Annotated in this window: 94 protein-coding genes and 1 pseudogene (1 of these 95 running past the window's edge); 41 read left to right on the forward strand and 54 right to left on the reverse strand. The window is 54.1% G+C overall.

Features of this window, described 5'->3' with window-relative positions; genetic code table 11:
* Positions 1–69 precede the first annotated feature (69 nt).
* The 14 genes and pseudogenes from D5398_RS19540 to D5398_RS19605 form a co-directional block, all read left to right on the forward strand.
* Positions 70–585 (forward strand): annotated as a pseudogene (locus D5398_RS19540) (ABC transporter permease); the annotation flags it as partial.
* A 21-nt stretch (positions 586–606) separates the two neighbouring features.
* Positions 607–1,470, forward strand: coding sequence for an ABC transporter permease (locus tag D5398_RS19545; RefSeq protein ID WP_120509210.1), 864 nt, complete (start codon positions 607–609; stop codon positions 1,468–1,470).
* Entirely contained in the window at positions 1,460–2,329 is an 870-nt protein-coding gene (locus D5398_RS19550) for an ABC transporter ATP-binding protein (RefSeq protein WP_120509117.1), read from the forward strand. Before D5398_RS19545 ends, D5398_RS19550 begins: the two co-directional genes overlap by 11 nt.
* Positions 2,322–2,999, forward strand: a complete 678-nt coding sequence (locus D5398_RS19555) for an ABC transporter ATP-binding protein (protein WP_120509118.1) — start codon at positions 2,322–2,324, stop codon at positions 2,997–2,999. Before D5398_RS19550 ends, D5398_RS19555 begins: the two co-directional genes overlap by 8 nt.
* Positions 3,000–3,861: 862 nt before the next feature.
* Positions 3,862–4,932, forward strand: coding sequence for a porin (locus tag D5398_RS19560; protein WP_279635013.1), 1,071 nt, complete (start codon positions 3,862–3,864; stop codon positions 4,930–4,932).
* Between the two features lie 272 nt (positions 4,933–5,204).
* Complete coding sequence (gene dgcN / locus D5398_RS19565; RefSeq protein ID WP_120509119.1) at positions 5,205–6,215, forward strand: N-acetyltransferase DgcN; 1,011 nt, start codon at positions 5,205–5,207, stop codon at positions 6,213–6,215.
* Entirely contained in the window at positions 6,215–7,180 is a 966-nt protein-coding gene (dgcA, locus tag D5398_RS19570) for an N-acetyl-D-Glu racemase DgcA (protein WP_120509120.1), read from the forward strand. Before dgcN ends, dgcA begins: the two co-directional genes overlap by 1 nt.
* A 30-nt stretch (positions 7,181–7,210) precedes the next feature.
* Positions 7,211–9,079, forward strand: a complete 1,869-nt coding sequence (locus D5398_RS19575; RefSeq protein ID WP_120509121.1) for an ABC transporter ATP-binding protein — start codon at positions 7,211–7,213, stop codon at positions 9,077–9,079.
* Between the two features lie 36 nt (positions 9,080–9,115).
* On the forward strand, positions 9,116–10,660 hold the full coding sequence (locus D5398_RS19580; protein ID WP_120509122.1) for a glutathione ABC transporter substrate-binding protein: 1,545 nt from the start codon (positions 9,116–9,118) through the stop codon (positions 10,658–10,660).
* Between the two features lie 59 nt (positions 10,661–10,719).
* On the forward strand, positions 10,720–11,640 hold the full coding sequence (locus tag D5398_RS19585; RefSeq protein WP_120134118.1) for an ABC transporter permease subunit: 921 nt from the start codon (positions 10,720–10,722) through the stop codon (positions 11,638–11,640).
* A 9-nt stretch (positions 11,641–11,649) separates the two neighbouring features.
* Entirely contained in the window at positions 11,650–12,561 is a 912-nt protein-coding gene (locus D5398_RS19590; RefSeq protein WP_120509123.1) for an ABC transporter permease subunit, read from the forward strand.
* Between the two features lie 31 nt (positions 12,562–12,592).
* Positions 12,593–13,672 carry a DmpA family aminopeptidase gene (locus D5398_RS19595; protein WP_120509124.1) on the forward strand — a complete coding sequence of 360 codons (1,080 nt, stop codon included), beginning with the start codon at positions 12,593–12,595 and terminating at the stop codon, positions 13,670–13,672.
* Positions 13,672–14,493 carry a M55 family metallopeptidase gene (locus tag D5398_RS19600; RefSeq protein WP_120509125.1) on the forward strand — a complete coding sequence of 274 codons (822 nt, stop codon included), beginning with the start codon at positions 13,672–13,674 and terminating at the stop codon, positions 14,491–14,493. The genes D5398_RS19595 and D5398_RS19600 overlap by 1 nt, the downstream gene beginning before the upstream one ends.
* Positions 14,494–14,500: 7 nt before the next feature.
* Positions 14,501–15,400 (forward strand): LysR family transcriptional regulator, encoded by a 900-nt coding sequence (locus tag D5398_RS19605; RefSeq protein ID WP_120509126.1) that lies wholly within the window; start codon positions 14,501–14,503, stop codon positions 15,398–15,400.
* Positions 15,401–15,993: 593 nt separating this feature from the next.
* Here the strand turns inward: D5398_RS19605 and D5398_RS19610 are convergent.
* The 15 genes from D5398_RS19610 to D5398_RS19680 form a co-directional block, all read right to left on the reverse strand.
* On the reverse strand, positions 15,994–17,082 hold the full coding sequence (locus D5398_RS19610) for an iron-containing alcohol dehydrogenase family protein (RefSeq protein WP_120509127.1): 1,089 nt from the start codon (positions 17,080–17,082) through the stop codon (positions 15,994–15,996).
* Between the two features lie 64 nt (positions 17,083–17,146).
* Complete coding sequence (locus tag D5398_RS19615) at positions 17,147–18,001, reverse strand: MurR/RpiR family transcriptional regulator (protein WP_120509128.1); 855 nt, start codon at positions 17,999–18,001, stop codon at positions 17,147–17,149.
* Between the two features lie 3 nt (positions 18,002–18,004).
* Entirely contained in the window at positions 18,005–19,324 is a 1,320-nt protein-coding gene (locus D5398_RS19620; RefSeq protein ID WP_208646022.1) for an MFS transporter, read from the reverse strand.
* Positions 19,325–19,516: 192 nt separating this feature from the next.
* On the reverse strand, positions 19,517–19,855 hold the full coding sequence (locus D5398_RS19625; protein WP_013575718.1) for a hypothetical protein: 339 nt from the start codon (positions 19,853–19,855) through the stop codon (positions 19,517–19,519).
* 116 nt (positions 19,856–19,971) lie between these two features.
* Positions 19,972–20,736, reverse strand: a complete 765-nt coding sequence (gene fhuF, locus D5398_RS19630) for a siderophore-iron reductase FhuF (RefSeq protein ID WP_120509130.1) — start codon at positions 20,734–20,736, stop codon at positions 19,972–19,974.
* A 141-nt stretch (positions 20,737–20,877) separates the two neighbouring features.
* Entirely contained in the window at positions 20,878–21,792 is a 915-nt protein-coding gene (locus tag D5398_RS19635; protein WP_120509131.1) for a dihydrodipicolinate synthase family protein, read from the reverse strand.
* A gap of 180 nt (positions 21,793–21,972) precedes the next feature.
* Positions 21,973–23,580 (reverse strand): gamma-glutamyltransferase family protein, encoded by a 1,608-nt coding sequence (locus tag D5398_RS19640; RefSeq protein ID WP_120509132.1) that lies wholly within the window; start codon positions 23,578–23,580, stop codon positions 21,973–21,975.
* A gap of 29 nt (positions 23,581–23,609) precedes the next feature.
* Positions 23,610–24,485 (reverse strand): ABC transporter permease, encoded by an 876-nt coding sequence (locus D5398_RS19645; protein WP_120509133.1) that lies wholly within the window; start codon positions 24,483–24,485, stop codon positions 23,610–23,612.
* 1 nt (position 24,486) lies between these two features.
* The gene (locus D5398_RS19650) at positions 24,487–25,431 is read right to left on the reverse strand and encodes an ABC transporter permease (protein WP_120134106.1); all 945 of its coding nucleotides are present in this window, start codon (positions 25,429–25,431) and stop codon (positions 24,487–24,489) included.
* A gap of 17 nt (positions 25,432–25,448) precedes the next feature.
* Complete coding sequence (locus D5398_RS19655) at positions 25,449–26,966, reverse strand: ABC transporter substrate-binding protein (protein ID WP_120509134.1); 1,518 nt, start codon at positions 26,964–26,966, stop codon at positions 25,449–25,451.
* On the reverse strand, positions 26,963–28,078 hold the full coding sequence (locus D5398_RS19660) for an ABC transporter ATP-binding protein (protein ID WP_120509135.1): 1,116 nt from the start codon (positions 28,076–28,078) through the stop codon (positions 26,963–26,965). Before D5398_RS19660 ends, D5398_RS19655 begins: the two co-directional genes overlap by 4 nt.
* Positions 28,075–29,100, reverse strand: coding sequence for an ABC transporter ATP-binding protein (locus tag D5398_RS19665; protein ID WP_415838484.1), 1,026 nt, complete (start codon positions 29,098–29,100; stop codon positions 28,075–28,077). Before D5398_RS19665 ends, D5398_RS19660 begins: the two co-directional genes overlap by 4 nt.
* Positions 29,090–29,824 (reverse strand): FadR/GntR family transcriptional regulator, encoded by a 735-nt coding sequence (locus D5398_RS19670; RefSeq protein WP_120509137.1) that lies wholly within the window; start codon positions 29,822–29,824, stop codon positions 29,090–29,092. Before D5398_RS19670 ends, D5398_RS19665 begins: the two co-directional genes overlap by 11 nt.
* A gap of 619 nt (positions 29,825–30,443) precedes the next feature.
* Complete coding sequence (locus tag D5398_RS19675; RefSeq protein WP_120509138.1) at positions 30,444–32,528, reverse strand: putative bifunctional diguanylate cyclase/phosphodiesterase; 2,085 nt, start codon at positions 32,526–32,528, stop codon at positions 30,444–30,446.
* 369 nt (positions 32,529–32,897) lie between these two features.
* On the reverse strand, positions 32,898–33,911 hold the full coding sequence (locus D5398_RS19680) for a LacI family DNA-binding transcriptional regulator (protein ID WP_120509139.1): 1,014 nt from the start codon (positions 33,909–33,911) through the stop codon (positions 32,898–32,900).
* Positions 33,912–34,191: 280 nt separating this feature from the next.
* On the opposite strand from D5398_RS19680, the gene ascF reads away from it, so the two are divergent.
* Together ascF and D5398_RS19690 are read left to right on the forward strand one after the other, a co-directional pair.
* Complete coding sequence (gene ascF / locus D5398_RS19685) at positions 34,192–35,661, forward strand: PTS cellobiose/arbutin/salicin transporter subunit IIBC (protein WP_162940798.1); 1,470 nt, start codon at positions 34,192–34,194, stop codon at positions 35,659–35,661.
* A gap of 19 nt (positions 35,662–35,680) precedes the next feature.
* The gene (locus tag D5398_RS19690) at positions 35,681–37,111 is read left to right on the forward strand and encodes a 6-phospho-beta-glucosidase (RefSeq protein WP_120509140.1); all 1,431 of its coding nucleotides are present in this window, start codon (positions 35,681–35,683) and stop codon (positions 37,109–37,111) included.
* A 45-nt stretch (positions 37,112–37,156) separates the two neighbouring features.
* Here the strand turns inward: D5398_RS19690 and D5398_RS19695 are convergent, their stop codons facing one another.
* The gene (locus D5398_RS19695) at positions 37,157–38,164 is read right to left on the reverse strand and encodes a LacI family DNA-binding transcriptional regulator (RefSeq protein WP_120509213.1); all 1,008 of its coding nucleotides are present in this window, start codon (positions 38,162–38,164) and stop codon (positions 37,157–37,159) included.
* A gap of 207 nt (positions 38,165–38,371) precedes the next feature.
* On the opposite strand from D5398_RS19695, the gene D5398_RS19700 reads away from it, so the two are divergent.
* Positions 38,372–39,451 carry a cellulase family glycosylhydrolase gene (locus tag D5398_RS19700; protein ID WP_120509141.1) on the forward strand — a complete coding sequence of 360 codons (1,080 nt, stop codon included), beginning with the start codon at positions 38,372–38,374 and terminating at the stop codon, positions 39,449–39,451.
* A gap of 42 nt (positions 39,452–39,493) precedes the next feature.
* Entirely contained in the window at positions 39,494–40,885 is a 1,392-nt protein-coding gene (locus tag D5398_RS19705; RefSeq protein ID WP_120509142.1) for an MFS transporter, read from the forward strand.
* Positions 40,886–40,931: 46 nt separating this feature from the next.
* On the opposite strand, the gene nifJ is transcribed toward D5398_RS19705, so the two are convergent.
* Both nifJ and D5398_RS19715 read right to left on the reverse strand, forming a co-directional pair.
* Positions 40,932–44,462: a pyruvate:ferredoxin (flavodoxin) oxidoreductase gene (gene nifJ / locus D5398_RS19710; protein WP_120509143.1), complete on the reverse strand. Its 3,531-nt coding sequence runs from the start codon at positions 44,460–44,462 to the stop codon at positions 40,932–40,934.
* Positions 44,463–44,703: 241 nt separating this feature from the next.
* Positions 44,704–45,360, reverse strand: a complete 657-nt coding sequence (locus tag D5398_RS19715) for an MgtC/SapB family protein (protein ID WP_120509144.1) — start codon at positions 45,358–45,360, stop codon at positions 44,704–44,706.
* A 239-nt stretch (positions 45,361–45,599) separates the two neighbouring features.
* Between D5398_RS19715 and D5398_RS19720 the strand changes: the two genes are divergently transcribed.
* On the forward strand, positions 45,600–45,881 hold the full coding sequence (locus D5398_RS19720) for a putative hemolysin (protein WP_120509145.1): 282 nt from the start codon (positions 45,600–45,602) through the stop codon (positions 45,879–45,881).
* 56 nt (positions 45,882–45,937) lie between these two features.
* Here the strand turns inward: D5398_RS19720 and hslJ are convergent, their stop codons facing one another.
* The 3 genes from hslJ to D5398_RS19735 form a co-directional block, all read right to left on the reverse strand.
* Positions 45,938–46,360, reverse strand: a complete 423-nt coding sequence (hslJ, locus tag D5398_RS19725) for a heat shock protein HslJ (protein ID WP_120509146.1) — start codon at positions 46,358–46,360, stop codon at positions 45,938–45,940.
* A 183-nt stretch (positions 46,361–46,543) separates the two neighbouring features.
* On the reverse strand, positions 46,544–47,830 hold the full coding sequence (locus tag D5398_RS19730; RefSeq protein WP_120509147.1) for a DUF445 domain-containing protein: 1,287 nt from the start codon (positions 47,828–47,830) through the stop codon (positions 46,544–46,546).
* A complete protein-coding gene (locus tag D5398_RS19735; protein WP_120509148.1) occupies positions 47,830–48,774 on the reverse strand; it encodes a LysR substrate-binding domain-containing protein in 945 nt (314 codons plus the stop codon). The genes D5398_RS19730 and D5398_RS19735 overlap by 1 nt, the downstream gene beginning before the upstream one ends.
* 171 nt (positions 48,775–48,945) lie before the next feature.
* Here D5398_RS19735 and D5398_RS19740 point away from each other — a divergent pair, with 171 nt between their 5' ends.
* From D5398_RS19740 to D5398_RS19755, 4 genes are all read left to right on the forward strand, one after another.
* Complete coding sequence (locus tag D5398_RS19740) at positions 48,946–50,346, forward strand: MFS transporter (RefSeq protein ID WP_120509149.1); 1,401 nt, start codon at positions 48,946–48,948, stop codon at positions 50,344–50,346.
* 66 nt (positions 50,347–50,412) lie between these two features.
* Positions 50,413–52,074, forward strand: a complete 1,662-nt coding sequence (locus tag D5398_RS19745; protein ID WP_120509150.1) for a multidrug ABC transporter permease/ATP-binding protein — start codon at positions 50,413–50,415, stop codon at positions 52,072–52,074.
* 22 nt (positions 52,075–52,096) lie between these two features.
* On the forward strand, positions 52,097–52,915 hold the full coding sequence (locus tag D5398_RS19750; protein ID WP_120509151.1) for a hypothetical protein: 819 nt from the start codon (positions 52,097–52,099) through the stop codon (positions 52,913–52,915).
* Positions 52,916–53,064: 149 nt separating this feature from the next.
* Positions 53,065–55,488, forward strand: coding sequence for a DUF3772 domain-containing protein (locus D5398_RS19755; RefSeq protein ID WP_120509152.1), 2,424 nt, complete (start codon positions 53,065–53,067; stop codon positions 55,486–55,488).
* A gap of 341 nt (positions 55,489–55,829) precedes the next feature.
* Here the strand turns inward: D5398_RS19755 and D5398_RS19760 are convergent, their stop codons facing one another.
* The 7 genes from D5398_RS19760 to D5398_RS19790 form a co-directional block, all read right to left on the reverse strand.
* Complete coding sequence (locus D5398_RS19760) at positions 55,830–58,952, reverse strand: efflux RND transporter permease subunit (protein ID WP_120509153.1); 3,123 nt, start codon at positions 58,950–58,952, stop codon at positions 55,830–55,832.
* Entirely contained in the window at positions 58,949–60,190 is a 1,242-nt protein-coding gene (locus tag D5398_RS19765) for an efflux RND transporter periplasmic adaptor subunit (protein ID WP_120509154.1), read from the reverse strand. The genes D5398_RS19760 and D5398_RS19765 overlap by 4 nt, the downstream gene beginning before the upstream one ends.
* Positions 60,190–61,443, reverse strand: a complete 1,254-nt coding sequence (locus D5398_RS19770) for a TolC family protein (RefSeq protein ID WP_120509155.1) — start codon at positions 61,441–61,443, stop codon at positions 60,190–60,192. The genes D5398_RS19765 and D5398_RS19770 overlap by 1 nt, the downstream gene beginning before the upstream one ends.
* A gap of 14 nt (positions 61,444–61,457) precedes the next feature.
* Positions 61,458–61,718: a copper-binding protein gene (locus D5398_RS19775; RefSeq protein WP_244216805.1), complete on the reverse strand. Its 261-nt coding sequence runs from the start codon at positions 61,716–61,718 to the stop codon at positions 61,458–61,460.
* Positions 61,719–61,903: 185 nt separating this feature from the next.
* Positions 61,904–62,323: a hypothetical protein gene (locus D5398_RS19780; protein WP_120509157.1), complete on the reverse strand. Its 420-nt coding sequence runs from the start codon at positions 62,321–62,323 to the stop codon at positions 61,904–61,906.
* A 176-nt stretch (positions 62,324–62,499) separates the two neighbouring features.
* Positions 62,500–63,507, reverse strand: a complete 1,008-nt coding sequence (gene corA, locus D5398_RS19785; RefSeq protein ID WP_120509158.1) for a magnesium/cobalt transporter CorA — start codon at positions 63,505–63,507, stop codon at positions 62,500–62,502.
* A gap of 119 nt (positions 63,508–63,626) precedes the next feature.
* The gene (locus D5398_RS19790; RefSeq protein ID WP_120509159.1) at positions 63,627–64,460 is read right to left on the reverse strand and encodes an oxidoreductase; all 834 of its coding nucleotides are present in this window, start codon (positions 64,458–64,460) and stop codon (positions 63,627–63,629) included.
* 163 nt (positions 64,461–64,623) lie between these two features.
* On the opposite strand from D5398_RS19790, the gene D5398_RS19795 reads away from it, so the two are divergent.
* A complete protein-coding gene (locus D5398_RS19795) occupies positions 64,624–65,565 on the forward strand; it encodes an AraC family transcriptional regulator (RefSeq protein WP_120509160.1) in 942 nt (313 codons plus the stop codon).
* A 21-nt stretch (positions 65,566–65,586) separates the two neighbouring features.
* On the opposite strand, the gene D5398_RS19800 is transcribed toward D5398_RS19795, so the two are convergent.
* From D5398_RS19800 to D5398_RS19810, 3 genes are read right to left on the reverse strand one after another with little or no spacing between them, the layout of a single operon-like run.
* Complete coding sequence (locus D5398_RS19800) at positions 65,587–67,269, reverse strand: efflux transporter outer membrane subunit (RefSeq protein WP_120509161.1); 1,683 nt, start codon at positions 67,267–67,269, stop codon at positions 65,587–65,589.
* Positions 67,253–68,821 (reverse strand): DHA2 family efflux MFS transporter permease subunit, encoded by a 1,569-nt coding sequence (locus tag D5398_RS19805; protein WP_120509162.1) that lies wholly within the window; start codon positions 68,819–68,821, stop codon positions 67,253–67,255. Before D5398_RS19805 ends, D5398_RS19800 begins: the two co-directional genes overlap by 17 nt.
* The gene (locus D5398_RS19810; protein WP_120509163.1) at positions 68,818–70,008 is read right to left on the reverse strand and encodes an HlyD family secretion protein; all 1,191 of its coding nucleotides are present in this window, start codon (positions 70,006–70,008) and stop codon (positions 68,818–68,820) included. The genes D5398_RS19805 and D5398_RS19810 overlap by 4 nt, the downstream gene beginning before the upstream one ends.
* Positions 70,009–70,272: 264 nt before the next feature.
* On the opposite strand from D5398_RS19810, the gene D5398_RS19815 reads away from it, so the two are divergent.
* Positions 70,273–71,184, forward strand: a complete 912-nt coding sequence (locus D5398_RS19815; RefSeq protein WP_120509164.1) for a cation diffusion facilitator family transporter — start codon at positions 70,273–70,275, stop codon at positions 71,182–71,184.
* Between the two features lie 118 nt (positions 71,185–71,302).
* Here D5398_RS19815 and phoA read toward each other — a convergent pair whose 3' ends face one another.
* The 3 genes from phoA to D5398_RS19830 form a co-directional block, all read right to left on the reverse strand.
* Positions 71,303–72,727: an alkaline phosphatase gene (gene phoA / locus D5398_RS19820; protein ID WP_120509165.1), complete on the reverse strand. Its 1,425-nt coding sequence runs from the start codon at positions 72,725–72,727 to the stop codon at positions 71,303–71,305.
* Positions 72,728–73,017: 290 nt separating this feature from the next.
* Complete coding sequence (locus D5398_RS19825; RefSeq protein WP_120509166.1) at positions 73,018–73,938, reverse strand: L,D-transpeptidase family protein; 921 nt, start codon at positions 73,936–73,938, stop codon at positions 73,018–73,020.
* A gap of 263 nt (positions 73,939–74,201) precedes the next feature.
* Positions 74,202–75,755, reverse strand: coding sequence for a DHA2 family efflux MFS transporter permease subunit (locus D5398_RS19830; protein ID WP_120509167.1), 1,554 nt, complete (start codon positions 75,753–75,755; stop codon positions 74,202–74,204).
* Positions 75,756–75,835: 80 nt separating this feature from the next.
* On the opposite strand from D5398_RS19830, the gene D5398_RS19835 reads away from it, so the two are divergent.
* Positions 75,836–76,960, forward strand: a complete 1,125-nt coding sequence (locus tag D5398_RS19835) for an HlyD family secretion protein (RefSeq protein WP_120509168.1) — start codon at positions 75,836–75,838, stop codon at positions 76,958–76,960.
* Between the two features lie 37 nt (positions 76,961–76,997).
* Complete coding sequence (locus D5398_RS19840) at positions 76,998–77,588, forward strand: TetR/AcrR family transcriptional regulator (protein WP_120509169.1); 591 nt, start codon at positions 76,998–77,000, stop codon at positions 77,586–77,588.
* A 132-nt stretch (positions 77,589–77,720) separates the two neighbouring features.
* On the opposite strand, the gene D5398_RS19845 is transcribed toward D5398_RS19840, so the two are convergent.
* Positions 77,721–79,838 (reverse strand): TonB-dependent siderophore receptor, encoded by a 2,118-nt coding sequence (locus D5398_RS19845; RefSeq protein WP_120509214.1) that lies wholly within the window; start codon positions 79,836–79,838, stop codon positions 77,721–77,723.
* Positions 79,839–80,249: 411 nt separating this feature from the next.
* Between D5398_RS19845 and D5398_RS19850 the strand changes: the two genes are divergently transcribed.
* Positions 80,250–80,933 (forward strand): O-methyltransferase, encoded by a 684-nt coding sequence (locus tag D5398_RS19850; protein ID WP_120509170.1) that lies wholly within the window; start codon positions 80,250–80,252, stop codon positions 80,931–80,933.
* A 9-nt stretch (positions 80,934–80,942) separates the two neighbouring features.
* On the opposite strand, the gene D5398_RS19855 is transcribed toward D5398_RS19850, so the two are convergent.
* The 3 genes from D5398_RS19855 to D5398_RS19865 form a co-directional block, all read right to left on the reverse strand.
* Positions 80,943–82,904: a glycoside hydrolase family 3 protein gene (locus tag D5398_RS19855; RefSeq protein WP_120509171.1), complete on the reverse strand. Its 1,962-nt coding sequence runs from the start codon at positions 82,902–82,904 to the stop codon at positions 80,943–80,945.
* A gap of 111 nt (positions 82,905–83,015) precedes the next feature.
* Positions 83,016–83,534, reverse strand: a complete 519-nt coding sequence (locus tag D5398_RS19860) for a chromate transporter (RefSeq protein ID WP_120509172.1) — start codon at positions 83,532–83,534, stop codon at positions 83,016–83,018.
* On the reverse strand, positions 83,534–84,091 hold the full coding sequence (locus D5398_RS19865) for a chromate transporter (protein ID WP_208646027.1): 558 nt from the start codon (positions 84,089–84,091) through the stop codon (positions 83,534–83,536). Before D5398_RS19865 ends, D5398_RS19860 begins: the two co-directional genes overlap by 1 nt.
* A gap of 156 nt (positions 84,092–84,247) precedes the next feature.
* Between D5398_RS19865 and D5398_RS19870 the strand changes: the two genes are divergently transcribed.
* Positions 84,248–85,159 (forward strand): LysR family transcriptional regulator, encoded by a 912-nt coding sequence (locus D5398_RS19870; RefSeq protein ID WP_120509174.1) that lies wholly within the window; start codon positions 84,248–84,250, stop codon positions 85,157–85,159.
* Here D5398_RS19870 and D5398_RS19875 read toward each other — a convergent pair.
* Entirely contained in the window at positions 85,156–85,509 is a 354-nt protein-coding gene (locus D5398_RS19875; protein ID WP_120509175.1) for an ArsR/SmtB family transcription factor, read from the reverse strand. The two genes, D5398_RS19870 and D5398_RS19875, sit on opposite strands and share 4 nt — an antisense overlap.
* A gap of 236 nt (positions 85,510–85,745) precedes the next feature.
* Here D5398_RS19875 and fusA point away from each other — a divergent pair, with 236 nt between their 5' ends.
* The 3 genes from fusA (at position 85,746) to D5398_RS19890 (ending at position 88,538) form a co-directional block, all read left to right on the forward strand.
* A complete protein-coding gene (gene fusA / locus D5398_RS19880) occupies positions 85,746–87,851 on the forward strand; it encodes an elongation factor G (RefSeq protein ID WP_120509176.1) in 2,106 nt (701 codons plus the stop codon).
* Between the two features lie 139 nt (positions 87,852–87,990).
* Positions 87,991–88,227: a type II toxin-antitoxin system CcdA family antitoxin gene (locus D5398_RS19885; RefSeq protein ID WP_162940799.1), complete on the forward strand. Its 237-nt coding sequence runs from the start codon at positions 87,991–87,993 to the stop codon at positions 88,225–88,227.
* Positions 88,227–88,538: a CcdB family protein gene (locus D5398_RS19890; RefSeq protein ID WP_120509177.1), complete on the forward strand. Its 312-nt coding sequence runs from the start codon at positions 88,227–88,229 to the stop codon at positions 88,536–88,538. The genes D5398_RS19885 and D5398_RS19890 overlap by 1 nt, the downstream gene beginning before the upstream one ends.
* A 35-nt stretch (positions 88,539–88,573) precedes the next feature.
* On the opposite strand, the gene wrbA is transcribed toward D5398_RS19890, so the two are convergent.
* The 5 genes from wrbA to D5398_RS25790 all read right to left on the reverse strand — a co-directional run bounded on the left by wrbA (position 88,574) and on the right by D5398_RS25790 (position 92,197).
* A complete protein-coding gene (wrbA, locus tag D5398_RS19895) occupies positions 88,574–89,173 on the reverse strand; it encodes an NAD(P)H:quinone oxidoreductase (RefSeq protein ID WP_162940800.1) in 600 nt (199 codons plus the stop codon).
* 328 nt (positions 89,174–89,501) lie between these two features.
* Positions 89,502–89,789: a hypothetical protein gene (locus D5398_RS19900; RefSeq protein WP_120509179.1), complete on the reverse strand. Its 288-nt coding sequence runs from the start codon at positions 89,787–89,789 to the stop codon at positions 89,502–89,504.
* A 20-nt stretch (positions 89,790–89,809) separates the two neighbouring features.
* Positions 89,810–90,052, reverse strand: coding sequence for a hypothetical protein (locus D5398_RS19905; protein ID WP_120509180.1), 243 nt, complete (start codon positions 90,050–90,052; stop codon positions 89,810–89,812).
* Positions 90,049–90,465 carry a hypothetical protein gene (locus D5398_RS19910; RefSeq protein WP_120509181.1) on the reverse strand — a complete coding sequence of 139 codons (417 nt, stop codon included), beginning with the start codon at positions 90,463–90,465 and terminating at the stop codon, positions 90,049–90,051. Before D5398_RS19910 ends, D5398_RS19905 begins: the two co-directional genes overlap by 4 nt.
* A 49-nt stretch (positions 90,466–90,514) precedes the next feature.
* Positions 90,515–92,197, reverse strand: a complete 1,683-nt coding sequence (locus tag D5398_RS25790) for a YadA-like family protein (RefSeq protein ID WP_279635014.1) — start codon at positions 92,195–92,197, stop codon at positions 90,515–90,517.
* 332 nt (positions 92,198–92,529) lie between these two features.
* Between D5398_RS25790 and D5398_RS19920 the strand changes: the two genes are divergently transcribed.
* A complete protein-coding gene (locus tag D5398_RS19920; RefSeq protein WP_120509182.1) occupies positions 92,530–92,856 on the forward strand; it encodes a hypothetical protein in 327 nt (108 codons plus the stop codon).
* 111 nt (positions 92,857–92,967) lie between these two features.
* On the opposite strand, the gene D5398_RS19925 is transcribed toward D5398_RS19920, so the two are convergent.
* A complete protein-coding gene (locus tag D5398_RS19925; RefSeq protein WP_120509217.1) occupies positions 92,968–93,273 on the reverse strand; it encodes an EthD family reductase in 306 nt (101 codons plus the stop codon).
* A gap of 155 nt (positions 93,274–93,428) precedes the next feature.
* On the opposite strand from D5398_RS19925, the gene D5398_RS19930 reads away from it, so the two are divergent.
* Positions 93,429–94,799 (forward strand): cation:proton antiporter, encoded by a 1,371-nt coding sequence (locus tag D5398_RS19930; protein ID WP_120509183.1) that lies wholly within the window; start codon positions 93,429–93,431, stop codon positions 94,797–94,799.
* Between the two features lie 32 nt (positions 94,800–94,831).
* Here D5398_RS19930 and znuB read toward each other — a convergent pair whose 3' ends face one another.
* Together znuB and znuC are read right to left on the reverse strand one after the other, a co-directional pair.
* A complete protein-coding gene (gene znuB, locus D5398_RS19935) occupies positions 94,832–95,617 on the reverse strand; it encodes a zinc ABC transporter permease subunit ZnuB (protein ID WP_120509184.1) in 786 nt (261 codons plus the stop codon).
* Entirely contained in the window at positions 95,614–96,372 is a 759-nt protein-coding gene (gene znuC / locus D5398_RS19940) for a zinc ABC transporter ATP-binding protein ZnuC (protein ID WP_120162828.1), read from the reverse strand. The genes znuB and znuC overlap by 4 nt, the downstream gene beginning before the upstream one ends.
* Before the next feature lie 95 nt (positions 96,373–96,467).
* Between znuC and znuA the strand changes: the two genes are divergently transcribed.
* From znuA to lpxM, 3 genes are all read left to right on the forward strand, one after another.
* Positions 96,468–97,397, forward strand: coding sequence for a zinc ABC transporter substrate-binding protein ZnuA (gene znuA / locus D5398_RS19945; RefSeq protein WP_120509185.1), 930 nt, complete (start codon positions 96,468–96,470; stop codon positions 97,395–97,397).
* 20 nt (positions 97,398–97,417) lie between these two features.
* A complete protein-coding gene (gene mepM / locus D5398_RS19950) occupies positions 97,418–98,752 on the forward strand; it encodes a murein DD-endopeptidase MepM (RefSeq protein WP_120509186.1) in 1,335 nt (444 codons plus the stop codon).
* Between the two features lie 93 nt (positions 98,753–98,845).
* Positions 98,846–99,826 carry a lauroyl-Kdo(2)-lipid IV(A) myristoyltransferase gene (gene lpxM, locus D5398_RS19955; RefSeq protein WP_120509187.1) on the forward strand — a complete coding sequence of 327 codons (981 nt, stop codon included), beginning with the start codon at positions 98,846–98,848 and terminating at the stop codon, positions 99,824–99,826.
* Between the two features lie 44 nt (positions 99,827–99,870).
* Here the strand turns inward: lpxM and D5398_RS19960 are convergent, their stop codons facing one another.
* From D5398_RS19960 to D5398_RS19985, 6 genes are all read right to left on the reverse strand, one after another.
* Positions 99,871–101,091, reverse strand: coding sequence for an MFS transporter (locus D5398_RS19960; RefSeq protein ID WP_120509188.1), 1,221 nt, complete (start codon positions 101,089–101,091; stop codon positions 99,871–99,873).
* Positions 101,092–101,214: 123 nt separating this feature from the next.
* A complete protein-coding gene (locus D5398_RS19965; RefSeq protein WP_120509189.1) occupies positions 101,215–103,599 on the reverse strand; it encodes a GNAT family N-acetyltransferase in 2,385 nt (794 codons plus the stop codon).
* Between the two features lie 14 nt (positions 103,600–103,613).
* On the reverse strand, positions 103,614–104,918 hold the full coding sequence (locus D5398_RS19970) for a lysine N(6)-hydroxylase/L-ornithine N(5)-oxygenase family protein (protein ID WP_208646029.1): 1,305 nt from the start codon (positions 104,916–104,918) through the stop codon (positions 103,614–103,616).
* A gap of 19 nt (positions 104,919–104,937) precedes the next feature.
* Entirely contained in the window at positions 104,938–106,506 is a 1,569-nt protein-coding gene (locus D5398_RS19975) for a pyridoxal phosphate-dependent decarboxylase family protein (protein WP_120509218.1), read from the reverse strand.
* Between the two features lie 630 nt (positions 106,507–107,136).
* The gene (pyk, locus tag D5398_RS19980) at positions 107,137–108,579 is read right to left on the reverse strand and encodes a pyruvate kinase (protein ID WP_120509191.1); all 1,443 of its coding nucleotides are present in this window, start codon (positions 108,577–108,579) and stop codon (positions 107,137–107,139) included.
* 246 nt (positions 108,580–108,825) lie between these two features.
* A complete protein-coding gene (locus D5398_RS19985; protein ID WP_120131277.1) occupies positions 108,826–109,695 on the reverse strand; it encodes a MurR/RpiR family transcriptional regulator in 870 nt (289 codons plus the stop codon).
* Between the two features lie 408 nt (positions 109,696–110,103).
* Between D5398_RS19985 and zwf the strand changes: the two genes are divergently transcribed.
* Complete coding sequence (gene zwf / locus D5398_RS19990) at positions 110,104–111,579, forward strand: glucose-6-phosphate dehydrogenase (RefSeq protein ID WP_112290019.1); 1,476 nt, start codon at positions 110,104–110,106, stop codon at positions 111,577–111,579.
* Between the two features lie 198 nt (positions 111,580–111,777).
* The gene (locus D5398_RS19995; RefSeq protein WP_120509192.1) at positions 111,778–112,419 is read left to right on the forward strand and encodes a bifunctional 4-hydroxy-2-oxoglutarate aldolase/2-dehydro-3-deoxy-phosphogluconate aldolase; all 642 of its coding nucleotides are present in this window, start codon (positions 111,778–111,780) and stop codon (positions 112,417–112,419) included.
* A 66-nt stretch (positions 112,420–112,485) separates the two neighbouring features.
* Here D5398_RS19995 and D5398_RS20000 read toward each other — a convergent pair whose 3' ends face one another.
* Positions 112,486–112,830: a RidA family protein gene (locus D5398_RS20000; RefSeq protein ID WP_120509193.1), complete on the reverse strand. Its 345-nt coding sequence runs from the start codon at positions 112,828–112,830 to the stop codon at positions 112,486–112,488.
* Between the two features lie 141 nt (positions 112,831–112,971).
* On the opposite strand from D5398_RS20000, the gene yoaA reads away from it, so the two are divergent.
* Both yoaA and tsaB read left to right on the forward strand, forming a co-directional pair.
* Positions 112,972–114,885, forward strand: a complete 1,914-nt coding sequence (gene yoaA, locus D5398_RS20005; RefSeq protein ID WP_120509194.1) for a DNA repair helicase YoaA — start codon at positions 112,972–112,974, stop codon at positions 114,883–114,885.
* Positions 114,886–115,082: 197 nt separating this feature from the next.
* Positions 115,083–115,343, forward strand: the 5' end (the start) of a protein-coding gene (tsaB, locus tag D5398_RS20010; protein WP_120509195.1) for a tRNA (adenosine(37)-N6)-threonylcarbamoyltransferase complex dimerization subunit type 1 TsaB. The gene runs 441 nt beyond the window's last position; the window shows 261 of its 702 coding nt (coding positions 1–261); the start codon lies at positions 115,083–115,085; the stop codon falls past the right edge of the window.

The raw sequence follows: 115,343 nt of genomic DNA on the forward strand, positions 1-115,343 counted from the left end.
CAGGACGGGCGCTGGCAGCGAATTGTTACTGTACAAACAGGCGCGTGACCGGGCAAAGCAGCTAGGCACGGGCCGGGGCGGCTCGACGACTTATATATGTACACCATGACGCCGCGCACCGGGTTTGTGCTGATTGATACCTGGCTCTCCGGTGACCGCGAAATGTTCTACAACGCCATCAGCCATTTATGGTTGCCGGTGACCGTGCTGGCGATGTTGTCGATGGCGGGGATCACCCGTCTGCTGCGCGCCTCTATGCTCGGTGAAATGAACAAAGAATACGTGATTCTGGCGCGTTCCAAAGGTGCGGGCAGGGTGCGGGTATTACTGTGCCACGTCTTCCCGAATGTACTGGGCACGCTGATCACCGTACTTTCGCTCTCCTACGCCAGCCTGCTCGAAGGCGCGGTGCTGACCGAAACGGTGTTTGCCTGGCCGGGCGTCGGACGTTATCTGACCACTGCGCTGTTTGCGGCGGATACTCCGGCAATTCTTGGGGCGACGCTGCTGATCGGTACCTGTTTCGTGCTGCTCAACGCGCTGGCTGACGCCCTTACTTATTTGCTCGATCCGCGGACCCGGTAGTTTTCGCTTATGACACAACAAATGATCCCTGAACAACCTGCGCAGGTCGACGTTGAGACTAACGTCTGGAAGCCTGCGCGCCGCATTACCACGCTGAGCGTCGGGCTGGTGCTGGTCGCCATTCTGGTGCTGACCGCGCTACTTGCGCCTTTGTTAGCGCCTTTCGACCCGAATATTCAGCACATCGAACTGCGGCTGTTGCCGCCGTCGCACACGCACTGGCTGGGCACTGACGGTTTTGGTCGCGACCTGCTTTCCCGCGTGATTTACGGCGCGCGTCCGACGCTGCTGCTGGTGTCGCTGATCCTGGTGCTGACCATCCCGGTGGGGCTGCTGATCGGCATCAGCGCCGGTTATATCGGCGGCTGGTTCGAGCGTATTCTGATGCGCCTGACTGACATCGTGATGTCATTACCGAGCCTGGTGATGGCACTGGCGCTGGTCGCAATCCTCGGCCCCGGCCTGATGAACGGTGCGCTGGCGCTGGCCTTTACCAGCTGGCCGCCGTTTGCACGTCAGGCAAGGGCGGAAACGCTGGCACTGCGCCGCAGTGATTATCTGGCTGCGGCACGAATGCAGGGCATCGGCGGATTGCGTCTGATGTTCGGCCACATTCTGCCGCTGTGTCTGCCAAGCGCCGTGGTGCGCGCGGCACTCAGCCTCGGCGGTATTATTCTGGCGTCTGCCGGTCTGGGTTTTCTTGGCATGGGTATTCAGCCGCCGACCGCAGAGTGGGGCTCAATGGTTGCCGAAGGCAGTAAAGTGATTTTCGACCAGTGGTGGGTCGCCGCCGCACCGGGCGGGGCAATTCTCTTCGCCAGCCTGGCGTTTAACCTGCTGGGCGATGGCCTGCGTGATAAAATGGATCCACGACATGGCAACTGACATTTTGCATAACGACAAACTTGTCGCGAAAGATCTCACCATTTATCTGCCGGGGGAACGTCCGCTGGAACTGGTGAAATCCCTGTCCCTCAGTGTCGGACAGGAACGTGTGGCGCTGGTCGGAGAGTCCGGTTCCGGTAAATCCCTCACCGCCCGCGCGCTGATGGGGCTGCTGCCGCATCCGTGCCAGCTGCGCGCTTCGCAGCTGACGCTGGGCGATAACGACCTGACGACATTGAAGGAACGCGAATGGAACCGCCTGCGCGGGAACCGTGTTTCGATGGTGATGCAGGATCCCAAACATGCGCTGAACCCGACGCAAAAAATTGGCAAGCAGGTTGAAGAACCGCTGCGCCTGCATACGCGTCTCGGGCGTAAAGAACGTCAGGAAAAAGTCGCCGACATGCTTAACGCCGTCGGTCTGCCCAATCCTGCATTTCTGCAACAGCAATATCCACATCAGCTTTCCGGCGGCATGGGCCAGCGCGTGATGCTGGCGATTGCGCTGATCAACGATCCGCAATGGCTGATTGCAGATGAACCTACGTCGGCGCTGGATTTTGACATGCGCGAACAGGTGCTGGGCTTAATCGAGCGTCTGGTCGAACAGCGCAATATGGGACTGATCCTGATAAGCCACGATCTGCAACAGGTGGCGCACTATTGCGAGCGGGTGCTGGTGATGTACAAAGGCGAGCTGCTCGATGAGTTGCCTGCGGATCAGTTGGCGCACGCCACGCACCCGTATACCCATACGTTATGGTCGTGCAGACCGAGTAAATTTACCCACGGTGAACGCCTGCCGGTGCTGGATCGCGAGCTGCTGGCCTCTTTAAAACAGGAGCCGCGCCATGAGTGAGATTGTCGCTGAACTTAACCAGCTGAGCGTGTCGCACCGCCAGGGCGTTGAAGTCCGAACCGTGGTGCATAATGTCAATCTGAGCATCAATAAAGGCGAATGCTTCGGCCTGGTAGGGCCGTCCGGTTGCGGCAAATCCTCTCTGTTGTGGGTGCTGGCGGGACTGAACGGTCACTGGGATGGCGGCCTGACACTGCTCGATCACAAGGTAAAACCCGGCAAGCCGTTTACCGGCAGCCTGCGCCGTGACGTACAGATGGTGTTTCAGGATCCATATGCGTCGCTGCATCCGAAACACAGGTTGCTGCGCACGCTGGCGGAGCCGCTGAAAATCCTGAAAGAGCAGGACATCGAACAAAAGATTGCGCAGGGATTTCGTCAGGTCGGGCTGGATCCGGCATTGATGCACCGTTATCCGCATCAGCTCTCCGGCGGCCAGCGGCAGCGCGTGGCGATTGTCCGGGCGCTGCTGCTCAAACCCAAGCTGTTACTGCTTGATGAACCGACGTCTGCGCTCGATATGTCGGTGCAGGCAGAAATCCTTAACTTGCTTAACGACCTTAAGTCCAGCAGTGACCTGACGATGATACTGGTCAGCCATGATGCTGATGTGATTGACCATATGTGCGACAGAGCCGTACACATGGCAAAGGGCTATGTTCTGAGCTAATTCTCTCCGGCATTCCATGCTGCGGCTTTTACAGCAAATCCTCCGTTATGACGGCCTGTTCTTCAGGCCGTTTCTTTTCCAACGACTCCCCCGGAGTTCCCCGCTGAGTTATCCCGTTAATTTTTGCTGTCGCACAGAGTGTTTTTTGTGCGTATTCGGCTGGGTGGGTCAATATTTCCCCTACCAGTATCTCATTACACAAATATTCCCATTAAATCTCTCTGACTGTTTTGAATAAAAAACGCCCAAGACGGGCAGGTAACAAATGGACTATTTCGATCAATTTAATCACTGTTGAAATTAATATTCCGTTCAAACTGGTTTTAATTTCGTCTTGTTTTATTAATAAAAGTCCTAACACGAAAAAATTGCGTAGTACAAAAATCTTATGGCTGCTTTTTCTATTAATTAGATAATGGCTTTCAATTCAAAATAATTACCCTGCTATGCACTATTTAAATGCAATGCCTTTTCAAATAGCACGAATTCCTTAACGATTGTTAACAGAAAAAAACCTTTTGATAAAGGTGATCCCGCTTGCAACTACTTTACAAAATGATAAACAATTTGCACCTCTATGGTGCTACGCACTGTAATGGTGCAAATTGTTATGCGAAAACCGCATATAATCAGGGGGTTAGCGGCTTATGGTTGAAACATAATGTTACAACTCTTTACTCAAAAAAGACTTACTGAAGCGAACTTTTCCATTTTAACTTTTCGTGCTCAGTGTTAAGGTTCAAATCGTTTTACAGACAGACGCATTTAAATACATGTACAAATACTCACAGCCCGATATTTCAGTCCTATAAAAGAACGGGCATGAGAACTCCTTTATAAAAAAATCAAGGAAACTTAAATAATGATGAAGCGCAGTGTGTTGGCCTTAGCGGTCTCTTTAATTGCAGTGGGTTCTACCGCAAATGCAGCTGAGATTTATAATAAAGACGGTAACAAACTGGACCTCTACGGTCGCGTAACCGCTAAGCATTATTTCTCCGATGACACGGGGTCTGACGGCGACATGACTTATGCGCGTCTGGGCTTTAAAGGCGAAACTCAAATTAACGACACATTGACCGGTTACGGTCAGTGGGAATACAACATTCAGGCTAACCACGCAGAATCTCAGGGCGACCTGGGCAACAAAACCCGTCTGGGCTTTGCGGGTCTGAAAGTGAAAGATTTCGGTTCTATCGATTATGGCCGTAACTACGGTGTGGTTTACGACGCACTGGGCTTCACCGATATGCTGCCAGAGTTTGGTGGTGATACCGCTAACTCCGACAACTACATGGTAGGTCGTTCTAACGGCCTGGCAACTTACCGTAACCAGGACTTCTTCGGTCTGGTCACTGGCCTGAACATCGCCCTGCAATATCAGGGTAAAAACGAGAACGACGGTCGTACAGCGACTAAAGCGAACGGCGACGGTTACGGCGCATCCATCGATTATGAAGATATCGCAGGTTCCGGCATCGGTGCTGTTATCGCGGGTTCTTCATCTGACCGTACTAACGCACAAACCAACTCTGCTATCGGCGGCGGTGATAAAGCGTCTGCATGGGCTACCGCTCTGAAATACGATGCTAACCAGATTTATCTGTCTGCAATGTATAACGAAACCCGTAACCTGGCACCAATCCCAGGCGGCTTCGCTAACAAAACTCAGGGTTATGAGTTAGTTGCACAGTACCAGTTCGAAAACGGCCTGCGTCCTTCTATCGGTTACGTACAGTCTAAAGCGAAAGATGTTGAAGGCGGTATCGGCGATGCTGACCTGGTTAAATACTTTGAAGTTGGTGCGACTTACTACTTCAACAAAAACATGTACACCTATGTTGACTACATGATCAACCAGATCGATGACAACAACAAACTGGGCGTAAGCTCTGATGACGTTGTTGCTGTAGCACTGACTTACCGCTTCTAAGTTAGTGAACCAAATTATTACCCCATTCTGTGTCTGAAAAAGGTAATCGCAAAGGCAGAGTTCATTGGCTCTGCCTTTTTTTGTGCCTGTCATTTACCCCTCGTCACCTTCGCTGTTCCTTATCCAATAACCACAATTAATTCATGCGGCTAGCCCCATAGCCTCACGTTATACCCCAAAGCCAAACAAGTATTCGTCAGCCGCTTTCTCCCGTGGAATATTCATCGGGTCTTATTAAAACCCATTAAAAAAAGAAACCCGGAGAAACTGACATGCAGCAAATTCCAAAGCCGTATCTTTTATTCCTTGGTGACGTGATGGATCCGCTGGCCGCGAAAACCGCGCGCGGCATCCACGTCTGGCGTCCTGAATCCTGCGTCGGGCAAATCCGTCTGGCGACCGATTCGGTGTCACTGAGATTACCAGAACTCGACATTGAAACGGCCAAAGCGCAGGGCGCGAAAACCATGGTGCTGGGCACGGCGAACTCCGGCGGTAAATTACCGAAACACTGGCTGGATTCGATCAAAGCGGCGATCCGCGCCGGGCTTAATGTCGCCAACGGCCTGCATCAGGGGCTGAATGACATTCCTGAGCTGGTTGAACTGGCCAAAGAACATCACGTAGAGCTGTTTGACGTGCGCCATATGCAGCCGGAACTCGATACCGGCACCGGTAAAAAGCGCAGCGGCAAACGTATTCTGACCGTCGGCACCGACTGTTCGGTCGGCAAAATGTACACCTCGCTGGCGCTGGAAGCCGCTATGCGGGAGCTGGATCTGAACGCCGATTTCCGTGCGACCGGGCAGACCGGTGTGCTGGTGGCGGGGGCAGGTATCGCGATTGACGCAGTGATTGCCGATTTTATTTCCGGTGCCGTCGAAGCGCTGTCTCCGGCCAACGATGACGATCACTGGGACATCATCGAAGGTCAGGGCTCGCTGTATCACCCGTCTTTCGCCGGTGTCAGCATGGGGCTTATCCACGGTGCGCAGGCGCATTTACTCGTGATGTGTCATGAACTTGGCCGCCCGCACATGCGCCATCTGCCCCATCAGTTTATGCCGACGCTGCGCCAGTGCCTCGATACCAATCTGGCGGCCGCCAGCCTGACCAGTCCGGATGTCAGAATCGCCGGTTTCTCACTGAATACTTCAGGGGTTAGCGAAGAAGAAGCGAAAATTGCGCTGGCTGAAATCAGCGAAGAATTTGGCGTGCCAGCTACCGACCCGGTGCGTTTTGGTATCAAAAATATCGCGCAATGGATTAAGGATAACGGCTGATGATTCAGATGACTTTCCAGTCCATCGAACTGCCGCTGGCAAAGCCGTTTGCGATTTCCCGTGGAACGCGCACTGCCGTCACGGTGGTACGTGTTTCCCTGACCGACGGTGAATTTACAGCGGTCGGGGAATGTACGCCAACCGCCCGTTATCAGGAATCGCCACAAAGCGTATGCGAACAACTTGAGCTTATCCGCCCGCAGGTGGAACAGGGGCTGAGCCGTGAAGCATTACAGCAGGCGTTACCAATGGGGTCAGCACGTAATGCCCTCGATTGTGCAATGTGGCGTCTCGATGCGGCAAAACAGGGCAAAGACCTGTGGCAACTGCTTGATATGCCAAAACCTGTTTCTGTAATTACTGCCGAAACCCTGAGCCTGGATTCAGTGGAAAACATGGCGAAAGCCGCTGCTGTGGCCGTCGCAGGTGGCGCGCAGTTGCTCAAAATCAAACTCGACCGTGAGCACATTATCGAGAAAGTGGCGGCCATCCGCGCCGCTGCACCGCACGCCACGCTGGTGGTAGACGCGAACGAAGCCTGGTCGGGTTTAGATCTCGGCAGTTTGTTTGGGGCACTGCATGAATTCAACGTCGCCATGATCGAGCAACCCCTTCCTGCCGGTAATGACAAAGATCTGGTGCGTTGTTTGCATCCTATCCCTGTCTGCGCCGACGAAAGTTGTCATGAGCGTGCAGATATCGAAGGGCTGCGGGACCGGTACGAGATGATCAACATCAAGCTCGATAAATGCGGTGGCCTGACGGAAGCGCTGGCGATGACCGATGTGGCACGGCATTTCGGCCTGCGGATTATGGTTGGCTGCATGCTCGGTTCCTCCATTGCGATGGAAGCGGCGTTGCCGGTGGCGGTGCAGGCCGAACGTGTCGATCTCGACGGGCCAATCTGGCTGGCGCAGGACGCCGAACCGGCATTGCGCTATGAAAACGGTGAAGTCTGGCTTTAACAGTTCAGCCTATAAAGGAGGCGTTTATTGATGACAGTGCCCATTTTGCAGATTAACGATTTGTCGGTCACCTTCTCTGGCCGGCAAGGCAAAACGCAGGCGCTGAAAGGCGTTTCCTTCTCTATTAATAAAGGTGAAGTGGTGGCGGTGGTCGGCGAAAGCGGATCAGGTAAATCCGTCACCTCACTGAGCGTGATGGGGCTGCTGCCCGACACGGCGCACATTGACGCAGGCAGTATCGAATTTTTTGGCCGCAACGGCACGCATCATGCGCTGACGTCAATGTCGGCAGAATCGCGCCGTAAACTGCGCGGTCAGGAAATGTCGATGATCTTCCAGGAGCCGATGACCTCGCTCAATCCGGTGCTGCGTGTCGGCGATCAGCTCACCGAAGGGCTGCTGGATCACGGCATGGCGAACAAAGCCACGGCGCTGAACAAAGCCCGCGAGCTGCTGAAACAGGTTCGCATTCCTGACGTCGAGCGAATCCTCAAATGTTACCCGCACGAGCTTTCCGGCGGCATGCGTCAGCGCGTGATGATTGCGCAGGCGCTGGCCTGTGATCCGGCGTTGCTGATTGCGGACGAGCCGACAACCGCGCTGGATGTCACGGTGCAGGCACGCATTCTGCAAATTCTGCGCGACCTGCAACAGGGCACTGACATGTCGGTTCTGTTCATCACGCACGATATGGGCGTGGTGGCGGAAATCGCTGACCGCGTGGTGGTGATGTATCAGGGCAAAGTGGTGGAGCAGGGCAGCGTGACGGAGATTTTCGCCAATGCGCAACATCCTTATACCCGCGCGTTGCTGGCTGCCGTACCGAAACTGGGCGATATGCAGGGGCTGAAATGGCCGCGCCGGTTCCCGCTGTTAGCCGCCAACACCGGTCAAAACATTTCACCCGAAAAGCAATCGATTGCAGGTGATCTGCCTCACATTCCGCCAGCGGAAGACGACCAGAAAACCGCCAATTACGCTGCGCCACCGCTGCTCGACGTGCGCGGGCTGAGCGTCTGTTATCCGATCCGCTCGGGAGTGCTGTCCCGCGTGACCCAAGAAGTTCACGCCGTAGAGCAAATCGACTTCTCAATATGGCCGGGCGAAACGCTGGCGCTGGTCGGAGAGAGTGGTTGTGGCAAATCCACCACCGGCCGCGCCATCCTGCGGCTGGTCGGCAGCGAATCGGAAAGCATTCATCTCGAAGGCAAAGAAATCACCCTGATGCGCGACACACCCTTTCAGGCGGTGCGCCGTCAGATCCAGATGGTGTTTCAGGATCCCTACGCCTCGCTCAATCCGCGTCTGACCGTCGGGTTTTCCATTGCCGAACCGTTATTGCTGCACGGACTGAAAAAGTCACTGGCTGACGCCACGCCGGTGGTGAATCAGTTACTGAAAAGCGTCGGGCTGGAGCCTTCTCACGCGCGGCGTTATCCGCACGAATTCTCCGGCGGCCAGCGTCAGCGCATCGCGATTGCGCGCGCGATGGCGTTACAGCCTCAGGTGATTATTGCCGACGAAGCCGTATCAGCGCTGGATGTTTCCATTCAGGCGCAGGTCGTCAATCTGATGATGGATTTACAGCGTGATACCGGCGTGGCGTGGCTGTTTATTTCGCACGACATGGCGGTGGTGGAGCGTATCGCCAACCGCGTGGCGGTGATGTACAGCGGGCAGATTGTGGAAATAGGTCCGCGCGATGCCGTGTTCAGCAATCCTCAGCATTCCTACACCCGGCGTCTGCTCAGTTCGGTGCCGGTGGCGGATCCGACGCAGAGGGCGTTACGTCATTTTGATGATGTGGAAGTGAAATCGCCGGTGCATCCGGCGGGTGTACAGATAGAAAAACTCAAATATTCCCGCGTCAGTGAACATCACTGGGTCGCACAGGGATAACTCACCTTTCTTTTTTGGGACACACTGGAGAACACCATGCATTCGACTTTATTGCGTAAGAGCCTGCTTGCCGCCGGACTGGCGCTTTGTTTTGCAGCGTCGGCTCAGGCCAAAGATCTGCGGATTTCCATGTATGCCGACGTGACAGGTTTTGACCCGCACGACACCACGGATACGCTGAGTTACTCCATTCAGAGCGGCATTTTTGAACGTCTGTTCCAGTTCGACAGCAAAATGGCCGTCGTGCCGGTGCTGGCGACGGATTACACCAGCAACAGCGACGCCACCGAATTCACGATTAATCTGCGCCACGACGTGACTTTCCAGGACGGTACGCCGTTCAACGCCGACGCGGTAAAAGCTAACCTCGATCGTCTGGCTAATCCGGCCAATCATCTGAAACGTAACTCGCTGTTCAGCATGATTAAAACCGTGGAGGCCGTCAGCCCTTATCAGGTGAAAATCACCCTGAATAAACCGTTCGGCGCGATGATCAACACTCTTGCCCACCCGTCTGCGGTGATGCACAGCCCTGCATCCCTGAAGCAGTATCCGAATGAACAGGATCTGAGCGTGCATCCGGTCGGTACCGGTCCGTTCAAATTTGTGGAATGGCAACAGGGTAAAGACGTCAAACTGGTGAAATACGACAACTACTGGCAGAAAGGCTGGCCGAAAGTAGACTCCGTGACGCTTTATCCGACGCCGGAAGACTCCACGCAGGTGGCGAAACTGAAATCCGGCGGCGTGGACGCGGTATACCCGTTGCCGTCCGATCTGGTGGACACCGTGAAAAGCGATCCGAAGCTGGATATCGCGCAGGATCCGGGCATCTACCTGTATTACATCGCCTTCAATACGCAGAAAAAAGAGTTCTCGGATGTGCGCGTCCGTCAGGCGATTAACTACGCCATTGACCGTAATCTGTGGCTGAAAGTCGGTTTTGCCGGTCTGGGATCGCCGTCCACTTCGCCGCTGCCGAAAAACGTCCAGTTCTATCAGAAACAAACCACGCCGGACTACAGCTATAACATCGCCAAAGCCAAAGAGCTGATGAAAGAGGCCGGTTACGAGAAGGGTTTCGACGTTGAAATGTGGAGCTCGAACAAAACCGACCGTATCCGCAGTGCGCAGTTCCTCAAACAGCAACTTTCCCTGATTGGGGTGCGTGTGAAGCTGGTGCCGATGGATGCCGGAACCCTGACCCAGCGTCTGTGGAGCACGCCGAAACCGGCGGAGGCGAAAGTAGAAATGTATTACGGCGCGTGGTCGGCTTCGACCGGTGATGCAGACTGGGCGCTGCGTCCGCTGTTCGCCACCGAATCCTGGATCCCGTCGGCGTACAACGTCTCTTATTACAGCAACAAACAGGTCGATGCGGCGATCACCGCCGGTCTGCAAACGGCTGATGTCGAAAAACGCAAAGCAGCCTACGCCGATGCGCAGAAACTGCTGTGGGCGGATGCACCGATGGCGTATCTCGGCGTGCCGGACAATCTGGTGGGCAAAAGCAAAGACCTTTCCGGCGTCTATATGCTGGCCGACGGTTCGCTGATTTTCAATCAGGCACAGTTTAAGTAATTTTTGACTCCCTCCCCTTCGCAGGGGAGGGAGTTTACCGAATTCAGGGGCTCACTTTTATGCTGACCTATTTTATCCGCCGGATACTGGAAATGATCCCCGTTTTACTGGTGGTGTCATTACTGGTGTTTGGCTTTATCAAGCTGCTGCCGGGTGACCCTGCGCGTATTTACGCCGGACAGGATGCGCCGATTGAGGCGGTTGAGTCAGCACGGCAATTGCTTGGCCTGAACGATCCGCTGCCTGCGCAGTACTGGCACTGGCTGAACGGCATGATTCATGGCGATCTGGGTACGACTTACCGCACGCGTCAGCCGGTGTTAAGTGTGATTGAAAGTGGTTTTATGCCGACGCTACTGCTGGCGCTGGCGGGCTTCGCGTGGTCGGTGGTACTCGGGCTGGTGATTGGCGTCGTCTCCGCGCTCAAGCGCGGAAAATGGCAGGACTGGACGCTGATGAGCATGGCGGTCGGCGGGATTTCCATGCCGCCGTTCTGGCTGGGATTGCTGCTGATCCAGTTTGTCGCCATGCCGTTCGGGATATTCGCCGTCAGTGGTTTTAATTCGCCTGCGGACATTATCCTGCCGGCGATCACCCTGGGTTCTTCGGTGGCAGCGGTGATGGCGCGTTTCACCCGCTCGGCGTTTCTCGACGTGGCTCAGGAAGATTATGTGCGCACTGCCAATGCCAAAGGATTACGCGCGCGGCGGGTGACGTGGAAACACATCATGCGCAATGCGCTGATCCCGATTATTACCATGCTCGGCTTGCAGTTTGGCTTCCTTCTCGGCGGTTCGATTATCGTCGAAAGCGTATTCAGCTGGCCGGGGCTTGGCTGGTTACTGATTGAATCCATCAAAACGCAGGATCAGCCGGTCATTCAGGCGCTGGTGATGCTGTTTGTGTTTGAATTTATCCTGATAAATCTGCTGGTAGACCTGCTTTATGCGGTGGTCAATCCGGCGATCCGTCTGCGTTAGGAGCTGCTCATGACCGATCCTGTCTCTGTGCTGGAAGAAACCACACCGGCTGCGGTAGCCTCGCAAAACGATGATATCCGTTCGCCGTGGTACGACTTTTTCCACACCTTTATCCGTCACCCAATGGCGCTGGTGTCTGGCGGATTTATTCTTCTGCTGGTGCTTGTCGCGATATTCGCACCGTGGCTGGCACCTTTTGATCCGATGACGCCGGACTGGATGGCGCTCGGCGTCGGCCCTACGCCGCAGCACTGGTTCGGGACTGATGATTTAGGGCGCGACGTTCTCAGCCGTATCATTTATGGCGCACGGATTTCCCTCTACGTAGGTATTTTCTCGGTGACGCTCGGCATGATTGCCGGTGTATTGCTCGGGCTGCTGGCCGGATATTATGGCCGCTGGCTGGACATGTTGATCATGCGCGGTTCCGACGTCTTATTCGCTTTTCCGGGCATGTTGCTGGCGATTGCGGTAGTGGCTATTCTCGGGCCGGGGCTGAATAACGTGATTATCGCCGTTGCGGTATTCAGCGTGCCGGTGTTTGCCCGTATTGTCCGCGCCGCGACATTATCGATTAAACAGAGTGCCTACGTTGAAGCGGTTCGCTGCGTCGGCGCACCGGACAGGGTGGTGATTTTGCGCCATATCCTGCCGGGTACGCTTTCGAACGTCATCGTCTATTTTACGATGCGTATTGGCACCAGCATTCTGACCGCCGCCAGCCTGAGTTTTATCGGTCTGGGGCCGGAGCCGGACGTGCCGGAGTGGGGCAATATTCTGGCGATGAGCCGTAACATGATGATGGCGGGCAAATGGAACGTCAGCGTATTCCCTGGGCTGGCGATATTCCTCACAGTCCTGGCATTTAATCTGCTCGGTGACGCGCTGCGCGACACGCTGGATCCTAAACTGAAAAAGTAATCGTGAAATGAACAGCTGAAACGGAAAACTGATGCATCCGCAAGAACATGAAGATGATTTTCAGCAGCAGGCGCTGTCTGCTTTGCTGCAACGCTGGCGCACCACGCGCCAGATTTTTCGCCCGCGTTTCCCTTGCGGGACCACAAATTCACTGACGGATGTGGCGGGAATTACCGTCGGCCACAGCACGCTGGCGGCGGGTGATATTCAGACCGGCGTTACCGCCATCGTACCGCCCGGCGATAATCTCTATGAAAACCCGCTGCCCTGCGGCGTGGCGGTATTAAATGGATTCGGCAAACCGATGGGGCTGATTCAGGTGATGGAACTGGGCGAACTGCAAACACCGGTGCTGCTCAGCAATACCTTCGCCACCGGCACGTTATTCAATGCGCTGGTGAAACGCAGCTGCCAGCAGTTTCCGCAAATTGGCCGTCCGGACTCAACCATCAATCCGGTTATTCTTGAGTGCAACGATTTCTATTTAAACGATATTCAGGCGATGGCGGTCAGTGAGGACGACGCACTGACCGCACTCGACGGCGCGACAAAAACCTTCGCCCGTGGCAGCGTAGGTGCCGGACGTGGCATGAGCTGTTTTGGCTTAAAAGGGGGGATCGGCACGGCCTCACGCTGGTGTGAAACGCTTAACGCGACACTGGGCGTACTGGTGCTGGCGAATTTTGGCAAACTCTCAGAACTGACCCTCGACGGTGTGCGCGCCGGAGAAGCCATCGCCGAAATCCAGACGCAACGGGCGCCGCAGGTGGATGCGGGATCGATAATAATAGTGATGGCCTGTGACCGTTATCTCGACAGCCGACAGCTGGGACGCATCGCCAAACGCGCCGGTGCCGGGTTAGGGCGTCTGGGCAGTTACTGGGGGCATGGTTCGGGGGATATCGCACTGGCGTTTTCCACGCAACGGGAAGGTGTTAACTTGCCGGATGCCGAACTCGAACCTTTGCTGGCGCTGGCGGCAGATGCCACAGAACACGCTATTATTGATGCCTTACTGAGTGCAGAAACCGTCTGCGGATTCGACGGCCATCACCGGCTGGGATTAAGTGAAGTATTAGATAACCTGGCGAACCAAAAAGGGAATGAATGATGAAAGTATTTATCTCTGCGGATATTGAAGGCATCGCGGGTGTGATGCGACCGGAACAGTGCAGTCCGGGCAACGCCGATTACGAGGCCGCCCGTGCGCTGATGGAAGGCGAAGTCAACGCCGCCATCGACGGTGCTTTTGCCGGTGGCGCGATGGAAGTGACGGTCGCTGACAGTCACGCGATGATGCAAAACCTGCGCGCCGATAAAATCGACCCGCGCGCCCGTCTGGTACAGGGTAAACCGCGCGGATTATCGATGGTCGAAGGTCTGCAACAACAGCAATACGACGGCCTGATGTTTATCGGCTATCACACCGCTGCCGGAGAAAATGGCGTACTGGCGCACACCATCAATGGCCGCGCTTTTTACCGCGTTAAACTCAACGGCAACGTGGTGGGCGAAAGCGATTTATACGCCGCTGCCGGTGCGGAACTTAACGTTCCGTTATGGCTGGTGACGGGCGACGATCACCTTGAAACCTGGATCCGCCGTTATTATCCGGAATCACAATACGTTTGCGTCAAACGCGCGATTTCTGCCCATGCTGCTGAATCGGACAGCCCGTCAATTGCCTGTGCCAAAATCCGCAAACAGGCGACGATTGCGGTCAGCAAACCGGTACCGCTGACTTCAGGAAGATTCAGCGCACCGTATCATCTCGAACTGATGACCGCTAAACCGGTACTGGCGGATTTATTCTGCCTGATCCCAGGCGTTGAACGTCTTGATGCGGTCACCGTTGGCTATCACAGTCCGACCGTTGCCAACATTATCAGCCTGTTAAGTGCCTTTTCGTACTTAGCCACTACGCAGAAATAGGGCGGGCATGCGTTTACGCCACATCGAAGTGTTTCAGGCGGTATTACAGGCGGGCAGCGTCAGCGGCGCGGCGCGTTTATTGAATGTGTCGCAGCCTAATGTCAGCCGTGTGCTGAATCACGCCGAACAGCAGCTGGGATTTACGCTGTTCGACCGCACGCCGCAGGGATTAATCGTGACACCGGAAGGGCGGCGGTTAATGCCGGAAGTCGAGGCGTTGTTCAGCCACATTCAGGCCATTGGCGAACTGGCAGAACAGCTGCGACAAGGCGAAGGCCAGCATGTGCGCATCGGTTCCGCGCACGCGCTGGGGCATAGCGTGATGGCACCGGTACTGGTGGATTTCCGCCGTCAGACGCCCGGCGGCAGTGTCGAACTGGTGACCGGGCATTTCAACACGCTGAGTCAGGATCTGCTGCAATACAAAATGGATTTCGCGCTGGCATTTGGCGAGCAGGCCACGCAGGAACTGGTCGCCGAGTCGATTTATCAGGGCAATATGGTGGCGCTGCTGCCAAAAGATTCGACCGTTGAAGGGCCGGTCACGCTGGCGTGGTTGTGCGAAAACGACCTGCTGATGTTGCAGCAACAGGATCCGCTGGGTCAGGTGCTTAACCGTGTCCTGCGTGACAACGGCCTGATGCCGCACTCGGCGTTGTACATCAAAACCTACTCAGTGATCGCCGACATGGTGCTGGCGGGCGGCGGTGTCGGCGTGGTCGACACGTTTACCGCCCGTCGGTATACCGACCAGCTGAAAATTGTGCCAGTGGTGGAATCACTGCCGTTCGAGGTGATTCTGCTGAGCAGGCGGGACCAGCCGGCGTCGCAGGCTTCGCTGAGGCTGAGGCAACTGATAAAACAAAAAGTGTTGGAGTTGAAAGGAGTGCCTTTCGAACCTGTTTAGTTTTTCAATTTCAATTTCAAATTCAAATTCAAATTCAAATTCAAGGTCGTGGGCGTCGGCCCACACCGACTTGGGGGGCGGCCTATCGCCGCCACCCCCAAGACCCCCCGGGCTCTTTCACTGCGCGCTATCGCTGGAACGACGGACATGTTCCGCCGCAATGGTGAGTGGCGCAAATTCAGGTGCTTCGCACTGCCTTCTCTCGGTCTTCGAGCCACAGGTCTCGAAGCCGCTCCGTTCAGCTGAATTCTGAGCACGCCAATCCACTTTTTAAAAGAGGAAAATAGTCTGCCTTTGAATTTAAGATCTTGCGGGCGGTTCAGAAAGCTTGCTGAATGAGAGGTTGCAGACCCTAGGCTGCAATCCCGAAATGAAGGCACCGCGAAGCGGCAAGATTTCCAGCCTGTCGCGGTGATACCTGAAACATAGCCAGCGAGCGGAGCGCGCAGTAAAAAGACGTGGGAGATCCAAGAGGGGCCCGTCCTGGCCCCTTTTGGGCGGTTTCGGCGCCATTCGATAAGTGATCGGAGCAATTGAGAAACCGAAACTTTCACCCTTTATCTTTCAAAAACGTTCTGATGTGCGTTCTCACATCAATTAATTTTTGCCCCGAGTCTCTCCACTCTTTCTACCGCACCTCTGACATCTTCAAATGTAATATCGCCCGGCATGTTCGCCATATCTGGTGTGGTGAGGCTCCGGTCGATGATCACCGCCAGATCCTGTTCTGTCAGCTCCGTCGCGATATGCGATAACTGCGTCGGTACGGCACTGGCACGGGCGAGCGCGATGGCGGTCAGTAACTCCTCATCACTGCGGTTTTCCAGCGCCAGCAGGCACAGGTTGCCGTAACCGACCAGCAGTCCGTGGGCGACGTGGCGGGTTTTCGGGCAGGCGGTGAAACCTTCATATAATGCATGGGAAGCGCCGGTGTGCGCGCCGTTGCTCATGATGGAAGTCAGTCCGGCGTAGAGGAAAATAGCGTCGAGCACCTGTTCGAGGGCGTTGTTGGCTTTGCCATCCTGCACCGCGAAACAGGCGTCGGCGGCAAAATGTTCGATAAGTGTATAGCAAAGCTCACTGTTGGTGCGGGCGACACCGGCCAGTCCGGTGAGCTGGTTGAGGTCGCTGATCGCGCGGTATTCGTACCATTTTGCCAACGTATCGCCGATGCCTGCCGATAGCCATTGCAGCGGCGCGGTGGCCAGCAAATCAGCATCGATAACCGCCGCAGCCGGGCCGCAGGGTAAGGGCATCATGTCGCGAAATTCACCGTCCTGATGATAACGAAATGCCAGCGATGTCACCGCCGAACAGGTGCCCGCAATGCTCGGCAACGTGACCACCGGAATATTACAGGCGACACCCGCCGCCTTTGCCGTGTCCAGCGCTTTACCCCCGCCGGTGGCGATAATCACTTCCACGCCCTGCGTGCGGAACACCTCAGCCAGACGGTTGATTTCCTCCTGACAACACACGCCGCTGAAGATTTCACTGCCCAGATAACTGACCATCTGCTGTTCGAGCTGATCGGCGACTTTCGACTCGACGCTGGAAATGGCGCGTTTACCGCCCACTAACATTGCCCGCTGGCCTAAACGTCCGCACATCGCGCCCAGATGTTTTATTGCGCCGCGTCCGCGCAGGACGCTGGCAGGAAATACCAAACGATGGGTGAACATGCATGCCCTCATAAACCGGAGTGTTTTAAGAAGTATAGAAGGCACGCAGAGGAACGGAAGAATATCAGCGGCGGTGTTGTTGTACCGCGTCGTGGGTTTTACGTAAGGCCTCGCGCGCGCCCGGCAGACGCTGTGCGACGCCGATATACAGGCAGTCGATTATCAGCAACTGGCTGATGCGGCTGGCCATGGCAGCGGCACGAAAACCCATTTCGCGATTACTGGTTCGCAACACAACATCCGCTTTGCGGGCAATTGCAGCACGGCCATTGGCGGTGATTGCCAGCGTTGTCGCGCCCGCGACTTTGGCCTGTGACAGGGCTTCCACCACACCGGCGGTCTTGCCGGAGTGGGAAATCGCCAGCGCGACATCGCCTGCGGCAAGCTGACAGGCGCTCACCAGGCTTTCGTCGGTGCTGCCGTAAGTCTGGGCAACAACGCCGATACGCCGCAGTTTCTGACACAAATCCTGCGCGACCAGAGCCGAAGCACCGGCGCCGTAAATATCAATCCGCCGCGCCTGCGCCAGAAACGTGACTGCCTGTTCAAGCGTCGCGGCGCTCAGCAGTTGCGTGGTTTCATTTGCCCCTTTAACTTCAAACTCCAGCAGCTTTTGCAGGATTTGCTTGGGTGAATCGTTCTCACCGATATCTGCTGCCAGCGGCAGGTCTACGGGCATCGGGCTGGCGGATTGTGCCGCTAATGCCAGCCGCAACGCCGGATAACCGGTAAAACCCAGACGCTTGCTGGTTCGCACCACCGTAGCGGTGCTGGTTTCAGCGTATTTTGCCAGCTCCGTCACCCCCATATTGGCGACACCCGGCGGATCGCGCCGGATCATCGTGATGATCCGCTTTTCTGCAGGAGAAAAGCTGCCCTGTAATGCGTTCAGACGTGACTGCAAATCTGTGTCGCTCATGGGTTATTCATCCAGTTCACGTAAATGATCGTCTTTGCGCAGGCTCATCAGCGCAAACAGGCTGACCACGCAGGTCGCCACCACGTAGTACGCCGGAATATCGAGATTTCCTGTTTCTTTAATCAGACCGGTGATGATAAGTCCCGCACAGCCGGAGAACACGGCGTTGGATAATGAATAGGATAATCCGAGTCCGGTATAACGCACGCGGGTTGGGAACATTTCCGCCAGCATCGCCGGACCGGGACCGGCGATCATCCCGATGGTCGCACCGGCAATCAGTACCGCAATCCCTTTCGCCAGCAGGCTGCTTTCAGAGTTTTGCAGCAGATGCAGCAGCGGGAAACTCAGCACAATAACCGCGAATACCGCAATCATCATGACTTTTTTACGTCCGATTTTATCGCTCAGCCAGCCAGAAGGTAAAATCGCCAGCGCGAACCCCACGTTCGCCAGCACCGTCGCTACCAGCGCCTGTAAAAACGTGGCGTGCAGGGACGTTTGCAGATAAGACGGCATTACCACCAGGAAAGTATAACCGCCCGCTGACCAGCCCATCATGCGGCCAATCCCCAGCGCGATGGCTTTGGCAGTGGCAACGGCAGACGCTTTTTCTGCCGCCGTTTTCTGCGCTTTCGGCCCGGTTTTTTTACTGGCAACAAAGTTCGGCGTTTCGTCGAGTTTCAGTCGCAGATACAACGCCACCAGCCCCATCGGCAGCGCCAGAAGGAACGGAATACGCCACCCCCAGTCTTTCATCTGCGCTTCAGGCAGCGTCTGCACCAGAATCGCCACCAGCGCCACGCCGGTCAGCAGGCCCAGTGAGACGGTAAATGACTGCCACGCGCCGTAAATTCCGCGTTTGCCTTTCGGCGCAAACTCCGTCATCAGTGAAACCGCACCGCCAAATTCACCGCCTGCAAATAAACCCTGGAACATGCGCATCAGCGTCAGCAACAGCGGGGCGGCAACGCCAATCTGGGCGTACGTCGGCAGCAGACCAATAATGGCGGTCGCCAGTGTCATTAGCAGGACGACGGCGATCAGTGTCGGTTTGCGGCCAATGCGGTCACCGATTCGCCCGAAGATGATCGCGCCCACCGGACGGCAGAAAAACGCCAGTGCGAACGAAGCATAGGTGAGGAGCAAACCGGTCATGCCGGTCTGGCCTTCCAGTGTAAAAAAGTTACCGGCGATGATCGTCGCCAGATAGCCGTACACACCGAATTCATACCATTCAATAAAGTTGCCGACCGAACCGGCGACTAACGCGCGTCGTGACTGGCTGGCGCTGGCAACTGCGGGAGAAACCTGGCTGGTCATCATAAACCTCATAAGGAAAAGGAAAGGGCGGGCAAACGGGAATGTAAATAATTTTCTAGATTTTGGTGATTATTATGTCAATAATTTTCATGTATTGAACAAAATAAAAGCGGGAAGTGTGGGGTGAAGCGTGTTTTTTGGCATAAAAAAAGGCTGCGCCTCGAAAGGAGCAGCCTGTTTAACGCGGGGCGATTACAGCGTGTGGATATCGATGCCGTCGCCGATATTGCTTTTCTGATAGTAAGCCCGTGGGACTTCTACCTGATACTGTTTGTCAGCGTAAGCGACTTCCAGAATAAAACGTTCGTTTTCATAAGATTCCACAGGGATAAACCCGAAGAATCCTTCCGTGACGCTGATAGTCCTGGAAGACGGTATCGCGTAACGATGAACAATCCTTGCTCTGAGCGGTTCTTGCTTGCCCGTTAACGTGTTCCATACGCGGTTAACGGGTTGCGCCAGAGAATCAATCACCTCTGAGGCCAGCGAGTTAAGAGCGGAGGGCCAGCTCTTCGGTGTTTTCATAGTCATGATAAATACCTCGTTGGTCTATATAACCCAATTCTTATAATTATCCGCTGCTAAGATCCAATCATTTTTTACGCTAAGTTTATTCAGGTTTTGTAAGTGGCTGGCAGACCTGCAAATTACTGCGCGAGGGTTTTGCGTCTTTTGCCCGATTTTCGTTCTGCTAGCAATAACGGGCAGGAAGGGCACATGGCATGATCGGCCAGATCGTAACGCAGGCAGCATTGCTTGCGGTATTGCGGACTGTCAGGGTCGGAAGGATCCTCTGCGCGCAATGGCTGAAATAACGGGTTTTTGCCGCCATAACGCAGCTCCCGCGATTCCATCAGCCGCATGCCGTCTGAGATATCCGCACTGACCAGTTCTGCCTGTTTGACGCCCCAGCCGACGCGTATTGCGGCATTGCTCCAGTAAATGCCCGGCTTCAGACCGGAGAATTCCGCCAGCGCGTCGCAAACCGGACGTAAATGCTGTTCGATCATTACATCGAAACGCGCCATAGGTTCCGCAGAGGCCAGCGCTTCGCCCTCGCCATCCAGAAAAATCTGCGCCGGTAAACCTTCTTCCTGCATGCACAGGTAGACATGTTCAGCGGCGATGGGCAGTTGCCAGCCGTGGCGCAAGGATACGATCACCCAGCTTGGCAGCAGGGTGGCGAAATACCATTGTGACCACATCGAGATGCGCGCCCGGCGGGTATCGCACTTTGCGGCATCGGCCGCATTCGCATCCAGATAGCGTTTGAGCACGCTGGCACAGCCTTCCGCCGTCGTCAGTTGGGACATCGGTACCGCATTGGTCACCAGCGGTGACATGGGTTTAAAAGTATCGGCAACCCAGCTGACCGGCGTTTCGCGGAAACTGTCGAGGAGTGTTTGCATCATTGCGTTATAAACATTATTCGGCTCTGTAAATCATGGGAATAGAGTAACGAATATTGAAGCGGAATAGTAATGATTTCGATTTAGATTAGGACGATTGTGTCAGACTGACACCTCCCCGGCGAAGGGGAGGCTCAGAGGGACTTAACCGGCGGCACCGATACCGGCTTGTTTCAAAATATCACGCACGATTTCCTGTTTCTCATTGCTCAGCGGCAGCGCCGGCTTCAGGGAATACACCGGCATTTCGCGGATCACCTGCGAAATCGCATATTTGATGACGTTGTAAATTGGCGTATCCAGCGAGTAGAGCGGCGGCAGGAAAGATAACCGCTGTTGCAGTTCCACGGCGGTGGCGAAATCTTTCTCTTTAAAAGCGCGGTAAATCCCGCAGGTCAGTTGCGGTGCGAAGTTGGCGCTGGCCGGAATTGCGCCGTCGCCGCCGAGGATAAGCGTGCCGAACAGATATTCGTCATAGCCGGAGAACACCGCGAAATCCGGGCGCTCAGGTTTCACTGCCTGTATCGTTTCGCGAATATGATTGAGACTGTCGACGGTATCTTTCAGCCCGACAATGTTCGGACATTCCAGCGCCAGACGTTTGATCAGACTGACGGGCAGCGGCTGACCGGTCAGCCCCGGATAGTTGTACATGATCACCGGCAAACCTGCGTTTTCCGCAATGCTGCGGTAATGCAGATACAGCGCGTCTTCGGTCACCGGATTGTAATAGGGATTCACCACCACCACGCCGTCCGCTCCGATGCTTTTAGCGTGTTGCGCGAACGCCAGCGTTTGTGCCGTTCCCGGATGCGCCGCGCCAATCAGAACGGGCACGCGTCCGGCGACGTGCTTCGTGCAGAATTCCGCGACTTCATGACGCAGCGCCTGTGACATATGGGCAAATTCCCCTGCGCTGCCGAGGAAAAACAGGCCGTTTACGCCGCCTTCAATCACAAAATCTATCAGACGCGCCATAGCCTGACGGTCAAGCTGCTCGTTCTCATTCAGGATTGTCGCAACCGGTGGGATCACGCCATGAAATAGTGGACGGGTCATACATTCGTTCTCCATATGAAAGTGCAAAGTACTCAACACTCCATTTATAGAACGCTGTTTCAAGTTTTTATAGCGGTGGGATCGAATTACATCGATTTAGCAAATATCTGGAAGGGAAGTCACAAAGGCGGAGTTAACTCCGCCCCCTTCGCAGGGGGAGGAGCAAGGCAAATTCAACACTTACATCACCAGCGCCTGACCGTCTTTGCGCGATTCGGTGCCTGCCAGATAACCGCCTGCGGGATTGGTGACAATCACCTGCGCGCCGCCAAAGGAATGGCCGCCGAGCGGGTCTTCCACAATTAATTCATGCCCCATTGCCCGCAGTGCGGCCAGCGTGTTGTGGTTGAAGGTTGATTCAATCGCCACCTGACGACCGCCGTTGATCCGCCAGCGTGGCGCGTCAATAGCGGCCTGCGGATTTTGCTTATACAGCATCACGCGCAGCGCCAGTTGCAGATGTCCCTGAGCCTGCATCGGGCCGCCCATCAGGCCGAACGACATCAGCGGTTTGCCGTCGGCGTCCTGCGCGAAGGCCGGAATAATGGTGTGCAGCGTGCGTTTGTTCGGTGCAACACAGTTGGCGTGCGTAGGATCGAGGGTAAATCCGCAGCCGCGGTTTTGCATGCTGAGACCGGTGCCCGGCACCACGACGCCGGAACCAAAGCCCATGTAATTCGACTGAATGAAAGAGACCATCATGCCGCTGGAATCCGCTGCCGTCAGATAGACGGTGCCGCCCGGACGCGGTGCGCCGTAAGTGACGTCGCTGGCTTTGGTGCGGTCGATCAGTTTTGCGCGTTCCGCCAGATAATCGTCGTTCAGGAACATCTGCGGATCGAAGAACATATGCTCGCTGTCGGTGACGTGCTGATCTAAATCTGCCAGGGCCAGTTTCATCGCTTCAATGCACAGGTGTGTCGTTTCGACCGAATCCACCGGTTGCGAACCGATATCCAGCTTATCGAGAATACCGAGTGCGATCAGCGTGGCGATGCCCTGCCCGTTCGGCGGCAGTTCATGAACCGAGCCGCCTGCGAAAGATTGCTGCATGGTTTCCACCCAGTCGGCTTTGTGATTCGCGAGATCATCGAGCGTCAGCGCGCCGCCGTTGGCCTGACAATGCGCCACCATTTTTTCCGCCAGCTCACCGCGATAAAACGCTTCGCCTTCGGTTTTAGCAATCAGTTCTAATGAATCCGCCAGAGCTGGATTACGGAAGATTTCCCCGATTTTCGGCGCACGGCCTTCCGGGGCAAAACATTCCATAAAGCCCGGCTGGCTATGCAGTTTTTTGACTGCAATTTCCCACAGGCGACCAATCAGCGGCGATACCGGAAAACCGTTGCGGGCATAATCGATTGCCGGTTGCGCCAGCGTGGTCAGCGGCAGGGTGCCGAAGCGTTTTGCCATTGCCACCCAGCCGGAAACAGCGCCCGGAACGGTGACCGCGTCCCAGCCGTAGGTCGGCACCGTATCCAGACCTTTTTCGGCGAAATATTCCGGCGTCCATGCGGCGGGTGAACGGCCTGAAGCGTTCAGACCGTGAGCTTTTTTACCGTCCCAGATAATGGCGAACGCGTCGCTGCCTGCGCCGTTACCGCTGGGTTCAAGCACGTTGAGCGCAATAGCGGTGGCGATGGCGGCATCGGCGGCGTTTCCGCCCAGCATCAGCATTTTCATGCCTGCCTGCGCGGCCAGCGGCTGCGAAGCACAAACCGCATTGGCACCCATCATTGAAGGGCGCAGGGTCGGATAAGCCACGTTAAAATCGTAATTCTCAGACATGTATTCTTCCTTAAAAAGCAGCAAACGGTTTATTCGGAACGCGGGTCGAGCGCATCGCGCAGCCCGTCACCCAGCAAATTGAAACCCTGTACGGTCAGGAAAATTGCCAGACCGGGAAAAATCGACATCCACGGCGACTGCTCGAGGAAGCTGCGTGCGGTGTTAAGCATCGCGCCCCAGGAAGCGTCCGGTGGCTGCTGGCCGAGGCCGAGAAACGACAGGCTGGCTTCGGTGATAATGGCCGAAGCAATCGCAAGCGTGGCCTGCACCAGGATCGGCGACAGCACATTGGGCAGCACATAACGCCAGAGGATCCAGCGGTCAGGCAGACCAATCGCCCGCGCGCCTTCGATATATTCCTCGTTGCGGATACTCATCACCTGCGCACGCGTCAGACGGGCGAAAATCGGCATCGCGGAAAGCCCGATGGCAATCATCGCATTGCCGAGGCTTGGCCCGAGGAACGCGCCCAGCGCAATCGCCAGCACCAGAAACGGGCACGACAGCAGCGCTTCGACCACGCGGGAAATAATGTTGTCCAGCCAGCCCTGCCAGAACCCGGCGATAAGACCGAGCGGTACGCCAATCACAATCGCGATAATCACCGACACACAACCGGCCATCAGCGATGTGCGCGCTCCCCAGAACAGGCGCGATAAAATGTCGCGGCCCAGCTCATCGGTACCCAGCCAGTGCAGGGCGGAGGGCGCTTTACGTACCGCCATGAAATCGGCTTTGATCGGGTCAAAGGGCGAAATCCACGGGGCAAGCAATGCCAGTAAAGCGAAGGTCACGACCAGCCCCGCGCCGATCACCGCGCTTTTGTTGCGCAGAAATTTGCGCAGCACGCGGCTGGGTTCGCGGGCGGGGAGTGACGTTGTCACTGAAATCACAGAAACGCTCATCTCAGGCTCTCCGCATACGTGGGTTAACCAGCACATACAGCACGTCGGCCAGCAGATTCATCAGCAGAAAACCGACCGCGACCACCATCACCACGCCCTGAACCACGGCGTAATCACGGTTAAATACCGAATCGACGATCATTTTGCCAAAACCCGGAATGGTGAAAACCTGTTCGCTCAGTACCGCGCCGCCCAGCAGTTCGCCGAACAGCAAGGTAGTCAGCGTGATGATCGGCACCAGCGCATTACGTAGTGCGTGTTTCATGATCACTTTTTTCGGCAACAACCCTTTGGCGCGAGCGGTGCGGATGTAATCGGCTTTCAGTACCGCAATCATCGCCGCACGGGTGTGGCGCATCAGCGTGGCGGAAAGACCGGTGCCGAGCACCGCGGCAGGCAGCAACATGGTTTTCAGGTTTTGCAGCGGATCTTCTGAGAACGGTACGTAACCGGACGCCGGAAGCCAGTGCAATTTCACCGAGAACAGCATAATCAGCAGTACCCCGAGCCAGAAATGGGGGATCGAAATCCCCGACAACGCCAGAAAATTGGTGCCGTTATCAATCCAGGTGCCTTTGTTGACTGCCGCCAGCACGCCCATCGTAATGCCGATAATCAGCGCCACAATCATCGCCAGCATCGATAATTCGAGCGTCACCGGCAGTTTGCTGGCGATAAGCTGCAATACCGGTTCCTGCGTGCGCAGCGACGTGCCAAAATCGCCGCGCAGCGCGTTGCCGACCCAGTGGAAATACTGGCTGGGGATCGGATCATTCAGATGATATTCCTCACGTAATTGCGCAATGACTGCCGGATCCCGCTCTTCGCCGGCCATCGCGGTGATCGGGTCTCCCGGCAGCAATTTCTGCAACGAGAACACCATCAGCGTAACCAGAAACAGCGTCGGTATGGCTGATATCAGCCGTTTCATCACCAGTTCTAACATCGTCTTTCCTCAGGCAATTACTTGTTCAGCGCCAGACCCTGCAAACGGATCAGCCCGTCGGCGTAAGGCACGAAACCGGTCACTTTCTTGTTTATGCCGAAAATGCGCGGTTCGAAATACAGGTACACCAGCGGGTCGTCGATGTTTTCCTGCACGACAATCTGCTTGTACAGCGCTTTACGCTTGTCGACGTCGCTGGTCAGACGCGCTTCCTGCAGCCACTGGTCGACCTGCGGATTGCTGTATTTGCCGTCGTTCAGACCGCCTTTGGTATTGAGGAAAGAGAAAATATTGCCGTCGGGATCGGGACGTCCTGACCAGCCGGACATGCTCATTTTGAATTCACCGCTTTGCTGGCGATCCAGCAGCGTGGCGTATTCCGTCATTTGCAGATTCAGGTTGATCCCCGCCTCACTGACCATCGCCTGAAGCACCTGCGCAACCTGCTGGGACGTCGGATTGTTGGCGACCAGGAAATCAATGGTCAGCGGCGTTTTCACTCCGGCATCAGCCAGCAGCGCTTTGGCTTTTTCGATATCGCGTTTTGGCACCGGCACGTCAGTGTGGTAAGGACTGGCAGGCGAGAAGGCCTGATTCGCCGGGGTGTATTGCCCCTGGAATACCACCTGGTTCAGTGCGTCGCGGTCAATCGCCAGCGACAGCGCCTGACGTACACGGGCATCTTTCGCCAGCGGTGTATTGGTGTTGGCCGTGCCGTTGGCGATGTTAATCGTCAGCCCCATGTACCCCAGGCCGGTGGTGCTGGCCAGTTGCAGATTGCTGTCGGCTTTAACCGTCGCGGTGTCGCTGGCGGCAATGCCTTCGGTGATATCCAGATCGCCCGCGCGCAGGTTGGCGAGGCGGACGGACGCATCCGGGATCGGCAGGAACACCACTTTATCGAAGTGATACGCGCCTTTGTTCCAGTAATTTTCGAAACGCTTAAGCACGATGCGATCCTGCTGAACACGGCTGACAAACTCATACGGGCCGGAACAGACCGGATGCGCCGCCACGTTGCCTTTGGCCGTGGCTGCCGGGGCCATCATGGTGCCCGCACGGTCAGTCAGTTGCATCAGCAGCGCGGCGTCAGCGGTTTTCAGGTGGAAAACGACGGTGTACGGTGCGGTAGCTTCCACGGATTCTATTGACGACAGCTCACTTTTACGCAGGGAACCCGGCAGCGTCAGATAGCGTTCGATATTGTATTTCACCGACTGCGCATCGAATTTTTCGCCATCCTGGAAGGTCACGCCTTCACGCAAATTCATGGTCAGCGTTTTTCCGTCATCGCTGTACGCCCAGTCTTTCGCCAGACCCGGCACAATTTGCAGATGCTGATCGACATCCACCAGACGCTCGCACATGGCGCTGAACACGAAACGCCCGTAATAGGTGCGCGCCGTGGCCGGATCCAGCATGTCAGGATCGCTGCCAAGGCCGATGCGCAGGGTGCTTTCCGCATGGGCGAGGCCCGCAGACGTCAGCAACATTAAGGCCGGAATGCAGGCGGTTAAGCGGGGTGCAAATCTCATGGTCGGGTTCCTTGGGTTGATGTCGGAGTGGAAAGTGAAAGCCGGTTCTGGCTCGCCTGTTCAAACAGCGCACGCCGTAAGGTGAAAGCGGCGGACGGCGGCGGAACCAGCACAGAAGTGCGATCCCGTTGCAGTTCGCTCCAGCGGTGGCAGGCCACCATGCGGTTGTCACTGACAGTTTCAAGTTGCGGTTCCACCTTCCGGCATTCGTCGGTGGCGTACGCGCAGCGGGTATGGAAACGGCAGCCGGCGGGCATATTGGCCGGATTGGGCATATCGCCTTGCAACAATGGCACCGGGCGTTTAATGCCGGGCGCGAGCTGCGGCGCGGAGGCAATCAGCGCCTGGGTATACGGGTGCAGCGGCTGGTCGAAAATGTCGTCGGTGCTGGCGAGTTCGACGATCTGTCCGAGGTACATCACCGCCACGCGGTCGCTCATATGGCGGATCACTGCCAGACCGTGGGCGACGACAATCATCGTCAGGCCAAACTGCTGTTTGAGGTTTTCCAGCAGATTGACCACCTGCGCCTGTACCGACACATCCAGCGCGGACACCGGTTCGTCGCCCAGCAGCAGCTTTGGCGAAGAGGCCAGCGCGCGGGCAATGCCGATACGCTGGCGCTGACCGCCGGAAAATTCATGCGGATAACGGTTGCTGAACGCAGCGGGCAGGCCGACGGTCGTCAGCAGTTCGCGTACTTTTGCCTGCCGGTCCGCTTTGCCGCTGACAATGTTGTGCAGCCACAGCGGCTCGCCAACGATTTCTTCTACCGTCATGCGCGGATTGAGGGAGGCGAACGGATCCTGAAAAATGATTTGCAGGTCACGGCGCAGCATTTTCATCTGGTCAGCGGAAAACTGTTTCAGGTTTTCGCCTTCATAAAACACGTCGCCTTCGGTGGCGTTGAGCAACTGCAATAACAGGCGGCCAAGCGTGGATTTACCGGAGCCGGATTCGCCGACAATCGCCAGCGTTTCGCCGTGCCAGACGCGCAGCGAAACGCGATCCACCGCCTGCACGATTTTCGGTTTAGTAAACAGCGTCGAAGGGCCTTTGAAAACTTTGGTCAGCCCGGCGGCTTCCAGAATGGGACGGGGGGCGAGACTCATGCGCAGGCTCCTTCAGCGGACAGGGCGAAAAAATTTTCCAGCGGCGCATAGAAACAGGCGACGTGGTGCGAGGACTGATGCAGCGGACGCAGCGCCGGTCGCTCCTGATGACAGCGCGTATCGGCAAACGGACAGCGCGTGGAAAACCGGCAGCCCTGTGGCATATCTTTTGGCAGCGGCACCGCACCGGGAATAGTCGAAAGCGCACCCTGACGTGAGGCAAGCGACGGCATCGACCCCATCAGCCCGATGGTGTACGGGTGCTGCGGATTATTGAAAATATCGGCCACCAGCCCCTGTTCGACGATTTGTCCGGCATACATGACCGCCACGCTGTCGGCGACTTCCGCCACCACCCCGAGATCGTGCGTGATCAGCAATAATGCACTGCCGGTTTCCTGCTGAATGCGGTTGAGCAGGGCGAGGATCTGCGCCTGAATGGTGACGTCCAGTGCGGTTGTCGGTTCATCGGCAATCAGTAATTGCGGACGGTTGATCAGCGCCATCGCAATCATCACACGCTGGCGCATACCGCCGGAAAGCTGGTGCGGATAGGCATCCATCCGCAATTCCGGTGCAGGAATTTGGACCTTTTTCAGAATTTCCAGCGCCTGCATCCGTGCCTGTTTTTTATCGGTGCCCTGATGGCGCATCACGGCCTCTGCCAGCTGATCGCCAAGCGTCAGTGCCGGATTGAGAGAGGTCATCGGCTCCTGAAAAATCATCGCCAGTTCCTGACCCCGCAGGTCGGCATACTGACGCTCAGACAGCCCGAGCAGCGAGGTGTCGTTGAGGCGGATTTCGCCCTGCAATACTTTGGCGCTGGCGGGCAATAACCCCATCAGCGCCAGCGACGTCACGCTTTTTCCGCAACCGGATTCCCCGACCAGCGCCAGCGTTTTCCCGGCTTCAAGCTGTAAGGAAATACCGTCGAGCACGGTTGCCGGGGAACCGGAAAACTGCACCCGCAGGTCGCTGATATTTAACAGCGGCGTGACGGATTTGGCCGGGTCAGTCATCAGTAAAATCCTCGTCGTCATCATTGAGGGTGGAAAGAAACGCCTGTTGCAGCGCCAGAAGGTGCTCGCGCATCACTCTGGCGGCCTCTTTCGGCTGGCGTGCGGCAATGTGTTCTACGATACGTTCGTGATGGTCGTCGTAACGGTTCAGCCGTTCCTGATTTCGCGCGGCGTTTCGCACCGCCAGCCAGCTCGGGTCACGGCGGATGGCATCGACAGCATCAAACAATCCGAGCAGCAGCCGGTTACCGGCGGCATCAGCAATCGCGCGGTGAAAGGCGCTGTCCCAAAGCTCAATCTGATCCGGATCGCCGCGCGACATGGTTTTCACTTTGTCGAGTAAACGGCGCATCAGCTGGATTTGTTCCGGCGTGGCGCGCAGTGCGGCGTATTTCGCCAGCCCCGGTTCGATTTGCAAACGTGCTTCCATCACTTCCTGCAAGTTCGATTGTTTCGGCAACGTCTGCAAACTCAGCGGTTGCGCAGGGCCATTCGGGCCGATAAACGTGCCTTTGCCCTGTTTGCGCCACACACGACCTTCTTCTTCCAGCACGTCCAGCGCGCGGCGAATTTCACGGCGTCCGACATCAAACATCTGCATCAGATCCCGTTCCGCGGGCAGCGGCTGGGTTTGATCCGGATGTTGCTGTATCAGCTGGCGCAACTGCTCCAGAGCTGAACTGGACGTTCCGTTAGAAGGGGGCAGCGCCCCGGAATTTGTTGGCATATTTCAGTTTCCCGTCGGGAATTAAATCGTTAATCAGTCCATTGCATTTTCTGAACCAATTTTGTAATGGTTCATGAGAAAATTTTGCAAAAAGGAGAATTTGTTTTTAATTTCAAATGACTAAAAATCACTCGCCTGAGTCGGGATGCTGTATTTGTGTTTATAACGCATTGATATTTAGCCGATATGCACAAGTGTAGTGCGTTAAATTAATGTTAACGGATCGTAATGGTGCGGGATTTCGCGGTATGAGAAGTAGATCAAATAAGCGTAATAAGTTGGCTAATGGTTCGCTATATCGTTGCTTCACCAAAGAAGGAAAGGGTCGGGTGGGGTATTAAGGAATAATTCGCAAGTCGGAACGGATGCGGGCAGTGGTTTCGTCTGCAAGTTTGTGACTACGGGTGAGGTTTTCGCAGGATAACCAGGAAATTCTGGTCAGCTCCCTCCCCTGCGAAGGGGGAGGAGCAGGTCAACACCCACTTCCGGTGTGGAAGGAAACACGGTCAGCTCGCTCCCCTTGGCAGGGGGGGTGCAAAAACAATCGTCAGAAATAACAGCCATATATACCGCTTATCCCCCGATCACTCCCGACAAAAACCGTGTTTAATACTTATTATCAGAGGGGTGCAAACCCAATCAGTCTTGACTCTGAGGGCTGAGGCCGTCCGAAGAAATAGCCCTGAAACAGCGTGCAACCTTCTTCTTTAAGACGCCGGAACTGCTCGTCGGTTTCGACACCTTCTGCCGTGGTCTGAATGTCCAGACTGCGACTCATCCCGGTGATGGCACGGATAATCGCCAGCGCTTCGCGGCTATCCTGCATGTCATTGATGAATGACCGGTCGATTTTGATTTTATCGAACGGGAATGACCGCAGATAACTCAGCGAGGAATAACCGGTGCCGAAATCGTCCAGTGCAATGCGCACGCCGAGCGATTTCAGTTTCCGCAGGGTGCTGATGTTACCCAGCGTATTGTCGAGCAATACTGATTCGGTGATTTCCACTTCAAGGCGCGAGGGATCCAGCCCCGACGCTTCCAGCGCTGATTCCACCACAGACACCAGTCCGCTGTTTTTAAACTGGATTGGCGAAAGGTTTACCGCAACGGTCTGATTGCCTTTCCAGGTGGTGGCTTCGCGACAGGCTTCGTGCAGAGCAAATGATCCCAGACTGTGAATAAGCCCCGTTTCTTCAGCAATCGGAATGAAATCGACCGGCATAATCAGCCCATTTTCCGGGTGCTGCCAGCGCATCAGTGCCTCATATCCGATCACTTCATCATGACGCGCGTCGGTGATCGGCTGATAGTAAAGCCGCAGCTGATTACAGGTGATCGCATCACGTAAATCCATTTCCACCACCCGGCGTTTGCGGGCAGCTGCGTCCATTTCGATACGGAAATCTTCGTAGCGGTTACGGCCATTACGTTTGGCTTCGTACAGCGCCATATCGGCACAACGCAGCAACTGATCGGGCGTGTTTTCTGTCGAATCTGCCAGTGCGATACCGATGCTCAGGCCGACAGAAAGGGAATGACCGTCGATAATCACCGGCGGACGCACCGATTCAATCAGACGTTTGGAAATCTGATGGGCCGCTGAAATGTCTTTCAGCCCCGGCAGCACCACGGCAAATTCGTCGCCGCCAATGCGCGCCAGCGTATCGTCATCACGCAGCGTCATGCGCAGGCGTTTGGAAATTGCGCGCAGCAGTTCATCACCAATCTGATGGCCCAGCGCATCGTTGACGTTTTTAAAGTTATCGAGATCCAGACACAGCGTGGCGGTGTGACTGTGGGTATAACTGTCACGCTGTAAAGCTTCGCTTAAACGCTGACTGAACAGAATGCGGTTCGGCAGACTGGTGAGATTATCGTGATGCGCCATGTGGTGAATACGGGCGTGCGCGGCCTGCTGGTCGGTTACGTCGTCGGCGATCATCATCACGTAACTGGTCTGCGGATCGTGCCCGCGGATCACCGAGCTGGTGGTCTGCAACGTGCGGTCACCGATGGCGGTCATCAGTTGCTGTTCGCTGCGGTGGACACCTTCCGCGCGCAGGCATTCGTCCGACTGCTTATTGATAAAAGTGCTCAGCCCGACGCCCATACAATCCTGCGGACGTTTGCCGAGCATTTTTTCACGTGAAATGCCCAGTAAACGTTCAGCCTGACGGTTCACCAGCAAGATCTCGCGGGAAACCGCATTCTCAACAATCACCGATGACGGAATATTGGCGATGACCGTATTCAGAAACTGCGAGAGGGAGGCGAGCTGTTCACTGTTGGACTCAGCCAGTTCTTTGGCCTGCAACAGCGCCTGTTCGGTTTCACGACGTTCAGTCACATCGCGGGTGATCTTGGCAAAACCGATGATTTCACCGGCTTCGCGCAGCGCTTCAATAATGATATGCGCCCAGAAAAGAGAGCCATCTTTGCGCTGTCGCCAGCCTTCGGATTCGTAACGACCCGTTTCGCGTGCTGTTTCCAGACCGTGCTGCGGCCAGCCACTTTTGCGATCTTCCTCGGTGTAAAAGCACGAGAAATGTTTTCCGACCACTTCCTCGGGCGTATAACCTTTTGCCCGCTGCGCACCGGCATTCCAGTTCGCAATAATGCCATCGGGTTTAAGCATGTAAATCGCGTAGTCTTCTACGCGCTGAACCAGCAACCGATACAATACATCAGAATCTTCGCTCATTTTATTTTGCCTGCTAGCCTGCCGCCTTTACGGGGATCCTTCCGTACTAAAGTTCGGCTAAATAGTGCGCCTGTTCCCGACGCATTTTTGCTGTGATGTGCGGATGAAACGTTAGCATAAGATAATTCTTAGTTCGCCAAATTTTGCTTCTAACGTGCTTAAATTTAAGCATATTTAGCAAAAAGATCGGCCTTAAGTGAAATTTGCTATTTGGCTTTTAACTGGCAGAAGAGTTATCGGCAGGGCGGGAGTTAACTTTAATTAAAAGGCACACAAAGTTCAGGCGTTACAGCGGATTAATGAAGATGTAAAAAAGCCGCAACAAGGTGCGGCGATGGTCGAAATGGCGGGCGGGGGAATTTACGGGATTCAGTCAGAACTGACTGCGGCTACCGATTCCCGCAGAATAAGTTCCGATACAAATTTATTCTGCTCGGATAAATAACCGCCATCGAGCATGGAAATAATCTGGCTGATCACTTCGCTGACCATATCGCTGACCGGGTCTTTCACACTCGATAATGCCGGAATAAGAAACGGTGCGGTCGGAATATTATCAAACCCGATCACCGAAACATCGGCGGGGACGGCAATACCGGCATCGTTTAACGTTTTCATTGCGCCGATGGCCATTTCATCGTTGCTGGCCAGAATAGCGCTGAAAGGTACGCCGCCTGCGAGCAGGGTTGTCACCGCCGCCGCGCCGCTGATTGCTGACCATTTTCCCTGCACGATCAGCGAATCCTGCACGGCTAAACCGGCAGTGGTTAATGCCTCTTTGTAACCGGAAAGACGTTCAATTGCGGTAGGGGAATCCATTGAGCCGGTGATAAAAGCAATATTACGGTGACCGCGTTCAATCAGCGCTCGGGTGGCCTGAAGACCTGAACCTTTGTGGTCGCAATATATACAATGACTCTGATGTTTTCGTAATTTTCGGTTCACTACCATGACCGGCTTATTATATTTGTCGATGATTTCATCCATTTCATCGACCGATAAAAAGCGCGGATAAATAATAATGCCGTCGCAGCGCAAGTCATGCAGAAACTGGATGGCTTCCCGTTCTTCTTCGGCGCTGTGTTTACCATCCACCAGGATCAGTTGTCGCCCGTTGGCATCCAGTTTTTTTGCTGCCTGTGAGATTAACTCGCTGAAATAATTGCCGTTATACAGGGTATTGGTGACCACCAGCCCGATGCACATTGATTTGCTGGTCGCCAGATTGCGCGCCAGCAAATTCGGTCTGTAGCCCGCTTCCTGAATGGCTTTAAACACCTGATCTTTGGTTTCCTGGCTTACATATCCTTTCCCGGAAAGCACACGGGAAACGGTGGCTTTGGAAACCCCTGCTTTATTAGCCACTTCCTGCATTGTTGACATCAGCCACACCCAAAAAATGAAAAATTATCTGTCATTCTACACATTCCCCGCGTTTAGCGATGATTTCACCCCCGCTGAACACTATCGGGAGATCGCCATCACAAAAATAAAACAGCGTTGCAGATTTTTATTGAAGTCATGCATGGAACTGCACATTCTCGTATGAAACCGGTTACCTATCGTTTCACAAAAATAGAATATTTCATATAAAGCGGTTTCACAGAAGCCAGGGTTTCTGAAAAACATTCATAACATTATGAATCACAGAGAGTTGTCACTCATGTCTAAAAATTTTGCAGCAATATCACAGTCGATTGTCGCAGCAATCGGCGGCGCGGAGAATGTGGCGGCAGTCACGCACTGCATGACACGCCTGCGCTTCGTGCTGAAGGACGAATCTGCCGTCGATACCGCCACGCTGAAAGCCATTACTGGCGTGATGGGCGTGGTGCGTAATGAAAAACAGTGCCAGGTGATCATCGGTAACAACGTTTCCCAGGCGTATGCCGAGGTGCTGAAACTGTTACCTGAAGGCTTTGCTGCGAGCAGTGATGATGCCCCGGCTAAAAGTAAAATTACCTTTAAACGTATTGGCTCGGGCATTCTCGATGCGCTGATCGGCACCATGTCGCCGTTGATACCGGCGATTATCGGCGGTTCAATGGTCAAACTGCTGGCGATGATCCTGGATATGACCGGCGTGTTCGACAAGGGCGCATCAACGCTGGTCATCCTCAACACCATCGGCGACGGTGCGTTCTTCTTCCTGCCGGTCATGGTGGCGGCGTCGGCGGCGGTGAAATTCAAAACCAATATGTCGCTGGCGATTGCGATTGCCGGGATCCTTGTCCATCCGGCGTTTATTGATTTGATGGCGAAAGCGGCGCAGGGGCAGAAAGTCGAATTTATCGGTATTTCGGTGACGGCGGTGAAATATACCTACACCGTGATCCCCGCACTGTGCATGACCTGGCTGTTGTCTTACATCGAAAAATGGGTAGACCGCATTACACCGGTAGTGACGAAAAACTTCCTCAAACCGATGCTGATCATGCTGATTTCGGCACCCATCGCCATCATGCTGATTGGCCCGATGGGTATCTGGATCGGGACCGGCATCTCAGCGGTGGTGTATACCGTTCACAGCTATCTGGGCTGGCTTTCCGTTGCGATTATGGGCGCCGCCTGGCCGCTGCTGGTGATGACTGGCATGCACCGCGTGTTCACACCAACGATTATTCAGACTATCGCTGAAACCGGCAAAGAGGCGATGGTAATGCCCTCTGAAATCGGCGCGAATCTGTCACTGGGTGGCTCCTCGTTGGCCGTTGCCTGGCGTACTAAAAACCCGGAACTGCGCCAAACCGCACTGGCGGCGGCGGCTTCGGCGATTGTCGCCGGTATTTCAGAACCCGCGCTTTACGGCGTCGCGCTGCGCCTGAAACGTCCGCTGATCGCCTGCTTAATCAGTGGTTTCATCTGCGGTGGCGTGGCCGGAATAGGCGGGCTCGCCAGCCATTCGATGGCATCTCCGGGGCTGTTTACCAGCGTTCAGTTCTTCGACCCGTCGAATCCGATGAGTATTGTCTGGGTCGTGGGTGTGATGATCCTCGCCGTGGTGATTTCCTTCTTCACCACGCTGTTACTCGGATTTGAAGATATTCCGGTGGAAACCGTAGCGCCAAAAAATACAGCGCCTGAATCAACGGTGCCCGCTGCCTTTGCGGTTTCGCAAAGCACAGTTAAATAAATTAAGGAGAGGATTTCTCATGGCTGTATCAGCATTTCCCGAAGGTTTTTTATGGGGTGGCGCGATTGCCGCAAACCAGGCTGAGGGCGGCAGTTTTGAAGGCGGAAAAGGGCTGACCACGGTGGATATGATCCCGCACGGCGCGCACCGTCTGGCGGTAAAAACCGGTCAGGAAAAGCGTTTCTCTTTCCAAAACGACGAATTTTATCCGGCGCATCAGGCGATTGATTTCTACCATCGTTATAAAGAAGACATCGCACTGATGGCGGAAATGGGTTTTACGGTGTTCCGCACATCGATTGCCTGGAGCCGGATTTATCCCAACGGCGATGAGCTGACGCCTAACGCGGAAGGCATCGCGTTTTACCGTGATGTGTTTGCGGAATGCAAAAAGCACGGTATCGAACCGCTGGTCACGCTGTGTCATTTCGATGTACCGATGCATCTGGTTATCGAATACGGTTCATGGCGCAACCGCAAAATGGTCGAGTTTTTCGCCCGTTATGCGCGCACCTGTTTTGAAGCATTCGACGGGCTGGTGAAATACTGGCTGACGTTTAACGAGATTAATATTCTGCTGCACAGCCCGTTCTCCGGGGCCGGTCTGGTCTTCGAAGAAGGCGAAAATCAGGAGCAGGTCAAATATCAGGCCGCGCACCATGAGCTGGTGGCGAGCGCTTTAGCGACGAAAATCGCCCATGAAGTGAATCCGCAAAATCAGGTGGGTTGTATGCTGGCGGGCGGGAATTTCTATCCGCAAACCTGCAAGCCTGCAGATGTCTGGTCAGCGCTGCAAAAAGATCGTGAGAACCTGTTCTTCATTGATGTGCAGGCGCGCGGCGAATACCCGACGTACACACGGCGCGTTTTTGCCGAGAAGGGCGTAAACGTGGTAACCGAACCGGGCGATGCGGAAATCCTGAAAAATACCGTTGATTTCGTTTCCTTCAGTTATTACGCGTCACGCTGCGCGTCGGCTGACATGAACGACAACAACAGCAGCGCGGCCAATATCGTCAAATCGCTGAAAAACCCGTATATCGAAGCCAGCGAATGGGGCTGGGGAATCGATCCCCTCGGTCTGCGTATCACCATGAATATGATGTACGACCGTTATCAGAAACCGCTGTTCCTGGTCGAAAACGGCCTCGGCGCGAAAGATGAAATCAACGCGCAGGGCGAAATCAACGACGATTACCGGATCAGCTATCTGCGGGAGCATATACACGCGATGGGCGAGGCAATTACCGACGGCGTGCCACTGATCGGTTACACCTCGTGGGGCTGTATCGATCTGGTTTCCGCCTCCACCGGTGAAATGAGCAAGCGCTACGGATTTGTTTATGTCGACCGCGATGATGCCGGAAATGGCACGCTGGAAAGAAAGAGAAAGAAATCGTTTTACTGGTACAAAAAAGTCATCGCCAGTAACGGGACTGATTTAGCCTGATATTAAAACGGGGAATCGCCACCAGCCGGTTATTCCCCATAATCTTTAACCGGCCGTACTTGCCCGAACCTTCAGTTTTCCCGCCATGATCACCCGCGTTGCGGCGTCTTCGCCCGAACACAGATATTCCACCGCCATACGGCCCAGTTCGTAATAGGGTAACTGAACGCTGGTCAGCTTCGGCGTCATCTGATCTGCGATGCGCTGATCGTCGTAACCGGCGACCAGAATGTCCTGCGGAATACGCAGATGGAGTTCGGTCAGCGCCTGATAACAACCGATGGTCATCCAGTCGCTCGAGCAGAAAATCGCGTCCGGCGGCTCGGGCAGTTTCATCAGATCCAGCGTGGCGCGATAAGTTTCATTCAGCGACCAGTTAGTTGCCTGAATCAGCTGATCGTCCTGCGCCATACCGGCCTGCGTGAGGGCTTCGCGATACCCTTCAAGGCGCATTTCACAGGCTTCCATCCAGTTATCCCCCATGATGTGGGCGATGCGGGTCGCGCCCTGATCAATCAGATGACGGGTGATTTGTAACGCATTTGCGCGGTCATCTGGCAGGAAGGTGGGCAGTAACGGAAAAGCACGGTCGTACACATTCAGCAGCACAACCGGCAGCTGTGTCTGGTTAGCAAATGGCGAAAAATCAATGGACTGAGTGATAGGCGAGGCAATGATAATTCCGGCGCAGCGCCGCTGGTTCAGCTGCGCGATAATCCGCACGGCCAGTTCGGCGTCATCGCCATAATCATAAACCGTCAAAAGCGTGTCGTGCCGCCAGGCCGCTTCACGGGCCTCGCTCAGTGCGTCGACAAACGGGTCATAACTGGGCATGGCATTGACCAGCAGGGCGATCTCTTCCTGGCCGTTGTCATTGTGGGGCGCAGGCATTTTCCTATAGCCGAGCGACAGCGCGGTGTTGAACACCCGCTGACGGGTTTCCTCACTGAGTTTAACGGAGCGCGAGTTGTTTAAAATCAGCGAAACCGTGGCCTGTGACACTCCGGCTTCCCGCGCAATATCACTCATTGTGACTTTGTTTTTCTTCTCCATTTCCCTTTTCCCGTCGCCCATATTTTCCTTTCGTACTATATCACAGCGGTCGATTTTGCCCGACCAGACCGCAGTTCAGGTAAAAAGAGTGTGATCTTAATTGCAGAACCGCATCGTGCAGTTTGCAGCCAGCCTCATCAGGTAATAAACATTAGCTAATAATATTAGTTACTGCATTTCTTTTACATTACTGACGAGGAGAAACGGATGAAACAGCAGTGGAGCACGGAGCAGGCAGCCCAATGGGGCAAAAAACAGGGGTGGATCTGCGCCTTCAACTATCTGCCACGTACGGCGGTAAACTGGACGGAACTCTGGCAGCGCGAAACTTTCGATGCCCCGACCATTGATCAGGAGCTGGGCTGGGCGCATGAGGCGGGCTACAACCAGCTGCGGATCAATCTGCCGTTTATTGTCTGGCAGGACGATCGCGACGGTTTACTGGCGCGCATTGATGAGTTTCTGGCGATTGCCGCACGCCATCAGATAAAAGTGATGCTGACGCTGATGGATGACTGCGGATTCTCCGGCGATGAGCCATTCCTCGGGCCGCAAAAAGCGCCGGAACCGGGTAAACACAACAGCCAGGCGGCTGCCAGTCCGGGACGAGATGTGGTGTGTAACCGCGATATGTGGCCGCAAGTGGAGCGCTATGTGCGCGATATTGTCCGTCATTTCCGCACCGATGATCGTATCGCCATCTGGGATTTGTACAACGAACCGGGTAATCGTGGCACCTTTGCTACCGGGCTTGAGGAAGTGTTGTACGACGAAAAACTCGAAGTGTTTGCGCTGGAACTGATGCAAAAGGCGTTTGTTTGGGCGCGTGAGGAAGACCCGCAACAGCCGCTGACCGTCGGTGCCTGGCATTTCTCGCAGGATCTGGATCAGCCGGAAAGTGAGTTCTTCAACCATCCTATCGACGTAGAAGCGGCAAAACTTTCCGATGTCATCAGTTTCCACGCTTACGTCGCCACGCCGAAACTTTTGCAGGCGCTGCGTTTCTGGCAAAAATTCAACCGCCCGATGCTGTGTACCGAATGGCTGGCGCGCCACGTTGGCAGCGTGTTCGAGGAGCAACTGCCGCTGTTCAGTGCGTTCAACTGCGGCTGTTATCAGTGGGGGCTGGTGCGCGGTAAAACCCAGACCACGCTGCCGTGGCCGGTGGTGCGCAAAGGGAATCACGACTATGCGCACCTGTGGTTCCACGATGTGCTGGACGAATATGGCATTCCGTTCCGTCGCAAAGAAATGGAACTGGTACGCCGTTTGACACGAATGAAATAACCCTTCCTACAGGCAGCACAGGGACGTGCGAGGCGATAAAACATGACGATTTCAATGAAAATCCCTTCACGGGAATTGTGGTCATATTTTGGTTACGGGCTGGGGCAGTGCTTCAGTTTCGGATTAGTGGGTTCATTTATTAACTATTTTTATACTGATGTTTTGGGGATTTCGGCACTGGCGGCCAGTACTATATTTCTGGTCGCCCGCGCGTGGGACGCAATACACGATCCGTTATTTGCCAGCGTGATGGATACCATCCAGACCCGCTTCGGGAAATTCCGTCATTTCATGTTACTGGCGCCATTTCTTATTACGCTGGTGACGCTTGCCTCGTTCCATAATATTGATGCGCCGATGGGGACTAAAATACTCTATGCCGGCGGGACTTATATTTTGTGGGGAACGTTGTACGCTATCTCCGATATTCCGTTCTGGTCGATGAGCTCAGTAATGAGTTCTGAACCCAAAGAGCGCACCAAGGCCGTGACCGCCGCTGTGCTGGGCGTCAATGCCGGGATTGCCTGTGCCTCGATTTTCTTCCCACGTCTGACGGCCTTCTTTGCACCGGGTTCGAATGACCACGGGTACTTTATGGCGACAGTGGTGATGATGATCGTTGGGCTGTTGCTGATGCTCAACGGCTTCTGGCATGTCAAAGAACGTGTGCCGCCAAGCACTGAAAAAGTGACTATGCGGGATACTTTTCATAACCTTAAAAATAACCGGCCTTTATTTTTTGTCTTGGCCTCGTTCTTTTTCTGCGTGCTGCATAATATTGCCAACGGTATTTACATCTATTTCTTTATTTATAATATGGGTGACGGGGCATTGCAGGCGGCCATTGGTGTTATGGGTATTCTGGCGGCGATTGCCTGCCTGACTGCGCCGTTATTAACCCGTCGTTATAAAAAGAGAACACTGTTTATTGCGCTGTGTATTCTGGATATCGTGGTGCGAATTGTCCTGTGGTTCAGCGGATATCACAATCTCACCTGGCTGTTTATTCTGCTCGGGCTGAGTACGGTATTCGTGATGATGAGCAATCTGTTCACCTCGGCGATGATCGTCGACACCATCGAATATGCTGAATACAAAACCAACAAACGCTGCGCGGCGATAACGTTCTCCGGCCAGACGTTCACCGGTAAAATGTCAGTCGCCGTCGGTGGCGGGCTGGTAGGGATTTTCCTCACGGCGATCCATTATGTCCCGCAGGCCGCGCATCAGACCGAAAGCGTGCTCAACGGTTTATTCTTTGGCATCAGCCTGTTACCGGCAGTCGGTTCACTTATCCGCATCGGCTTCATGTGGTTCTTCGATTTCACTGAAGACAAACATGCTGAAGTGCTGGCGATACTCGAGCAGCGCCGCAAATCGGGTGAAATCTTTGAAGAACCTCCGCAGGGCGAAGGCAGGCCGTTAGAGGTGTGATTTTTTCTGGCTCCTCCCCCGCGAAGGGGGAGGGATTTCTCCGGACTTAAGACTCGGGTTCCGCTTTTTTCCCCGCTAACATCGCCAGAAAATCATACTTCTGTTGCAACTCTTTCTCTGCCGCGGCATACAACATTTCAGCGACTTCCGGCTGCTGGGAATTCAGGCGACGGAAACGCTGCTCATTGTTGAGTGTATCCGTCAGACCACTGGACGGCGGCCTTGAATCCAGCGCCAGCGCCGGTTTGCCTTCTTCCACACGGCGCGGATCGAAACGGTACAGCGGCCAGAAACCGGTGGTGGTCAGCTGTTTCATCTGGTCGTGACTGAGCGCCAGGTCGTAACCGTGTTCCTCGCACGGGCTGTACGCGATAATCAGCGACGGCCCCGGATAGGCTTCGGCTTCCTGAATGGCCTTGACCGTCTGGTTAAGCTGCGCGCCCAGCGAAATCTGCGCCACATACACATGACCGTACATCATCATGCTGACACCCAGATCCTTACGCGATTTCCGTTTGCCTTGTTCGGCAAATTTCGTCACCGCACCCAGCGGCGTCGCTTTCGACTGCTGGCCGCCGGTGTTGGAATAACACTGGGTATCCAGCACCAGCACGTTGACGTTTTCCGTCAGGCTCAGCACGTGATCCAGCCCACCGAAACCAATGTCATACGCCCAGCCGTCGCCACCAATCAGCCAGATGGATTTATCCACCAGATAATCGGCATCCGTTGCCAGCTGGCGGGCGTCAGGCGTGTCGATGTCAGCCAGAATTTTACGCAGCGCTGTGACGTGCTCACGCTTCACTTCCGGCGTGGACGTTTCATCACGCAGGCCACCTAACAGATCGGCGGGAATATGTTCTTCCAGCGACGCGACCAGACGCAGCACGCGGCGGCGATGCTGATCGACGGTCAGACGGAAGCCCAGCCCGAATTCGGCGTTATCTTCAAACAGCGAGTTTGCCCAGGCCGGACCACGGCCATCGGCATTGGTGGTATAAGGCGTTGATGGCAAATTGCCGCCATAAATCGACGAACAACCGGTGGCGTTAGCAATCAGTAAACGGTCGCCGTACAGCTGGGTCAGCAGCTTGATGTAAGGCGTTTCGCCACAGCCGGAACAGGCACCGGAATATTCGAACAGCGGGGTGATCAGCTGAGACGTGCGGATATCGATACGTTCCAGCGTGGTTTTATCGATTTCCGGCAGTTTGAGGAAGAAGTCATAATTGGCGCGTTCTTCTTCAAGATGTTCGATGCGGTCGGCCATGTTAATGGCTTTGATGGACGGATCCTGACGATCTTTTGCCGGACAGACTTCCACGCACAAATTACAGCCGGTGCAGTCTTCCGGCGCGACCTGCAACACGTATTTCTGGCCACGCATATCGCGGGATTTCACATCCAGCGATTGCAGGGCAGACGGCGCGTCTTCCATAAACTCCGGCTGAACCACTTTGGCGCGGATAGCGGAATGCGGACAGGCCGCAACGCAGTGGTTGCACTGGGTACACAAATCCGGCTTCCAGATCGGCACTTCTTCGGCAATGTTGCGTTTTTCCCATTGCGTGGTGCCCGTCGGCCAGGTGCCGTCCGGCGGGAACGCGGAAACCGGCAGGGCATCGCCAAGTCCGGCCAGCATGGTGGCAGTAACAGTTTTGACGAAGTCCGGCGCGGCGTCGGACACAATCGGTGGCCGTTTGCGTGGATTTTCAGGGATCGCCTGTAACGGCACAGAAACCAGTTCTTCCAGCGTGGCGGCCAGCGCCATCCAGTTGCGGGTGACGATTTCTTCGCCTTTGCTGCTGTAGCTACGCGCAATCGCGCCCTGCAATTCGGCAAGTGCCTGTTCACCCGGCAGGATCTGCGTCAGGTGGAAGAATGCCATCTGCATGACGGTGTTAATGCGCGCGCCCAGCTTGCATTCGCGGGCAATTTTTGCAGCGTTGATGACATAGAAACGAGCTTCGCGCTGGATAAGCGTCGCCTGAACTTCCAGCGGTAAACGTGCCCAGACTTCATCGGCGCTGAAGGGGGTATTGAGCAGAAAAATGCCGCCAGGACGCAGGCGTTCTGCCATCTGATACAAATCGATAAACTGCCACTGATGACAGGCGACAAAATGCGCCTGACTGACCAGATAAGCGGATTTGATCGGCTTTTCGCTGACGCGCAGATGCGACACCGTCAGGCCACCGGCCTTCTTCGAGTCGTAAACGAAATAACCCTGCGCATACATCGGCGTGCTGTTACCGATGATTTTAATGTTGTTTTTGGTGGCCGAAACCGAACCGTCGCTGCCCAGTCCGTAGAACAGGGCTTCGAGCGAGGCATGCTGCGGTAAATCTTCTTCCACTACCGGCAGCGAAAGACCGGTCACGTCGTCATAAATACCGACGGTGAAGCGCGGACGTGGCTGGCTGAGCGACAGTTCGCGAAATATCGACATCACGCAGTCTGGGCCGAATTCTTTCGAAGATAATCCGTAACGTCCGCCGGTGACTTTCGGCAGCGAATCGCGTTCGCCACGGGAATAGGCTTCCGCCAGCGCGGTCATTACGTCGAGGTATAACGGTTCAGCCAGCGCGCCCGGTTCTTTGGTGCGATCGAGTACCGCAAGACTTTTCACCGTTTGTGGCAGCACGGACAACATATGTTCCGCGCTGAACGGACGGTACAAACGCACTTTCAGCACGCCGACTTTCTCGCCGCGCGCGTTCAGGGCTTCAATCACTTCTTCTGTGGTGCCGATCCCGGAACCCATCAGCACGATCACGCGTTCGGCCTGCGGGTCGCCGACATATTCGAACGGTTGATATTCGCGGCCTGTCAGGGCAGCAAACGCATTCATCGCGTCGATAACGTGCTGGCAGGTGGCGTTGTAATAAGGATTGGTGGCTTCGCGCGACTGGAAATAGGTATCCGGATTCGCAGAAGTCCCGCGGATCACCGGATGGTCCGGCGAAAGCGCGCGGGCGCGATGTGCGTCAATTTGTGCCTGCGGTAGCATCTGCTGGAGCGTGTCATCGCTCAGCGGGGCAATTTTGTTGATTTCGTGCGAGGTGCGGAAACCGTCGAAGAAATGGATAAACGGCACGCGGCTGTTGAGGCTGGCGACCTGAGAAATCAGCGCGAAATCCTGCGCTTCCTGCACGCTGGCAGCAGAGAGCAGGGCGCAACCGGTCTGGCGCACGGCCATCACATCGGAATGATCGCCAAAAATCGACAGCGCGTGGGTTGCCACGGTGCGCGCCGCGACATGCAGTACGAACGGCGTCAGTTCACCGGCCAGTTTGTACAGCGTCGGGATCATCAGTAACAGACCCTGCGACGAGGTAAACGAGGTCGATAAGGCACCGGTCTGCAGTGCGCCGTGGGCGGTAGAAATCGCGCCTGCTTCGGACTGCATTTCCATTACCGTCGGGACGTCGCCCCAGAGATTTTGCTTCCCTTCGCCTGACCACGCACCGGCAATTTCGGCCATGGTGGAACTGGGTGTGATCGGGTAGATGGCAATGACTTCGTTGGTGCGATAAGCCACGGAAGCGACTGCGTTATTACCGTCAGTGGTGATCATGGAATACCCTTTTGCGTTGCTCACAATAGCGGCCAGCAGAAAATTCGTTTTGCTGGCAAGAATGTTAAAAGCTTAGCAGAGGGCGGATTAATCGATTTATCCTGATTGTGTGCAAGGCTATTTCGCCTGATTTTTGAAGTGGTTACTCAATAATCAATGGCTTCAGGATTATTATTAGCCGCTGCCGGAAAACACATCATCAGCAGCGACCAAATAGAGAAGGGAGGAAATGAAACGGAGCCTAATTAATATCGATACGCTTTATTCCCTTCACCGACATCAGCGCCTCGTACAATTTATCCACGCTTTGTTTCGGTCTCAGGATCACATCCAGAACCAGTTCACATTTGCTTTCATCTTCATCGCGCTGATTCACTTTGATATGACCTGGGCGAATACGCATTTTCTGCAATGCTAATAACACGACGGGCACGCTTTCCGGCATCAGGCGTATTTCAATTAAATGATGATGGCCGACCCAGTGGTTGCTGATCTGGCGAAACACTTCCAGCACAATTAAGGTCATAAACGCGCCATAAATGCCTATCTCATACAGCCCGCTACCAATCACCAGACCAATCGCGGCGGTCACCCACAAACCGGCGGCAGTGGTTAAACCTTTCACGATCTGTTTTTGAATAATGATGGTACCGGCACCAAGGAAACCCATCCCGCTTACGACCTGCGCGGCGACACGGCTGGGGTCGAAGCTCACATGGGTTTGCATCAGGATATCGGAGAAACCGTATTTCGACACAATCATAAACATCGCACTGCCGATACCCACCAGAATATGGGTGCGCAGCCCGGCTTCTTTGGCGCGTAACTGGCGCTCAATCCCGATTAATCCCCCCAGCGCACCGGCGAGGGCAATTCTCAGGAGAAAATCTGTCAGCATAATAGAGCTCCTTGATCATTATATTTTCCAGTTTATGTAGACGGAAAAGAGGTTAATAACAGTTAATTTTATTAGCCAAAGAAATAACCGGGCGGAATAAAATGTGTCTGAGTGTTTAAATACACCATTTTTTTAGGAAAAAGTTGATGTTATTTCTCCGGAGGGCTCGACGGCGATGAAAAACGTCGGATATGATGGCGATTCGAAAAAATTCCCCGTCATATTCAGGAGCAGGACAGATGATCACTGCGTTTCGCGTGTTACTGGCCGCGGGTGTGCTGGTGTTAGCCGCATGCAGCAGCCACGACGATTCGGCTGATGTTGTGCAAAAAGGCAACAGCGTTAATATCGGACAGCGCACCGTTAATATGGACAGCCCGGCTTATGCAGCCTGTTCCATGGCGGGAGGCCAGTTACGTATGGCACCGCAGCTTGATGGCAGTCGTGTCGGCATGTGTTCGATGTCTAACGGACGTCAGTGCTCTGAAGGCGCGCTGATGCAGGGACTCTGTAAAGCCTGATAAAACGCCAAACTGAAGTTTGGCGTTTTTGCATTCACGCTACTGCATGCCTGCGGCTACATACGGTCTTTCAGACGATATACCAGCTGGTGTTTGCCCTGCGTCAGGGTCAGTTTGTGATCCTGTAAGGTCACGGCTGCGCCGTTATTAAGAACGTCGCTGATCACGTGATCCCATTTGTTCAGATTTTCATCCGGGCACATCATCATGGTGGACGCCAGACCTTTCACGGTCAGCACGTTGTTTTGCAGCTGGCCCTGACCCATGAAGTTGTTACACATTTTGCCTGAGACATGCATATTGGAGCCGAATTCGATTTCCGGAATACGCCCCTGCGCGGCAGGAACCGTCTGACCATCAACACTCAGCAATTCAAACCGATGATGTTGCAGGTCGTTTTGTTTTACGGTGGTGTTCTGATTCATGCTGCAAGCACCCAGAGTCATCGCGGCGGCCAGAATAAACAGTGACTTCTTCATCTTCTCTCCTGAGAAATATTCCTTTAGCACTCGCCATGCCGATACATTCGACTGACTTATGCGGTTTTTGTTGGCGTATTATAGCGTGAATGGGTGAGGATTTTAAGCCCTTAACTCCCCCCGTGCGAAGGGGAGGGTTGGTGTGGGGTATTAAAGGCTAACTCCAGATTAAAACAAAATGAATTAAATCCTCGCCATCACCCACGGGATCGCCACCGGTAATTGCGAAAGCAGATACAGCGCCAGACCGATAAATGCACCGACCAGCGTGCCGTTGATGCGGATAAACTGTAAATCCTTGCCGATATTGAGTTCAATTTGCCGCGACATATCACGCGGATCCCAGCCTTTCACCGTATCGCTGATATGGCGGGTCAGGAACTCTGCGAATTCCGGCGCGACTTTTTCCGCGATAGTTTCCATCTGCTGGTTAAGCGAGATACGCAGTTTTTCATCCTGCGCCAGCGCATTGCCCAGCCATTGCCCGGACTCGGTCACTTTGGCGAAAACCCGCGAATCTTCACTTTCCAGATCCTCTTTCAGCCAGTTGCGCATATCGCCCCACAGTTGCAGGACATAAGCGTTGAGCTTCTCGTCATCTTTCAGGTACTGCTTGATGTCTTCGGCTTTCTGCGCGGTCGCCGGGTCGTTTTGCAGCTTCCAGATAAAGTTCTGCACCGAGCGGTCAAAGCCTTTGCGGAAGGCGTGGGTTTTGTCGTTGCCCATATCGTCGAGGACGGAATTCACTGCATTGGAAACCAGATCCGCGCCGTTGCGTCCCAGCCAGCCGGTGGGCAGCAATTTGGCCGTCAGCGGATGTTCTCGCTTCATCCAGCCGACAATCTGCGCGGAAATAAACTGTCGCGTGCTGTCTTTCGCCAGCAAGATTTCCAGCTGATCCATGGCCTGATCCAGCAGTTCCTGATGACGTCCGTTTTTGGTCAGGCTTTCCAGCAGCGTGGCTATTGAGGCCGATAAATCGATTTTGTCGATCACGCGGTACAGCGCGCGACGGATGAGCTGGGCAATACGCTGATCGTCAGTGACATCCAGAAATCCACGGATCATCTTCACGGCATATTTCGCAAACCGCTGCGCATTATCCGGCGCATTCAGCCAGTCTGTCAGCATGCGAGCCGGATCGTGCTGGCGGATAAGTGTGATAAGCGTCGCGGGCGCGAGGAATTTCTCCTGCACGAAGACCGCCAGATTGTCGGCAATTTTGTCTTTGTTTTTAGGAATGATCGCCGTATGCGAGGCCACGAACGGCACCGGCACGCGGCGGAAAAGCGCCACGACGGCGAACCAGTCGGCCATCGCGCCGACCATCGCGGCTTCGGAAATGGCTTTCAGTCCGGAAACCCAGAAGTTGGGTGACAGGAAAAGGGTGATGACAAACAGGGCGGCGGCAATCAGCAGCAGCCCGAGCGCGTTACGTTTACTTCGGCGAAGTTCTTGTTCTTTATCCATTACCTCAGTTTAGGAAGCGCGCGGCGGCCTGTCAGCTTTTTTCTTGCGACAGCGCCACCGGCGGTGCTGTGCGTCGTCACCAGCTGGCGGAAGGCGGCCAGTGCCGGAGTTTCGCCGTCCTGCCGCCAGGCCATGTAGATTTCGGCAAATGCATCGGGGTGACTGAGCGGGCGGAATTCAACATCAGGAAACCCCAGCTGGCGGGCGCTTTCGGGCACGATCGCCAGCCCGATACCGGCGCGTACCAGCCCGAGAATGGTGTGGGTCTGGCTGCAATGTTGTACGTAGTGCGGCACGACGTTGGCCTGCGCAAACAGTCCGGCCACACAGTCGTAAAAGTATTTCCCTTCGGTGGCGGAATACATGATGAAAGGTTGCCCGGCAAAGTCGCGCAGACGGAGTCGCGGTCTGGCTGTCAGCGGCGACGAAACGGGCAATGCCACACATAACGGTTCCCGCAGCACGCACTGGTAGGCCAGCGGAAATAACGCCACCGGCTGGCGGACAAAGCCGATATCCAGCGTGCGCGCCGCCAGCGCCTGCAATTGCGCAGACGACACCATTTCTTTGAGCACCAGCGTGATTTCGGGTAACTCCTGCGCCGCCAGGGCGATAATCTGCGGGATTTGCCAGTAACCGCTGACCGCCGTGAACCCGACCATCAGTCGCCCGATCTCGCCTTTCTCGACGCGTTTTACGGTTTCCTGCGCCTGGCCGGTGAATTCGAGGATCAGTTTTGCATCGCGCAAAAACGTCTTTCCTGAGGCGGTCAGGCTGACATGCCGGTTGGTTCTTTCCAGCAAACAGGCACCCAGCGCATGCTCAAGTAACTGAATCTGCCGGCTCAGCGGAGGCTGCGTCATAAACAATCTTTTCGCCGCGCGGCCAAAATGTAATTCCTCTGCGACCGCCACAAAACAGCGCAACTGGTTTAATTCAATCATTCAATTTTTGACTTGTTCCATTGTCTTTTTAACTTAGACCGTATCGTCAAATGTTTCTACTCTGTTAATTAATTTGGATTTTTTAGATCTGAATGGCGTGACCGAAACCGCAGAAACTGTGCATCCGGTCACAAAAAGCAGGGAATGCAATCATAAGTCTGGAGAGAAAACATGACGTCCCCTACAGATGTGTCAGATAACGCCAAATCGCTGGTCCACGAATCGGCAGCAGAAGCGGCGAAACCGGGTCACTTCCGTTACGTGGTGCTCGGAATGATTTTTGCCATCACGGTGATTAATTACGCCGACCGCGCCACGCTGTCGATAGCCGGAACCGAAGTGTCACGGGTGCTGAGCCTCGATCCGGTCATGCTCGGCATGGTTTTCTCAGCCTTTGCCTGGGCGTACATGATCGGCCAAATCCCCGGCGGCTGGCTGCTGGATAAATTCGGAGCACGACGGGTATACGGTTGTAGCCTGATCCTGTGGTCAGTTTTCACGATGTTGCAGGGCACCGTCGGCTGGTTCGGCGTGAGCGGTATTTCGGCGGCCATTATGCTGTTTTTCCTGCGTTTTATGCTCGGACTGGTGGAGTCTCCGGCATTCCCCGCCAATGCGCGGATTGTCGCCTGCTGGTTCCCGACCAACGAACGCGGCACGGCAACGTCACTGTTTAACTCCGCGCAGTACATGGCGATTGGTGTTTTCACGCCGATTATGGCGTGGCTGACTCACGCGCTCGGCTGGGAACATGTTTTCCTGTGGATGGGCGCGGTCGGGCTGTTCGCCGGGATTTTATGGTTCGCATTCTATAAAGAGCCGCACAGCAGTCCGCATATTAAACCTGCCGAACTGGAACATATCCGTGCCAACGGCGCGCTGGTCGATCTCGAACTAAACCGCCGCGCCTCGCGCCAGAAATTTACCTTCCGCGAAGTGATGCAACTGTTCCAGAGCCGCACACTGTGGGGCATTTACATCGGTCAGTACTGCATTACCTCAATGAGTTACTTCTTCATGACCTGGTTCCCGATTTATCTGATCAAGGGGCGAGGGATGACGGTCATGCAGGCGGGCTGGGTGGTCGCGTTACCGGCGATTTGCGGATTTACCGGCGGGGTCCTCGGTGGCGTGATGTCGGATTACATGATCCGTCGCGGGGTCAGTCCGTCGAAAGCGCGCAAAACGCCGTTTGTTCTGGGCATGTTTTTCGCCGCCATGCTGGCGATGGCGAACTTTGTTTCCACCGATGCGGCGGTAGTTGCGCTGATGACGCTGGCGTTCTTCGGCAAGGGCCTGTCCGCGATTGGCTGGGCGGTGATGTCCGATACCGCGCCGGAGAAAATGATCGGCCTGAGTGGCGGGGTGTTTAACTGTCTGGGCAACGTCGCGGGGATTATCACGCCGGTGGTCATCGGCTATATCGTCGCGGCGACCGGTTCCTTTAACCTGGCGCTGTGGTTTGTCGGTGCGCACGGTTTACTCGGCATGTTCGGTTATCTGGTGGTAGCCGGGAAGTTTGAGCGCATGGTCATAAGACCGGATAACAGGGAAAATGAGAATTGTTCTTGATATGACAAGAGGTGTCATTAAACTGCGTGCAGCATCATTTTCCTGCATTCAGAACGAGAAAAATTCATGGAGTTGTTACGCGTCGTTTTTAAGCAATACCGTTGGCCGTTTTTAGGTGTGATGGCGCTGAGTTTGCTCAGCGCCGTTCTGGGCATAGGTCTGATCGCGTTTATCAATCTGAAACTGATTGAAACCACGCAGGCTTCCTTAATCGTTTTGCCGGAATTTCTCGGCCTGTTACTGCTGCTGATGGCCGTGACATTAGGCTCTCAGCTGGCCCTGACCGTGCTCGGACACCACTTCATTTACCGCCTGCGCGGACAATTCATCAAACGTATTTTAGATACCGATATCGAGCGCATCGAGCAGATCGGTAACGCGCAACTGCTTGCCAGTCTGGGCAGCGACATCCGCAATATCACGCTGGCGTTCGTGCGCCTGCCGGAACTGGTGCAGGGAATTATCCTGACCATCGGTTGCGCCGGATATCTGGCGTGGCTGTCGCCGGAAATGCTGCTGGTGACGGTTATCTGGCTGGTGATCACTATCTTTGGCGGCTTTAAGTTAGTGTCACATGTTTACCGCCATCTGGCGAAAGTGCGCGACGCGGAAGACAAGCTGCAAACCGATTATCAGAAAGTGATCGAAGGACGCAAAGAGCTGGCGCTGAACCGCGAGCGGGCGCGTCATTTGTTTGACGAGGTTTACCGTAAAGATGCCGAAGAATACCGCCACCATATTATCCGCGCCGATACCTTCCACCTGAGTGCCGTGAACTGGTCGAATATCATGATGCTGGGTGCTATCGGCCTGGTGTTCTTTATGGCCAACGGCATGGGGTGGTCCAATACTGAAGTGGCGGCGACGTATTCCCTGACGCTGCTGTTCCTGCGCACACCGATGTTGCAGGCGGTCGGTGCGCTGCCGACGCTGCTCAGCGCCCAGGTGGCGTTTGGCAAACTGAAATCGCTGAAACTGGCCGAATACAACGAAGCGTTTACGCCTGCTGTGGCGGCAAAAGCCTGGCAGACGCTGGAGTTACGCGATCTGGTGTTCAGCTATGAAGGCAAAGCAGAGGGCGCGGGTTTTGGCGTCGGCCCGCTGAACCTGACCATCACCCGTGGCGAACTGGTCTTCCTGATTGGCGGCAACGGCAGCGGAAAATCCACGATGGCCATGTTACTGACCGGTTTATATCAGCCGCGTTCCGGGCAGATCCTGCTCGACGGCGTGCCGGTCACCGCAGAAAATGCCGAACAGTATCGCCAGATTTTCTCGGCAGTGTTTACCGATTTCCACCTGTTTGGTCAGCTGATCGGCCCACTGGGCGGGCAACCGGATCCGCAGGTTGTGGAAGACTGGTTGCAACGTCTGAAAATGAAAGAAAAACTCCAGTTCAGCGGCAACGAAGTCACCAACCTGCAATTGTCCCAGGGGCAGCGCAAGCGCGTGGCGCTGCTGCTGGCGGCGGCGGAAGGGCGTGATTTCCTGTTGCTCGACGAATGGGCCGCCGATCAGGATCCGCAATTTCGCCGGACGTTCTATCGTGAGCTGTTGCCACAATTGCGTGATATGGGGAAAACCGTGCTGGCAATCAGTCACGATGATCACTATTTTGAACACGCTGACCGCCTGCTGGAAATGCGGACGGGCAAACTGACAGAACTGCACGGGCAGGCGCGTATTGATGCCAGCCGTGATGCGGTCGCACAAATTGGACGTCATTAATTTTTTCTGAAGGCAACGGATAATGAACTGGACAGAAGTGATGGTGTGGGGCATCAGTGGCGTGGTTGTGGGCTCGCTGCTTGGGGCATTACACAAAAAAGGCAAAATCGGGCGTATCCCGGCCGTAATTTTGTTCCTGGTGCTGATAGTCGGCGGCAATATTTTATGGGGCGGGGTAATCAAACCGCGTATTGCCGGAGCAGACGAAGAGCAGAAAATTGATCAGGCGCTGGAAGCCCTGCCACTGTATAACACCATCAAAATGCAGGAACCGGCGCTGTACACGCAGATCCGCAGCAATATTCTGAACATGAAGAAAGAGGGCAAGACGCAGCAGGAAGCGATCGACACCGTGAAACCGATGGTGTCCGTATTGCTTTCGCAGCGTATCACCCACGCGCCGGACGCCAATGTGAACGAGGCGATGCAGGTCAATCTGGAAGAGATGCAGACGTTGCAGGCGCGCAAAGACGGCAGCTGCTTTAAATTCCTTTACCCGCAGGTTAGCGGTGGCATTAACACCGCACAGGTTCTGCCTGCGGAACTGTTCCAGAAAGATCTCAATACCATGAACGATCTCCTGCTGGCGACCGGCAACGGGCAGACCGCCCAACCTGAGGCCGTCAGCACCGAAAAAGTGGTGCAGATGATGGCACCAGTGCGCGAGGCGCTGGCGAATATGTATGGCGAGCAATTGCAGATGTTCAGTGATCTGACCAAACCGGATGTCGATCGGGAAAAAGTCTGTGAAATTTCCATCAGCCTGTATTCAGGAATTCTGGCGCTTCAGCCAGCGGATTCCGCGGCGATCCTGCGCCAGATGCTGGGCAAAAAAGACTGATCTGAACACGGGCAGCCTCTTCTGCGGGCTGTCCGCTTTCATACAGTTAAACAAACAGACAATCCCTACTATTCTTCTTAATAAGAAAGAGTATTCTTCTCCCGCTTTTCTAAAACAATAACTTTTCGAGCTCCCGGAACCATCCTTCTATGCAAAAAATGTTAAGAGTGCCGTTGTTGCTGGCATTGTTGTCATGTGTATTTCTGACGCCGGTACTGAGTTACGCGGACGATAGCACCGGTCAGCCCGCGGCTGAACAACCGGTTAAAGTGAATGCCAGCACGGCTTTACCGGCGTTACAAAAACGTCTGGATTCGCTAAAACAGCAGGTTTCTGCGGCTAAATCCGACAAGAAATTTACCGGTCTGAGCGATGAGGCCATCAAACTGGCCGATGACGCCGACAAGCTGACCGTGGCGCTGGAACCGCAGCTGACGCAGGTTCAGGCACAGCTTGACGTGCTGGGACCGGCACCTGCGCCGGGCACCCTGACGGAAACTCCGCAGGTTATCAGCCAGCGTAGCAAGCTCAATAACAGCAAAACCCTGCTGACCACCCAAATTGAGCAGACCAAAGCCATTGGTGTGGGCGCACGTAACCTTTCCTCGCAGATTTTAGGCTTACGCCGTGACGCGCTGAAAACCCAGATTGCGCTCAATACCGGCAGTATTCTTGGCGGGAATTTCTGGGCACCGCTTATTACTCCAAATGATAATGATGCGGCGCGTTTCGATGATTTTGGTTCCCAGGTTAAAGATGCCTGGAACCAGGCCTGGGATGTCGACTGGCGTATTGGTACCGCAATTTACCTGCTGCTGGCGCTGGTGATTGGTCTGGCGGGGCGATATCTGCTGGATAAACCGATGAACTGGATCCTGCCTCGCTGGCTGCCGCAGGGGCGTTTCCGGCGTAGTTTCCTGGCCTGTTTCACCACGCTAAGCACCACGTTAACCCTTGGGATCAGCGTTCAGCTGCTGGGCTATATTTTCACCCGCCTGCCGGATACGTCGCCGTGGGTGATTGAGTTTGCCGGACAACTGGTCGAGCTGACTTATTTCTCGGCGGTGATTGCCGGTCTGGGCATTGCGCTGCTGTCGAACAATCATCCGTCCTGGCGTCTGCCGGGGATTGCGGATCCGCTGGCTAAAACGCTGGCGTCGTTCCCGATCTTGCTGGCGGGCTTTATCTTCCTGTTTGGTATCATCGAACAGCTGAATAATCTGGTCGGTGCCAGCGTTGCCGCTACGTTATTTGGTAACGGACTCGCGGCGTTACTGGTGGCGCTCAACTGCCTGATTGCGCCGGTTCGCGTGAACCGGATGCGTCGTAAAATGAAAGCCGATGGTGAGCAGACCGAAGCGCGTTCCACGCTGGCAGGGCTTATCCATCTGGTGATCAGCCTGACGGCGTTTGTCATTTTGATGGCGCTGCTGATCGGTTACATTCCGCTGGCGCGATTCGTGACCTTCGAACTGCTGTGGATTGGTCTGGTGGTCTGCTGCCTGTATCTGCTGATCCACTTTGTGGTTGATCTGTGTGAAAGCGTGTTTTCCCCGACCACGCACAGCGGCAAAATCCTTAAAGGCACGCTGAGCGTTAATGACCGCCATCTGTCTCTGGCCGCGACATTATTCTCGGCAATTGGCAAAACCGCGCTGCTGCTGATGGCTGCCGTCGCGCTGCTAAACGGTACGTTCGGGACGACAACGCCGCTGGAATTGCTGGCGAAAATCGTGGATATCTGGGGCGGAAAGGGCCTGGAAAGCATGAACATCATTCCGGCGCACGCGGTTAACGCGGTGCTGTGTCTGGTGGTTGGCTGGTATATTCTGCGCTCCGCGCGCCGCTGGCTGGACAATGATTTCCTGCCAAAAACCATGATGGACCGCGGTATGAGAGCCTCGCTGGTGACGCTGTTCACCAATGTGGGCTACGTGCTGATCATTCTGCTGACGCTGTCGTCGCTGGGGATTGAGTGGAACAAACTGGCGTGGATCGTCAGTGCGTTGTCGGTCGGTATCGGTTTTGGTTTGCAGGAGATTGTGAAGAACTTTATCTCCGGTCTTATCCTGTTGACTGAGCGCCCTGTGAAAGTGGGCGACTTGATCAGTATCAGCGGTGTAGAAGGGGACATACGTCGTATAAATGTCCGCGCTACAGAAATTCAGCTGAGCGATAAATCCACCGTGATTGTGCCGAACTCCCAGCTGATTTCGCAGAACGTGCGTAACGCCACCATGGGTAACGCGCAGGGCGTGGCGACTATCGCGCTGACTTTCCCGCTGGATATCGATCCGGAACAGGTGAAGACATTGCTGCTGGAAGCCTACAATCTGCATGAAGCCATTTTGGAAAATCCACCGGCGTCGGTGAGTTTCAAAGAGCTGGGGCCGACAGGGATTGTGCTGAGCGTGACGGGCTACGTAAACAGCCCGCGCATGGTCAGCGGCACGCGCAGTGATTTGCTGTATGAAATCCTCAAAATGCTGCGCGCAGCGGGGATCAGTCTGAGCCAGACGCAGACGATGATTTTGGAAAAACCGGTGGAGAGGGTTGTTCCGGTGGAGGAGTAAAGATAAAAACATTCTGCCGTTGAATTTAAGATCATGCGGGCGTTTCAGAAAGCTTGCTGAATGAGAGGTTGCAGACCTGAGGATGCAATCCCGAATGAAGGCACCGCGAAGCGGCAAGATTTCCAGCCTGTCGCAGAGGTACCTGAAACATGGCCAGCGAGCGGAGCGCGCAGTGAAAAAGCGAGGAGGAATCCAAAGGAGGAAAAGCACTTTCCTCCTTTGGGCGGTTTCGGCGCAGTGCGTCAGGTGAGCACTGCACATGAAAAACCGAAATTTTCTCGATCAGCTTTCAGTGCAACTGAGACACCGAAATTTTCTCGACCAAACCTGCACTGCAAGTGCTAATTCCGCCTCCTGTGCACCAGCAAATACACCACCGGGATCACCACCATCGACAGCAACGGGGCGCTCACCATGCCGCCGATCATCGGTGCGGCAATGCGTTGCATCACTTCTGAACCGGTTCCCCCGCCCCACATTATCGGCAGTAAACCCGCCATAATGGTGGCGACGGTCATGGCTTTTGGCCGCACGCGCAGCACAGCACCGTGATGAATGGCGTCGCACAGTTCTGCTTCAGTCATTTCATCACCGGCGGTTTGCTGGCGCTGCACTGCCTGATTCAGATACAGCACCATGATCACGCCGAACTCGGCGGCGACACCCGCGAGGGCGATGAATCCGACGGCGGCAGCGACCGATAAATTGAAGTTCAGCAGATACAACAGCCAGACGCCGCCGGTCAGGGCGAACGGCAGCGTCGCCATGATAAGCAGGGCATCCCCAACGCTGCTGAACGTGACGTACAACAGCACGAAGATGATCAGCAGCGTCACCGGCAGTACGATTTTCAGTTTCGCCGTGGCACGTTCCAGATACTCGAATTGCCCTGACCAGCTTACCGTGACGCCTTCCGGTAATTTCACCTGCTGATTCACCGCCTGCTGCATATCTTCGACGGCAGATTTCAAATCGCGGCCGCGTAAATCCACATAGATCCAGTCTGACAAACGGGCGTTTTCACTTTTCAGCATCGGCGGGCCATCGGTGACGTTAACCGAAGCCAGCGCAGACAGCGGCACCTGCGCGCCGGAAGCGGTCAGCACCGGTAAATCACGCAGCGCCTGAACGTTGTCGCGCAGCTCACGTGGATAACGCAGATTTATCGGATATCGCTCACGGCCTTCCAGTGTCTCGCCGATATTTTCTCCGCCAACCAGCGTCGAGACCAGGGATTGCAGTTCGGCAACCGTGACACCGTAACGCGCCGCTTCGCGACGGTTGATATCAATATCGACATAGCGGCCACCCTCCAGCCTTTCTGCCAGCGCAGATGTGACGCCAGGTACCTGCTTCACGATATGCTCAATCTGCTGCGCGACGGCTTCTATTTGCGCGATGTTATTGCCGTTCACCTTGATGCCGACCGGACTTTTGATACCGGTCGCCAGCATGTCGAGGCGGTTACGGATAGGCGGCACCCAGACGTTGGCGATGCCGGGTAATTTCACCGCGTTATCCAGCTCGGTCACCAGTGTGTCCGGCGTCATGCCCGGCCGCCACTGGTCACGGGGTTTAAAGCGGATAGTGGTTTCGATCATGGTCAGCGGCGCAGGGTCAGTGGCGCTGTCGGCGCGTCCGGCTTTACCCAATACGCTGGCGACTTCCGGCACGGTTTTGATCAATCGGTCGGTTTGCTGCAACAACCGCGCGGCTTCACGGGCGGAAATGCCCGGCAGCGTCGACGGCATATACAGCAGATCGCCCTCATCGAGCGGTGGCATGAATTCACTGCCAAGTTTGGCCAGCGGATACAGCGACACCAGCAGAAACAGGCCGCTGCACAATAGCGTGGTTTTCGGGTGTTTCAGCACCGCCGTAAGCACCGGCTGATAGACGGCAATCAGCCAGCGGTTGATCGGGCTGGCGTTTTCATCGGGGATTTTTCCGCGAATAAAATAGCCCATCAGCACCGGTACCAGCGTAATCCCCAGCCCGGCAGACACCGCCATCGCGTAGGTTTTAGTGAATGCCAGCGGGGAGAACATCCGGCCTTCCTGTGCCTCGAGTGAAAAGACCGGAATAAACGACAGGGTGATGATCAGCAAACTGCAAAACAGCGCTGGCCCGACTTCCGTGGCCGCTCGCTCAGACACTTTCCAGTAATCGGCAGACGTCGGCTGCTGACCGGGATGATCGTGCCGCCATTGCTCCAGCACCTTATGCATATTCTCGATCATCACAATCGCTGCATCGACCATCGCCCCGATGGCAATCGCGATACCGCCGAGGGACATAATATTGGCGCTGACCCCCTGATAATGCATGACGATAAACGCGCCGAGAATGCCGAGCGGTAATGTGATAATCGCCACCAGCGCCGAGCGGAAGTGGAACAGGAACAGTGCGCAGACCACCGCCACGACCACGAATTCTTCCAGCAGTTTGTGCGACAGCGTTTCGACGGCATGTTCAATCAGCGGCTGTCGGTCATACACCGGTACGATTTCAACGCCCGCAGGCAGCGTGCGGGCCAGGGCGTTCAGTCGTACTTTCACCGCTTTCAGGGTTTCCAGCGCGTTTTTGCCCGACCGCATAACAATCACGCCGCCCGCCACTTCGCCTTCCCCGTTGAGTTCTGCCACGCCGCGCCGCAGTTCCGGCCCGGTACGCACGGTGGCGACATCCGAAAGCAGAACCGGAATGCCGCTGTTCACCGTCACCACGACATTGTTGAAATCCTCCAGACTTTTGAGATAGCCGGAAGTGCGCACCATGTATTCGGCTTCGCCCATTTCCAGAAGCGAACCGCTGCTTTCCTGATTGGCATTTTGTAATGCGCTGACTAACTGCTGATGCGTTACGCCACGTGCGCGCATCCGCTGCGGATCCGCCACCACCTGATACTGGCGCACCATGCCGCCGACGCTGGCAACTTCAGACACATTCGGCACGGTTTTCAGGTCATAACGCAGCGTCCAGTCCTGTAAGGCGCGCAGCTGTTCGAGACTGTGTTTGCCGGTTTTGTCGATCAGCGCATATTCATAAATCCAGCCGACGCCGGTGGCATCCGGCCCCAGCGAGGCTTTGGCACCGGCAGGCAGCGAGGATTGCACCTGACTGAGATATTCCAGCACGCGCGAGCGCGCCCAGTAAGGATCGGTACCATCATCGAACAGCACATAAACATAGGCATCGCCGAACATCGAAAAGCCGCGCACGGTTTTCGCGCCGGGCACCGACAGCAGTGTGGTGGTCAGCGGATACGTAACCTGATCTTCGATGATTTGCGGCGCTTTGCCCGGATAACTCACGCGCACGATCACCTGTACGTCAGAGAGATCCGGCAGCGCGTCTAGCGGGGCTTTCTGCAATGACCAGATGCCCCAGCCCGCCATCATCAGCGCAGCAAGCAACACCAGCAGCCGGTTTTTCAGCGACCAGCGGATCACGGCGGCAATCATAAATCACCTCCGTGCTGATGCGCGTCCGGTTGCGTTGCGGGGACAGGCAGCGCGCTGCGCAGGCTGGCTTCGGAATCAATGAGGAACTGACCAGAAGTGACAACAGACTGACCTTCCTCGAGGCCGGAAAGCACCTGTGTCCAGCCATCACGCGTTGCGCCGGTGGTGACAGCCCTTGGCGTAAAATGGCCGTTGCCGTCGTCAAGCAACACGGTATTGCGGCTGCCGGTCTGGATCAGCGCTTCCTGCGGTATTGCCAAAACAGCCGTCTGCATGCTGTTGTCCGGTGACAAATTCAGGTACATGCCGGGGCGCAGTTTTTCCTGCGGATTATCCATCACCACGCGGGCTTTCAGCGTGCGGCTGACGGCATCGACATCCGGCAGCAATTCACTGACCATGCCGTGGAATGTTTCACCCGGCTGGCTGTCGGCGCTGGCGGTGACCTTGCTGCCCGTCTGAATCTCACTGGCGGCGGAAGGCGGATAATCCATCACGATCCACACCTGTTTCAGGCTGGTCAGTTCGAACAACGGCTGAGTGGCGCTGACCTGCGCGCCTTCGCGCACGAAAAGCTGGCTGAGATAACCGTCTTGTGGCGCGGAAACGGTAATACGGGTTTGCGGCTGACCGGTTTTATCGACGCTGCGCAGAATGTCTTCCGGCATAAATTGCAAGGCCAGCCGCTGGCGGGCGGCGGCTGTCAGATTGCGGTCACCCAGCTGACGCACCGCCAGATATTCCTGCTGTGCGGCAGTCCAGTCGGGTATCCAAAGTGTCGCCAGTTTCTGACCTTTTTTCACCGGCTGCTGGCTGGCGGCGACATACAGTTTTTCGACTAAACCGTTCGCCCGCGCTGCAACGGTACGCAGGCTGCGCTCATCGGCGCTGACCGTGCCATAAACATTGAGCGGGGCGGTTAACATGCGACGCTGCACCTTTTCACTGCGCATGCCGAGATTTTGCTGCTGGCGGGCGCTGACCGTGACTCCGCCGTCATCCGCCACTTCATCGGCATAACGCGGCATCAGATCCATATCCATAAACGGTGATTTACCCGGTTTATCGAAACGCTGATCCGGTGTCATCGGATCATACCAGTACAGCACTTTGCGTTCGGCGGGCGTGACAGAAGCCTGTGCCGGTGCGGGCTGGCTGTGGCGGCCAGCGACATATCCGGCAGCCAGTGCGGCCAGGATGGCGACAGCCAGCAGGCTGTAAGTTTTCGTACCCGTCATTATTGATTCTCCTGTGGCGCAAGATAGCGCAGGGCAACCCAGTAACGGGCCGCCTCAAGTTCGGCATTACGTTCGGCAAGCTGGCTGTCCAGCAGGGTGCGGCGCGCTTCGAGGACTTCATTCAGGCTGCTTTTTCCGGCGCGGTACTGCGCCTGAATCACGCTGATACGCTGGCGCTGCAACGGGATAACGTCATTTTTTTGCCGCTGCCAGAGCGTGCTGGCGGACTGGTATTGCGCCAGCAAACTGGTCAGCTGCGCCTGATGGTCACGCACCAGCTGCGCCAGCCGGTCGTTGCTTTCCATCGCCATCGACTGATCGGCGGCGTGATCTTTATCCTGACGCGACGCGGTAAACAGCGGCAGATCGACGGTAAACATCACACCCGCCAGATCCTCATAACTGTCGGCACGGTGGGCGTAATACACTTCAACGCCGACATCCGGCAGTGCGGCAATCGCCGATTGCGAGGATTTTGCTTGCGCGACTTCCGCCTCTCGCCGCGCCTGAATAATTTCAGGATGCTGCTCCACGCTGCCTGTCTGCGAAGCCTGAGGCGGCAGGGAGATGACATCAGGGATCGCCCCGTTGATCTGCGGCTGGTCAATACCGGTCAGCTGGCTTAAACGGGTACGCGCCAGCTGAACATCACGTTCCGCCTGCGTGAGTTTGTCCTGCATGCTGATAAGCGTCAGCCGGGCATCCAGTACGGAAGCTGGCAGCGAACTTCCGCTGCTGACACCGCCGCGTGAAACGCCAATCTGGCGAGAGCTCTCATCCACCAGTTTTTGTATCTGGCTGACGTTTTGCTCACCGATGGCCAGTTCCATCCAGGCCAGCGCAGCGTCGCGCTGTAAACGCGCCCGGATACTCTGGCTGGTGGCGGCGACCTGACGGGATTCAGCACGGAACGTGTCGGCTTTACGCTCGCGTTTATCGCTGCTGACGTAATCCTGCATGATGCCGATACGTTCCATCGTCATACCCTCACGGGTAAAACGGTCGGTATTGCCGCCGCTGACCGGCAGGTTTTCGATACCAAATTTCAGCTTCGGATCCGGCAGCTGCATTGCTGAATCGGCACGGTTATCCAGCGCGTTAATCTGATGACGGCTGGCAGAAAGTTCGGCTGAATAATCCTGTGCGGCGACCAGCGCCTGCGGCAAAGTGACGGGTGTGGCAAAGGCGCTGACCGGCACAAAAGCCAGCAGCCATTGCCACGTCACCCTCGGGTGACGCGGTAAATTAAACATGATGGAACTCCCGGTCAGCGTTTCAGCGGTGTCAGAGTCTGCAACTGATAAGCGGTTTCAGTTTTGACAAAGCTAAAGGCGACCGGTGTACCGGCGGGCAGGGAATGGGGGGCGATGTCCGGCGGAAGACGGAAATTCATGGTCATCGCCGGCCATTTCAGCGCAGGAATGGCGTGATGTGAAATACTCACGCGATCAGATTGCCACTGAGTGATCACGCCTTCGGACTCATACGTTTGGGCATTTTGCTGCATTGCCACAGGGGCGTTTTCCATCGGCATAGAATCTGCGAAGGAATAAACGGGAATAAAGAAAAGACTCACCAAAATTAAATTGAAAATAGCACGCATGGGAATAACTCCAATACTGTCATCAGATAAAAGCAGCCATTGTTTTTACATATAAATGGCAAATACATTTCATTGAATATTGAGCGCAGAAAACACTCAGGCAGCAGGGGCTATTCTCTGTATCGGCAGAACTGAACTTCGGCGGGAGGCGCAATGACCGGAGGTGCGACCCAGTCAGCGGTGGTGACGGCAGTACTGGCATCGACGGTGATCACCGCCAAAGCCGGGACAACAGGCAGGGCAACAACCGGCGCAGAACCGCTGTCGGACTGGGTTCTTTCCGGTACGCAATGCTTCTCACACAATACCGACTGGCTTTGCATATGCTCAGGGGAATCAGGCATTTGCATGGTGATGTTATGCGACATCGCGGTGTTTTCCACCGGCGGGCGCATATTGCACTGATGGCTGGCGAGCGCCAGCTGAGAATTCAGAATCAGCCAGCACAACGCGAACAGCAACGCACTGACCCGCTTGCCAGGCAAGCGCAGTGAATGCATAAACTGTGAAATCGCGAAACGTACTGACATGATGAATATTATTTCCGTAAGGAAGAGGTGAACGAGTATATAAGGAAATAATGTGAAGAGGAAAGAAAGAAACAGAATCAGTGACAACTAATTTGTCAGGAAATTTAAAGAATGCGAATAACCGCGGTTCTGTTATTCGCATGTTAATTAAGCTGCGGCTTCAGGTGATAATTAACTTAAAGCCAGCCGGACTTTTTGAGTTTCCAGTAAAGCCATGCGCAACCGGCGACGGTCACACCGAGCGTTACCGGATACCCCCACCAGTCATTGAGTTCAGGCATGTTTTTAAAGTTCATGCCGTACAGGCTGAAAATCACCGTGGGGATCGCCAGAATTGCCCCCCAGCCCGCCAGCCGTTGAACCACTTCATTCTGATGCACCGACACCAGCGCCAGATTGACGTGCATGGCGTTGGACAGCATTTCGCGCATGTCGTCGGTGGTGCGGATCACCTGATTAGCGTGATCCTGAACGTCGCGGATATAGGCGCGCAGGCTTTTGGGAACCAGTTCTTCAAAGTGATGACTGAGCTGATTACAGATATCTTCCATCGGCACAGCGGCGTTGCGCAGCGATAGCAAGTCACGTCGCAGGTTATAAACCTGCTGAACCGCCTGTTGATTGAACGTGTTCTGGAACATCATTTTTTCGATGGCATCAAACTGCTCTGTGTACTGATGCAGAATTTCCAGATAGTTATCAACGATGGAATCCAGCACGCAATACAGTGCGTAGCCTGGCCCTTTGCTCATCATTTCGGGGCGTTCTTCGGCGTGTTTGCGGATTTCTTTATAGCTCGACGACGCGCCGTGGCGGATGGTAATCAGGAAGTTTTTGCCCAGAAACAGATGTGTTTCGCCGTATTCGATCGTTTCATTCACTTTCTGCGCGGTGTGGGTAACGATAAACAACGACTCGCCGTACTGCTCTATTTTTGGCCGCTGATGGGCGGTTAGCGCATCTTCAATTGCCAGATCATGCAGACCAAATTCGTCCTGAATGCTGCGCATGTAGGCATCTTCAGGTTGCCATAATCCCAGCCAGACAAACGTATCCGGCTCTTTCAGCACTTCGCTGATGTCTTCGACCGTGACATCCTGCAAACGCTTACCGTTACGGTAAGCCACGCTGTTGATCACTGAATCACAGCTGGGCTTTTTATCTTCGTTAGAAATGGAGTTCATTGTTTTACCCGATTGTTATTCAGACGGAAATCCTGCCCGCAGGCAGGATGATTTCAGTGTCTGAACAGAATAGCGCAGTCTGATAGAAAAGCGCTGACCGGGAATCTTAAAAGAGTGTTTCAGCCATCGGTAGAACGACTCACTTCTTCCCACGCATCAATATCGGCGTGCATTTGTTGCAGTTTTTCCCTGACGAATTTCACCGCATCGCTGCCCAGCAGCAGAGAAGCGGGGGGTTCAGCTGAGTTCACCAGTTGCAAAATAGCCTGAGCGGCTTTCTGTGGATCACCCGGCTGATGGCCGCTACGTTTCTCCCGTGTTTCACGAACTGGCCCGAAACTTACGTCGTAATCGCTGATACTGCGCGGTGAACGCACCATTGAGCGGCCTGCCCAGTCAGTTCTGAATGACCCCGGCTGGATGGCGGTTACAGCAATATTGAACGGTTTCAGCTCTTTGGTCAGTGTTTCCGAAATCCCCTGTAAGGCGAATTTACTGCCGCAGTAATAGCTGATGCCGGGCAGGGTGATAAATCCGCCCATCGAGGTCACGTTGAGAATATGCCCCGCGCGGCGCTGGCGAAAATAGGGCAGGAAGGCTTTGATGACCGCCACCGCCCCGAAGACATTGACGTCAAACTGATGCAGCGCTTCGCTGAGCGGCGATTCCTCCATAATCCCTTCATGCCCGTAACCGGCGTTATTGACCAGGACGTCGACGGCTCCGATTTCCTGCTCCACAGACGCAGCCAGCGAGGCGACAGCATCGAAATCGGTGACATCCAGCACGCGGCCAAAACTGCGGCCCGGCACCAGCGCATCGAAATCTGCGCAGCTTTGCAGATTACGCAACGTGCCGACCACACGATGTCCGGCTTTAAGAGCCTCTTGCGCCAGTGCGCGGCCAAATCCGCTGCTGACGCCGGTGATAAAGAATAATTTTGTCTGGCTCATCCAAATTCCTCAGTAAAAAGCGGACTTGCAGAATAGGGCGGACAGTCTCAAAAACGTAGCCCGGATCCTCTGTGATGTTTGCCTGTTCCTATGAGGCGTCTGGACGCAACCGGTTCCCGGTGCGACACTGAATTCACTTTCCGCTACGTATTTTCAGGTTCATATGACGTTTCCGGCTTTGACAGTCACTGAGCAAATGATCGCGCTTTTGGACCAGCTGACACCCGATGAAGGCTACAACCTCACGGCGCTGGCGGATGTGCGTTTTTTACGATCTGATCGTCCCCTTTTGCGTACACCGGTTTTGTACGAGCCGGGCATTGTGATTGTGGTGCAGGGCAGCAAGCGCGGTTTTTTGGGTCATGATGTCTATTTGTATGACGCGCAGCACTATCTGATGGTCTCGGTGCCGGTGCCGTTCACCATGGAAACGCAGGCCAGCGCCGCCGAACCGATGCTGGCGATTTACCTGCGGCTGGATTTCAGTCTGGCGGCGGAACTGATGTTGCAGCTTGATGCGTACTCACCGCCGCAGGTGAAATCGCCGAAAAGTATGGTGTCGAGTCTGATGGATGACGCGATGCGCGCCTCGGTATTGCGATTTTTGCAGGTGATGGCGTCGCCGCTGGATGCCGCAATCCTCGGCAGGGCGATGATGCGGGAAATTTACTACCGCGTGCTGACCGGCGCACAGGGTGCGACATTGCGCAGTGCGCTGACCATGCAGGGGCAGTTTGGCAAAGTGGTGAAAGCGTTACGGAAATTACACGCGGAATACGATTCGCATCTGGATGTGAATGCGCTGGCGAAAGAAGCGGGAATGAGTCTGCCCACGTTTCACAGTCACTTTAAAACTGTCACGGATACGTCGCCGATGCAGTATCTCAAGTCTACCCGTTTGCATCAGGCCAGATTGCTGATGCTGCGAAATAATCTGACCGCGTCGGCAGCCAGTGCACAGGTAGGATACGAAAGTGTGTCACAGTTCAGCCGCGAATTTAAACGCTTATTCGGGCTGACGCCGGTCAGCGAAGTGGCGCGGATGAGGCAGAACTTTTCATTGCCTGCCCCGTCCACGCCGTCAGATTTTATCTCATCACACTAAGCCTGTCGTAGAAACACCGCGTTACGGTGTCACGCCGGAAGTGGTTTGTACTTTCACGTCCGGTGTGGCAGCCGGGCCGAACACGGTATAAGTCGGCAAATCAACGTTCTGATATGGCTCCCAGCCGCCGCCCAGCGCTTTATACAGGGAGACCAGATCGGTGCTGGTTTTCACTTTCGCCTCTGCGGATTGCTGATGCGCCTGCGCCAGCTGACGTTGGGCGTCGAGCACGTTGATGAACGTCGAAAGCCCCTGACGGTAACTGTCGCTCGCCAGATCAAACGCGGTCTGCAACGCTTCGGTGGTCTGGTCTAAACCTTTCACCTGATCCTGATCGGTGCGGTAACTCACCAGCGCATTATCGACATCCTGCAACGCCGTCAGTACGGTCTGGCGGTAATTCAGCGCCGCATTCGCCTGTTGCGCACGGGAAAGATGCACGCTCGAAACCAGACGTCCGCCCTGGAAAATTGGCAGGGAAATCTGCGGGCCAAATGAGTAGAAATGGCTGCTCCAGTTATCGAGATAACTTACGTCAGTATTGCGCATGCCGAACTGACCGGTAAGAGAAATGCTCGGGAAGAGCTGTGCGACGGAAACCCCGATATTGGCGGTCGCCGCATGTAAATCGGCTTCGGCTTTGCGTACGTCCGGACGACGACGCGCCAGCTGGGAGGGCACACCGACCGGCACGGCAGCGGGCAGGGCTGGCATCGGTTTAGGCGCGGAAAGTTCGGCATCCAGCGAGCCCGGCGTCTGACCGAGTAAAACCGCCAGACCGTTCATCGCCTGACGCTCCTGTGCCTGATATTGCGGCAGCTGAGCGCGCAGGGAGCCTAACTGCGCACGGGCGTTTTCGACATCTAATTGTGGCGACAGCCCGTTTTGCTGACGGTTTTGAGTCAGATCCAGCGTTTGCTGCGCCACGTCGATTTGCGTCTCAATGGCGTCCGTCACGCTTTGTGCGCCACGCAGTTGCAGGTAGGTGCGGGCGACTTCGGCTTGAAGCGATACCAGCGCATCGTTGCGTTGTTCGACAGAAGACTGGGTCTGCGCATTCGCGGCTTCAACCTGACGGCGCGTGCCGCCAAATAAATCCAGTTCCCAGCTGGCGTCGAAACTTCCCTGATACAGATTCACCGGTCGGGTGGCGGTATCAATGGCACCGGACGCTTCCGGGCTCAGATCGTTGAGTTGTTGCGATGCCCCGCTGGAATCGAGAATACCTTTCAGGCCGAGCTGCTGACGCGTCATTTTCGCGCTGCCCTGCACCGAAGGCAGCCAGGCGCCTTCGGCCTGTTTCACCTGTTCGCGCGCTCCGGCGATACGTAAAACGGCCTGTTGCAGTGAAATATTCCCGGCAATGGCGCGGGTGATCAGGCTGTCGAGCTGCGGGTCGTTAAATGCTTTCCACCATAACGGATTCGGCTCCGAAGGCAGGGCAATGGAAGCGCCGTCTTTATCCTTCGGTTGCGTCATATCGTTATAAGCAGCGGGCGTCACCGGCTTGGGTTTCTGATAATCCGGGCCGACGGAGCATGCTGCTAATACCAGCGTTAATGTCGAGAGTGTCAGGAAACGGGTGCCTGTATGCAAAACCCCCTCCCGGCCTTCCCCTTCGCAGGGGGAAGAACAGGACGGCATCACGGATGGCTGAATTCTCAGAGTAGAGCTTTTCTTGTTCAACTTAATGTGCTCCGGCATTACCTTCGCTCTTAACTGGCGAAAGCAGGAAACAAAACGGGATCAAAATAACGGCGACGATGGCGCAATAACCGAACACGTCGATGTAAGCCAGAATGCGCGATTGCGATATCATTTCCTGATACATACGCACGGTCGCCAGCTGCATCGGGTCGCCGACGATATGGGCGAAATCACGAATAGCCTCAGCGCTTTTACTGACCGCCTGATTAAACTGTTCGTTAAGCGGTGACATGTTATGCGCCATATGGGCGCTGTGCGCCTGCGTTCGCTCAGTGACACTGGCAGTGGCCAGCGAAATACCAATCGACCCTGCGACGTTACGGAACATGGTAAATAGCGCTGCGGCGTCCGCATTCATTTTTTGCGGGATCGTGATGAACGCGATAGTGGTCAGCGGCACGAACAGGAAACCAAGGCCTATCGACTGCGCACTGCGGTACATCACCAGCGTGGTGAAATCGACGTTTGGCGTCAGCGTCGCCGAATAGATAAACGAGGCTGCCAGCAGGAAGAAGCCGAACGCAATGATGTAGCGCGTCTGCACGATGGGCATCAGTTTAAGCACCAGCGGGATCGACAGCACAATCAGTATTGCCCCCGGCGACATCACCAGTCCGGATAGCGTGGCGGTATAACCCAGCTGCTGCTGCGCCAGTTGCGGGATCACCACCGAACTGCCGTACAAAATCATCGCCATACCGGCCATCAGTAAACCGGCCACGGCGAAGTTTTTATCCTTCATACAGCGCAAGTCGACCACCGGTTTTTTGGCGTACAGCAGCCAGTAAATCGCCCCGACGATACCCGTTGCGGCCAGCACGGCAAAAGTGACGATAAAGCCGGAATTAAACCAGTCGTCATCTTCGCCACGGTCCATCATTACCTGTAAGCAACCTAAGCCCAGCGCAATCAGCCCGATACCGATGTAATCGATACTGAGTTTGCCTTTGGCCTTACGCTCCCACGGTGGATCTTCCAGCAGCTGATAAATCGCCAGCAGGGCGATAATGCCCACAGGAATGTTGATGAGGAACACCCAGCGCCAGCTGAAGTTATCGGTGATGTAACCTCCGAGCGTCGGGCCGACAACCGGCGCGACAATGATGGCAATCGATGACAGACCAAACGCCTTGCCGCGATCTTCCGGTTTAAAGTAATCGAGCAGCACCGATTGCTGGATCGGCTGCAAACCGCCGCCGAAAAAGCCCTGCAATATGCGGAACAGGATCATCTGCCATAGTTCAGTGGCGACGCCGCACAGGAAAGAGCAGACGGTGAACATACCGATACAAATCAGGAAGTAAGTCTTACGACCCATCACACGGCTGAGAAACGCTGAAATCGGCAGCACGATGCCGTTCGCCACCAGATACGACGTCAGGACCCAGGTGGATTCGTCGTAGCTGGAAGACAATGAACCGGCGACGTGCGGCAGCGCCACGTTAACGATGGTGGTGTCCAGGATTTCCATGAACACCGCGATGGTTACGACGGCGGCAACTGCCCACGGATTGGCCTTGGGTTTCCAGTAGCTGCGATCTTCATTCATTCGACGGTCACCGTCGGTTCAACAGACAGGCCCAGCGGCAGGTGGTGATTTTCATCCAGACCGCTGTCGATGACGATTTTCACCGGCACACGCTGAACGATTTTCACGTAGTTACCGGTGGCATTTTCAGCCGGGAAGGCCGAGAAACGCGAGCCGGTGCCCTGCTGAATACTGTCCACATGCCCCTGAAGTTTGATGTCCGGGAAGGCATCGACGGTAATGGTGACTTTATTGCCCGGACGCATACGTTCGAGCTGGGATTCCTTGTAGTTCGCGGCGATCCAGATATCTTTCGATACCACGGAGAACAGCGACGTACCGGCCTGTACCAGCGTGCCGAGCTGCACATTACGCTTGGTCACGTAGCCGTCGAACGGCGCGCGAACCTGCGCATAGGAAAGGTTCAGCGTGGCGGTTTCCAGCTGGGCTTTTGCCTGCTCAACCTGTTGCTGACGCGCTTCAACGTTGGTTTCGGCCTGGCGGATATTCAGCTGCACCTGCGCGGCGACCTGTACCTGTGCCTTGGCGTTTTCCAGATCCGCTGCGGCAGAACGTACCTGTGCATTGGACGTATCAATATTTTGTTGCGTGGTCGCACGTGGATCCACACCGCGCTGCCGGCGGAAATCAGCGGTGGCATTCAGTAAGTTGGCTTCGGCACGGGTTTGCTGGGCTTTTGCCTGTGCCAGCTGCGCCGGATATTGCACTTTCGCCAGATCATACTGAGCCTGAGACTGATGTAATTGCGCGACGGCCAGACCGAGCTGAGCCTGTGCCTGATCGCGTTGCGCGGTCGCGTCACGCGGGTCAATTTCGACCAGCAGATCGCCTTTTTTGACGAACTGGTTATCTTTCACGGCAAGGTGAGTGACATAACCGGCGATTTTCGGCGCGATTGTTACGGCATCGCCTTCGGTAAAGGCGTCATCGGTGCTGATATCGTTTTTCGTCATCAGCCACCAGACCAGTGCAACAATCAGCATCACAATCACGACAATCCCGAGAATAATCAGCGGCTTCTTGCCAGGGCCTTTGCGCTTTTCATCATTATCCTGATTGTCGCTATCGGCTTGATTCTGGCCTTTAGCATTTTCTTTGTGACCTTCTCCTGATTTTACCTGGCTGGAATCGAGTTCTGAGTGTGCGTCTTCAGACGCGGAGGGCTGGTTATTTTTTTCGCTTGTCATAATGCTCTTCTGATTATTGGTGCGCGCGCGCCTGAACAAAGAAATCTTGTTTTAAGCTAGATTGTATTGATGTAAATGCAAGTAAATATAGGTCAATAAACCTTAGTGAGAGCACGAAGATCCAAACTATAGGGAAGGTCTTAAAAGTACGAAATGGGTTATACTGCGGGGCTGGTATTTGTATTTATCAAATAAATTTGATTCTTTGCTTCAGGAAATTCTTGTGAACACTTTCCAAAACTATCTGCTCCACAGGGGCAAACCATGAGCCGTCCGGCGCCTTCATATAAAGGGCTGACGCGTATTGCCTCGCTGGTCTCCCTTTGTGTCGCGCTGGTTCTGGTCTGCGTTAAAGTCTGGGCATGGGCTGCCACCGGCTCGATTGCGTTACTGACTTCCGCCGCTGACGGGCTGGTCGATGTGCTGGCCTCAATGGTGACGTTAATCGGCGTACGTTACGCCATCCGGCCTGCTGATAAAGGCCATCGTTACGGGCACGGCAAAGCCGAAGCCGTAGCGGCGTTCGTTCAGGCGCTGTTGTTGGGCGGAGCAGGGCTGGTGCTGGGCGGTGAATCCATCGGGCGCATCATTAATCCTGCACCGCTGGCGCAACTCGGCCTCGGGATTTGGGTCATCATCGGCAGTTCTCTGGCAGCCACGGGCTTAGTGCTGATGCAAACTTACGTGGTGAAACGTACCGGTTCGACGGCCATCGCCGCTGACCGCGCGCACTACGTCACGGATGTTGCGGTGAATATCGCCGTGCTGCTGGCGCTGATTTTCGAGCGCTACTTCGGCTGGACGCGTTCCGACTCCATCGGCGCATTGCTGATTTCCTTCTATATGCTCTGGAACGCCCGTGGTATGGCGGCAGACGCACTGACCCAGTTACTGGACAGAGAACTGAGCGCCGACGACCGTAAGCGCATCAAAGCGGCAGTATTAAGTATTGAAGGCGTGCGCGGTGTGCATGACATTCGTACCCGTAACGGCGGCGACCGCGTATTTGTTGAATTCCACCTCGAAGTAGATGGCACTCTGACGGTTGATATCGGGCACGATATCGGCGATGCGGCTGAAATGGCGGTCAGCAAACTGTTCAAGTCAGCGGATGTGACGGCGCATCTGGAGCCTGACGGGATTGATGACGACAGGTTAGATAATTTATTGCATTAAGATCTAAACCTTGGGCGGCGAGCCAACGACCTTAACCTTAAGGCCAGTTTGGGTGGCAACCCCAGGTTAGAAACTTTTGACTTTTTAAAAGCCGCCCAAATGCAGCGGCTATCCTGTATTACTTAATCGCCATTGCATCCCGCATCGTATAGAACAAATCCGTCTGGTCGGTCAGTCCAACAACATTCGCCGCATGCGGGCCGAATGCGGCAATCCGCAGCTGAGTCCCGGTATGTCCCTGCGAATCGTCTTCTGAATTGCCGTAACTGATGGTCATTGGCGCGCCGTCTTTGGTGGTCAGCGTCTGCGTCAGACCCGGTGCATTGGCGTCGGCTTCGATAATCTGGCTGGAATGTGCGTGGTCGGCGGTGACGATAACCAGCGTGTTTCCATCCTGACGGGCGAATTCCAGCGCTTTCTGCACGGCCTCATCCAAATCTACCGTTTCACCAAACTGTCCGCATGGATTGGCGGCGTGATCTTGTTTATCAATCGACGCGCCTTCAACTTGCAGGAAGAAACCGTTTTGATTGGTTTTCAGCAGATCGATGGCTTTTTCTGTCATCGCCGCCAGCGTCGGGATTTCTGCGGTACGTTGCGGGTTAGCTTCACAGGTTACAGCCGGTTTATCGATATTGCCGTGATAGGTGGCTTTCGGACCCTGCCAGCGAACCGGCATATTGCCTTCGGAGAACAAGCCAAGCAGCGGTTTTTTCTGGTCAGCCAGCGTGATGGCGCTGAGCTGTTCTGCATTTTCCACCCACACATAACCCTGCGCCAGTGCCTGATCTTTCAGGGATTTACCCTGAAACTCACCGGCTTTGGCCATCTGGCTGAAGGATTTTCTGCCACCGCCCAGCGTGACATCCGCGCGAGCCTGCAATAACTGTTCGGTGATAGAGCCGCGTCCGCCGTTTTCCAGCGCGTTACTGGCGCATTTCTCGGCAGTTTCATCTGGTCCATAACACTTGCGGGAAGTGACGTGGGCGATTTGCGCGGCGGGTGTAGCATCCTGCAATTCAGCGGTAGAGACGTTGCCGGTGGCTTTGCCCGCGGCTTTGGCGATTTCGAGAATGGTCTGGTGATCTTTACCGTTTACGTCCACGCCAATCGCGCCATTATAGCTTTTGACGCCGGTCGCCCAGGCAGTGGCGGAAGCGGCAGAATCGGTCACGTAACTCGGTTTCTGGGTTTTCTTATCCAGAGAATAATGCGTGTACTGACCGGTCAGCGGCAGGGCATCAATACCTTTAAAATAGCCACCAGCGCCTTCTGCATAGTTACGTGCGGAGGTGATTTCTGAATCCCCCATGCCATCGCCAATCAGCAGAATCACGTTCTTCACTGTTTTATCAGACAGCGAGGCTTTCAATGCGGCGGTCTGATCACCACTCAGACGACGTGCGCCACCCGGTTCTGTCAGTACACCTTTTGCTGCGCGGTCAGTCAGTGTGCCAGTTTCCGCAGCGAGAACAGTGGCAGAAGTGGAAAGCAGCAGCGCGGCAGTCACCGCGCGGGCGATCAGAGATACAGATTGATGCATTGTCAAAACTCCTTTTTAAGAACCTTCGGAAATAAAAATACATATATAGATATTTTTTGTTACCGAAAGGTTAAGGGAGAGTTGTGACGGTTTAATGACAGGCGCGGGGCGTGAAGCCGGTTTTAACTTCAACTTCAACACCGTGGACGGCGAGCCCACGACCTTGACCTTAAGGCCAGTTTGGACGCCGAGCCCAATGGGTTGATTTAAAAGCCATCCTTTGTACCGGCACTTTGCAAAAAAAAAGCCCCGAATATCGGGGCTTTTTCACAAAAACGTCAACGGCGTAATCAGTTAACCTGAACCGGCATCCCTGAACGCATTTCGATTGCGCGCTGTACCACAGTCTGGTTAACCGCAGGATCCATCGCAACAGTGTTAGCACTGCCGGTCAGCGTGATTGGCAGCGGCTGCTGTGAATCAAACTCTTCCTGGCTAGAGGACAGCGGGTTGTGGATCTCAATGTAACGCTTACCGTCAGGTTCAACGGAGGCTTTCACCGGTTCATTAATGAACTGAACGCGGGTGCCTTGCGGAACGTTGTCGAACAGCCATTTGATGTCGGCATCACGCAGACGCACACAACCGTGGCTCACACGCAGACCGATACCGAAGTTGGCGTTGGTGCCGTGAACGGCATACAGACGACCAACATACAGGGCGTACAGACCCATCGGGTTGTCCGGACCCGCAGGGAAGACCGCTGGCAGGAATTCGCCGCGTGAAGCATATTCTTCATGCATTTTCGCGGTCGGAGTCCAGGTCGGGCCTGCTTTTTTACGCTGAACGGTGGTGACCCAGTTCATCGGGGTGTCTTTGCCCAGTTCACCGATACCGATTGGCAGAACCACTACGGTATTCGTGCCTTTCGGGTAGTAATACAGACGCATTTCAGCACTGTTGATCACGATGCCATCATGCGGAGTATCCGGCAGGATCAGCTGCTGAGGAATGGTCAGCACCGTGCCTGGCGTTGGCAGGAACGGGTCAACGCCTGGGTTGGCTTCGAGCATGTTGCTCAAACCCATCTGGTATTGTGCTGCAAAATGTTCCAGTGGCAGGCTGCTGCCCTGAGGAACAGTCACTGTGATGTTTTCACCGACCAGACGACCATTATTGGCCGGCAGAGGGTAGACCACAGCAAAAGACGCCTGGCTATATGCAGCAACTGCCAAAACCAGGGTAAGGATTGCGCGAAAGCTCATTTTCATATTTTCGTTGGTCGTTAATGCCACACTGGCAGTTGTTGTCAGAATGTTGATTCCCCCCGACGCAATAGAAACCGGCCGGTGAGATAGTGTACTTGCACATAGCACTTGAAAGGGACTCAGGATATGTAACGAATCACCTTACAGGGCCGCTAATTATAAGGATTTATTTCAAACAGGCCAAAGCTTTCTCATCTTCTTGGAAAAGTTCCCTTCAGCAATCGCATTTTTTGGGGTGGCATCCACACTTCTTTACATTCATTCCCCTATTTACGGCAAAAAGGCACCATGACCAGCGCCGCCAGAAACATCCAGGCCATCACCTGAAAAATGTCATTGAAGGCCAGCGTAAGAGATTGCGCGGCAACTTTTGCGCCGAATAAACCTTTTGCCATCAGTAAGGCCTGCGCGGTGTCCGGCGTCAGATGACCGATCCGCTGGGCCAGAGATCCAATGACTTCCTGTGCGGTATCACCATAGTGTCCGAGACTTTCGCCGAAACGTGCCGCGTGTACCTGCGTCCAGTCCTGCAACCAGGTATTCACGGTAGCTATACCAATCGCACCGCCGAGATTTCGCATCAGGTTAAACAGCCCTGACGCGTAGCGCAGTTCCGGCCCCTGAAAGGCGGTCAGCGCCATGTTCACGCTCGGCACGATGCATAACATGATAAACAAGCCGCGTACGACCTGCGGCCAGAAAAACTGATCCGATCCCCAGAAGGGAGTGACAGTGGTGGTCAGCCAAAGACTGAGGGCGAAACCGGATAATCCCACGGCGATCAGCAACCTGCGGTCAACGCGCCCGATTAATCTGGCGGCCAGAATGGTGCTGAAAAACTGGCCGACGCCGACCACAAACACCGTCGTGCCGATTTCCAGGCTATTGAAATCGCGGATGCGGCCCAGGAAAACGGGTGTCAGGTAGGTAGATGCATACAACCCAAAGCCGACGACCAGATTGAACAGACAGGCGAAGGTGAATGTCGGATCGCGAAAAGGGGTCAGGCGCACGATCGGGTTTTTAGAATAAAAGGAACGTTCGAGGAACAGCACAAAGGCCACCAGCGAGAACCACGCCGAAATCTGGATTTGCGGATCACTGAACCAGTTCTTTCGCGGACCTTCTTCCAGCACGTATTCGAGACACCCGAGCGCTATCGCCATCGACAATAAATGCACCCAGTCGATGCGTTTTAGCATCGAAAAATCAGCCTTATCAACATGGATAAACAGCACTGCGCCGGTCGCTACCAGAATGCCGGGCAGGATGTTGATAAAGAAAATCCAGCGCCAGTCGAGCAGTTGTGTCACCACGCCGCCGACCGTCGGCCCAAGCGTCGGTGCCAGTACGCTGACCATGCCGAGGATCGCTGGGATCAACGCCTGCTGTTTACCCTGAAACATGGCAAAGCCGGTGGCGAATACGGTCGGCACCATTGCGCCGCCGGTAAAGCCCTGCAATGCACGGAAGAAGATCATTGACTCAATATTCCATGAAAATCCGCAACCGATGCTGCTGAGCGTGAACAATGCGGCGGAGGCACTGAACAACCAGCGGGTGGAAAGCGCCTGCGTCAGGAATGCCGAGAAAGGGATCATCACCAGTTCGGCGATCAGGTAAGAGGTTTGTACCCAGCTGATTTCATCGGGACCGGCTGAAAGTCCGGCCTGCACATCATTTAAAGACGCGGCGACGATCTGAATGTCGATCAGCGCCAGAAACATGCCAAACGCCATAATGCTGAAAATCAGAAACTTGCGTGATGTCGGGTAATCCGCAGGCGAGAGCGTCGCGGCTGGAGTCAGGGTGGCAGACATTTTTGTGAGATCCTGGGGCTTGTTTGTATGATGAGTATCATATTAATATGATGGTCATCATGCAATGAGTGAGAATAAAAATGAGTGAAACCACAGCAGGTGAAGGGATCCCGGTCCCGGCAGAGAAAGCCAGTAAACGCTCGAAGCGGATCTTTATGGTCAGCGGTATTGCGCTGGCTGTTGCCCTGGGCGGTGCCGCCTGGTTGCTGGCAGCGCCTGCGGCGGAGTCCACTGATGATGCCTATCTGACAGCGGATGCGACGACCGTTGCGCCAAAGGTGAAGGGATTTGTGGCCAAAGTGCTGGTACGCCACAACCAGCGGGTGCATGCGGGGGATAAACTGGTTTTGATCGACAGTGAGGAATTCACAGCGCGTCTGAATGCGGCACGCGGCGATCTCGAGGATGCCCGCGCTCAGGTCGCGCAACAGCAGGCCGCGTTACTCAGTCAGCAGGCGCAGGAACAGCTGGCACTGACCCAAATTGAGGCGGCGCGCACGGCGATCCGCTCTTCACGCGCCGAGCAGCAACACGCCGAAGCTGAACAGCAACGTTATCAGTCACTGGCGGTCAGCGGCGCGACGTCACGCAATGACGCCGACCGTTATAAAACTACCGCCGTGACCGCCGAGCAAACCTCGGCGCACGCCGTGGCCATGCTGGATGTGGCACAAAATCAGGCGGCGGTTACGCATGCTAAAAAAGCCGAAATCGAAGCCGCGCTGGCGCTGGCGAATTCGGCGGTGGTGAAAGCGCAGGCGGCAGAAGATCTGGCGCAGCAGGATCTCAGTCACACGACAATTTTTGCCGCAGTCGATGGTATAGCAGGAAACCGTCAGGTGCAGGTGGGCGATTACGTTACGCCCGGTCAGCGGCTGATGACGCTGGTGCCGGAGCAGGGGATTTATGTCACGGCCAACTTTAAGGAAACGCAAACTGGCAGGATGCAGCCGGGACAAAGGGCGGATGTGCATGTGGATGCCCTGCCGGGCGTGACGTTTCGTGGTGAAGTCGACAGCCTCGCGCCGGGTTCCGGTTCGACATTTGCGTTGCTGCCCTTTGAACCGGGTACCGGTAATTTTACCAAGATTGTTCAGCGGGTGCCGGTGCGTATTCGCCTCGACGCGGGTCAGCCGGATCTCGCGGCGCTGCGTCCGGGATTATCGGTGGATGCCCGCGTTTCGTTAACCGATGCGGTCAGGTAAACTATGACAGCAATTTTCTGATTATCAGGGCCTTACTATGCGCTACGAAAGTGAACATAAACCTAAAATCCGCGAGCGGATCGTGAAAGAAGCGGCGAAAGCTATCCGTGCCAAAGGACCGTTGCAGGTCAGCGTGGCAGGCGTGATGAGCAAAGCCGGGCTGACGCACGGCGGGTTTTATGCGCACTTTGCCTCGAAAGAGGCGCTGCTCGAAGCGGCAATAGAGCAGATGTTTAATCAGGTGATGCTGCGCTGGGAGAAAAACAATCAGGGGTTGGCCGCACCGCAGCAGCTGGCGGCCTATATCGATTTTTATCTTTCTCCGTGGCACCGCGACAACCGCGCCCAGGGCTGTCCGGTTTCAGCGCTGGCTTCCGAAACACCCCGTATGTCTGCGCCTTGTCAGGCGGAATTTGCCCGTGGAATCGAACGTATCCGTGCAATGATTATTCGTCAGCTAACGGAAATGGGCGTTGATGATCCGCAAACTGCGGCGATATCGGTGAGTGCAGAGCTGATGGGCAGTTTATCGCTGGCGCGTTGCGAGCCGGATCGTGAGATATCCGATGCCTTACTGGAAAGTGCGAAGAAAGCGCTGAAGAGGCGGTTAAATTTATCAGACGAATAAACGGTATCCGGGCAGCGCCTCCCCTGCGGAGGGGAGGATTGGGGTGGGATATTAAAGATAACACGAGGGTTAAGTTCGTATTAAACCCACACCCCATCCCAGCCTTCCCCTCGTGAGAGGGGAAGGAGTAAATCAGAAATCATAACCCACTGTAGCAACCACAGTACGTTCCTGACCCCAGTAGCAATAGCTGGTGCCGTAACAGGCTGCGACATATTTTTTGTCGAGCAAGTTATTGGCGTTCAGCTGTACATACGCGCCTTTCAGCTGCGGATTAAACTGCACCAGATTCATACGCAGTGAAGCATCAACCAGCGTCGCGGAAGGCATGTGCTGGGTGTTTTCGTTATCAGCCCATTGTGTGCCGATGTAACGAACGCCCAGACCCAAGTCCACACCCACCGGCGTATTGTACTGACCCCAGATTGAAGCCATTTGTTTTGGCGTCACATACGGCGTGTTGCCGTTGTTCTGCGCGGCATCACGGATACGCACTTTGTTATAGGTATAACCGGCCATCACGTTGAAACGTTCGGTAACCTGTTTCTTGGCTTCCAGCTCCAGACCCTGTGAACGGATTTTACCTGCCGGCTCGTAGTAGCTGCCCACCACCACGCGATTACCCACGTCATCTTGAGTCAGATCATACAACGCCGCGGTGTACATATCGGAAGTACCGACCGGCTGGTATTTGATCCCCGCTTCGTATTGCTCACTCTGCATCGGTTTCAGCAGCGTGCCGTCCTGACCCGGCAGGGCAGATGGCGTCATGGCCTGGCTGTAGCTGACGTAAGGAGAAATCCCGTTATCGAATGCATAAAGCAGGGAAGCGCGGCTGTTGAAGTGTTCGTCTTTACGTTCGCTGTTGCTTTGCGTGCCGTAAATGCTTTCATAGCTGCGGCTGGACGTTTTCAGCGTGTCGTAACGGCCGGACAGGGTCAGATACCACTTGTTCCAGCTCATTTCGTCCTGCAGATAAGTGCCCATCTGCTCGTAACGGTTTTTGCCGCGTGAATGACTGTAGTAATTCAGTGCATCGCCGCCAACACCGGTATACGGGTTCAGCATCTCAGCGGTTGCACCATCAGATTTTACGTCGTTGATAAAGTGGGAATAGTCGAAACCGAGTACCACTTTATGCGCCACTTCGCCGGTCGCGAAATCGGCTTCCAGCTGGTTATCAATAGCAAACGTATCCAGGGAGGATTTTTCGCCGGAATAGTAGCGATTCATCAGAGTGCGGTCAGCGTTCCAGCCTGCCTGATACACCTGATCCAGCTCGGTATTGGAATGGGTATAGTTGGCGTTCTGGCGGAATGACCACACGTCGTTAAACGCATGCTGGAATTCGTAGCTGTAGATTTGCTCCCAGCGTTTGAACTGGTTGCGGGTGCTTTCGCCATCGAAGAAACCACGGCTCAGTTTCTGGCCGTACAGGCTGCCGTCAGCAGGCACTGCGGCGTGGTAACCGCCGGACGGATCCTTTTGCAGATAAGCACGCAGTAACAGCGAGGTGTTTTCATCCGGCGTCCACAGCAACTGTGGAGAAATCGCGTAACGCTCTTCGCGCTGATGATCGTATTGCGTATCGCTGCTGCGGGTCATACCGGTCAGACGGAATGCCAGCTGATCGTTGATCGCATTGGTGTAATCAAACGCGCCGCCTTTCGTGTTTTGCGTGCCGCCGGAAAGCTGGAAGTGACCTTCTTCAGCGAATTGCGGACGTTTGGTGGACTCAACCACCACACCGCCGGGAATACTCTGGCCATAAAGCGCAGAAGACGGGCCTTTCACCACATCAATACGCTCGAGGAACCATGGATCAACCTGAATGGAGTTGTAAGTCGCGCCATCGCTGAGAATACGCAGGCCATCGAGGAAGGTGTTGTTGACGTCACCGCCGTGGAAACCGCGCAGGGAAATGGTGTCATAACGCGTTGCGCCACCGGCAAAGTTGGTGAATACGCCCGGCGTGTAGTTCAGTGCAGCGTTAACCGTGGTGGCGTTCTGATCAGTCATTTGCTGACGGGTGACAACAGAAACAGCCTGACCGGTCGTGATCAGCGGTTGATCCGTTTTGGTCGCGCTTTTACTGGTTTTTGCACTGTAACCCTGCGTCGGAGCATCTGCGGTATCAGCAGGTGCGGCTTTGACAATAACCGTATCTTCGGCAGCCATTGATGCAGCCGGAACGGCCAGTGCCATGGCGCACATAAGCACCGAGCGTTTGAGGGGGAAAGCCAACAACATATTCATAGTCCCTATAAATAACCTGATAAATCATCAGGTGATTAATTGATGCGTGTGTAATAAACCCAAAAAGCCAACAGTGTTCCGCACAAAAGCCGGGACACAGACATGCGTACTGGCCTGACAAAACGATACGAATGTTAAACTTAATGATAATTGTTATCATTATTATTTTACAAATTCAAGTGAGCTTTCTTCAAAAACTGTGAAGTGGCGCATGTTCATCCATATGAAAGATAGGGTCTTTTTGATTGTTTTACGGACAGCCTTACTCCTCGGGAGGGGATCTGGTCAGCGTGAAATGACGTGAGATTTGATTAATTTCATTGAAAACGCGGGCAAAACTACAATTAAGGATTAGCTTTAAAAATGAGTTTTTTAAAATCGAAAAAGTTCACAGCAGGAGACAGCATGAATACGGAAAGTCCGCAGGAATACAGTCAAAAATGGACCGAAGTGGATAACTATCTGGTCAGCCATCTGGTGGAAGACGATCCGGTATTACAGCAGGTGCTCGCGAATAATCATCAGGCCGGATTGCCCGCGCACGATGTGGCCCCTAATCAGGGGAAACTTCTGGCGTTATTCGCGCAAATTACCGGTGCGCAGAAGGTACTGGAAATCGGCACGCTGGGCGCTTACAGCACAATATGGCTGGCGCGCGCGCTGCCAGCATTGGGCAAAGTGGTGACGCTGGAAGCCGATCCGCATCATGCCAGGGTCGCGCAGACCAATATTGATCTTGCCGGGTTGCGGGAAAAAATTACGCTGCACACCGGTCCCGCGTCTGAAACTTTACCGACGCTGACGGCTGAAGCGCCGTTTGATCTGATTTTCATTGATGCAGATAAACCTTCTAATCCGCTTTATCTGGAATGGGCGCTGAAGCTGTCGAAACCGGGCACGCTAATTATCGGTGATAACGTTGTGCGTGACGGCGCAGTGGTAGATCCGCACAGCGACGACGCCCGTGTACAGGGCGTTCGCCGCTTTATTGCGATGATTGAGCAGGAACCGCGTTTATCCGCCACCGCGCTGCAAACCGTCGGCAGCAAAGGCTGTGACGGTTTTGTTCTGGCGCGGGTGATCAGTTAAACGCAGACGTTAACGGGCAAGACCAAAGCCAATTTCAAACAGCGGGTCTTCGCTGTCGTGCGGCATATCAGACTGTTGTTTGAGCACCGCCTCCATTGATGAAGGCAGCTCGAACGGCAGTTTCCCGGTATAGGTTTCGCTGCTGGTCAGACGGGTGAACAGCACCGCATCGCTGACGCCGAAATTACCGATAACCGCTTTCGCTTTGTCATTCACGTTAGTGAGAATGGCAGGGCGGTCGAGATAGACTGTCACCACCGTCGGCACCACTTTGCTGGCTTTTACGATGGCCAGATAATCGGCATTATCGTCAGTGAAAGCCAGCGATCCTTCATGGTGGCGTTTGCCGAAGAACCACTGCTTATGCGGTTGCTCATAAGGCGCATGAGCGCGGATCAGGGCGACATCGGCTTTTTCGGGCGCATCAACCACGATGAAACCTGCGGCATGTGCGGCTTTTGGCTCAATGCCATACAGCCAGACTTTTTTACCTTTCTTCAGCGGTAACAGATCGCCGGTATTTTGCAGTAAAACAAGCGAATGGCGTTGTGCGGCATCAGCTTCTTTCTGCCAGTCTGCGCGCCCGACGGTGTTCACGGCTTTCTGAGGATCAACATACGGATTTTCAAACAGGCCGGTGCGGAATTTTTGCTCTAAAATCCGCTCGACGGATCCATCCAGCCGCTGCTGCGTAAGTTGTTTTTCGTTTACTGCATTCACCAGTAATTGTGAATCAGTCACGCCACCAAACTGATCCACACCTGCTTTAACGGCTTTGACGAAACGCTGTTGCGGCGTCAGGTTTTCAACGCCCCAGGACATGCCACCGGGTACCGGTTCTTTGTCTTCCGGCGAACCATTCAGGCATTCATCTTCGCAATTGCTGGTGATCAGCCAGTCGCTGAGGATCACCCCTTTGAAACCATACTGACCACGCAGAATATCTGTCAGCAGCTGATGGCTGAATCCTGCACCGACCTGTTCAAGCGGCTTGCCCTCGAACGACGCGTTTTTCAAAATGGAATATGTTGGCATGACGCTGGCGACGTTGGCTTCAAACGCGCCGGTAAAGGGATAGATGTGTTCTTTGAGATTATTGCCAGGGAAGACGGCATTTTTGCCGTAGACGTTATGGCTGTCGTAGCCCTTTTCTGCTGCGCCGTAACCGACCCAGTGTTTCACCACAGAAATCACGCTGCCGGAATTGAGGCCATCGCCTCCGTTTTGCATTCCTTCGATGTAGCCGCGCACCATGTTATGTACCCGCGTCGGGTCTTCACCGAAAGTACCGCTGATCCGCGCCCAGCGCGGTTCGGTCGCCAGATCGGCCTGGGGGGAAAGGGCTTCACGAATCCCCACAGCCAGATATTCCTGACGCACAATATCAGCATAACGCCGGGTGAGTTTTTCATCGCCAATCGCCGCCAGCCCTAAGGTCTCCGGCCACTGGGTGAATTTGCCGGAAGAGGTGCTCGCGCCAATCAGATATTCAAACGAATTGCGCGGATCACTGCTGACAGTGACCGGAATACCGAGCCGTGTCTTTTCGGCAATCTGCTGTAATTTGTTGTTTTCTTCAGCCATCAGCGCCGGGTCTTCGGCAGACAGACGGGTGATCAGGCTGTTGACCTTAGCGCCGGAAATCATCTTTTCCGCCGCTGCCAAATCATAATGTGTTCCGGCCCCGATCGGGCTGTTGGCCGTCGGTGCGGAACCGTGCATCATTACACCGGCTTTTTCTTCCAGCGTCATGCGTTTTACCAGATCCGCCGCGCGTTCTTCGGGCGTCAGCCGCCAGTCTTCATAGGGTTCAAGCTTACCTGAGTGATTGAGGTCTTTGAACTGTAGCCCATCAACGTTGAGCAATGTGACTTCCCGCTGACTCAGCTCGGGCTGAGCGGTATCAGCAAAAACAACAGGGGTTGAAAGCAGAAGGGCGGAAACAGCCAGGCTCAGAGGTTTAATTTTCATCATCATCCTTAATTACTTTGTGTCTATAACGAATTGAAAAATATAGAAACTTAATTCTTAAGGAATAACCTATTTGCCTGTCTGATATTGCGATCAGGTTCTCAAATGTTGTCAGCCAAGAACCATTCCCAGCACTGCGCCGACCGCCAGCACCCACAGCGGGTGGATACGCTTATTGAGCGCCAGCAGCGTACAGAGCGCAATCACGCCCGCCAGCGGCAATGTGGTGGCAGAAGCTTTGGCGATTAACAGCCCGCTCGATACCACCAGGCCGACGGTGACCGGTACCAGCCCGCGCTGAATAACCTGCCGCCACGGACGGTCTTTGTAACGTTTCCATCCGCCCATCACGATGAGCGTTACCACCGAGGACGGGCCAAACTTCGCCAGTGACGACACCAGCAGGCCGGACCATCCTGCGACCTGCCAGCCAATCAGCGGCACGATCATCATATTCGGGCCGGGTGCGGCCTGAGCCAGCGCGAACAGGGCGCTGAATTCCTGAGCGCTCATCCAGTGATGCACCTGCACCACGGCACGCTGCATCTCCGGTAAAATGGTATTACCACCGCCAAAAGCCAGCAGAGAAAGCTCGGTAAACAGCAGGGCGAGTGAGAGTAAAACGGCCATCAGAATTTAGTCCTTGCGCAGATAAAAATGCTGACCGGTGCCAGCACCAGCATGACCGGCAGCATCGGGATGCGAAATCCTGCGATAGCAATAACGCCCGCGGCGACCAGCGCCTGTTGCAGCCATTTTCCCCGCAAAGGTGCCAGCATTTTGAGGCCGGTGGATAACAATAAACCGGCCGCCCCCGCCGCCATCCCCGCAAACAAATGTTCCACCAGCGGTTCATTCTGATAACGCGCATACACCAGCCCGAGCAGGACAACGCAAATTGTCGGCGCCAGGATCAGACCGAGAATGGCCGAAAGCGCACCTCGCAACCCGCGAAATTCCATTCCGAGCGCGACTGACAAATTAATAATATTGCCGCCCGGTAAAAACTGGCACAAACCCAGCAGTTCGGTGAACTGATCGCCGGTGAGCCAGCGGCGTTTATCCACCAGCATATGCCGTGCCATCGGCAGCACGCCGCCGAAACCGGTCAGGCCAAGAACGAAAAATCCCATAAACAGTTGTCCGCAATCGGGTTGCGGCGCGGTACCATCTTCTGTATCCAGCATTAATTTATCCTGCGTTTGTGCCGACATTTTCACACTCTCCCTCAAATGTAATTCAAAGCCGCCAGAGGCGTAAATTCTGTTACGGATCATGCGCGTGGATGTGCCATGATGTCTAATGCCTTTATTAATGCACAAAGATACCCTGAGGGTATGGATATGATTGAACTGAAGCGTCTGAATGCGTTCGTTACCGTGGTGGAAGCAGGCAGCATTACCCGCGCCGCAGAGCTGCTGTTTATCCAGCAACCGCCGCTGACCCGCCTGTTACAGGGGCTGGAGCAGGAATTTGGCGTGCCTTTATTACAACGTCTGCCGCGCGGGGTGATCACGACCGAAGCGGGTGAAGTGCTATTACAGGAAGCGCGGGCTGTGCTTGCGCGTGCCGCTCAGCTCACTGCCGCCATGCACCGTGCCGCGCAGGGTGAACAGGGGCGCGTGCGCATCGGTTTCACCAGTTCCGCCGCACTGCATACGTTTGTGCCCGCGTTGTTGCGTCGCTATCGGGAGATTTATCCGGCAGTCAGTACGCAGCTTGAGGAAAGCGGCAGCGGCGAGTTGCTGGCATCGGTGGTGGCGGGCGAACTGGATGTGGCATTTGTGCGTATGCGGGTCAAAGATATGCCCGAGTTAGAGATGGAAAAAGTGCTCGAGGAACCGATGTGGGTAGCCGTTCCGGCGGGTCACAGACTGGCTGCGCAAACCACCGGCCAGCCGCTGAAACTTGAGGAACTGAGTAACGAACCGTTTGTATTATACCGTCGTCGTGCCGGGCAGGGATTGTATGACGCCATACTGGCAGCGTATGTCCGAGCCGGTTTCAGTCCGCATATCGTCCAGGAAGCGCCAAGGCTGACATCGTGCCTGAGTCTGGTCGGCGCAGGGCTGGGTATTTCGATTGTGCCGGAATCTATGACCCGGCTGGGCGGCGATGGCGTGGTGTTTTTGCCACTCGATGCCGCCACGCAACTCAGTGCGCCGCTCTATCTTGCGCGGCGGGAAGACAGCCATTCATCGGCTATAATCAATACGTTTTGTCAGTTGGTGAAATCGCAATTAAAGGCTGATTAGAGATGTTGCTCGGAAATGTGTTTTTGGGTGGATTCCAGCGTAATGTCGTCGGATTCGATGGCGCTGAGCAGGGAATCGAGCAGGCCGGGGAAGCGGGCGTCCAGATCTTCGCGGCGCAGTGAAAGCAAATTGGCTCGGCCATCCGGGCGCTGCAAGATAACGCCGCTGTCACGCAGAACGCGCCAGTGATGAGTCAGCGTCGATTTTGACAGACCCTGCAATAACGTTCCGCAAGGATGCTCGCCGCCTTTGGCCAGCGTGCGCACTACGGCCAGACGTACCGGATTACCCAGTGCAGTCAGAACATTTTCGAGGCGGATCTGCTCGCGCTCAGGGTGGTTGGCTATCATATTGTTCCTTTACTTTAACGACACTCATCGGCGGCCGCGCAATATAGCCTATCCCTCTGCTGCTGTACAACGCGACGGCTCTGACCAATTTCATCGATAGAATAAAATAATTGTACGAATATACACGTACAATTGTAGTATACTCTCCGCACTAAGAAGTTTAGTACTCATTACTTTGTGACGGGACGTGAAAACCACTCTCCGCCAACTTAGCCATCAACCAGTAAGGACGTTATATGGCTCGCAAAACGCCAATCGAGCGCTACCGCAATATCGGTATCTCAGCACACATCGACGCAGGTAAAACCACCACCACCGAGCGTATTCTTTTCTACACCGGCATGAATCATAAGCTGGGAGAAGTGCATGACGGCGGTGCGACCACAGACTGGATGGCTCAGGAACAGGAGCGCGGGATTACCATTACCTCCGCCGCCGTGACCTGTTTCTGGCGCGGGATGGATCACTCTTTCGATGAGCATCGCATTAATATTATCGACACTCCTGGGCACGTGGACTTCACCATTGAAGTCGAACGTTCCATGCGTGTACTCGACGGTGCGGTCATGGTGTACGACGCGGTGGGCGGCGTGCAGCCACAGTCTGAAACCGTGTGGCGTCAGGCCAATAAATACAAAGTGCCGCGTCTGGCGTTCGTTAATAAAATGGACCGTCAGGGCGCAGATTTCTTCCGTGTTCGCCAGATGATGGTCGATCGCCTGAAAGCCAATCCGGTGCCGATTGTGATTCCGATTGGTAAAGAAGAGCATTTCACCGGCGTGGTGGATTTACGCAAAATGCGCGCCATTTTGTGGGATGACGCGACGCAAGGTATGACCTTTACCTATGAAGCGATCCCGCCAGATTTGCAGGCGCTGGCGGAAGAATGGCGCGAGAAAATGGTCTCGGCTGCTGCCGAAGCCAATGACGCGCTGATGGATAAATATCTCGAAGAAGGCACGCTGACTGAGGATGAAATCACCCAGGGTCTGCGTCTGCGCACTATCGCCGGTGAAATCCAGCCGATGTTGTGCGGCAGTGCATTCAAGAATAAAGGCGTGCAGCGCATGCTCGATGCCGTGATCGAACTGATGCCCTCTCCGCTGGATATTCCGCCGGTGGCGGGTACTGACGAAGACGGCAACGAAGTGTTCCGTCATTCCGATGACAACGAGAAGTTCTCGGCGCTGGCGTTCAAACTGATGACTGACCCGTATGTCGGCCAGCTGACGTTTGTCCGCGTTTATTCCGGTGTGCTGAAAAAAGGCGACAGCGTGTATAACCCAGTGCGCGGCAAGAAAGAGCGTATTGGCCGTATCGTGCAGATGCATGCGAATGACCGTATCGAGATTGACGAAATCCGTGCTGGTGATATTGCCGCCTGTGTCGGGCTGAAAGATGTGACGACCGGTGAAACGCTGTGTGACCCGACGGACATTATTACGCTGGTGCGTATGGAATTCCCGGACCCGGTGATTTCGCAGGCCATCGAGCCTAAGACCAAAGCCGACCAAGAAAAAATGGGTATCGCGCTGTCACGGCTGGCATCCGAAGACCCGTCGTTCCGCATCCGTACTGATGAGGAATCCGGCCAGACGATCATTTCCGGGATGGGTGAATTGCATCTGGAAATCATTGTCGACCGTATGAAACGTGAGTTCGGCGTGGAAGCCAACATCGGTAAACCGCAGGTCACGTACCGCGAAACGGTGCGTAAAACGGTGAAAGATGTTGAAGGGAAATTTGTTCGTCAGTCCGGCGGTAAAGGTCAGTACGGCCATGTGGTCTTTACGCTCGAACCGTTACCGGCAGGCACAGGTTTCGAGTTTGTCGATGCAACTAAAGGTGGCGTGGTGCCGCGCGACTATATCCCTGCGGTAGAAAAAGGGGTTACGGAAGCGCTGAACAACGGCATTCTGGCCGGTTATCCGGTGGTCGATGTGAAAGTGACACTGACTTTCGGTTCATACCACGAGGTCGATTCCTCGGAAATGGCGTTCAAAATGGCGGCGATCTTTGGTTTCAAAGAAGCAGCTAAACGCGCAGATCCGGTGATCCTCGAGCCGATGATGAAAGTCGAAGTGGAAACGCCGGAAGAGTATGCCGGTGGCGTAATGGGCGATTTGTCATCGCGTCGCGGGACGGTGCAGGGCATGGAAGAGATAGCGGGTGGCGGCGGTAAAATCATCAAAGCCGAAGTCCCGTTATCTGAAATGTTCGGTTACTCCACTGTTTTGCGGTCGATGTCGCAAGGACGTGCAACCTACAGCATGGAGTTCAATCACTATGCCGAGGCACCGCGCAATGTCGCTGAAAACATCATTGCGTCGCGTGGTAAATAAGCAAAACAGGCGTAATCTCCGCCACAGACAAAACGGTCCGCAAGGGCCGTTTTTTTTGTCTTAGAAAAGGATTCGATAGTTTATGACTTCATTGTGTGACACTCTAATGCGCATGTCAGATGTGTATGTGGAGGGTGTTATGTCATCAGTAACCGGAAATAAGAGACGAACGAATGTCACGCTGAGTGCCGATTTACTTGAACAGGCCAAAGCGTTCGGCATTAATCTTTCGGCAACGTTTGATAAAGCGTTAGGAGAAGCGGTGAAAGAGAAACAAAGGAAATTGTTCTTAGAGGAAAATCAACAAGCAATGGATTCCTGCAACGCCTTTACTGAAAAGGCAGGACTCTTCTCTCAGGGGCGTGGAGTTTTGTAATGGCGCAATTTGATGTGTACGAAAATCAGGGAGAGGGTAAAAATCTGTATCCCTATTTTATGGATATTCAGAATCCCTTATTTGAAAGACTCAACGAGCGGATCGTTGTGCCGCTAACCGCGGTTAGCAACCTGAAACCCATCAGGCACCTTCATCCCCTTATCATGATCCAAAATCATCAATACGTGTTGATGACTAATCTCCTGACCAGCGTGAGTGCAACGCAGTTACGCCATGAACCGGTGTTAAATGCGGACATTCATCGTGCTGATGTTGTGGCTGCGTTAGATCTACTGGTGATGGGAATTTAAGGCGCAAAACTCTGCGCCTTATTTTACGCGGTTATTTAGCTGACCAGTTTACTGACGATGGTCGCAACGTGTTTGCCCTGATGCACGGCAATACGCAGTTCTTCGGCGCTTGGCTGACGTGATCCATCGCCACCGGCGATAGTGGTCGCGCCATAAGGTGTGCCACCGCGAACCTGTGAAATATCGAACAGTTCAGGCGTGGTGTAACCGATGGGAACAATGATCATGCCGTGGTGGGCGAGGGTGGTCCACGTGGAGGTGATGGTCATTTCCTGGCCGCCGCCGGTACCGGTTGAGCTGAATACGCTGGCGACTTTGCCTGCCAGTGCGCCTTTGGCCCACAGGCCGCCGGTCTGGTCGAGGAAGGTTCGCATCTGGCCGGTCATGTTACCAAAGCGGGTTGGAGTGCCGAGAATGATGGCATCGTAATCGCCAAGTTCTGCGGGTGAGGCGACTTCAGCCGTCTGACCGGTTTTGCCACCGGCTGCCTTAAAGGCGTCTTCCGGCATCGTTTCAGGGACGCGTTTGATTGTGACTTCAACCCCAGGAACGCTGCGTGCGCCTTCGGCAACACTCTGCGCCATCGTTTCAATATGACCGTACATAGAGTGGTAGAGAACCAGTACTTTCGCCATCTTCAACTCCTCATTAGGTGATGTTTTTTCCGTATCACGCTCTGGTTTAGAGCCGGTAATACGGGCGAAAAATTCGCTTAAAAATCCCACATTGACTCCTCCGCGTGCATTGCAGTTGTCATGAGCAAGAGAGTTCATCGTCTGCGTATAAACCTTGAGATACAAACGCAAATTTTTGAACAGGCTCATCAATTAATTAGGGCAAAAGTGTGGGTAAAACCAATTGCCCGATTAAAAAGAAACAACCGGGAAGGCGCATTTCGCACCTCTACATACTAGAACAGAAGTGCGGGTTTGGCGGGAGAAGGGAAGATTTCAGGCGGGATTGTTACTGAGCGTCTTTTAAAATATCAGCCGTGCATTTCGCGCCAGTGGCGTGTTCGATAAATTCGCAAAGACTACGTGCAGCCACTACTTTATCCGTGAATATTTTTGACGTGTGAATACCGGTAAGGCTGGCGAAGCAGCTCAAATGGCTGAGCTTAATCAAGCGCATGGTAAGTTCTTCAACCTGCAAAATATTCAGTCGGTAAACGTATCCTTTATCTTTAAACTTATGCAAAAACAAAACGCCGGTAGACGAATTCCGGCGTTGGGTTAGATCGATTACATCCATCAAAACCTGAATTTCCGTATTTAATTATTATTGAGAACTTTGCTTTTATCGCTTTCCCAGCTGACCAGCACTGAGACTTCATTGGGTTGCGCGATGAATTTACTGAGTGTGGCGGTATGCCCGTCTTTCATCATGACCGACACCGCAACGCCGGTGATGCCATGATCCAGCGGGGTTTCTTCAACGCGTTGCAACATTTTCAGACACGTAAATTGCTGCTCGGGCGCAAGATGTTTGAACTGATCGGTGTGGTGTTTCTTCATATTGGCGTCCTTCCGTAAATCTGTCCGTCACGCATCAAAACCAGCTTATGGGTGCGTTTGTAATAAATCGCTGTGAAAACACCTTTGCGATAGACCTGAGCATCCGCGTTATCTTCATCAAGATATGCGGCAGTCCCTTCGATGTATCCTTGCTTATCAGCGGGAAAGATTTTGACATCAATCCCCTTAATGCGGGCATGCACAATTTTTTTGGTTGCCTGAGCATACTGTTTCGCCGAGTTTTCCATCGCCTGTTTGAGCGCAACGCTCTGAATGGCTGTCTGGCGGTTTTGTTCAGCCATGTAACAGGTGTCTTTTGAAATGCCTTGTGACTGACAGTCTGCCATTCTTGAGGCCTGGGTGGAGCAGCCTGCCAGAACGGTGAGGGCGGCAATGACTAAAAGTTTTTTCATTTTGTTTTACCTGGAGTGGAAAGTCGGGGGACAAGTCCCCCTGAATTTGTTACCAGCCGACGCTCACGCCAGCACCGTAGCCGAAGTTACTTTGTGAATCGTCGGAAACTGACATTTTCACGATAGTAGAACGGCTTGCATGGAATGAAGCACCGACGGAAATTGCATTCTCTGAATCGTAACCACCCACTCCTGCACCGACTGCGAACTGCTGAGATTCCTGCACCTGCGGAATATTGGCCTGAGCCATAGCAGAAGCAGAACCGGCAGCGGCTTCTTTCTTATTGCCATCAACCTCAGATTTCAGATCGTTGAATTTCTTGTTTGTGTAGTCATTTGCCTGACCCAGGGTTTGAGCATCTGCTACCGCACGGCTGTGGGATTCAGCCAAGATTTCGCCTTGCTGTTCCTTCTGTGTTTGTGCCAGGGTTTGAATCTGCTCCCCGTAATACACGCTCTCGATTTTTTGCTGCTTGGCGGCAATTGCAGACTTCTTCTCTGCAGCTTGCTGTTGTTGAGCAACTTTCTGTTCTGTTGCATGAGCCGATGCATCGATCTCCGCTTGTGTCTTGGCCTGCACCTGACGTTGGAACTTGTCGGACTGAACCATCTGCAACTGCTTGGCCGCACCTTCCGCAGTATCTTGTGCTGTTTTTGAATCGTTAGCAGCTTGTTCAGCTGTAACCTTCACTTCACCTAAAGCGGATTTATTTTGGTCGATTTCGTCTTGTTCAACATGAGAGGCTGCGAGCGCTGCGGCGGCATTCATGCGGGAATAGTGGTCTTGGGTAAGGTCGTTGCCTCTTGCACCTGTGTCGCCTTTATCTCCTTTATCGCCTTTGGCTCCATCTTTACCATCGGTTCCATCCCTACCGTTTGCACCTGTTTCACCTGTAGCTCCTTTTTCACCCGAGGTACCATTCGCGCCATTTTTACCATCAATACCGTTTTTGCCATCTTTCCCATTTTGACCGTCACGACCATCCTTACCGTTGATTCCGTCTCGTGGTGCGTTAGCAGCAGCGTACTTATCAGATGTGAGTTTTCTCTGCTCGATCATTTTTGATTCGCCAAGTGCAATCACCTGTTGATTATTTCGCTCGCGATTTGCTTGTACTAACAGATCACCCTGCGCAACGGTATTGTGATGGTTTAATGGCAGTGGCGGCAGAACATCTATGTGTCCGATGGTGCCCGCTGGGGCAATATTACGTGGTGCATACAGAGCTCGCAGACGTGCGGCTTCAATATCAGGGGGTGTGGCTGTTGCTGTCTGATGCGGTTGTGTACGACGAGAATAGTCATAACGATCTGAATGATTAATATCTTCGCGCGCTTGGCGGTTCACGCGATCAACTGCCGGATCATATCCTGGGCCTATAACGTCGCTCAGTGAGTTGTGATCTCCCTGTGCAACGGCAATGTCATATGCATCAGCACGATCAGGGCCTGACATATTCTTCCAGGTACCACGTGCAGCTTCAAAAGAGTTTGGATCCTTCGCGGCAGCGTGAACCAAACTGTCAAAGACCTGAATGTCTGTTGTTGCTTGGGCAGTATGCGGTATAGATACTGCCACCATACCTAGACTCGCCAAAGCAGCAGAAGCCAGCACTCTGCGAACAGTAGATGCTGATACGCCAAAATACCGTGCTAATTCCGTTTTATTAATTTTCCCTGCCGTGTAAGCAGTGATGATTTTTGCATTGCGTTCTGTAACCTGAGCGTTCATATGTTTTTTCCAGAAGTGAAATAAGTATCTGTTAGCGACAAATAAGAAGCGTTATCAGAACGCTATTCTTGTCTCTTTTCGAAAAGCATACATGCGGTGAATGTGACTTGCTTCACGCATTCACCAGTCGTTTGACTTATGTCAAGAAACGTAAACTTATAGCGCTACATGAAATTGTTTCACTTAGCGCGCTTATTTGTCGCTAGTGGACACAAATTGAGGTGGCTGGAATGTAAGGGACTAGGAATTTTCGTAGCGAATAGCGACAGAATGAAATCTCTATGGGATTCTTGTACAATATGCAGGGTTTTTTAGAAACTGGAGATAAGTGAATGGCAGATAACGCAAATGAGTTCCTGGACTATGTCCAGCGGCTGGGAATCGACCAACCGGCGTTGTGTATCCTGTTAGGACTGCCTCGCAGCACGTTAAATAAGTGGATCAACGGTACGGTGACGCAGATCCCGCAAGTGGCGGTTACTGCAGTCAGAATGCTTTGGTTCATGCGTAAGAGCGATGAAGCCTTATTTGAAAAGTGGGCGATGGTGCAGGATTTTGGTGTAACTGCCGACTATGCCGTCAACGATAAAGCTCAGGAATTTCTTCACACGATCAAACGTGAACCCAGCCCGGCGATTAAAAAATTATTGACCAAATAAAGGTGCTGGCAGGATGTTTTGCGGAGCCAAAAGAGCGATGAAAAAGGCGATTAACCTTCCGGGTTAGCCGCCTTTTTTGTCATTATGGGTCAGAACAACAGGGTGGCTTATTCAGACAACCACGTCGAAAATCATCTTAACCGGTTCGATATTGGTGAAGTTTGCTACGTCAGCAACAAAATCCTCCACATTCCCTTCCATGCCTTTAGCAAAGTCTTCCATTGAATTGCAGTAGATATGACAGGCGGCGACAAATGGTGTGTCAGCAGGAGCGTCCGCCTGAATTTTATCGATTGAGTAGGAATGACAAAACTCGCCCATGCGGCTTTTGATCAGCGGCAGATGCACGTCGCGATAGTAATCGTGATCAAAGTTGCCGTTTTCAATATTTGGATATAACACGCTGTATTTAATCAATTTTTCTGCAACCTTTTTCCCGTAGTAAAAAAACATTTTAGCGCACGAATAACAGATGCGCCGCGCGATTTGTGCCCGATGCTCTTTATCCGAAAAATCATCCGGCTGACCACATGTACTAAGCTTAAAAGATTGATACTTAATATGGGACACGCATGGGATTTTTAGGTTGGACAGCAGCAGTCGGAGGACTGCTATTGATTATGTCACTGGCGTCGGGGTGGATTTCCCGCGGTCCTGTGACGACTTTTGGTTTATATCTGGCGGCAGGCATTATCTGTGGCCCTTGGGTTTTGGACTTACTGCATGTCGATCTGGTGGCGTATTCCACGCTCACCGCGCGCTTTACTGAAATCGCGATGGCGGCTTCTCTCTTTATTACCGGTCTCAAGCTAAGGCTGCCTTTTCGCGCGCAAAGCTGGCGGGTTGGCGTGCTGCTGGCATTTCCAGCCATGTTGCTGACCGTCCTGTGCGTCGCCGCAATAGCACATTATATCACCGGGATTTCGTGGCCGCTGGCTCTGGCGCTGGGAGCAATTATTGCGCCTACCGATCCGGTTCTGGCGAGCATGATTGCGGTGAATGATGCCAATGACGATGACGGTTTGCGCGTCGCGCTTTCCAGCGAGGCAGGCATGAATGATGGCTCAGCGCTACCCATTCTGATGCTGGCGCTGATGCTGTTTACCGCGCACGAGGGGTTATCGTCAGAGGCGATCTGGCACTGGGCATGGCGTGATGTGGCCTGGGCATTACTCGGCGGAATAGCGATAGGTTATGCGATGGGCAAGCTGGTCGGGCTAAGTGCAACCCGTTTTCACAGCCGACAGCGTACGGTCGCGCCAAGCGATTTTCTGGCGCTGGCGCTGATAGCACTGAGTTATGCCGCCGCGCAAAGTCTCGATGCTTCTGGTTTTCTTGCGGCGTTCGCTGCCGGTGTCGGACTTCGCAGTGCAGAAGTTCGCGTTGTTTCCCAGCATCCGCCAGAGGATATGGAAGAAGGCTCACGGCCGCCACCGGCAGAAGGGATGGTCAATCCCCATCAGCGGCATTCCATGCAGGCCGAAATGCCGCGAAATTCTATCGGGCTGATGGTCGGTGATGCGCTCTCTTTTGGCGATACCATTGAGCGTATCTTTGCGGCGGGGATCGTTATGGTGCTCGGCATCACGCTTGCTGAGCACTGGGAACCGATGGGTCTGCTGATTGCGGCGCTGTTGTTTATTGTGATCCGCCCGCTGGCGGTATATATCACCACGTTGGGCGTGCATGTGCCGAAGGGCAGGCGGCTGATGATTGGCTGGTTTGGTATTCGCGGTATCGGCAGTATGAATTACATCGCTTACGCCTGGACTCACGGTTTACACGGGGCAGAAGCCAACTATATGACTAATATTGCCTTTACCGTGATTGTGACCAGCGTGGTGATACACGGGCTGACCGTTTCACCGGTTCTGAACTGGCGCAAAACCAGACAGGAAGCCGCGCGGGAAGAACGGGAAAAACAGCAGGAAAATGAGGCATAAAAACACGGACGCTCAGGGCGTCCGTGTTGCTGTCAGGCGACCTGTTTTTTGCTCAGGCTCAGCATGAACAATACGGCGGCACAAAGCACGACAGAAGGGCCTGCCGGTGTATCGTAAAACGCTGAGAAAGTCAGCCCCCCCGTCACGGCAATGATGCCAATTGCCACCGCCACCAGCGCCATCTGCTCCGGCGTTTTGGCAAAACGGCGTGCCGTTGCCGCAGGAATAATCAGCAGCGAGGTGATGATCAGCGCACCGACAAATTTCATTGCCAGACCTATCGTCAGCGCCGTGACCAGCATCAGGACAACGCGTGAGCGTTGCAGATTTACGCCGTCCACATGGGCCAGTTCAGGGCTGATGGTCATAGAAAGCAGGGCGCGCCATTGCCAGCACAATACCGCAATGACCACGGCCACGCCGATACCAATCATCCAGATATCGCTGTAGGTAACGGACAGCAAATCCCCGAATAAATAGGCCATCAGGTCAACGCGCACGCCAGACATCAGGCTGACCACAACCAGCCCGAGCGACAACGCGCTGTGCGCCATAATTCCCAGCAGCGTATCAACAGCCAGATGCGGTTTGCGTTCGAGCGCCACCAGCAGTACGGCCAGTAATAAGGTGACGGCGATGACGGTATAAAAAGGATTCACATTCAGCAGCAAACCAAACGCAACGCCCAGCAGGGAGGCGTGGGCCAGCGTATCGCCGAAATAAGACATCCGTCGCCAGACCACAAACGAACCCAACGGACCGGCAGCAATAGCCAGTAAAACACCGGCCAGCCAGCCCGGTAATAACAGCGCGATCATGCGTCACGACCTCCGGTATTGCGCAAAATTATCTTTCCCTTCAAATCGTGACGATGGTTGTGATTGTGACGATAAATCGCCAGTTGCTCTGCGCCGCGATTGCCAAACATAGCGATAAATTCCGGATGCGTGGACACCACTTCCGGTGAGCCGGAGCAGCAAATGTGCTGGTTCAGACACAGCACTTCGTCGGTTTTCGCCATCACCAGATGCAAATCATGGGACACCATCAGCACCGCACAACCCAGTTCGCAGCGCAGGCTGTCGATCAGGTTGTAAAGCGCCAGTTGTCCGTTGACGTCAACACCTTGTGTCGGTTCATCCAGCACCAGCAATTGCGGGCTGTTCATCAGCGCACGCGCCAGCAAAACACGCTGGTTTTCACCACCGGATAACTTTTGCATCGGTTGATCCAGCAGGTGCGCGGCCTGTACGCGTTTAAGCGCAGGCAGAATATCGCTTTTTTTCACGCCAGGTTTGAGGCGCATAAAGCGGCTGACGGTCAGCGGCATGGTGGGGTCAAGATGAATTTTTTGCGGCACGTAGCCGATACGTAAGCCCGGTTCACGGGTCATAACGCCTTCAGTGGGCGCAATGAGGCCAAGAACCACACGGACTAATGTCGATTTCCCCGCACCATTCGGGCCGAGAAGGGTCAGGATTTTCCCCGGTTGCAGGCTCAGCGAGATGTTGGACAGCACGCGTCGGGAACCGAAAGTCACTGAAATATTTTGGAGCGTAGCTAAAGTGGGCATGTCATTGGGTCTTGCAGAACAAATCGAATGTTATAATATTGCGTTTCGCGAAAAATAACCAGTTTTCCCCCAACACGAAGATGAGTTCACTCAGCATGATACAGAAAAAAAGCGTTAAACGGATGTTTCTTGCCGCCGCAATATTGAGTTCCTCTGCGGTTTTTAGCACGCAGGCCGCCGTTGTGACTTCCGTTCGTCCGCTGGGTTTTATTGCATCCGCCATCGCAGATGGGGTTATGCCGACTGAAGTATTACTGCCGGATGGCGCATCGCCGCATGATTTCGCCCTGCGTCCTTCTGATATTTCACGCATGCGCAGTGCTGATCTGGTGGTATGGGTGGGGCCGGAAATGGAAGCCTTCATGACCAAATCTGTCGCGCAGTTACCGCCAAACCGTCAGGTAGAAATCGCGGCGCTGCCAACCGTCAAACCGCTGCTGCTGAAAGGCAATGACGACGAACATGACCATGATCACGCCCATGAACATGACGATGATGACCACAAACACGGTGATTACAATATGCATGTCTGGCTGTCGCCGGAAATCGCCCGCCAGACCGCCATTGCCATTCATAACCAGCTCGTGCAGCTCGTTCCGCAAAAAAAGCAACAATTAGATGCAAATTTATCTCATTTTGAAGATGGATTGACAAAAGCTGACAAAAACCTTGGTAGTATTCTGCAACCTGTTCAGGGTAAGGGATATTTTGTTTTTCACGACGCCTATGGCTACTTTGAAAAACACTTCGGCCTTTCGCCGCTTGGTCACTTCACGATCAATCCCGAAATTCAACCCGGTGCACAGCGATTACATCTCATTCGAACACAGTTGGTTGAGCAAAAAGCGACCTGCGTTTTTGCTGAGCCACAATTCAGGCCGGCCGTCATAACGGCTGTTGCCCAGGGGACAAAAGTGCGTATGGGCACATTGGATCCGCTGGGGAGCAGCATTGCACTGGGTGCGGACAGCTATGTGAACTTCCTGTCACAGCTGACGAACCAGTACCTGAGCTGCCTGAAGTAAGCTAAAAGGACAGAATTTAAGTGCAGCTGATAGCCCGATCTATCGCTCTGGCGTATAGCAACCTTCCACGGCCCCACCGCATTATGCTGGGGTCTCTTACCGTCGTCACACTGGCTGTGGCCGTATGGAAACCGTTAGCTTATCACCCGGACAATGACCTCTCTGATACCCGACCGCTGGTTAAAAATATCACGCTTGATAACCAGCAATTGCGATCCTTGCTTCCCGAAGCCAGCGAACCTATTGATCAAACACCTCCTGCTGACGATGATATTCCACAGGATGATCTTGATGACAAGACGACCAATGAAGCCGGCGTCCACGAATATGTCGTTTCTACTGGCGATACCCTCAGCAGCATTTTGAATCAGTACGGCATTGATATGTCGGAAATTGCTTCCCTTTCAGATGCTAACCGTGATTTACGCAATCTGAAAGTCGGCCAGCAGATTTCCTGGACACTCAATGACGCCGGTGATTTACAGCGTCTGACCTGGGAAAAATCGCGCCGCGAAACCTACACCTTTGACCGTTCCGGCAATACTTTTAAATCCTCTCTGGAAACCCTGAAAGGGGAATGGAAAGACTCGGTCATTAAAGGTTCGCTGAACGGAAGTTTTGTCACCAGCGCCCGTGCCGCAGGGCTGAGCAGTGGTGAAGTGAGTGCCGTTATCAAAGCGCTGCAATGGCAGCTCGATTTCCGGAAATTACAGAAAGGCGATGATTTCGCGGTTCTGATGTCACACGAAGTGCTGGATGGCAAAAACGAGCAGAGCGAATTACAGGCCGTGCGTATGCGCACCGGCGGTAAAGATTATTACGCGGTTCGCGCTGAGGACGGTAAATTTTACGACCGCTCAGGCAGCGGGCTGGCGAAAGGCTTCCTGCGTTTCCCGACCGGAAAACAATACCGCGTTTCTTCCAACTTTAATCCGCGTCGTCTGAACCCGGTTACCGGGCGTATTGCGCCGCACCGTGGCGTCGATTTCGCGGTGCCTGTTGGCACGCCGGTTCTGGCTGTCGGCGACGGCGAAGTGGTTGTTGCCAAGAACGGCGGGGCGGCGGGTAACTATGTGGCTATCCGCCACGGTCGTCAGTACATGACCCGTTATATGCATCTGCGCAAAATTCTGGTCAAACCTGGTCAGAAAATTAAGCGCGGTGACCGTATTGCGCTTTCCGGTAATACCGGTCGTTCCACCGGCCCGCATCTGCATTTCGAAATGTGGATCAACCAGCTGGCTGTGAATCCGCTGACCGCTAAATTGCCGCGTACCGAAGGGCTGACAGGTAAAGATCGCAGTACTTATCTGGCCACCGTTCGTCAGGTTGTTCCTCAGTTGAAGCTGGACTGATCGCTTAGGTTTTAATGATTAGCCGCCGTGATTTATTGCAAAATAACTCACGGCACTTATCATTAAGCCAGAATTTGATATAAGAGCCTGAGCATGCAGCCAGAAAAAGAAAAACGATCCACCGTAGAATTTATCCCGCAGTTTCAGAAAGCCTTCTACCATCCGCGTTACTGGGGCGTCTGGCTGGGCGTCGGGGCGATGGCCGGAATGGCGTACCTGCCCGCGAAAGTCCGCGACCCGATTTTAGGCAGCCTTGGCCGTCTTGCCGGAAAGTTTGCCAAAGGTGCGCGCCGCCGTGCGCAAATCAATCTGCTGTATTGTCTGCCGGAAACACCGGAAGCCGAGCGCGAACACATCATTGATGAAATGTTTGCGACCGCGCCGCAGTCGATGGTGATGATGGCCGAACTGGCAATCCGTGATCCGAAAAAAATCATGCAACGCGTGCACTGGCATGGCAAAGAAATTGTCGATGAGATGCAGGCGAAAGGCCAGAATGTCATTTTTCTGGTGCCACATGGCTGGGCCGTGGATATTCCGGCAATGCTGATGGCCGCAGGCGGACAGCCGATGGCGGCTATGTTCCACAATCAGAAAAACCCGCTAACCGACTATCTGTGGAATACCGTGCGCCGTCGTTTTGGTGGCCGTATGCACGCGCGTAATGACGGCATCAAACCTTTCATTAGTTCCGTGCGTCAGGGGTACTGGGGTTATTATCTCCCGGATCAGGATCACGGTGCAGAACACAGCGAGTTCGTGGATTTCTTTGCGACCTACAAGGCGACATTGCCCGCAGTGGGCCGTCTGATGAAAGTCTGCCGTGCTTCCATTGTCCCGTTATTCCCGGTATACAACGGCCATGAACAGCGTCTGGATATTTACGTCCGACCGCCGATGGACGATCTGGCCGCTGCGGATGATAACTACATTGCACGCCGGATGAATGAGGAGGTGGAAATTCTGGTCGGGCCGAATCCTGAACAGTACACCTGGATCCTCAAACTGCTCAAAACCCGTAAGCCGGGTGAACCTGAGCCCTATTCGCGCAAAGAACTGTATCCGAAAAAATAACAGTCTGGATTTGAAAAAGCTGAGGCTCACACCTCAGCTTTTTTTTATGTTTTTTTGAGCGAATGTCTCAGAAATGCGGCGATCAGAGATGTCCCGGCTACGCCCGCGATAAGACCTGCGAGCATGAAAATGCCGTTACCCCGTGCAAAATAAAGCTGCTTAGTGATTTCGATCCCGCCCGCAAACACCACGATGGTCATCAGCCCCAGCGCCGCCGCAACGGTGCCTTTTCCTGTCGGACTGGAAAACAGTGTCAGACGATACAAGCCCGCATTCGCCAGTCCAGTTCCCAGCGCATAGAGACTCAGCCCGCCAGTTATCCAGTACCAGGCATGCGTCATAAACAGTGCCGCGTATGCACTGACCGAAAGACCCAGAACAATTGGCACAATGCCGAGCCAGACGGGGGTTCGGATATTCACTTTACCGCTGATTTTACTTAGGGTGATGTTACCGATAATCAGCCCGGTGAATACCGGCACCTGTAATCCGCCATATTGTAATGGCGTCATACCGGCATCCTGAATAAGCAAAACGGGCGACTGTGCCACCCACGCCAGCAGTGGCAGGGTAATCATCCCGATGGCGAGTGAACCCATGACCACGCCTTTATTGGTGAATACTTCACGGTAATCGGCCAGCAGCCTGAGCATCGAAAAGCGGCCATCTCGACCTGAAGCGGTTTCCGGCATACTGCGCCACAGACCCCAGAACGCCAGAGCGGAGATGAATGAAAACAGCGCAAACATGGCTTTCCAGGGCGCGTAATGAATGAACGCCGCGCCCGCCAGAGGCCCGAGCAGCGGGGCGATCAGCGTGATGTTTGCCATCAGCGCCATCAGTTTGACGCTCAGGGTTTCGCTGAAGGCTTCCTGAATCGCGGCATAACCCACGGCACCGATAAAGCACAGGCTCATCCCTTGTAAAAAACGCATCAGAATAAACTGTTCGATACTTTGGGTGAAAATGGTCAGCAGGCAGGTGATCGTGAAAAAGGCGACGCCTGCCAGTAATACCGGCCTGCGTCCAAGGCGGTCGGAAAGCGGGCCAAGTAGCCATTGCAGCAATATTCCGCCACACAAATAGGCGGTCAGTGAGGTTGAAACCCAGTCAGCGCTGGCGTTGAAATCACTGATTACCTGCAACATACCCGGCTGGATCATATCGTGGGCGACATAGGTGGCGAATTCGAATAACACCAGCGACAGCGGGAACAGCCACTCGCGGAAATTCATCCGTGAGGCGGGTTCAGTAACTGACGACATAACATTAACTCTCCGGTACTTAAAATCGAAAAAGCGCGGCCTGTGAAAGCCGCGCAACTATTGATCTCACTAAACTCATCAAACTAAATTTATCGCACTAAATTCATCACTTTAAAGTTTTGCTCAGTAGCGGTTTGCGTACGCCGCAATCGGGTTTTCCAGCGTACCGGCGAATTTCAGGTTCTGTGCCGGATCTGACAGGTTGATCATCTGCTGGTTATTCGCCAGTTGCAGACGGTTCAGGCATGAGTGCGTGAACTGCGCACCAAACATGTCATAGCGTGCAAATTTCCCGGCCAGTTCCGGATACTGAATCTGATAATCGCGCACCACGTCTGCCACCACCTGCCAAAACTGACCGGCCGGATAATTGCCGTTCTCTTCCAGAATGCGGGCGATAAAGCGGAACACGCCAGCGAAGACGTCGGTGAAGATCGACAAAATTTTCAGATCTTCCGGCACATCCACCGCCAGGCGTTTGGCTTTCTCCGGCAGGTCAGCGTCCGGGTTCATCACTGCGATTTCTTCCGCGATATCCTTCATGAAAGCGTTAACCGGAATATTATTTTCAAAACGCAGGATCAGGTTTTCGCCATGCGGCATGAACACCAGATCGTACTGATAGAAACAGTGCAGCAGCGGGCTGAGGTAGGCGTGCATATAGCGTTTCAGCCAGTCACTGGTCGCCAGGCCTGAGGATTTAATCATCTCGACAATCAGCGCATCGCCATATTTGTCGGTGTGCAGCAGGGCGGCCATGGTCATCAGTCGCTGATTAGGCTGCAACTGCGCCACCGGGTTTTCGCGCCACAGGGCCGCAAACATTTTCTTGTACGCGCTGTCGCCTTTTATCGCCTCCTCAAAGTAATGGTTGTGGTAACCCAGGGACGCGACCTCCTGCAAAATTTTAAAACCGGTGGATTGAAGATAAGAATCGTTTTCCACCAGTTCGGCTAGCCATTCGTTGATGCCCGGCGTGGTCGCCATGTAGTAAGGCGAAAGTCCTCGCATAAAGCCCATATTCAGAATCGACAGGGCCGTTTTAACGTAGCGCGCTTTCGGACGGCTGGCGTTGTAGAAGGTACGGATCGATTGCTGCGCCAGATAATTATCCTCACCTTCACCGAGATAAATCAGGAACTGACGGGCGATATCCGGGGCAAAAACGGTCAGCAATTTGTTTTGCCACTGCCACGGATGTACCGGCATGAAATAGTAGTTTTTCGGACTGACACCAATATCGACAAGCTTCTGCGTAAAGGTACAAATCTGCGCATCGCCGAGTTCTTCGGCGATCAGTTTTTCATACGGCAAACCCTTCACGCTGGCGAAATGCGCTTTGTCGTGGTGAACCGCGACCCAGACCAGCTGCAACGGATTCGCCGCTTCCGGCGCGTAACGGACATAATCACCGGCATCAAAACCGATACGTCCATTGTTGGCGATAAAACTCGGATGGCCTTCGGTCATGCTGGTTTCAACGGTCTGGAAATCGGCTTCAGACAGTTGTTTCGCTGTGGTGTGGTTGTTCACCAGTTTGTAGGCGCTGCTGTAAAGCGTGCTGCTGATTTCTTCCAGATAGGTCGGCAGCATGGCTTGTGAAATGCCAATTTGCTCAGCGAATTCAATAATGAATTTCACGGCATCCAGCGGCTGCGGACTGAGATTATCCAGCCGCTGAATGGTGTTGAGATCAATCATCCAGTCATTCAGGGGCAACTGGCGTGCGCGGAAACGGTATTCAATTTCTGAGGCCGGTACTGCCAGCTGATAATCGGTCCAGGTGCTGGCGGTTTTCAATGCCTGCGGCGTGAGCAGGCGTTCGTGCGTCAGCTCCGACAGACATTTACGCAGCAGCAGGGCATTGGCTTTGGCCCAGACTTCAGGTTGCAGATGCTGACCGGTTTGCATAGCAGATGGCGTCATATTATTTATTTCCTTCTGGCTGGCCTGAATAAAATCCTCACGCTGGCAAAATGCCAGCCATGCCGTTTTGTGTGTCAGCTGAATTTGTTTCTGATAACGGAAACCCGCGCGCTTATTGAGCTTGTGGATCTTGTCGTTGCGCACATCCGGCTCGACTACCACGCGTCTGACGTCCGGCTGGCTGAACAGGTATTCCATGACTGCGGAAAACACCTGCCAGCTGAAACCGGTGACAGGTTTGTCGGCGGGAGAAAGCAGGATATGCATGCCCACATCGCCGGGCTGAACGTCGTAATGTTCACGCAACGGGTCGTCCTGAACCGGATAGCACTCGATCAGGAATTGCGGCTGGCCGCTGATTTCACCCATCAGCGCAGCGCGCGGGTTACTTGCTGTCAGGTCGCGGTAAAACGCATCAACCTCTGCGACCGTGCTGTTTTGCATTCCCCAGAAATGTGCGTAAGGCTGTGTCATCCAGCCATGCAAAGTGGCAGCATCTTTTTCTAATGCCAGCGGACGGAAAGACAGTTTTCCTGCGGCACGCGGGCAGGAAAAGACGGAATTTGGAATAGCATCGGACATCGGTAAATTCTCCGTTAGTTTCCGGCAAGGCTGCGGGCGCAGAAGGTCTGGAAGGCGATAGATTTCTCTACCGGATAAATTTCGCGTCCCAGCATCTCGCGGATAATCGTGCTGTTGCGGTAGCACGCCATTCCGAGATCCGGTGTGACAAAACCGTGGGTATGCAGCTCGGCGTTTTGCACGAAAATCTGATTATGGGCATCGATACTGTAATTACGGTTGACGGCGTAACGACCGGCATCGTCCCACTGAATACGGTTGTAAATGCCCTCGACAAACTGCGGCGGCTGATAGCCGTAGCCGGTGGCGAGGATCACGGATCCCGTCCGGTGCCGGTATTCCTGCTGCTGTTCGTGGTGCATCAGGCTCATCTCCAGTTCACCATTAGGGTTGCGGGTCAGCGCCGTCAGTTCTGAGTGGGTGTATAAATCGACATTCAGTGGCCCGTCGAGGCGTTTGACATACATCAGGTCGTAGATGTCGTTGATCAGACTGATGTTAATGCCTTTGTACAGACACTTCTGATCGCGGTTGAGCTGATCACGTTTGGCCATCGGCAAGTCATGGAAATAGTCGATGTATTCCGGCGACGTCATTTCCAGTGTCAGTTTGCTGTATTCCAGCGGGTAGAAACGCGGTGCGCGCGTCACCCACGTCAGATGGTAATCGTGCCTGTCGATATCGCAGAGCAGGTCATAGTAAATTTCCGCTGCGCTCTGACCGCTGCCGACGACGGTGACGGATTTTGAATTCTGAACCTGTTCTTTGTTTGGAAGATACGCCGAAGAGTGATGCACGTTGTTGCCCGCATCACGCGCACAGGCGGGCATCCACGGCGACGGGCCGGTACCCAGCACCAGGCGTCTTGTGCGGTAAAGCTGTTTCTCGTTGCTTTTGGTCGAGCGCGCCTGAACCAGATAACATTCCTGCGCAGCATCCCAGGTCACCAGATCCACACGCGTGGAAAATTGCAGGTTGCTCAGCTGGCTGCATGCCCACTGACAATACTGATTGAACTCTTTGCGCATCATGAAGAAATCTTCACGAATGTAGAATGAGTAGAGTTTCCCCTGCAACTTCAGGTAATTCAGAAAACTGTAAGGGCTGGTTGGATCGGCGAGTGTCACCAGATCGGCCATAAACGGCGTCTGCAAATGCGCGCTTTCCAGCATCATCCCGGTGTGCCAGTCAAAGCTGTCATTCTGGTCTAAAAACAGACCGTTCAGCTCTTTCACCGGTTCAGTCAGACAGGCCAGGCCGAGGTTGAACGGGCCGATGCCCACGGCGATAAAATCATAGGTTTGTTCGGTTGAATTCATATTCATGGTGCGGCTCCATTTACCGGTTTTTCGCGGCGCTCAGCGCAGTGGCGGTCAGTTCTTTGCCGTAATGCGTGATCAGGCTGAGCACATCAGCCACGTCTTCTCTGGTGGTGGTCGGGTTGAGTAAGGTGAATTTCAGATACTGGCGCTGATGCACTTTGGTGCCCGCAATCACGGCGCTGCCGTCGCGGAAAATCGCTTTGCGGATCCCGGCATTAATGGCGTCAATTTGCTCGGGGCTCATGGACATACGCGGAACAAAACGGAACACCAGCGTGCTCAGTTCGGGCTTATGCAACACTTCAATATTCGGATTTTGTTCCATCATCTGATGGGTTTCGGTGGCGCGCTCAAGCAGCACATCAAAGGATTCCCCCAGCGCCTGCTGGCCCATAATGCGCAACGTCAGCCACATTTTCAGGGCGTCAAAACGTTTGGTGGTCTGGATGCTTTTGTTGACCAGGTTCGGCGTGCCTTCCAGTTTTGCGCTCAGCGGGTTCAGATATTCGGCATGGTGAGTGACGTGCTCCAGATGGCTGTGATCGTTAACCAGGAACGCGCTGCAACTGACCGGCTGGAAGAAGGATTTGTGATAATCGACGGTGACGGAATCCGCGAGATGAATGCCTTCAATGCGCTGGCGATGCTGCGCAGACACCAGCAGTCCGCAGCCGTAAGCGGCGTCGGCGTGCATCCAGATTTTTTCTTTGCGGCAGATTTCTGCGATTTCATTAAGCGGATCGATACTGCCAAAGTCGGTGGTGCCAGCAGTCGCCACCACAGCGATTGGGATTAGCCCCTCAGCATGGCAACGCTCGATTTCGGCTTTCAGGGCGCTGATGTCCATACGGAATGCGCTGTCACAGGCGACCGGTACTACGGCGTCATAACCCAGGCCGAGCAGGGCAGCGGATTTCTGAATGCTGAAATGACTGACCTGAGAACTGAAGATTCGCCAGCGGTTGGCTTCCGGCGGCAGCCCCTGATATTTGATGCTGTGTTGCGCACGGGTACGTTTGCAGTGACTGTCACGGGCCAGCAGCATGGCCATCAGGTTGGACTGCGTGCCGCCGCTGGTGAAAATGCCGTCAGATTGTGCACCGAAACCGATGCGGGCCAGGGTCCAGTCGATAACCTTCTGCTCGATTAATGTCCCCCCTGCGCTCTGATCCCAGGTATCAACCGAGGAGTTAATGGCGCTGATAAAAAGCTCAGCCAGCTGAGACGGAACAACGGTAGGACAGTTCAGATGCGCGAGGTATTTCGGATGGTGGAAATAGACAGCGTGTTGCAGATATAAATCATCCAGTTCTTCCAGCGCCAGCCGCGTTCCGGCTAAAGGTTTAGTCAGGTCAATGTGACGAAATTGTTCAGCTAATTCAGCCGGAGAAACACCCGAAAAAGGTTTTTCCGTGTGGTTAATGTGGGATTTAATTAATTCAATCCCTTGCTCAATTTGTGCCTGCCATTCCGGTGTGCTGTTCTGATTAAAAACATACGCGTTATTTCCGCTTATTTTCGCCTGAATGTTCGTGAGGTCTTCAGCGCTTCCCTGCATTATTTCCCAATTATTTATCTGGCTCATCATGGACCCTTTCTGGTTTTCCCTTCTCTTTACTGCGGGCGAGGGGAGGCCGCCCGGTAAAAGTCAGGATATTTCAGTGAACGTGTGTATTAGCAGGCAGGGCTAAAGGCCACGCCTGTCAGATGTGTGGTTTTATATGTCTTCTTAAATCAAATAATAAGAATGATGTCTTGTTTGATTTCCTTAGTGCGGACTTATACAAGGTTTTAACGATTGGGAATCATTATAAATGCAAATCATTATCATTCAACTACGGCATTGAACATTTGCGGATTAGTGGCAACTAAGCTTATTTAATGTGACGTGGATCACATTTTTAAGGTGATTTACTCTCAAAAAACATTATTCAAATGGGAGTTTTCTGTATTTGTTATTCATTTAAGGGTAAGAATTACCGGCATTATGAGTATAAAAAGTTATATTAATACACAATAAAAACGGGTCTATTTTATTTTTATAAAATCTTTGCCAGACGTGGGCAGGGAATTATTTCACCCGAATGGTAAAATAATGATCAAATTAAGGCGGGGGAATAACCATAATGTTTCAGGTTAAAATTATAAAGAAGTGGAAATAAAAAGGCCGATCATAATGATCGGCCATTAATTCATATTTATTTACAGGTCCAGCTTAATCAACACGCAGCACACGGCTGGTATTGGTGGTGCCGATGGTGCTCATGACGTCGCCCTGAGTGATGATCACCAGATCACCTGACAGCAGATAACCTTTATCACGCAGCAGATTAACCGCGTCCTGTGCTGCCGCTACGCCGTCGTTCACGCTGTCAAAGAAGACCGGCGTGACGCCACGGTAAATGGCGGTCAGGTTCAGAGTGTGTTCGTGACGGGACATGGCAAAGATTGGCAGACCCGAACTGATACGGGACAACATCAGAGCGGTACGCCCTGATTCTGTCATGGAAATGATCGCCGTCACCCCTTTCAGGTGGTTTGCCGCATACATGGCCGACATCGCAATGGCTTCTTCGATGTTATCGAATTCCACATCCAAACGATGTTTGGAGACGTTAATGCTTGGGATTTTCTCTGCACCCAGGCAAACACGTGCCATCGCCGCGACGGTTTCTGACGGATACTGACCCGCAGCAGTTTCAGCTGAAAGCATAACCGCATCGGTGCCATCGAGTACGGCGTTCGCCACGTCCATCACTTCGGCACGGGTTGGCATCGGGTTGGTGATCATCGATTCCATCATCTGAGTGGCGGTGATGACCGCACGGTTCAGCTGACGGGCACGGCGGATCAGTTTCTTCTGGATACCGACCAGTTCAGGGTCACCAATTTCCACACCCAGATCACCACGGGCAACCATCACCACGTCGGAAGCCAGAATGATGTCGTCCATTGCTGCGTCGGTGGCAACGGCTTCAGCACGTTCAACTTTAGAAACGATCTGTGCGTTACAGCCTGCATCGCGGGCCAGACGGCGCGCATAGTTAAGGTCTTCGCCGGTGCGTGGGAATGAAACTGCCAGATAATCTACGTCCATTTTGGCCGCAGTAATAATGTCTGCTTTATCTTTTTCAGTCAGGGCTTCAGCAGAAAGACCGCCGCCCAGCTTGTTGATGCCTTTGTTGTTAGAAAGCGGGCCGCCCACGGTGACTTCGGTAAATACTTTCATGCCCTGAACTTCGAGCACCTTGAGCTGCACACGGCCATCATCGAGCAACAGAATGTCGCCCGGCACAACGTCAGCAGGTAGCCCTTTATAGTCGATGCCGACTTTTTCTTTATCACCTTCACCCTTGCTCATGTTGGCATCGAGCAGGAATTTGTCGCCAATATTGAGGAAGACTTTACCTTCCTTAAAGGTAGATACGCGGATTTTAGGGCCTTGCAGATCACCGAGGATGGCGACATGGCGGCCAAGACGGGCGGCGATTTCACGCACTTTGTTGGCGCGAAGAATGTGATCTTCAGGAGTTCCGTGAGAGAAATTCATACGTACAACGTTTGCACCCGCTGCAATGATCTTCTCAAGATTATTGTCGCGGTCAGTTGCCGGACCGAGGGTGGTAACGATCTTCGTTCTTCTGAGCCTTCTGGACATGCCTTACTCCGTTAACTGATGAAATATGGTAATGCAAAAAACAACGGATCCACTTTCCTGGAGGTGTAATTGTAATACAAAAGGGTTTCACCTGTGCGACCCGCTGGCCTCATGTCTGACTTTTGTCCTGCGCACGTTGCGCGAAGATTTTGGTTCAGACTCCCTATTAAATCACTGTCTGTTAAATCAATAGCGTTGCACATATTTGTTTCATGAATAACTTATAGATTCGCTTGTTGAACAAGCTCACTCAAGCAGGTTCGGGACGATCATCCCTTTATCAAAGCGCGATTCTTTCAACGCTTCTTTGACCCGCTTCAGGTTATCTCTGAATTTTGCACCACGGCGAAGAGTAAAACCGGTTGCCAGGACGTCAATCAACGTCAGCTGGGCAATCCGCGAAACCATCGGCATATAAACGTCGGTGTCTTCCGGAACATCCAGTAACAAGGCCAGCGTCGCTTCATGGGCCAGAGGTGTATTAAAAGAAGTAATCGCGATCACCGTGGCATCGTTCTCACGGGCGAGTTGGGCAAGTTCGACCAGATTTTTGGTGCGTCCGGTGTGTGAAATCAGTACCACCACGTCGCCTTCGCTGGAATTCATGCAGCTCATACGCTGCATGACGATATCGTCGAAGTAAACCACGGGAATGTTAAAGCGGAAAAACTTATTCATGGCATCATGGGCAACCGCGGCGGAAGCGCCCAGCCCAAAGAAGGAAATTTTCTTGGCCTGAGTCAGTAAATCGACGGCGCGATTGATAGCGGCAATATCCAGGGTATTCTTCACCTGGTCGAGGCTGGCCATAGCGGATTCGAAAATTTTACTGGTGTAAGCGCTGACGCTGTCGCTTTCATCCACGTTACGGTTCACATAAGGTGTACCATTTGCCAGACTTTGTGCCAGATGCAGTTTAAAATCTGGAAACCCTTTTGTGTCGAGACGACGACAAAAACGGTTTACAGTAGGTTCGCTGACGTCGGCCATGCGGGCGAGGGTGGCAATACTGGAGTGAATAGCAACGTGCGGCGATGCCAGGATAACTTCAGCAACTTTGCGTTCTGACTTGCTCAGAATGTCAAGGTGAGTCTGGATTTTTTCCAACGTATTCATAAGCATGCCACTCATAGGTTTCAACGATTTCTTTGAAAAGAGGAAATCGGACTGATTTGATGAAAATATACTACGCGCTTAATGCCGTTGGCAGCGTCAGCCAGGCTAATTTACGGCTTTTTTTGTCAGAGTTTGACCGAGATCTAACTTTCAGTATGGTAAATTCTGTTCAGTTTTGTCATAAAATTACAGGATGTTGTGGGTTTTAACAGCACCTGAGAGACTTATGATAAAAATAAGGTTTTCCGCAGAGTTATCACCTTGTCAGATCATGGTTTACGGCTCACAGGCAATCAGAGTACATTGTTGCTGAAATAAAATTACAATATGTACCCGGGATAATTCGAGTTGCCGCTCACGCGGAGCAACCAGAAATATGTCAGGTATTCCTGCATTGAGGAGAAGAACATGGCGGTAACTCAGACAGCCCAGGCTTGTGATCTGGTAATTTTCGGTGCGAAAGGCGATCTTGCGCGCCGTAAGCTGTTGCCTTCCCTGTATCAGTTAGAGAAAGCGGGTCACATTCACCCGGATACCCGTATCATCGGTGTCGGACGTGCGGAATGGGACAAAGCGGCCTATACCGAAGTGGTTAAAGAAGCACTGACCACCTTCATGAAGGAAAAAATTGATCCGGAACTGTGGGATAAACTCAGTGCCCGTCTTGATTTCTGCAACCTTGATGTCAATGATCTGAAGCATTTCAAAGTGTTGGGCAAGATGCTCGACCAGAAAAATCGCGCTACCATCAACTATTTTGCCATTGCGCCAAGCCACTTCGGTGCTATTTGCCGTGGTCTGGGTGAAGCAGGTCTGAACAAAGAGCCCGCTCGCGTCGTGATGGAAAAACCTCTGGGCCACTCGCTCGAGTCCTCTCAGGTTATCAACGATCAGGTCGCCGAATACTTCGCAGAATCTCAGGTTTACCGTATCGACCATTATCTGGGTAAAGAAACGGTCCTGAACCTGCTGGCTCTGCGTTTCGCCAACAACTTGTTTGCCAGCAACTGGGATAACCGCACTATCGATCACGTGCAGATCACCGTTGCTGAAGAGGTGGGTATCGAAGGCCGCTGGGGTTACTTCGATGATGCGGGTCAGATGCGTGACATGATCCAGAACCACTTGCTGCAAATTCTGACCATGATCGCCATGTCTCCGCCGGCTGATCTGAGCACCGACCGTATCCGTGATGAGAAAGTGAAAGTACTGCGCTCCCTGCGCCGTATCGATCAGTCTAACGTGCGTGAGAACACCGTGCGCGGTCAATACACCGCTGGCTTCGTTCAGGGCAAAAAAGTTCCTGGTTATCTGGAAGAAGAAGGCGCGAAGAAAACCAGCAGCACTGAGACCTTCGTGTCTATTCGCGTGGATATCGATAACTGGCAGTGGGCGGGCGTACCTTTCTACCTGCGTACCGGTAAACGTCTGCCGACCAAATGTTCAGAAGTTGTGGTGTATTTCAAAAGCCCGGCACTGAACCTGTTCCGTGATTCTTACCAGCAGTTGCCGCAGAACAAACTGACCATTCGTCTGCAACCGGACGAAGGTATCGAGATCGAAGTACTGAACAAAGTACCGGGTCTGGAACACAAGCATCGTCTGCAAACTACCAAGCTGGATCTGAGCTTCACTGAAACCTTCAATGAACAGCATATTGCTGATGCTTACGAGCGTCTGCTGCTGGAAACCATGCGCGGGATCCAGGCACTGTTTGTACGTCGTGACGAAGTGGAAGAAGCCTGGAAATGGGTCGACTCCATCATGAACGCATGGGCGGCGGAAAGCGAAGCACCAAAACCGTATCAGTCCGGGACGTGGGGGCCGGTGGCGTCTGTGGCGATGATCACCCGCGATGGCCGTTCCTGGAACGAGTTCGAGTAACGAATAATTCATTAAGTCATTACTCCCCAAAATAATTGAAGTTGCAGCCAACGCCGCTGCGGCTTCAAGTATGACGGGGAGGGTAGTATCGTCCAATCGGGTGTGGTCGGTTTCCGGCGGATAAGGTTTCCGCTGGTCCCTGTGGCAGGGGCGCGCCATCAATCACAACGATGCCTGCGGGCATGAATGGAGAACAAGATGAAAAACTGGAAAACAAGCGCGGAACAAATCCTGACCTCAGGGCCAGTTGTTCCTGTGATTGTTATCAATAAACTGGAACACGCGGTTCCGCTGGCGAAAGCACTGGTTGCCGGCGGCGTGCGTGTGCTGGAAGTCACTTTGCGTACCCCCTGCGCGATGGATGCGATCCGCGCGATTGCCAAAGAGGTTCCGGAAGCCATTATTGGTGCAGGTACCGTGCTTAATCCTGAACAACTGGCTGAAGTGACTGCAGCCGGTGCTCAGTTTGCGATCAGCCCTGGTCTGACCGATGCGCTGCTTAAAGCGGCGAACGCAGGTTCGATTCCACTGATCCCAGGCATCTGTACCGTTTCCGAACTGATGATGGGTCTGGATGCCGGTCTGCGTGAGTTTAAATTCTTCCCGGCAGAGGCCAATGGCGGCGTGAAAGCGTTGCAGGCGATTGCAGGGCCATTCCCGCAGGTGCGTTTTTGCCCGACTGGCGGTATTTCACCGGCTAACTACCGTGACTATCTGGCGCTGAAAAGCGTGCTGTGTATCGGGGGTTCCTGGCTGGTGCCTGCGGATGCATTAGAAAGCGGCGACTACGCACGAATCACTGAGCTGGCTAAAGAAGCCGTAGCCGGTGCAAAAGCCTGATAAAGCGTTGCACTGATAATGAGAAAACCTCCCGCGGGAGGTTTTTTTATGTCTGGGACTTAGCGATTAACGCGCGGCAATAATCTTGATTTCAATTTTGTATTTCGGGTTCATCAGGTTGGCCTGCACGGTACAACGCACCGGTGCATTGCCCGGAGAAACCCATGCATCCCAGGCTTCGTTCATGGCCGGGAAGTCTTCTTTATTCACCAGAAACAGCGTGGCATCGATGATTTTGCTTTTGTCTGAGCCTGCTTCAGTCAGGGCTGCATCGATAATCGCCAGCGTTTCTGCCGTCTGATCTTTCGCGTTAGCATCCAGATTTTCCGGCACGGCGGTGTAATAAATGGTGTCGTTATGGATAACGATGTCGGACATTCGTGGCTCAGGGCGGATACGTTCGATGGTCATTTTTAGCTCCAGTTATTCACATACTTATGATGGCGCTAAGGGTATCACAAAGGATGAATACGTTGGATTGGCAGATGACGGTGGCAGTGAAGCCAAGGGATTGGCATAATCACTGCTGATCCGTACAGGTAGAGAGACAGAGTGACAGACGATTTCGCAACAGACGGCGCACTGGCGCAGAAAATTGAAGGTTTTAAACCCCGTGAACCTCAGCGTCTGATGGCGCAGGCTGTCAGCAAAGCGATCAGCAGTAAGCAAGGGCTGGTGGTTGAAGCCGGTACAGGTACCGGTAAAACCTATGCGTATCTGGCTCCGGCATTGCGCTCCGGCAAAAAAGTCATTATCTCCACCGGTTCGAAAAACTTACAGGATCAGCTGTATTCCCGCGATTTGCCCAAAGTGGCCAGCGCGCTGAATTTCAAAGGCCGTCTGGCGCTGCTGAAAGGGCGCTCAAACTATTTATGTCTGGAACGACTGGAGCAGCAATCGCTCTCCGGCGGCGATCTCGCCAGTCAGGCACTCAGCGAACTGGCGCATTTGCGACACTGGTCGAGCAGCACGGAAGAGGGGGATATCAGCACCTGCAACGTGGTCCCGGAAGACAGCTTTGTCTGGCCGCTGGTGACCAGCACCAATGACAACTGCCTCGGCAGTGACTGTCCGTTGTATAAAGAGTGCTTTGTTGTGAAAGCCCGTCGCAAGGCGATGGACGCCGACGTGGTGGTGGTCAACCATCACCTGTTTATGGCGGACATGGTCGTGAAAGAGAGTGGTTTCGGCGAACTTATCCCCGAGGCTGACGTCATGATTTTCGACGAAGCCCATCAGATCCCCGATATCGCCAGCCAGTATTTTGGCCAGCAGGTGACCAGCCGTCAGCTGCTCGACATGGCGAAAGACATCACCATTGCTTACCGCACCGAAGTGCGGGACTCCGTGCAGCTACAGAAAAGCGCCGACCGCCTGAGTCAGAGCACGATGGATTTTCGGCTTGCGCTAGGTGAGCCGGGTTTTCGTGGCAATCTGCGCGATGTGCTTAATCAGCCTGCGATCCAGCGCGCATTGTTGCTGCTCGATGATGCCCTCGAGCTTTGCTACGACGTGGTCAAACTTTCCCTCGGCCGCTCCGCGCTGCTGGATGCCGCGTTCGAACGCGCCACGCTTTACCGTAACCGCCTGAAGCGCCTGAAGGATGTATCCATCCCCGGCTACAGCTACTGGTATGAATGTAACTCGCGTCATTTCGTGCTGGCACTGACGCCGCTGTCAGTGACCGACAAATTCAGCGAGATGATGAAAGAAAAACCGGGCGCGTGGATTTTCACCTCAGCAACGCTTTCGGTGAACGATCAGCTGCATCATTTTACCGAACGCCTCGGGCTGGATGAGGCCGAAACATTGCTGCTTCCGAGTCCGTTCGATTACGCCAAACAGGCACTGCTATGCGTGCCGCGTTTTCTGCCAGAGTCGAATGTCCACGGCAGTTCTAAACAGCTGGCGCGCATGTTGCGTCCGCTGATTGAAGCCAACAAAGGCCGCTGTTTCTTCCTGTGTACGTCACACAAAATGATGCGCGAACTGGCCGAAGAATTCAGAGCCAGTCTGACGTTGCCGGTTTTATTGCAGGGTGAAACCAGCAAAGGCCAGCTTCTGGCGCAGTTTGTCGAAGCCGGTAATGCGTTGCTGGTGGCGACCAGCAGCTTCTGGGAGGGCGTGGATGTGCGGGGTGATGCGTTGTCCTGTGTCATTATCGACAAACTGCCGTTCACATCACCAGATGATCCGCTGCTTAAAGCCCGTATTGAAGATTGTCGCCTGCGCGGCGGGGATCCGTTCAATGACGTACAATTACCGGATGCGGTTATTACGCTGAAACAGGGTGTCGGCCGTTTAATCCGCGATACGACTGACCGTGGTGTGATGGTGATTTGCGACAACCGGCTGGTAATGCGTCCGTATGGCGAAGTTTTCCTCAACAGTTTGCCGCCGACACCGCGCACGCGTGATCTGGCACAAGCGATCCGCTTTTTACAGGATGTCGAAGAGCAGAAATAGCCCTTTGTTTATGCTAAGATGCCGCTCCGAAAAAGGCTCTTATACCCGTCATATTTCAAGTTGCAGATGCGTTGACTGCGCTCACTCACTCCAGGCACTTAGTTATTAAGTACCAGGGGATTCTCGAGCTTATCGCCTTCCTGCAACTCAAAGTATTTAGGGCGTAAACTTATTAATTTTCCCGCCTGAGGTCTGGCATGTCCACGCGAATTTTAGCAATTGATACGGCGACAGAAGCCTGTTCGGTTGCGCTTTATAATCAGGGCGAAACGCTCGCTCATTTTGAACTCTGTGCCCGCGAGCATACGCAGCGCATTTTGCCGATGGTTCAGCAAATTCTCGCCGAGGCGGGACTTTCACTGACTCAGCTCGACGCGCTGGCTTTTGGACGCGGTCCGGGCAGTTTTACCGGTGTGCGTATCGGCATTGGTATGGCTCAGGGGCTCTCTCTGGGTGCG

This window comes from Rahnella bruchi (assembly GCF_003614975.1).
Lineage (GTDB): Bacteria > Pseudomonadota > Gammaproteobacteria > Enterobacterales > Enterobacteriaceae > Rahnella > Rahnella bruchi.

Bases quoted from the DNA above. Each gene is read 5' to 3' on its own strand.
- D5398_RS19545 (WP_120509210.1), top strand. From the start codon at position 607: ATGATCCCTGAACAACCTGCGCAGGTCGACGTTGAGACTAACGTCTGG.
- D5398_RS19550 (WP_120509117.1), top strand. From the start codon at position 1,460: ATGGCAACTGACATTTTGCATAACGACAAACTTGTCGCGAAAGATCTC.
- D5398_RS19555 (WP_120509118.1), top strand. From the start codon at position 2,322: ATGAGTGAGATTGTCGCTGAACTTAACCAGCTGAGCGTGTCGCACCGC.
- D5398_RS19560 (WP_279635013.1), top strand. From the start codon at position 3,862: ATGATGAAGCGCAGTGTGTTGGCCTTAGCGGTCTCTTTAATTGCAGTG.
- dgcN (WP_120509119.1), top strand. From the start codon at position 5,205: ATGCAGCAAATTCCAAAGCCGTATCTTTTATTCCTTGGTGACGTGATG.
- dgcA (WP_120509120.1), top strand. From the start codon at position 6,215: ATGATTCAGATGACTTTCCAGTCCATCGAACTGCCGCTGGCAAAGCCG.
- D5398_RS19575 (WP_120509121.1), top strand. From the start codon at position 7,211: ATGACAGTGCCCATTTTGCAGATTAACGATTTGTCGGTCACCTTCTCT.
- D5398_RS19580 (WP_120509122.1), top strand. From the start codon at position 9,116: ATGCATTCGACTTTATTGCGTAAGAGCCTGCTTGCCGCCGGACTGGCG.
- D5398_RS19585 (WP_120134118.1), top strand. From the start codon at position 10,720: ATGCTGACCTATTTTATCCGCCGGATACTGGAAATGATCCCCGTTTTA.
- D5398_RS19590 (WP_120509123.1), top strand. From the start codon at position 11,650: ATGACCGATCCTGTCTCTGTGCTGGAAGAAACCACACCGGCTGCGGTA.
- D5398_RS19595 (WP_120509124.1), top strand. From the start codon at position 12,593: ATGCATCCGCAAGAACATGAAGATGATTTTCAGCAGCAGGCGCTGTCT.
- D5398_RS19600 (WP_120509125.1), top strand. From the start codon at position 13,672: ATGAAAGTATTTATCTCTGCGGATATTGAAGGCATCGCGGGTGTGATG.
- D5398_RS19605 (WP_120509126.1), top strand. From the start codon at position 14,501: ATGCGTTTACGCCACATCGAAGTGTTTCAGGCGGTATTACAGGCGGGC.
- D5398_RS19610 (WP_120509127.1), bottom strand. From the start codon at position 17,082: ATGTTCACCCATCGTTTGGTATTTCCTGCCAGCGTCCTGCGCGGACGC.
- D5398_RS19615 (WP_120509128.1), bottom strand. From the start codon at position 18,001: ATGAGCGACACAGATTTGCAGTCACGTCTGAACGCATTACAGGGCAGC.
- D5398_RS19620 (WP_208646022.1), bottom strand. From the start codon at position 19,324: ATGACCAGCCAGGTTTCTCCCGCAGTTGCCAGCGCCAGCCAGTCACGA.
- D5398_RS19625 (WP_013575718.1), bottom strand. From the start codon at position 19,855: ATGACTATGAAAACACCGAAGAGCTGGCCCTCCGCTCTTAACTCGCTG.
- fhuF (WP_120509130.1), bottom strand. From the start codon at position 20,736: ATGATGCAAACACTCCTCGACAGTTTCCGCGAAACGCCGGTCAGCTGG.
- D5398_RS19635 (WP_120509131.1), bottom strand. From the start codon at position 21,792: ATGACCCGTCCACTATTTCATGGCGTGATCCCACCGGTTGCGACAATC.
- D5398_RS19640 (WP_120509132.1), bottom strand. From the start codon at position 23,580: ATGTCTGAGAATTACGATTTTAACGTGGCTTATCCGACCCTGCGCCCT.
- D5398_RS19645 (WP_120509133.1), bottom strand. From the start codon at position 24,485: ATGAGCGTTTCTGTGATTTCAGTGACAACGTCACTCCCCGCCCGCGAA.
- D5398_RS19650 (WP_120134106.1), bottom strand. From the start codon at position 25,431: ATGTTAGAACTGGTGATGAAACGGCTGATATCAGCCATACCGACGCTG.
- D5398_RS19655 (WP_120509134.1), bottom strand. From the start codon at position 26,966: ATGAGATTTGCACCCCGCTTAACCGCCTGCATTCCGGCCTTAATGTTG.
- D5398_RS19660 (WP_120509135.1), bottom strand. From the start codon at position 28,078: ATGAGTCTCGCCCCCCGTCCCATTCTGGAAGCCGCCGGGCTGACCAAA.
- D5398_RS19670 (WP_120509137.1), bottom strand. From the start codon at position 29,824: ATGCCAACAAATTCCGGGGCGCTGCCCCCTTCTAACGGAACGTCCAGT.
- D5398_RS19675 (WP_120509138.1), bottom strand. From the start codon at position 32,528: ATGAGCGAAGATTCTGATGTATTGTATCGGTTGCTGGTTCAGCGCGTA.
- D5398_RS19680 (WP_120509139.1), bottom strand. From the start codon at position 33,911: ATGTCAACAATGCAGGAAGTGGCTAATAAAGCAGGGGTTTCCAAAGCC.
- ascF (WP_162940798.1), top strand. From the start codon at position 34,192: ATGTCTAAAAATTTTGCAGCAATATCACAGTCGATTGTCGCAGCAATC.
- D5398_RS19690 (WP_120509140.1), top strand. From the start codon at position 35,681: ATGGCTGTATCAGCATTTCCCGAAGGTTTTTTATGGGGTGGCGCGATT.
- D5398_RS19695 (WP_120509213.1), bottom strand. From the start codon at position 38,164: ATGGAGAAGAAAAACAAAGTCACAATGAGTGATATTGCGCGGGAAGCC.
- D5398_RS19700 (WP_120509141.1), top strand. From the start codon at position 38,372: ATGAAACAGCAGTGGAGCACGGAGCAGGCAGCCCAATGGGGCAAAAAA.
- D5398_RS19705 (WP_120509142.1), top strand. From the start codon at position 39,494: ATGACGATTTCAATGAAAATCCCTTCACGGGAATTGTGGTCATATTTT.
- nifJ (WP_120509143.1), bottom strand. From the start codon at position 44,462: ATGATCACCACTGACGGTAATAACGCAGTCGCTTCCGTGGCTTATCGC.
- D5398_RS19715 (WP_120509144.1), bottom strand. From the start codon at position 45,360: ATGCTGACAGATTTTCTCCTGAGAATTGCCCTCGCCGGTGCGCTGGGG.
- D5398_RS19720 (WP_120509145.1), top strand. From the start codon at position 45,600: ATGATCACTGCGTTTCGCGTGTTACTGGCCGCGGGTGTGCTGGTGTTA.
- hslJ (WP_120509146.1), bottom strand. From the start codon at position 46,360: ATGAAGAAGTCACTGTTTATTCTGGCCGCCGCGATGACTCTGGGTGCT.
- D5398_RS19730 (WP_120509147.1), bottom strand. From the start codon at position 47,830: ATGGATAAAGAACAAGAACTTCGCCGAAGTAAACGTAACGCGCTCGGG.
- D5398_RS19735 (WP_120509148.1), bottom strand. From the start codon at position 48,774: ATGATTGAATTAAACCAGTTGCGCTGTTTTGTGGCGGTCGCAGAGGAA.
- D5398_RS19740 (WP_120509149.1), top strand. From the start codon at position 48,946: ATGACGTCCCCTACAGATGTGTCAGATAACGCCAAATCGCTGGTCCAC.
- D5398_RS19745 (WP_120509150.1), top strand. From the start codon at position 50,413: ATGGAGTTGTTACGCGTCGTTTTTAAGCAATACCGTTGGCCGTTTTTA.
- D5398_RS19750 (WP_120509151.1), top strand. From the start codon at position 52,097: ATGAACTGGACAGAAGTGATGGTGTGGGGCATCAGTGGCGTGGTTGTG.
- D5398_RS19755 (WP_120509152.1), top strand. From the start codon at position 53,065: ATGCAAAAAATGTTAAGAGTGCCGTTGTTGCTGGCATTGTTGTCATGT.
- D5398_RS19760 (WP_120509153.1), bottom strand. From the start codon at position 58,952: ATGATTGCCGCCGTGATCCGCTGGTCGCTGAAAAACCGGCTGCTGGTG.
- D5398_RS19765 (WP_120509154.1), bottom strand. From the start codon at position 60,190: ATGACGGGTACGAAAACTTACAGCCTGCTGGCTGTCGCCATCCTGGCC.
- D5398_RS19770 (WP_120509155.1), bottom strand. From the start codon at position 61,443: ATGTTTAATTTACCGCGTCACCCGAGGGTGACGTGGCAATGGCTGCTG.
- D5398_RS19775 (WP_244216805.1), bottom strand. From the start codon at position 61,718: ATGGAAAACGCCCCTGTGGCAATGCAGCAAAATGCCCAAACGTATGAG.
- D5398_RS19780 (WP_120509157.1), bottom strand. From the start codon at position 62,323: ATGTCAGTACGTTTCGCGATTTCACAGTTTATGCATTCACTGCGCTTG.
- corA (WP_120509158.1), bottom strand. From the start codon at position 63,507: ATGAACTCCATTTCTAACGAAGATAAAAAGCCCAGCTGTGATTCAGTG.
- D5398_RS19790 (WP_120509159.1), bottom strand. From the start codon at position 64,460: ATGAGCCAGACAAAATTATTCTTTATCACCGGCGTCAGCAGCGGATTT.
- D5398_RS19795 (WP_120509160.1), top strand. From the start codon at position 64,624: ATGACGTTTCCGGCTTTGACAGTCACTGAGCAAATGATCGCGCTTTTG.
- D5398_RS19800 (WP_120509161.1), bottom strand. From the start codon at position 67,269: ATGCCGGAGCACATTAAGTTGAACAAGAAAAGCTCTACTCTGAGAATT.
- D5398_RS19805 (WP_120509162.1), bottom strand. From the start codon at position 68,821: ATGAATGAAGATCGCAGCTACTGGAAACCCAAGGCCAATCCGTGGGCA.
- D5398_RS19810 (WP_120509163.1), bottom strand. From the start codon at position 70,008: ATGACAAGCGAAAAAAATAACCAGCCCTCCGCGTCTGAAGACGCACAC.
- D5398_RS19815 (WP_120509164.1), top strand. From the start codon at position 70,273: ATGAGCCGTCCGGCGCCTTCATATAAAGGGCTGACGCGTATTGCCTCG.
- phoA (WP_120509165.1), bottom strand. From the start codon at position 72,727: ATGCATCAATCTGTATCTCTGATCGCCCGCGCGGTGACTGCCGCGCTG.
- D5398_RS19825 (WP_120509166.1), bottom strand. From the start codon at position 73,938: ATGAAAATGAGCTTTCGCGCAATCCTTACCCTGGTTTTGGCAGTTGCT.
- D5398_RS19830 (WP_120509167.1), bottom strand. From the start codon at position 75,755: ATGTCTGCCACCCTGACTCCAGCCGCGACGCTCTCGCCTGCGGATTAC.
- D5398_RS19835 (WP_120509168.1), top strand. From the start codon at position 75,836: ATGAGTGAAACCACAGCAGGTGAAGGGATCCCGGTCCCGGCAGAGAAA.
- D5398_RS19840 (WP_120509169.1), top strand. From the start codon at position 76,998: ATGCGCTACGAAAGTGAACATAAACCTAAAATCCGCGAGCGGATCGTG.
- D5398_RS19845 (WP_120509214.1), bottom strand. From the start codon at position 79,838: ATGTTGTTGGCTTTCCCCCTCAAACGCTCGGTGCTTATGTGCGCCATG.
- D5398_RS19850 (WP_120509170.1), top strand. From the start codon at position 80,250: ATGAATACGGAAAGTCCGCAGGAATACAGTCAAAAATGGACCGAAGTG.
- D5398_RS19855 (WP_120509171.1), bottom strand. From the start codon at position 82,904: ATGAAAATTAAACCTCTGAGCCTGGCTGTTTCCGCCCTTCTGCTTTCA.
- D5398_RS19860 (WP_120509172.1), bottom strand. From the start codon at position 83,534: ATGGCCGTTTTACTCTCACTCGCCCTGCTGTTTACCGAGCTTTCTCTG.
- D5398_RS19865 (WP_208646027.1), bottom strand. From the start codon at position 84,091: ATGCTGGATACAGAAGATGGTACCGCGCCGCAACCCGATTGCGGACAA.
- D5398_RS19870 (WP_120509174.1), top strand. From the start codon at position 84,248: ATGATTGAACTGAAGCGTCTGAATGCGTTCGTTACCGTGGTGGAAGCA.
- D5398_RS19875 (WP_120509175.1), bottom strand. From the start codon at position 85,509: ATGATAGCCAACCACCCTGAGCGCGAGCAGATCCGCCTCGAAAATGTT.
- fusA (WP_120509176.1), top strand. From the start codon at position 85,746: ATGGCTCGCAAAACGCCAATCGAGCGCTACCGCAATATCGGTATCTCA.
- D5398_RS19885 (WP_162940799.1), top strand. From the start codon at position 87,991: ATGTCATCAGTAACCGGAAATAAGAGACGAACGAATGTCACGCTGAGT.
- D5398_RS19890 (WP_120509177.1), top strand. From the start codon at position 88,227: ATGGCGCAATTTGATGTGTACGAAAATCAGGGAGAGGGTAAAAATCTG.
- wrbA (WP_162940800.1), bottom strand. From the start codon at position 89,173: ATGGCGAAAGTACTGGTTCTCTACCACTCTATGTACGGTCATATTGAA.
- D5398_RS19900 (WP_120509179.1), bottom strand. From the start codon at position 89,789: ATGGATGTAATCGATCTAACCCAACGCCGGAATTCGTCTACCGGCGTT.
- D5398_RS19905 (WP_120509180.1), bottom strand. From the start codon at position 90,052: ATGAAGAAACACCACACCGATCAGTTCAAACATCTTGCGCCCGAGCAG.
- D5398_RS19910 (WP_120509181.1), bottom strand. From the start codon at position 90,465: ATGAAAAAACTTTTAGTCATTGCCGCCCTCACCGTTCTGGCAGGCTGC.
- D5398_RS25790 (WP_279635014.1), bottom strand. From the start codon at position 92,197: ATGAACGCTCAGGTTACAGAACGCAATGCAAAAATCATCACTGCTTAC.
- D5398_RS19920 (WP_120509182.1), top strand. From the start codon at position 92,530: ATGGCAGATAACGCAAATGAGTTCCTGGACTATGTCCAGCGGCTGGGA.
- D5398_RS19930 (WP_120509183.1), top strand. From the start codon at position 93,429: ATGGGATTTTTAGGTTGGACAGCAGCAGTCGGAGGACTGCTATTGATT.
- znuB (WP_120509184.1), bottom strand. From the start codon at position 95,617: ATGATCGCGCTGTTATTACCGGGCTGGCTGGCCGGTGTTTTACTGGCT.
- znuC (WP_120162828.1), bottom strand. From the start codon at position 96,372: ATGCCCACTTTAGCTACGCTCCAAAATATTTCAGTGACTTTCGGTTCC.
- znuA (WP_120509185.1), top strand. From the start codon at position 96,468: ATGATACAGAAAAAAAGCGTTAAACGGATGTTTCTTGCCGCCGCAATA.
- lpxM (WP_120509187.1), top strand. From the start codon at position 98,846: ATGCAGCCAGAAAAAGAAAAACGATCCACCGTAGAATTTATCCCGCAG.
- D5398_RS19960 (WP_120509188.1), bottom strand. From the start codon at position 101,091: ATGTCGTCAGTTACTGAACCCGCCTCACGGATGAATTTCCGCGAGTGG.
- D5398_RS19965 (WP_120509189.1), bottom strand. From the start codon at position 103,599: ATGTCCGATGCTATTCCAAATTCCGTCTTTTCCTGCCCGCGTGCCGCA.
- D5398_RS19970 (WP_208646029.1), bottom strand. From the start codon at position 104,918: ATGAATTCAACCGAACAAACCTATGATTTTATCGCCGTGGGCATCGGC.
- D5398_RS19975 (WP_120509218.1), bottom strand. From the start codon at position 106,506: ATGAGCCAGATAAATAATTGGGAAATAATGCAGGGAAGCGCTGAAGAC.
- pyk (WP_120509191.1), bottom strand. From the start codon at position 108,579: ATGTCCAGAAGGCTCAGAAGAACGAAGATCGTTACCACCCTCGGTCCG.
- D5398_RS19985 (WP_120131277.1), bottom strand. From the start codon at position 109,695: ATGAATACGTTGGAAAAAATCCAGACTCACCTTGACATTCTGAGCAAG.
- zwf (WP_112290019.1), top strand. From the start codon at position 110,104: ATGGCGGTAACTCAGACAGCCCAGGCTTGTGATCTGGTAATTTTCGGT.
- D5398_RS19995 (WP_120509192.1), top strand. From the start codon at position 111,778: ATGAAAAACTGGAAAACAAGCGCGGAACAAATCCTGACCTCAGGGCCA.
- D5398_RS20000 (WP_120509193.1), bottom strand. From the start codon at position 112,830: ATGACCATCGAACGTATCCGCCCTGAGCCACGAATGTCCGACATCGTT.